103 protein-coding genes, 1 pseudogene and 2 riboswitches are annotated in these 114,293 nt (G+C 71.8%); of the genes and pseudogenes, 58 read left to right on the forward strand and 46 right to left on the reverse strand.

Annotated elements, in window-relative coordinates; genetic code table 11:
- Positions 1-136 precede the first annotated feature (136 nt).
- From AB0L56_RS22075 to lipB, 4 genes are all read right to left on the reverse strand, one after another.
- Positions 137-838: a DUF4191 domain-containing protein gene (locus tag AB0L56_RS22075; RefSeq protein WP_361036406.1), complete on the reverse strand. Its 702-nt coding sequence runs from the start codon at positions 836-838 to the stop codon at positions 137-139.
- 72 nt (positions 839-910) lie between these two features.
- Entirely contained in the window at positions 911-1,111 is a 201-nt protein-coding gene (locus tag AB0L56_RS22080; protein WP_361036409.1) for a hypothetical protein, read from the reverse strand.
- A gap of 294 nt (positions 1,112-1,405) precedes the next feature.
- The gene (gene lipA, locus AB0L56_RS22085) at positions 1,406-2,371 is read right to left on the reverse strand and encodes a lipoyl synthase (protein ID WP_361036411.1); all 966 of its coding nucleotides are present in this window, start codon (positions 2,369-2,371) and stop codon (positions 1,406-1,408) included.
- 152 nt (positions 2,372-2,523) lie between these two features.
- Positions 2,524-3,321, reverse strand: a complete 798-nt coding sequence (lipB, locus tag AB0L56_RS22090; protein WP_361036414.1) for a lipoyl(octanoyl) transferase LipB — start codon at positions 3,319-3,321, stop codon at positions 2,524-2,526.
- A gap of 309 nt (positions 3,322-3,630) precedes the next feature.
- On the opposite strand from lipB, the gene AB0L56_RS22095 reads away from it, so the two are divergent.
- Positions 3,631-5,100 (forward strand): regulator, encoded by a 1,470-nt coding sequence (locus tag AB0L56_RS22095; protein WP_365425588.1) that lies wholly within the window; start codon positions 3,631-3,633, stop codon positions 5,098-5,100.
- 234 nt (positions 5,101-5,334) lie between these two features.
- Here the strand turns inward: AB0L56_RS22095 and AB0L56_RS22100 are convergent, their stop codons facing one another.
- Positions 5,335-5,826, reverse strand: a complete 492-nt coding sequence (locus tag AB0L56_RS22100) for a GNAT family N-acetyltransferase (RefSeq protein WP_365425590.1) — start codon at positions 5,824-5,826, stop codon at positions 5,335-5,337.
- Between the two features lie 72 nt (positions 5,827-5,898).
- Here AB0L56_RS22100 and AB0L56_RS22105 point away from each other — a divergent pair, with 72 nt between their 5' ends.
- Positions 5,899-6,792, forward strand: a complete 894-nt coding sequence (locus tag AB0L56_RS22105) for a TIGR01777 family oxidoreductase (protein WP_365425592.1) — start codon at positions 5,899-5,901, stop codon at positions 6,790-6,792.
- A 162-nt stretch (positions 6,793-6,954) separates the two neighbouring features.
- A complete protein-coding gene (locus AB0L56_RS22110) occupies positions 6,955-8,307 on the forward strand; it encodes an NAD(P)/FAD-dependent oxidoreductase (protein WP_365425594.1) in 1,353 nt (450 codons plus the stop codon).
- 190 nt (positions 8,308-8,497) lie between these two features.
- Here AB0L56_RS22110 and AB0L56_RS22115 read toward each other — a convergent pair whose 3' ends face one another.
- Positions 8,498-9,682, reverse strand: a complete 1,185-nt coding sequence (locus AB0L56_RS22115; protein WP_361036429.1) for a MarP family serine protease — start codon at positions 9,680-9,682, stop codon at positions 8,498-8,500.
- Positions 9,683-9,879: 197 nt separating this feature from the next.
- Here AB0L56_RS22115 and AB0L56_RS22120 point away from each other — a divergent pair, with 197 nt between their 5' ends.
- Positions 9,880-10,809 (forward strand): peptidoglycan recognition protein, encoded by a 930-nt coding sequence (locus AB0L56_RS22120; RefSeq protein WP_361036432.1) that lies wholly within the window; start codon positions 9,880-9,882, stop codon positions 10,807-10,809.
- A complete protein-coding gene (locus tag AB0L56_RS22125; protein WP_361036434.1) occupies positions 10,793-10,969 on the forward strand; it encodes a hypothetical protein in 177 nt (58 codons plus the stop codon). Before AB0L56_RS22120 ends, AB0L56_RS22125 begins: the two co-directional genes overlap by 17 nt.
- Before the next feature lie 26 nt (positions 10,970-10,995).
- Here the strand turns inward: AB0L56_RS22125 and AB0L56_RS22130 are convergent, their stop codons facing one another.
- From AB0L56_RS22130 to AB0L56_RS22145, 4 genes are all read right to left on the reverse strand, one after another.
- On the reverse strand, positions 10,996-11,514 hold the full coding sequence (locus AB0L56_RS22130; protein ID WP_365425755.1) for a DUF4240 domain-containing protein: 519 nt from the start codon (positions 11,512-11,514) through the stop codon (positions 10,996-10,998).
- A 139-nt stretch (positions 11,515-11,653) separates the two neighbouring features.
- The gene (locus AB0L56_RS22135; protein WP_365425597.1) at positions 11,654-12,628 is read right to left on the reverse strand and encodes a YafY family protein; all 975 of its coding nucleotides are present in this window, start codon (positions 12,626-12,628) and stop codon (positions 11,654-11,656) included.
- Positions 12,629-12,692: 64 nt separating this feature from the next.
- Positions 12,693-15,395: a pyruvate dehydrogenase (acetyl-transferring), homodimeric type gene (aceE, locus tag AB0L56_RS22140; protein WP_365425599.1), complete on the reverse strand. Its 2,703-nt coding sequence runs from the start codon at positions 15,393-15,395 to the stop codon at positions 12,693-12,695.
- Between the two features lie 361 nt (positions 15,396-15,756).
- Entirely contained in the window at positions 15,757-16,380 is a 624-nt protein-coding gene (locus AB0L56_RS22145; protein ID WP_189555461.1) for a GntR family transcriptional regulator, read from the reverse strand.
- A gap of 648 nt (positions 16,381-17,028) precedes the next feature.
- Between AB0L56_RS22145 and AB0L56_RS22150 the strand changes: the two genes are divergently transcribed.
- Positions 17,029-17,337, forward strand: a complete 309-nt coding sequence (locus AB0L56_RS22150; RefSeq protein ID WP_361036443.1) for a hypothetical protein — start codon at positions 17,029-17,031, stop codon at positions 17,335-17,337.
- 96 nt (positions 17,338-17,433) lie between these two features.
- Here the strand turns inward: AB0L56_RS22150 and sucB are convergent, their stop codons facing one another.
- The 3 genes from sucB to AB0L56_RS22165 form a co-directional block, all read right to left on the reverse strand.
- Entirely contained in the window at positions 17,434-19,218 is a 1,785-nt protein-coding gene (sucB, locus tag AB0L56_RS22155; protein WP_365425601.1) for a 2-oxoglutarate dehydrogenase, E2 component, dihydrolipoamide succinyltransferase, read from the reverse strand.
- Between the two features lie 61 nt (positions 19,219-19,279).
- Positions 19,280-20,668, reverse strand: coding sequence for a dihydrolipoyl dehydrogenase (gene lpdA, locus AB0L56_RS22160; RefSeq protein WP_361036449.1), 1,389 nt, complete (start codon positions 20,666-20,668; stop codon positions 19,280-19,282).
- 414 nt (positions 20,669-21,082) lie between these two features.
- A complete protein-coding gene (locus AB0L56_RS22165; protein ID WP_365425604.1) occupies positions 21,083-22,624 on the reverse strand; it encodes a leucyl aminopeptidase in 1,542 nt (513 codons plus the stop codon).
- 304 nt (positions 22,625-22,928) lie between these two features.
- Between AB0L56_RS22165 and AB0L56_RS22170 the strand changes: the two genes are divergently transcribed.
- Positions 22,929-23,720, forward strand: a complete 792-nt coding sequence (locus AB0L56_RS22170) for an endo alpha-1,4 polygalactosaminidase (RefSeq protein WP_365425606.1) — start codon at positions 22,929-22,931, stop codon at positions 23,718-23,720.
- Here AB0L56_RS22170 and AB0L56_RS22175 read toward each other — a convergent pair.
- Positions 23,680-24,285 (reverse strand): RDD family protein, encoded by a 606-nt coding sequence (locus tag AB0L56_RS22175; RefSeq protein ID WP_365425608.1) that lies wholly within the window; start codon positions 24,283-24,285, stop codon positions 23,680-23,682. The genes AB0L56_RS22170 and AB0L56_RS22175 overlap by 41 nt on opposite strands.
- 82 nt (positions 24,286-24,367) lie before the next feature.
- Complete coding sequence (locus AB0L56_RS22180) at positions 24,368-25,156, reverse strand: adenosylcobinamide-GDP ribazoletransferase (RefSeq protein ID WP_365425610.1); 789 nt, start codon at positions 25,154-25,156, stop codon at positions 24,368-24,370.
- A gap of 60 nt (positions 25,157-25,216) precedes the next feature.
- Between AB0L56_RS22180 and AB0L56_RS22185 the strand changes: the two genes are divergently transcribed.
- On the forward strand, positions 25,217-25,957 hold the full coding sequence (locus tag AB0L56_RS22185) for a hypothetical protein (RefSeq protein ID WP_365425612.1): 741 nt from the start codon (positions 25,217-25,219) through the stop codon (positions 25,955-25,957).
- A 136-nt stretch (positions 25,958-26,093) separates the two neighbouring features.
- Here AB0L56_RS22185 and cobT read toward each other — a convergent pair whose 3' ends face one another.
- Positions 26,094-27,185 (reverse strand): nicotinate-nucleotide--dimethylbenzimidazole phosphoribosyltransferase, encoded by a 1,092-nt coding sequence (gene cobT / locus AB0L56_RS22190; protein WP_365425614.1) that lies wholly within the window; start codon positions 27,183-27,185, stop codon positions 26,094-26,096.
- Between the two features lie 183 nt (positions 27,186-27,368).
- Here cobT and AB0L56_RS22195 point away from each other — a divergent pair, with 183 nt between their 5' ends.
- On the forward strand, positions 27,369-28,430 hold the full coding sequence (locus tag AB0L56_RS22195; protein ID WP_365425616.1) for a class I SAM-dependent methyltransferase: 1,062 nt from the start codon (positions 27,369-27,371) through the stop codon (positions 28,428-28,430).
- Between the two features lie 29 nt (positions 28,431-28,459).
- Here the strand turns inward: AB0L56_RS22195 and AB0L56_RS22200 are convergent, their stop codons facing one another.
- On the reverse strand, positions 28,460-29,659 hold the full coding sequence (locus tag AB0L56_RS22200; RefSeq protein ID WP_365425618.1) for a bifunctional adenosylcobinamide kinase/adenosylcobinamide-phosphate guanylyltransferase: 1,200 nt from the start codon (positions 29,657-29,659) through the stop codon (positions 28,460-28,462).
- A gap of 116 nt (positions 29,660-29,775) precedes the next feature.
- Here AB0L56_RS22200 and AB0L56_RS22205 point away from each other — a divergent pair, with 116 nt between their 5' ends.
- The gene (locus AB0L56_RS22205) at positions 29,776-30,006 is read left to right on the forward strand and encodes a hypothetical protein (protein ID WP_361036475.1); all 231 of its coding nucleotides are present in this window, start codon (positions 29,776-29,778) and stop codon (positions 30,004-30,006) included.
- Positions 30,007-30,226: 220 nt separating this feature from the next.
- Here the strand turns inward: AB0L56_RS22205 and AB0L56_RS22210 are convergent, their stop codons facing one another.
- Together AB0L56_RS22210 and AB0L56_RS22215 are read right to left on the reverse strand one after the other, a co-directional pair.
- Positions 30,227-30,895, reverse strand: coding sequence for a methyltransferase domain-containing protein (locus AB0L56_RS22210; protein ID WP_365425620.1), 669 nt, complete (start codon positions 30,893-30,895; stop codon positions 30,227-30,229).
- Positions 30,896-30,978: 83 nt separating this feature from the next.
- A complete protein-coding gene (locus tag AB0L56_RS22215) occupies positions 30,979-31,656 on the reverse strand; it encodes a DUF3043 domain-containing protein (protein WP_365425622.1) in 678 nt (225 codons plus the stop codon).
- A 228-nt stretch (positions 31,657-31,884) separates the two neighbouring features.
- Between AB0L56_RS22215 and AB0L56_RS22220 the strand changes: the two genes are divergently transcribed.
- The 5 genes from AB0L56_RS22220 to AB0L56_RS22240 all read left to right on the forward strand — a co-directional run bounded on the left by AB0L56_RS22220 (position 31,885) and on the right by AB0L56_RS22240 (position 38,254).
- Positions 31,885-32,670 carry a PspA/IM30 family protein gene (locus tag AB0L56_RS22220; protein ID WP_361036484.1) on the forward strand — a complete coding sequence of 262 codons (786 nt, stop codon included), beginning with the start codon at positions 31,885-31,887 and terminating at the stop codon, positions 32,668-32,670.
- A gap of 20 nt (positions 32,671-32,690) precedes the next feature.
- Complete coding sequence (locus AB0L56_RS22225) at positions 32,691-32,975, forward strand: hypothetical protein (protein ID WP_361036487.1); 285 nt, start codon at positions 32,691-32,693, stop codon at positions 32,973-32,975.
- 73 nt (positions 32,976-33,048) lie between these two features.
- Positions 33,049-34,272, forward strand: coding sequence for a histidine kinase (locus AB0L56_RS22230; protein ID WP_365425624.1), 1,224 nt, complete (start codon positions 33,049-33,051; stop codon positions 34,270-34,272).
- Positions 34,273-34,294: 22 nt separating this feature from the next.
- Entirely contained in the window at positions 34,295-34,975 is a 681-nt protein-coding gene (locus AB0L56_RS22235; protein WP_361036493.1) for a response regulator transcription factor, read from the forward strand.
- A gap of 162 nt (positions 34,976-35,137) precedes the next feature.
- Positions 35,138-38,254: an efflux RND transporter permease subunit gene (locus AB0L56_RS22240; RefSeq protein WP_365425627.1), complete on the forward strand. Its 3,117-nt coding sequence runs from the start codon at positions 35,138-35,140 to the stop codon at positions 38,252-38,254.
- Between the two features lie 83 nt (positions 38,255-38,337).
- Here AB0L56_RS22240 and nadA read toward each other — a convergent pair whose 3' ends face one another.
- Complete coding sequence (gene nadA / locus AB0L56_RS22245) at positions 38,338-39,522, reverse strand: quinolinate synthase NadA (RefSeq protein ID WP_365425629.1); 1,185 nt, start codon at positions 39,520-39,522, stop codon at positions 38,338-38,340.
- Between the two features lie 302 nt (positions 39,523-39,824).
- On the opposite strand from nadA, the gene erpA reads away from it, so the two are divergent.
- Positions 39,825-40,181 (forward strand): iron-sulfur cluster insertion protein ErpA, encoded by a 357-nt coding sequence (gene erpA / locus AB0L56_RS22250; RefSeq protein ID WP_019522019.1) that lies wholly within the window; start codon positions 39,825-39,827, stop codon positions 40,179-40,181.
- A gap of 121 nt (positions 40,182-40,302) precedes the next feature.
- Here the strand turns inward: erpA and AB0L56_RS22255 are convergent, their stop codons facing one another.
- Both AB0L56_RS22255 and AB0L56_RS22260 read right to left on the reverse strand, forming a co-directional pair.
- Positions 40,303-42,063, reverse strand: coding sequence for a hypothetical protein (locus tag AB0L56_RS22255; RefSeq protein ID WP_365425631.1), 1,761 nt, complete (start codon positions 42,061-42,063; stop codon positions 40,303-40,305).
- A gap of 144 nt (positions 42,064-42,207) precedes the next feature.
- On the reverse strand, positions 42,208-42,417 hold the full coding sequence (locus AB0L56_RS22260; RefSeq protein ID WP_361036505.1) for a hypothetical protein: 210 nt from the start codon (positions 42,415-42,417) through the stop codon (positions 42,208-42,210).
- A gap of 130 nt (positions 42,418-42,547) precedes the next feature.
- On the opposite strand from AB0L56_RS22260, the gene AB0L56_RS22265 reads away from it, so the two are divergent.
- Entirely contained in the window at positions 42,548-43,522 is a 975-nt protein-coding gene (locus AB0L56_RS22265; RefSeq protein WP_361036508.1) for a carbohydrate kinase family protein, read from the forward strand.
- A 143-nt stretch (positions 43,523-43,665) separates the two neighbouring features.
- On the opposite strand, the gene AB0L56_RS22270 is transcribed toward AB0L56_RS22265, so the two are convergent.
- Positions 43,666-45,051: an aminotransferase class V-fold PLP-dependent enzyme gene (locus AB0L56_RS22270; protein WP_365425634.1), complete on the reverse strand. Its 1,386-nt coding sequence runs from the start codon at positions 45,049-45,051 to the stop codon at positions 43,666-43,668.
- Positions 45,052-45,352: 301 nt separating this feature from the next.
- Between AB0L56_RS22270 and coxB the strand changes: the two genes are divergently transcribed.
- The 4 genes from coxB (at position 45,353) to AB0L56_RS22290 (ending at position 49,823) form a co-directional block, all read left to right on the forward strand.
- Complete coding sequence (gene coxB / locus AB0L56_RS22275) at positions 45,353-46,288, forward strand: cytochrome c oxidase subunit II (protein ID WP_361036514.1); 936 nt, start codon at positions 45,353-45,355, stop codon at positions 46,286-46,288.
- Entirely contained in the window at positions 46,285-48,021 is a 1,737-nt protein-coding gene (gene ctaD / locus AB0L56_RS22280; protein WP_361036516.1) for a cytochrome c oxidase subunit I, read from the forward strand. Before coxB ends, ctaD begins: the two co-directional genes overlap by 4 nt.
- Positions 48,018-48,416: a cytochrome c oxidase subunit 4 gene (locus AB0L56_RS22285; protein WP_361036518.1), complete on the forward strand. Its 399-nt coding sequence runs from the start codon at positions 48,018-48,020 to the stop codon at positions 48,414-48,416. Before ctaD ends, AB0L56_RS22285 begins: the two co-directional genes overlap by 4 nt.
- A 129-nt stretch (positions 48,417-48,545) precedes the next feature.
- A complete protein-coding gene (locus tag AB0L56_RS22290) occupies positions 48,546-49,823 on the forward strand; it encodes an Ig-like domain-containing protein (RefSeq protein WP_365425637.1) in 1,278 nt (425 codons plus the stop codon).
- Between the two features lie 103 nt (positions 49,824-49,926).
- Here the strand turns inward: AB0L56_RS22290 and AB0L56_RS22295 are convergent, their stop codons facing one another.
- Entirely contained in the window at positions 49,927-50,328 is a 402-nt protein-coding gene (locus tag AB0L56_RS22295; RefSeq protein WP_361036522.1) for a hypothetical protein, read from the reverse strand.
- Between the two features lie 226 nt (positions 50,329-50,554).
- On the opposite strand from AB0L56_RS22295, the gene AB0L56_RS22300 reads away from it, so the two are divergent.
- The 6 genes and pseudogenes from AB0L56_RS22300 to AB0L56_RS22325 form a co-directional block, all read left to right on the forward strand.
- A complete protein-coding gene (locus tag AB0L56_RS22300; RefSeq protein WP_361036524.1) occupies positions 50,555-51,166 on the forward strand; it encodes a heme-copper oxidase subunit III in 612 nt (203 codons plus the stop codon).
- Positions 51,167-51,244: 78 nt separating this feature from the next.
- Positions 51,245-52,057: a c-type cytochrome gene (locus tag AB0L56_RS22305; protein WP_361036526.1), complete on the forward strand. Its 813-nt coding sequence runs from the start codon at positions 51,245-51,247 to the stop codon at positions 52,055-52,057.
- A complete protein-coding gene (locus AB0L56_RS22310; protein ID WP_365425639.1) occupies positions 52,054-53,112 on the forward strand; it encodes a Rieske 2Fe-2S domain-containing protein in 1,059 nt (352 codons plus the stop codon). Before AB0L56_RS22305 ends, AB0L56_RS22310 begins: the two co-directional genes overlap by 4 nt.
- Complete coding sequence (locus AB0L56_RS22315; RefSeq protein ID WP_365425641.1) at positions 53,109-54,746, forward strand: ubiquinol-cytochrome c reductase cytochrome b subunit; 1,638 nt, start codon at positions 53,109-53,111, stop codon at positions 54,744-54,746. Before AB0L56_RS22310 ends, AB0L56_RS22315 begins: the two co-directional genes overlap by 4 nt.
- 155 nt (positions 54,747-54,901) lie before the next feature.
- Positions 54,902-55,966, forward strand: a complete 1,065-nt coding sequence (gene trpD / locus AB0L56_RS22320; protein ID WP_365425643.1) for an anthranilate phosphoribosyltransferase — start codon at positions 54,902-54,904, stop codon at positions 55,964-55,966.
- A gap of 77 nt (positions 55,967-56,043) precedes the next feature.
- A riboswitch (SAM riboswitch) is annotated at positions 56,044-56,160 on the forward strand.
- A 120-nt stretch (positions 56,161-56,280) separates the two neighbouring features.
- Positions 56,281-57,141: pseudogene (locus AB0L56_RS22325) on the forward strand (aminotransferase class V-fold PLP-dependent enzyme); the annotation flags it as partial.
- A gap of 127 nt (positions 57,142-57,268) precedes the next feature.
- Here AB0L56_RS22325 and AB0L56_RS22330 read toward each other — a convergent pair.
- Together AB0L56_RS22330 and AB0L56_RS22335 are read right to left on the reverse strand one after the other, a co-directional pair.
- Positions 57,269-57,550 (reverse strand): Lrp/AsnC ligand binding domain-containing protein, encoded by a 282-nt coding sequence (locus AB0L56_RS22330; RefSeq protein ID WP_006136621.1) that lies wholly within the window; start codon positions 57,548-57,550, stop codon positions 57,269-57,271.
- Positions 57,547-58,287 (reverse strand): rhomboid family intramembrane serine protease, encoded by a 741-nt coding sequence (locus AB0L56_RS22335; RefSeq protein ID WP_361036537.1) that lies wholly within the window; start codon positions 58,285-58,287, stop codon positions 57,547-57,549. The genes AB0L56_RS22330 and AB0L56_RS22335 overlap by 4 nt, the downstream gene beginning before the upstream one ends.
- A 157-nt stretch (positions 58,288-58,444) precedes the next feature.
- On the opposite strand from AB0L56_RS22335, the gene AB0L56_RS22340 reads away from it, so the two are divergent.
- From AB0L56_RS22340 to AB0L56_RS22360, 5 genes are all read left to right on the forward strand, one after another.
- The gene (locus AB0L56_RS22340; RefSeq protein ID WP_361036539.1) at positions 58,445-58,684 is read left to right on the forward strand and encodes a hypothetical protein; all 240 of its coding nucleotides are present in this window, start codon (positions 58,445-58,447) and stop codon (positions 58,682-58,684) included.
- A gap of 67 nt (positions 58,685-58,751) precedes the next feature.
- Positions 58,752-60,095, forward strand: a complete 1,344-nt coding sequence (locus AB0L56_RS22345) for an NYN domain-containing protein (RefSeq protein WP_365425646.1) — start codon at positions 58,752-58,754, stop codon at positions 60,093-60,095.
- A gap of 231 nt (positions 60,096-60,326) precedes the next feature.
- A complete protein-coding gene (locus AB0L56_RS22350) occupies positions 60,327-61,367 on the forward strand; it encodes an NlpC/P60 family protein (protein ID WP_361036543.1) in 1,041 nt (346 codons plus the stop codon).
- Positions 61,368-61,585: 218 nt separating this feature from the next.
- The gene (locus AB0L56_RS22355) at positions 61,586-62,599 is read left to right on the forward strand and encodes an NlpC/P60 family protein (protein ID WP_361036545.1); all 1,014 of its coding nucleotides are present in this window, start codon (positions 61,586-61,588) and stop codon (positions 62,597-62,599) included.
- Positions 62,600-62,632: 33 nt separating this feature from the next.
- A complete protein-coding gene (locus tag AB0L56_RS22360) occupies positions 62,633-63,823 on the forward strand; it encodes a hypothetical protein (protein WP_365425649.1) in 1,191 nt (396 codons plus the stop codon).
- 433 nt (positions 63,824-64,256) lie between these two features.
- On the opposite strand, the gene AB0L56_RS22365 is transcribed toward AB0L56_RS22360, so the two are convergent.
- Entirely contained in the window at positions 64,257-65,495 is a 1,239-nt protein-coding gene (locus AB0L56_RS22365) for a glycosyltransferase family 87 protein (RefSeq protein ID WP_365425651.1), read from the reverse strand.
- 120 nt (positions 65,496-65,615) lie between these two features.
- Between AB0L56_RS22365 and AB0L56_RS22370 the strand changes: the two genes are divergently transcribed.
- Positions 65,616-66,758: a glycosyltransferase family 4 protein gene (locus AB0L56_RS22370; RefSeq protein ID WP_361036551.1), complete on the forward strand. Its 1,143-nt coding sequence runs from the start codon at positions 65,616-65,618 to the stop codon at positions 66,756-66,758.
- 127 nt (positions 66,759-66,885) lie between these two features.
- On the opposite strand, the gene AB0L56_RS22375 is transcribed toward AB0L56_RS22370, so the two are convergent.
- Positions 66,886-68,682, reverse strand: a complete 1,797-nt coding sequence (locus AB0L56_RS22375; RefSeq protein ID WP_361036553.1) for an AMP-dependent synthetase/ligase — start codon at positions 68,680-68,682, stop codon at positions 66,886-66,888.
- 295 nt (positions 68,683-68,977) lie between these two features.
- Here AB0L56_RS22375 and AB0L56_RS22380 point away from each other — a divergent pair, with 295 nt between their 5' ends.
- From AB0L56_RS22380 to AB0L56_RS22405, 6 genes are all read left to right on the forward strand, one after another.
- Positions 68,978-69,775, forward strand: coding sequence for a metallophosphoesterase (locus AB0L56_RS22380; RefSeq protein WP_365425654.1), 798 nt, complete (start codon positions 68,978-68,980; stop codon positions 69,773-69,775).
- A gap of 129 nt (positions 69,776-69,904) precedes the next feature.
- A complete protein-coding gene (locus tag AB0L56_RS22385; protein ID WP_365425656.1) occupies positions 69,905-70,345 on the forward strand; it encodes an SRPBCC family protein in 441 nt (146 codons plus the stop codon).
- A 240-nt stretch (positions 70,346-70,585) separates the two neighbouring features.
- Entirely contained in the window at positions 70,586-71,746 is a 1,161-nt protein-coding gene (locus AB0L56_RS22390; RefSeq protein WP_365425658.1) for an ArsA-related P-loop ATPase, read from the forward strand.
- Between the two features lie 58 nt (positions 71,747-71,804).
- The gene (locus tag AB0L56_RS22395) at positions 71,805-72,386 is read left to right on the forward strand and encodes a DUF5304 domain-containing protein (protein ID WP_365425660.1); all 582 of its coding nucleotides are present in this window, start codon (positions 71,805-71,807) and stop codon (positions 72,384-72,386) included.
- A 127-nt stretch (positions 72,387-72,513) separates the two neighbouring features.
- A complete protein-coding gene (locus AB0L56_RS22400; protein WP_361036563.1) occupies positions 72,514-73,467 on the forward strand; it encodes an ROK family glucokinase in 954 nt (317 codons plus the stop codon).
- A 175-nt stretch (positions 73,468-73,642) separates the two neighbouring features.
- Entirely contained in the window at positions 73,643-74,401 is a 759-nt protein-coding gene (locus tag AB0L56_RS22405) for an endonuclease/exonuclease/phosphatase family protein (RefSeq protein WP_365425662.1), read from the forward strand.
- A gap of 10 nt (positions 74,402-74,411) precedes the next feature.
- On the opposite strand, the gene AB0L56_RS22410 is transcribed toward AB0L56_RS22405, so the two are convergent.
- Positions 74,412-74,996, reverse strand: a complete 585-nt coding sequence (locus AB0L56_RS22410) for a hypothetical protein (RefSeq protein WP_365425664.1) — start codon at positions 74,994-74,996, stop codon at positions 74,412-74,414.
- On the reverse strand, positions 74,989-75,792 hold the full coding sequence (locus AB0L56_RS22415; RefSeq protein ID WP_365425666.1) for an alpha/beta fold hydrolase: 804 nt from the start codon (positions 75,790-75,792) through the stop codon (positions 74,989-74,991). Before AB0L56_RS22415 ends, AB0L56_RS22410 begins: the two co-directional genes overlap by 8 nt.
- Positions 75,793-75,994: 202 nt before the next feature.
- Here AB0L56_RS22415 and AB0L56_RS22420 point away from each other — a divergent pair, with 202 nt between their 5' ends.
- The 4 genes from AB0L56_RS22420 to AB0L56_RS22435 all read left to right on the forward strand — a co-directional run bounded on the left by AB0L56_RS22420 (position 75,995) and on the right by AB0L56_RS22435 (position 80,356).
- A complete protein-coding gene (locus tag AB0L56_RS22420; protein ID WP_365425757.1) occupies positions 75,995-76,798 on the forward strand; it encodes a lysophospholipid acyltransferase family protein in 804 nt (267 codons plus the stop codon).
- A gap of 30 nt (positions 76,799-76,828) precedes the next feature.
- Entirely contained in the window at positions 76,829-78,076 is a 1,248-nt protein-coding gene (locus AB0L56_RS22425; RefSeq protein ID WP_365425668.1) for a DUF5931 domain-containing protein, read from the forward strand.
- Positions 78,073-78,765: a response regulator transcription factor gene (locus AB0L56_RS22430; RefSeq protein WP_365425670.1), complete on the forward strand. Its 693-nt coding sequence runs from the start codon at positions 78,073-78,075 to the stop codon at positions 78,763-78,765. The genes AB0L56_RS22425 and AB0L56_RS22430 overlap by 4 nt, the downstream gene beginning before the upstream one ends.
- Positions 78,766-79,357: 592 nt before the next feature.
- Positions 79,358-80,356, forward strand: a complete 999-nt coding sequence (locus tag AB0L56_RS22435; RefSeq protein ID WP_361036575.1) for a 2-hydroxyacid dehydrogenase — start codon at positions 79,358-79,360, stop codon at positions 80,354-80,356.
- Here AB0L56_RS22435 and AB0L56_RS22440 read toward each other — a convergent pair.
- Both AB0L56_RS22440 and AB0L56_RS22445 read right to left on the reverse strand, forming a co-directional pair.
- A complete protein-coding gene (locus tag AB0L56_RS22440) occupies positions 80,308-82,188 on the reverse strand; it encodes an anthranilate synthase family protein (RefSeq protein ID WP_365425672.1) in 1,881 nt (626 codons plus the stop codon). The two genes, AB0L56_RS22435 and AB0L56_RS22440, sit on opposite strands and share 49 nt — an antisense overlap.
- 106 nt (positions 82,189-82,294) lie before the next feature.
- Positions 82,295-82,351 (reverse strand): trp operon leader peptide, encoded by a 57-nt coding sequence (locus tag AB0L56_RS22445; protein WP_078493144.1) that lies wholly within the window; start codon positions 82,349-82,351, stop codon positions 82,295-82,297.
- 96 nt (positions 82,352-82,447) lie between these two features.
- Here AB0L56_RS22445 and AB0L56_RS22450 point away from each other — a divergent pair, with 96 nt between their 5' ends.
- Together AB0L56_RS22450 and AB0L56_RS22455 are read left to right on the forward strand one after the other, a co-directional pair.
- Entirely contained in the window at positions 82,448-83,800 is a 1,353-nt protein-coding gene (locus tag AB0L56_RS22450; protein WP_361036579.1) for a class II 3-deoxy-7-phosphoheptulonate synthase, read from the forward strand.
- 165 nt (positions 83,801-83,965) lie between these two features.
- Positions 83,966-84,193, forward strand: a complete 228-nt coding sequence (locus tag AB0L56_RS22455; RefSeq protein WP_361036581.1) for a (2Fe-2S)-binding protein — start codon at positions 83,966-83,968, stop codon at positions 84,191-84,193.
- A gap of 20 nt (positions 84,194-84,213) precedes the next feature.
- Here AB0L56_RS22455 and bfr read toward each other — a convergent pair whose 3' ends face one another.
- On the reverse strand, positions 84,214-84,720 hold the full coding sequence (gene bfr / locus AB0L56_RS22460; RefSeq protein WP_361036583.1) for a bacterioferritin: 507 nt from the start codon (positions 84,718-84,720) through the stop codon (positions 84,214-84,216).
- 184 nt (positions 84,721-84,904) lie between these two features.
- On the opposite strand from bfr, the gene AB0L56_RS22465 reads away from it, so the two are divergent.
- Positions 84,905-85,561 carry a sulfite oxidase-like oxidoreductase gene (locus AB0L56_RS22465; RefSeq protein ID WP_361036585.1) on the forward strand — a complete coding sequence of 219 codons (657 nt, stop codon included), beginning with the start codon at positions 84,905-84,907 and terminating at the stop codon, positions 85,559-85,561.
- A 3-nt stretch (positions 85,562-85,564) separates the two neighbouring features.
- Here AB0L56_RS22465 and AB0L56_RS22470 read toward each other — a convergent pair whose 3' ends face one another.
- The 5 genes from AB0L56_RS22470 to thiO form a co-directional block, all read right to left on the reverse strand.
- Positions 85,565-86,443, reverse strand: coding sequence for a deoxyribonuclease IV (locus AB0L56_RS22470; RefSeq protein WP_365425675.1), 879 nt, complete (start codon positions 86,441-86,443; stop codon positions 85,565-85,567).
- A gap of 50 nt (positions 86,444-86,493) precedes the next feature.
- Positions 86,494-88,428, reverse strand: coding sequence for a Stk1 family PASTA domain-containing Ser/Thr kinase (gene pknB, locus AB0L56_RS22475; protein ID WP_361036589.1), 1,935 nt, complete (start codon positions 88,426-88,428; stop codon positions 86,494-86,496).
- Between the two features lie 303 nt (positions 88,429-88,731).
- Complete coding sequence (locus AB0L56_RS22480; protein ID WP_365425678.1) at positions 88,732-89,526, reverse strand: thiazole synthase; 795 nt, start codon at positions 89,524-89,526, stop codon at positions 88,732-88,734.
- A gap of 2 nt (positions 89,527-89,528) precedes the next feature.
- On the reverse strand, positions 89,529-89,729 hold the full coding sequence (thiS, locus tag AB0L56_RS22485) for a sulfur carrier protein ThiS (RefSeq protein WP_361029807.1): 201 nt from the start codon (positions 89,727-89,729) through the stop codon (positions 89,529-89,531).
- Positions 89,726-90,892, reverse strand: a complete 1,167-nt coding sequence (gene thiO, locus AB0L56_RS22490) for a glycine oxidase ThiO (protein WP_365425680.1) — start codon at positions 90,890-90,892, stop codon at positions 89,726-89,728. The genes thiS and thiO overlap by 4 nt, the downstream gene beginning before the upstream one ends.
- Positions 90,890-91,001, reverse strand: a riboswitch (TPP riboswitch). (Overlaps the previous gene by 3 nt.)
- Positions 91,002-91,051: 50 nt before the next feature.
- Between thiO and AB0L56_RS22495 the strand changes: the two genes are divergently transcribed.
- The 6 genes from AB0L56_RS22495 to AB0L56_RS22520 all read left to right on the forward strand — a co-directional run bounded on the left by AB0L56_RS22495 (position 91,052) and on the right by AB0L56_RS22520 (position 96,650).
- Positions 91,052-91,411 carry a hypothetical protein gene (locus AB0L56_RS22495; protein ID WP_365425682.1) on the forward strand — a complete coding sequence of 120 codons (360 nt, stop codon included), beginning with the start codon at positions 91,052-91,054 and terminating at the stop codon, positions 91,409-91,411.
- Between the two features lie 9 nt (positions 91,412-91,420).
- A complete protein-coding gene (locus AB0L56_RS22500) occupies positions 91,421-92,662 on the forward strand; it encodes an FAD-dependent oxidoreductase (protein WP_365425684.1) in 1,242 nt (413 codons plus the stop codon).
- A 677-nt stretch (positions 92,663-93,339) separates the two neighbouring features.
- A complete protein-coding gene (locus AB0L56_RS22505) occupies positions 93,340-93,705 on the forward strand; it encodes an Rv2175c family DNA-binding protein (RefSeq protein ID WP_361029818.1) in 366 nt (121 codons plus the stop codon).
- A gap of 239 nt (positions 93,706-93,944) precedes the next feature.
- Positions 93,945-94,607, forward strand: a complete 663-nt coding sequence (gene thiE / locus AB0L56_RS22510) for a thiamine phosphate synthase (RefSeq protein ID WP_361029821.1) — start codon at positions 93,945-93,947, stop codon at positions 94,605-94,607.
- 121 nt (positions 94,608-94,728) lie between these two features.
- Positions 94,729-95,652, forward strand: a complete 924-nt coding sequence (gene metF / locus AB0L56_RS22515; RefSeq protein ID WP_365425687.1) for a methylenetetrahydrofolate reductase [NAD(P)H] — start codon at positions 94,729-94,731, stop codon at positions 95,650-95,652.
- A 56-nt stretch (positions 95,653-95,708) separates the two neighbouring features.
- Positions 95,709-96,650, forward strand: a complete 942-nt coding sequence (locus AB0L56_RS22520; RefSeq protein WP_365425689.1) for a hypothetical protein — start codon at positions 95,709-95,711, stop codon at positions 96,648-96,650.
- Positions 96,651-96,657: 7 nt separating this feature from the next.
- Here the strand turns inward: AB0L56_RS22520 and AB0L56_RS22525 are convergent, their stop codons facing one another.
- From AB0L56_RS22525 to AB0L56_RS22540, 4 genes are all read right to left on the reverse strand, one after another.
- Complete coding sequence (locus AB0L56_RS22525) at positions 96,658-98,154, reverse strand: NAD(P)/FAD-dependent oxidoreductase (protein ID WP_365425691.1); 1,497 nt, start codon at positions 98,152-98,154, stop codon at positions 96,658-96,660.
- Positions 98,155-98,575: 421 nt separating this feature from the next.
- Positions 98,576-99,205 carry a TetR/AcrR family transcriptional regulator gene (locus tag AB0L56_RS22530; protein ID WP_365425693.1) on the reverse strand — a complete coding sequence of 210 codons (630 nt, stop codon included), beginning with the start codon at positions 99,203-99,205 and terminating at the stop codon, positions 98,576-98,578.
- 35 nt (positions 99,206-99,240) lie between these two features.
- Complete coding sequence (locus tag AB0L56_RS22535) at positions 99,241-101,325, reverse strand: YhgE/Pip domain-containing protein (protein WP_365425695.1); 2,085 nt, start codon at positions 101,323-101,325, stop codon at positions 99,241-99,243.
- Entirely contained in the window at positions 101,297-102,073 is a 777-nt protein-coding gene (locus tag AB0L56_RS22540; RefSeq protein ID WP_365425697.1) for an ATP-binding cassette domain-containing protein, read from the reverse strand. Before AB0L56_RS22540 ends, AB0L56_RS22535 begins: the two co-directional genes overlap by 29 nt.
- A gap of 166 nt (positions 102,074-102,239) precedes the next feature.
- On the opposite strand from AB0L56_RS22540, the gene AB0L56_RS22545 reads away from it, so the two are divergent.
- From AB0L56_RS22545 to AB0L56_RS22555, 3 genes are all read left to right on the forward strand, one after another.
- Positions 102,240-102,785, forward strand: coding sequence for an SAV_6107 family HEPN domain-containing protein (locus AB0L56_RS22545; protein WP_361029843.1), 546 nt, complete (start codon positions 102,240-102,242; stop codon positions 102,783-102,785).
- Positions 102,786-102,906: 121 nt separating this feature from the next.
- Positions 102,907-103,677, forward strand: coding sequence for a methyltransferase (locus tag AB0L56_RS22550; RefSeq protein WP_361029846.1), 771 nt, complete (start codon positions 102,907-102,909; stop codon positions 103,675-103,677).
- A 289-nt stretch (positions 103,678-103,966) separates the two neighbouring features.
- Entirely contained in the window at positions 103,967-104,371 is a 405-nt protein-coding gene (locus AB0L56_RS22555; RefSeq protein ID WP_361029849.1) for a DUF3040 domain-containing protein, read from the forward strand.
- 175 nt (positions 104,372-104,546) lie between these two features.
- Here the strand turns inward: AB0L56_RS22555 and AB0L56_RS22560 are convergent, their stop codons facing one another.
- The 4 genes from AB0L56_RS22560 to AB0L56_RS22575 all read right to left on the reverse strand — a co-directional run bounded on the left by AB0L56_RS22560 (position 104,547) and on the right by AB0L56_RS22575 (position 110,134).
- Complete coding sequence (locus AB0L56_RS22560) at positions 104,547-106,886, reverse strand: transglutaminaseTgpA domain-containing protein (protein ID WP_365425759.1); 2,340 nt, start codon at positions 106,884-106,886, stop codon at positions 104,547-104,549.
- Between the two features lie 47 nt (positions 106,887-106,933).
- Entirely contained in the window at positions 106,934-108,295 is a 1,362-nt protein-coding gene (locus AB0L56_RS22565; protein ID WP_365425699.1) for a DUF58 domain-containing protein, read from the reverse strand.
- Positions 108,295-109,326: a MoxR family ATPase gene (locus tag AB0L56_RS22570; RefSeq protein ID WP_365425701.1), complete on the reverse strand. Its 1,032-nt coding sequence runs from the start codon at positions 109,324-109,326 to the stop codon at positions 108,295-108,297. Before AB0L56_RS22570 ends, AB0L56_RS22565 begins: the two co-directional genes overlap by 1 nt.
- A 259-nt stretch (positions 109,327-109,585) precedes the next feature.
- Positions 109,586-110,134: a carbonic anhydrase gene (locus AB0L56_RS22575; RefSeq protein WP_361029858.1), complete on the reverse strand. Its 549-nt coding sequence runs from the start codon at positions 110,132-110,134 to the stop codon at positions 109,586-109,588.
- Positions 110,135-110,556: 422 nt separating this feature from the next.
- On the opposite strand from AB0L56_RS22575, the gene rsmH reads away from it, so the two are divergent.
- The 3 genes from rsmH to AB0L56_RS22590 all read left to right on the forward strand — a co-directional run bounded on the left by rsmH (position 110,557) and on the right by AB0L56_RS22590 (position 114,263).
- The gene (rsmH, locus tag AB0L56_RS22580) at positions 110,557-111,513 is read left to right on the forward strand and encodes a 16S rRNA (cytosine(1402)-N(4))-methyltransferase RsmH (RefSeq protein WP_365425704.1); all 957 of its coding nucleotides are present in this window, start codon (positions 110,557-110,559) and stop codon (positions 111,511-111,513) included.
- 103 nt (positions 111,514-111,616) lie between these two features.
- The gene (locus AB0L56_RS22585) at positions 111,617-112,114 is read left to right on the forward strand and encodes a hypothetical protein (RefSeq protein WP_365425706.1); all 498 of its coding nucleotides are present in this window, start codon (positions 111,617-111,619) and stop codon (positions 112,112-112,114) included.
- Positions 112,115-112,319: 205 nt separating this feature from the next.
- Complete coding sequence (locus tag AB0L56_RS22590; protein ID WP_365425708.1) at positions 112,320-114,263, forward strand: penicillin-binding protein 2; 1,944 nt, start codon at positions 112,320-112,322, stop codon at positions 114,261-114,263.
- Positions 114,264-114,293 lie beyond the last annotated feature (30 nt).

Genomic DNA, 114,293 nt, shown 5'->3' on the forward strand with positions numbered 1-114,293 from the left:
GCCTTAGAGCTCCATCTGGAGGGGTATCCGGACTTCTGCATCACGTACGACGGGACGCGGCTGGACCCGGCGTCGGAACAGGTTCACGTCGATTGGAAGAAATTCCGGCGCCCCCCATCGTCGTACGGGAGCCGTCTCAGCGGCCGCGCGGTCCGCCCTTCGGCAGCTTCATGCCCTTGGGCATCGGGCCCTTCGGCAGCGGCATGTTGCTCATCAGGTCGCCCAGGGCGCGCAGCCGGTCGTTGGTCGCGGTGACCTGCGGGCCGGTGAGCACACGCGGAAGCTTGAGCATGGTCGTGCGTAGCTTCTTCAGCTCGACCTGGCCCTCGCCCGTGCCCACGATCAGATCGTGCACCGGGACGTCCGCGACGATGCGGTTCATCTTCTTCTTCTCGGCGGCCAGCAGGCTCTTCACCCGGTTCGGGTTACCCTCGGCGACCAGCACGATGCCGGCCTTGCCGACCGCCCGGTGCACCACGTCCTGGTTGCGGTTCATCGCCACCGCCGGGGTCGTCGTCCAGCCCCGGCCGATGTTGTCGAGCACGGCCGCGGCGGCGCCCGGCTGTCCCTCCATCTGCCCGAAGGCCGCTCGCTCGGCCCGGCGCCCGAACACGATCGCCGTCGCGAGGAAGGCGAGCACAAGGCCCAGGATGCCGAGATAGATGGGGTGCCCGATCAAGAAGCCGATCGCGAGGAAGACACCGAAGGTGACGATTCCGACAGCCGCGAGTACAAGACCGATCTTCTTGTCGGCCCTGCGGGTCATCTTGTAGGTCAGGGCGATCTGCTTCAGTCGCCCGGGGTTCGCAGCGTCCGCTGCGGTTTCCTTCCTCGCCATGCCATGAAGTCTACGTGTCCCCCCGTAGTGCCCTCGACGGCAGTGCCCGGGTGGCCGGGTTCGGTGGACGCGTCAGGGGCGGGTCTTCACGGTGCGGTCGAGGACGCGCTGGGTCTCGATCCGGTCCTTGGCACGGCGGCGGTCCTCGAGGACGGAGGTCCAGGCGTTGCGCCGGGCGGTGCGCTGGCCGCCGCTCATCAGCAGCGACTCGACGGCGCGCAACGCGGTGGTGAAGGACGGGATGGCGGTGGCGCGGACAGGCGCGGCCTGCATGGTGGAGGTCTCCCTCGATGCCGACGGGTAGGGGGTTTGCGTGCTGTGATTCCAGGCTCACTGACTGGTGTTACCAGGGCGTGACCGGCCGGTCAAACAGGGATGAAGCCTCCGTGCGGGGCCCGGAACGCCCACGCGGTCCCGACCTGTGCCCTCATCTGCGAGGACGGTCGGGACCGCGTGCTCTCGGCCATTACTGGCCGGTAGGGCCTTGTGCGTGAATTCACAGCCTGTCGGCGGGGGAGCGGGGGTAGTGCCCCGGGATGCCCCGCGACGGCTCTTCGTCGGCCGCGCTCAGACCGCCTGGGAGGCGACGTACGCGCCTCGCTTCTCGATGGCCATCCGGTAGAGCCGGCCGGCGCGGTAGGAGGAGCGGACCAGCGGGCCGGACATGACCCCGGAGAAGCCGATCTGCTCGGCCTCCTCCTTCAGCTCCACGAACTCGTGCGGCTTCACCCAGCGCTCCACGGGGTGGTGGCGCACGGAGGGCCGCAGATACTGGGTGATGGTGACCAGCTCGCAGCCGGCGTCGTGCAGCTGCCGCAGCGCCTCGCTGACCTCCTCGCGGGTCTCGCCCATGCCGAGGATCAGGTTGGACTTGGTGACCAGGCCGTAGTCGCGGGCCTCGGTGATCACCTTCAGCGAGCGGTCGTAGCGGAAGCCGGGGCGGATCCGCTTGAAGATCCGGGGGACCGTCTCGACGTTGTGCGCGAAGACCTCGGGGCGGGAGGAGAAGACCTCCGCGAGCTGCTCCGGGACCGCGTTGAAGTCCGGGGCCAGCAGCTCGACCTTGGTGCGGCCCTCGGCGCGGTCCGCCGTCTGCGCGTGGATCTGGCGCACGGTCTCCGCGTAGAGCCAGGCGCCGCCGTCCTCCAGGTCGTCGCGGGCGACGCCGGTGATGGTGGCGTAGTTCAGGTCCATGGTGACCACGGACTCGCCCACGCGGCGCGGCTCGTCACGGTCGAGCGCCTCCGGCTTGCCGGTGTCGATCTGGCAGAAGTCGCAGCGCCGGGTGCACTGGTCGCCGCCGATGAGGAAGGTGGCCTCGCGGTCCTCCCAGCACTCGTAGATGTTCGGACAGCCGGCTTCCTGGCAGACCGTGTGCAGTCCCTCGCTCTTGACGAGGTTCTGCATCTTGGAGTATTCGGGGCCCATTTTCGCCCGGGTCTTGATCCACTCGGGCTTGCGCTCGATGGGGGTCTGGCTGTTGCGGACCTCCAGGCGCAGCATCTTGCGTCCGTCGGGTGCGACTGCGGACACGACCGGCTCCCTAGCGATTGATTCTTCGGCGTGCTCAAGCGTACGCCGTTGATGTGAATGCCCGGCGAGGGTGTCGGCCTGCTGAGGGCAGCCGGCCCCCGTTACCGTCGGGGCCTGTTACGTCGTGGCGTGCAACGCCGGACGGGCGGCTTTTATGCCGGGGTTCTCTCGATTTCCCGTGGCTTGAGTTCGGCGTTCTCCAGGATGTCGCGGAGGTGGCGCTCTACGACGGGGAGCACGTCCTCGATGGTGATGTCGCGGCCCAGTTCGGCCGCGAGGGAGGCGACACCCGCGTCCCGGATTCCGCACGGGATGATCCTGTCGAACCACTTGTTGTCGGGGTTCACGTTCAGCGCGAAGCCGTGCATCGTGACGCCCTTGGCCACGCGGATGCCGATCGCCGCGATCTTGCGGTCCTCGCGGCGCTGGCCGGCGTTGGAGGGTGCGTACTCCGGGCCGTTGAGGCGGGGGTCGAACTCGTCGTCGTGCAGCCGGGGGTCGAAGTCGAGGGCGAGGCCGCCGAGTGCGGGGCGCTGCTCGACCGGGTCGCCGAGGACCCAGACGCCGCTGCGGCCCTCGACCCGGGTGGTCTCCAGGCCGAACTCCGCGCAGGTGCGGATCAGGGCCTCCTCCAGGCGGCGGACGTGCGCGACCACGTCCACCGGGCGGGGCAGCTTCTGGATGGGGTAGCCCACCAGCTGGCCGGGGCCGTGCCAGGTGATCTTGCCGCCGCGGTCCACGTCGATGACCGGGGTGCCGTCGAGGGGGCGCTCGCTTGCCTCGGTGCGGCGGCCTGCGGTGTAGACCGGGGGGTGCTCCAGGAGGATCACGGTGTCGGGCACCTCGTCGGCGAACCGTGCCGCGTGCACCCGGCGTTGCTCGTCCCAGGCTGTCTGATAGTCGACGGCCTCGGCTCCGAAGCCCATCCGGATGAACCGCAACTCACTCACCGCAAGCGCCTCCCTGGAAGGTCGTCGGGCGCGGAAGGCGCCCACGCCACTGTACGACCGTTCGAGGGGGTGGTGGTCGGGGGGCGGTTCTGTGGTGGGTCGGTGGGCGGTTCTGTGGTGGGTGGTTCTGTGGGTGGGCCGCCTTCGTCAGCTTTCGGGGGATTCTCACACGATCGGATGAATGGGGGGCGATCTTTACGATGGGGTGTTTACTCTCCGCTACATTCGCGCCGTCCCATGACGCCATAAGGGCTGCTCACAGGCAATCCGGGCACACCATTAGCCGGAAGGCAGGAGACCGCACCGCAGATGACGGAACGACCCGCGCAGCGCACCCCCAACCGACAGCTCGCCGCGCTCATCGCAGAAGCGGGGTTCTCCAACGCGGGACTCGCCCGTCGCGTGGACCAACTCGGTCTCGAACACGGGCTCGACCTGAGATACGACAAGACATCCGTGACACGCTGGCTGCGTGGCCAGCAGCCGAGGGGGACGACGCCGGCGCTGATCGCCGAGGTCTTCACCCGGCGTCTCGGGCGCCGCCTGACCGCCCAGGACCTGGGGCTGGACGCCTGCGCTCCCGTCTACGCGGGACTGGAGTTCGCGGCCACACCGGAAGAGGCCGTCGACATCGTCAGCGGGCTGTGGCGCAAGGACTCCGGCAGCCATGCGGAGCTGCGCAAGATCGCCTTCACGTCGGCGGGGCTGGTGGTGCCGAGCCGGGACTGGCTGATCGGGCGGGCCGACGACAAGGTGGCCCGTGCGGAGGCGCCGCCGGTGCGGGTGCCCGCGCAGGGGCGGACTGCGGCCCGGGCGGTCGTGCCGCCGTCCGCGCTCGCCGCCCGTCGGGGCGGTGCGGCGGAACGGGGGCCCGGACACCGGGTCAGCGGCGGTGACATCGCCGCGCTGCGGTCGGTGGGAGAGCTGTTCCGCACCCTCGACGACGCGTACGGGGGCGGGCACGCCCGCCAGGCCCTGGTGCGGTACCTGGAGCACGAGTGCGAGCCCATGCTGCGGGGCACCTACGGCGAGCAGACCGGGCGCCGGCTGTTCGCCGCCGCAGCGGATCTGACCCGGCTGGCCGGGTGGACGTCGTACGACATCGCCGCGCACGGGCTCGCGCAGCGCTACTTCGTGCAGGCGCTGCGGCTCGCGCAGGCGGCGGGGGACCGGGCCTACGGTGCGTATGTCCTGGTCACCATGAGCCGGCAGGCCGTCTACCTCGGGCACGGGCGGGAGGCGGTGCAGCTCGCCCGGGTCGCCCAGCAGGGGGCGGGGGGTTCCGCGCCGCCCGCTGTGCAGGCGCTGCTGCACGCCGCGGAGGCGCGGGGGCACGCGGTGCTGGGGGAGGTGCGGGCGTGCACGGCCTCGCTGGTGCGCGCGGAACGTGCGCTGGAGGGGGCGCGGGTCGGGGACGACGTGCCGTACTGGGCGCGCTTCTTCGACGAGGCGCAGCTCGCGGACGAGTTCGGGCACTGTCACCGGGATCTGCAGCAGTACCGGGCCGCCGCGCAGCATGCGGAGCGTTCGCTGCAACTGCGGGCGCCGGGGTATGCGCGCAGCCGGCTCTTCTGCCGGGTGGTGCTGGCCACGGCCCGGCTGGGGCTTGGCGAGCTCGACCAGGCCTGCCAGCTGGCGGCGGAGGCGGCGGCGCAGGCGGCCGAGATGCGGTCCGTGCGGGCGGTGGAGTACGTCCGTGACTTCGAGCGGAAACTGGAGCCATACCGGGATGCGGCTCCCGTGCGTACGTATCGGGACAGGACTGCGGCCTATGTGTGAGGGGGTGCGCGTTGTATGCCTGCGGCGCCTCTTTCCCGTCGGTGGGGGTGCGCGTAGCGCCCACGGATGGTGAGTGGTGCTGGGCCGGGTCGGGGGTGTCCGTCCTCGGACTGGCGCGATTGGGCTTGTCGGTGGGGGTGAGGGTGCGGACGCGCCAGTCGCTGCGGGCGGGCACCCCCGCCCCGTCCCCTCCTCGCCGTGGGCGGGCTGCTCGGATCCGTCGCGTGTGCGCCGTCAGATCAGGGGGCGGCCCATCATGATGTCGTCGACGTAGGCGCCGTCCAGGTAGAACTCGCCCGGCTGGATGCCTTCGACTATGAATCCCTCGGACTCGTAGAGCTTGCGGGCGGCGGTGTTGTGGCCGAGTACGCGCAGGGTGATTCGGCGGGCGCCGCGGTTTCTGGCCTCCGCGACGGCGGCCTGTACCAGGGCGCGGCCTACGCCGAGGCCGCGTGCCTCCGCGACTACGGCGAGGCCGCGGATCTGCCGTACGTGCGCGTTGGAGGCTAGTGCGGTGGGGTGGCCGAGGCGGATGTAGCCCACGAGCCGTCCGCGGTGCTCGGCGACCCTGTGGTCTCCGGGGCCGGAGTGTTCGCTGAAGAATGAGTCGTACGGGGGCTGGGGCGGCGGGGTTACGGCGTGTACGGGGGACCAGGTCTCATGGTCGATGCGGGCCAGTTCGCCCTCGTCGTCGGGGCGGGCGATGCGTATGTGGGGCTCGGGCATGGGGGCCACTGTACGACCGGAATGCCCCGGCACTTCCGTGATTTATGGGTGTTGAGGGGCAGGATGGACGCCATGGAACGAGCGCGAATCGCGGTGGCCGGGGCGTCCGGGCTCATCGGCGGGGCCCTGGCCCGGTCCCTTGCGGCGGACGGGCACACGGTGGTGCGGCTGGTACGGCGGGCGCCCGAGGGGCCGGACGAGGTCCGGTGGGATCCGGAGCGGGGGTTCGTCGACGCCGAAGGGCTCGCGGGGTGCGACGCCGTGGTGAACCTTGCGGGTGCCGGCATCGGCGACCGGCGCTGGACGGAGGCGTACAAGGAGCGGATCCGCGCCGGACGGGTGCGGGGCACCGCGGCACTCGCCGAGGCCATCGCCGGGCTGCCCGGGGACGTGCGGCCACGGGTGTTCCTGAACGGCAGCGCGATCGGCTACTACGGCGAGACCGGTCACCGGCCGGTCGACGAGAGCGCCCGACCCGGTACGGGTTTCCTGCCGGAACTGTGCGTGGAGTGGGAGCAGGCCGCGCTGGGGGCGGGGGTGCGGACGGTGTTCGCGCGGACCGGGCTGGTGGTGGCGCGCGGGGGTGGGGCGTGGGGCCGACTGTTTCCGGTTTTTCGGGCGGGGCTCGGTGGGCGGTTGGGCGACGGGGCCCAGTACTGGTCGTTCATCGCCCTGCACGATGAGGTGGCGGCCCTGCGTCATCTTCTCGACCACGAGGGGCTGTCCGGTCCGTTCAACCTGACGTCCCCGCATCCGGTCACCAACCGTGAGATCACCGCGGTGATGGCCCGGGTGCTGCGCCGGCCGGCGGTGTTCGCGGTGCCCGCGCCGGTGCTGCGCGCGGTCCTCGGTGAGATGGCCGGGGAGGTGCTCGGGAGCGCCCGGGTGCTGCCGACGCGGCTGCTGGAGTCGGGCTTCCGGTTCGCGTTCCCCCGGATCGAGGGGGCGGTGCGGGCGGCACTGTGACCCTATGGCGTGTGTGTGCGACCGTCGTGCGCCTGTGCACTGCCCATGCGCGACTGACCCGGTGACCGATCACGGTCCTAACCTCGTCCAGAACTCGGGTATCCCTGGGGCCTGCTGAGGGCATGACGTCTCCAGCGCCCGCGCAACCTCGAGGAGGGGCACGTGCTCGACCCCACGTACCAGGCGGACGTCGTCGTGGTGGGAGCCGGGATCGCCGGACTCTCCGCGGCGCGACGACTGACCAGCGCAGGAGTCACCACCGTCGTCCTGGAGACAGCCCACGAGGTGGGCGGTCGTATGGCGACCGAGAAGGTCGACGGCTTCCGGCTCGACAGGATCGGGCGGTTGCTGTCCACGGCGCATCCTGAACTTCGGCCGGGACGGGAAGGGCCGGCGCTGCTGCCCTTCGAGCCCGGGGTTCTGCTGCACAGCGACGGACGCCACCATCGTGCGGGTGTCCAGGCGGGGACGAGGGCCTGCGGCACCAGGAGCGCACTCCATGCGGTACGCGCCCTTGCGAGCGCCCCCCGGGCGGGGTCCGTGCCCCGCAGCCGCAGCGGCGCCCCGCTGGGCACGGCGATGGACCAGGCTCGGCTGGGGGCCGCGCTCGCCCGGCTCGCGGGCACGCCCGTCGAACGGCTGCTGGCCCGGCCCGAGCTGCCCGCTGCCGAGGCGCTGGCGGCCCGGGGCCTGCCCGCCCGCACCATCGACGGCTTTCTGCGCCCGCTCCTCGCCGCCCTGCTGTGCGACCCGAATCTCACCACGTCCAGCCGGTGCGCGGATCTGGCGCTGCACGCGTTCGCGAGCGGGCGGCTGTGTCTGCCGGAGGGCGGCGCGGAGGCGTTGCCGCAGCAGCTGGCGCGGATGCTGCCGCCCGGCTCGGTGCACACGGGGGTGCGGGTCACGTCCGTGTCGACGACGTCGGTGACGACCGCCGAACACGGGGAGTTCCGGTGCAGCGCGGTGCTGATCGCCACCGGTGCGCGGGCGGCGGCCGAACTGCTGCCGGGGTTGCGGGTACCGGACTTCCACCCGGTGACCGTGGTGCACCACACCACCGACGAGCCGCCCGGCACCGGTGCGTCGCTGCTGCTGGACGCCGACCGGGGCGGGCCGGTCGCCTACACGGCCGTCGTGAGCCGGGTCGACCCGTCCCGGGCACCGGCCGGCCGCACCCTGGTGACCTCCACGGTGCTGGGCCCCCCGGCGCCGGGGACCGACACGGCCGTACGAATGCACCTGGCGCGGCTGTACGGGGTGTCGACGGCGCGCTGGGAGACGCTGGCCGTGCGCCACACCGCCGAGGCGGTGCCCGCGATGCGCCCGCCGCTCGACCTGCGGCGGCCGGTGCGGCTGCTGGCCGGGCTGTATGTGTGCGGGGACCACCGGGACACCGGGACGGTCGAGGGCGCCCTGCGGTCGGCTCAGCGGGCCACGGACGCGTTGCTGGCCGACCTGGGGGTGAACCGGCCGCTGCACACGGCGGATCCGGTGCCGACCGCCCGGGCGGCGTGAGGGCCACCTCAGGAGGTCACCAGCGGGCCCGTGTCCACCGGTCGCTGTACGTGTGCGGGGACGGTCGAGGGCGCCCTGCGGTCGGCCCGGCGGGCCGCGGCTGCGCTGCTGGCCGACCTGGGGGTGAACCGGCCGCTGCACTCGGCGGATCCGGTGTCTACGGCCCGGGCGGCGTGAAAGCCGCGCCGCGTCAGGAGGTCACCAGCGGGCCCGTGTCCACCGGTGCCGTCGCGTCCGCCGCGCGCTTCGCGTCGTCCGCCACCTCGTCGGCCGTCAGGACGTAGCCGGTCTCGGCGTCCGAGGTGGAGCGCGCGAACACCATGCCGTACACCCGGCCGCCGGTGGTCAGCAGCGGGCCGCCGGAGTTGCCGGGGCGGACGGTGGAGCGGATGGAGTAGATCTCCCGGGTGACCGTGGCGTCGTTGTAGATGTTCTGCCCGCGCGCCTGCACCCGGTTGGCGACCGTAGCCGCCTGCAGGTTCAGGTCGCCGTCCTGCGGGTAGCCCGCGACCACCGCGGAATCGCCGCGGTCGGCGTCGTCGTCGAACTTCAGCACCGGCGCCCGCAGATCCGGCACATACAGCACGGCCACGTCCTTGCGCGGGTCGAAGAGCACCACCCGTGCCTCGTACGTCCGCCCGACCCCGCCCACGCGCACGGTCGGCTCGTCGATGCCGGCCACCACGTGGGCGTTGGTCATGACATGCTCCCGCGCGTACACGAAGCCGCTGCCCTCGCGGCCCTGGGTGCCGGCGATGCCCTCCACCTTCACCGTGCCCCGCTGCGCGGCGCGGGTGGCCGCCGCGGTGACGCTGTCGCCGGTGGGCGCGGCGACCTCGGCCGTCGACTCGTTCTCGAACGGGTTGAACACCTGCGGGAAACCCGCCTCCGTGAGCGCCGAGGTGGCCCCCGAGAACCAGCCCGGGGTGGTGTCCGGCATCGTGTCCTGCACCGCGCCCAGCAGCCGCGAGTCCCGGATCGCCGACGTGACCAGCGGGGATGAGGACACGCCCAGCACGCTCGCCGCCACCCACGCCACGATCAGCACCGCAACCGAGTTGGCCACCGCCCCGCCGACCCCGTCCGCCACCCTCAGCGGCCCCCGGTCCAGCTCCCGCCGCAGCCTGAGCGCCAGCCGCCCCGCCAGCTCATGGCCCACCACCGCCGGCAGCAGCACCGTGAACACCGCCGTCACCGTCGCCCGGGTGGTCCCCGGCGTCACCAGGTCCATGATCCACGGCAGGATCCACACGCCGACGACCGCACCGCCCACAAAACCGGCCAGTGAGACACAGCCGGCCAGCAGCCCGCGCCGGTAACCGGACGCCGCGTAGGCCAGGACGACCAGCAACAGCAGGATGTCGAGCAGGTCCACGCATGCCGCCTTTCTCTCGGGACCACCGGACCCATCAATACGGGGCGGAGGGGCCCGTTGATCAGCCGCGCGCGGTCCGGCGGCCGGAAGGCGGCGGACACGCGCGCACTGGGGAAACGTCACGGACCAGGACGATGGTTCCACCGTGTGGCACACCACAGATCGCGGACCACGCCGATCGGCCCCACAGTGACATCATGCGTGTCCCCAGACGACAGCGCGGAGCGCGGAGACGCCGCTCCCCGCGGATACCCGGCGCGGAGCGAGGTCTGCCCGCAGCCGCCAAGGCCGCGCTCGGCTGTGTGCCGGGCGTGGCCGCCGCCGTCGCCCTGGTCCTGTGCGCGTACGGCGTCGAACGGGCCGCCGGGTCCGCCGGCGCCGCCTCCGCCGCCGCCCGGACGGCCCCCGCCTTCCAGGCCCCCCGGCCGCCGATCCTGCCCCGCTCGGCCTGGCTCGGCGACGGCGCCCGCGAGCAGCCGCCGCCGCGCTACGACGACACGGTCGTCGCCGTGTTCATCCACCACACCGACTCGCCCAACGACTACGACTGCGCGGACGCGCCCGGCATCATCAAGACCCTGTACGAGGGCCAGACCGTCGGCCGCGCCTGGGACGACCTCGGCTACAACTTCGTCGTCGACCGCTGCGGCATCATCTACGAGGGCCGCGCCGGAGGCACCGACCTGCCCGTCACCGGCGCCCACACCCAGGGCTTCAATCACCGCAGCACCGGCATCGCCGCCCTCGGCACCTTCACCGAGGGAGTGCACGTGCCCGAGGAGATGCTGCGGTCGATCGCCGCCCTGTCCGCCTGGAAGCTCGGCACATCCGGCACCGACCCGCTCGGCGAGGTGCAGTTGGTCTCCAGCAACGGCGCCAGCCGCTACGCCGCCGGCACCACCGCCACGCTGCACACGATCGCCGGACACAGCGACGGCTACATGACCAGCTGCCCGGGCGCCGCCCTCCAGGCCCGCCTCCCGGACATCAGGACCCTCGCCGCCCGCATCCAGGGCCGCGAGACCGCACAACAGGCCACTCGGAAGGACATCCGCGACCACCTACAGCCCGCCCTGAAACAGAACCCCACACAGAACGAAGAGCAGACCCATGAGCGACACCCTTGACCGAAGTACCAGCTGGGGGGACGCCCTGCGCCGCCCCTGGGCGGCGCTGTGCGCCGCCGCCGCCGTAGTCCTCGGCCCGGCGTGCCACACCGCCTCCGCCCTCATGCAGGCCAACGCCGCACCCCTGCGTCACACCCCGAGCCCGCACCGGCGTCTGTGAACCGCGCTGCGCGCGCCGTCCGCGGCTCAGTACCCGAACCGTTCCCAGAGCCGCGGATAGCGCTCCGCGAGCAGCGCCTTGTTCTCGAAGTCGAGCGGTGTGCCCTCCGGCTCCGCCGGAGCCGGAGGCAGCTGGAGATCGGGTGCCACCGTCCCGGTGAGCTGCTCGTACGCCTCGTCCGCCGCGTAACCCAGCTCCTCGCCGTCGCCGTCGAACTCCTCGTCGAAGTCGTCCAGCAGGTCGGCGAGCGCGTCCGGATCGTGCAGAGCGCCCTCGAACACCTCCCGGCCCTGGCCGATCAGCCAGCACCGGAAGTAGTCGAAGGCGTCGTCGCTCGCCCCGCCCAGCAGCACCCACGCGGCGCCCCACAGGTCCCAGCGGTAGGCGCGGTGGTAGCGGGACTCGAAGTGACGGGCGAAGTCCAGCACGGCCTCCGGGTCCAGCCGTACCAGCCGCTCCACGAGCAGATCCGCCTGCTCCTCCGGATCACCCTCGGCGTCCTCCCGGGCGGCGTCCACCAGTTCCCAGAACTCCGTCTCGTCCATCACGGGTCAAGCATCGGGCCTAAGCCCTCTGGACGCACCCGCAGTGCACAAGGGGCGCGGGGAACTGTGCAAAGGGGGCCTGGGGGCGAAGCCCCCAGGTTCGGGACGGGAAGGGGCGGCGGGGGCGAAAAACCCGGGCCTACGCCCCGTACATCTCCGCCAGCCGCGCAGCGTCCCGCACGAACCGCTCCCGCAACTCCGCAGGCGCCAGCACCTCCACCTCCGCCCCCAACGCTGTCAGCTGCCCATGGGCGACCTCCAACGACTCCACCGGCAACGTCACCGTCACCCACCCGCCGCAGTCCGGCGCACCCGCCCGCGCCAACGCCTCCCGCGCGGACAGCGCATCCACGACGTGCGGCAACCGGCGCACCCCCTCCGACGACAGCCGCACCACCACCTCCGCCCGCAGAATCGACCGCGCGAACTCCTCCGCCCGCTCCTCCCAGAACGCCGGAAGATCGAACGACTCCGCGCGCTCGAAGCGCCCCTCGCCCGCCTCCACCGCGGTGAACCGATCGATCCGGTACACCCGGAAGGCCCCGCCCCCAGCCACCCGCGCGCACAGATACCAGGCACCCGCCTTGAGCACGAGCCCATACGGCTCCAGCTCCCGCTCCACCTCGTCCTCGCCGCGCCGGTACCGGGCGGTGATCCGCCGGTCGTCCCACACCGCCTCCGCGACCGCCGGCAGCAGTACGGGCGTCGCCGGCTCGTGGAACCAGTTCGGGGCGTCCAGATGGAACCGCTGCGCCGCCGTGCGGGAGGCGTCCCGGAGGGAGGGCAGCAGGGCGGCCGACACCTTCAGCCGGGCCGCCGAGGCCGCGTCCTCCAGCCCCATCTCGCGCAGCGCCCCCGGCACCCCGGACAGAAACAGCGCCTCCGCCTCACTGCGGGCCAGCCCGGTCAGCCGCGTCCGGTAGCCGCCGACCAGCCGGTAGCCGCCGATCCGCCCCCGGTCCGCGTACACCGGCACCCCGGCCTCCGACAGCGCCTGCGCGTCCCGGGTGACCGTGCGCTCCGACACCTCCAGCTCCCGCGCCAGCTCGGCGGCGGTCATCGAGGGCCGGGACTGCAGCAGCAGCACCATTCTGATCAGCCGGGCAGCACGCATGCGCCCCATCATGCAAGAGACCCCCGCCGGACGGGGCGGGGGTCTCTTGCCGAGTGAGCGGGCCTTACAGGCCGTACTTCTCGCGCGCTTCCTTCACGTCCGTGGCCTTGACCTCGCCGCGCCGGGCGAGCTGGGCCAGGGCCGCGACGACGATGGACTCGGCGTCGACACCGAAGTGGCGGCGGGCCGCGTCACGGGTGTCCGACAGACCGAAGCCGTCGGCTCCCAGCGACGTGTAGTCCTGCTCGACCCACTGCGCGATCTGGTCCGGGACCTGACGCATGTAGTCGGAGACCGCCAGCACCGGGCCCTCCGCACCGTGCAGCGCCCGCCGCACGAACGGCACCCGGTCCTCGCCCCGCAGCAGCGCCTCGTCCGCCTCCATGGCGTCCCGGCGCAGCTCGGTCCACGAGGTCGCCGACCACACGTCGGCGGCCACACCCCACTCCTCTGCGAGCAGCTGCTGCGCCTTCAGCGCCCAGTGGATCGCCGTACCGGAGCCGAGCAGCTGGATGCGCGGTGCGTTCGCGACGGGGGTCAGGCCCGCGGACTCCGCCGTGTTGAAGCGGTACAGCCCCTTGACGATGCCCTCGTCGATGCCGGCCGTCTGCGGCTTGGCGGGCTGCGGGAGCGGCTCGTTGTAGACCGTCAGGTAGTAGAAGACGTTCTGGTCCTCGTCCGGCTTGCCCTCGCCGAACATCCGGCGCAGACCCTCCTTGACGATGACACCGATCTCGTACGCGAACGCCGGGTCGTACGTCAGGGCCGCCGGGTTGGTCGCCGCGATGACCGGGGAGTGGCCGTCGGCGTGCTGGAGGCCCTCGCCGGTCAGCGTGGTGCGGCCCGCGGTGGCGCCGACCAGGAAGCCGCGGCCGAGCTGGTCGCCGAGCTGCCACATCTGGTCGCCGGTGCGCTGCCAGCCGAACATCGAGTAGTAGATGTAGAACGGGATCATCGTCTCGCCGTGCGTCGCGTACGACGTCGAGGCGGCGATGAACTCGGCCATGGCGCCGGCCTCGGTGATCCCCTCGTTGAAGATCTGGCCGTTCTTGGCTTCCTTGTAGTACATCAGCTGGTCGCGGTCGACCGGCTCGTACGTCTGGCCCATCGGCGAGTAGATGCCGAGGGACGGGAAGAGGCTCTCCATGCCGAAGGTGCGCGCCTCGTCGGGGACGATCGGCACCCAGCGCCTGCCGGTCTCCTTGTCGCGGACCAGGTCCTTGACCAGGCGGACGAAGGCCATGGTGGTGGCCACGTTCTGCGAACCGGAGCCCTTGTCGAAGGCGGCGAACGCCTTGTCGGCGGGCTGCGGCAGCGGAGCGACCGGGTGGACGCGGCGGGCCGGGGCCGGACCGCCGAGAGCCGCGCGGCGCTCCTGGAGGTAGCGGACCTCGGGGGAGTCGGCGCCCGGGTGGCCGTAGGGGACCACCCCGTCGACGAACCGGGAGTCCGGGATCGGCAGTTCCAGCCGGTCGCGCATCGCCTTGAACTCGTCCACCGTCAGCTTCTTCATCTGGTGGTTGGCGTTCTTCGAGGCGAAGCCCTCACCGAGGGTGTGGCCCTTCACGGTCTGCGCCAGGATCACGGTCGGCGCGCCCTTGTGGGCGAGCGCGGCCTTGTACGCGGCGTACACCTTGCGGGACTCGTGGCCGCCGCGGGAGAGGTGGAAGCACTCGAGGATCTTGTCGTCGCTCAGCAGCTTCGCCATCTCGGCGAGCGCCGGGTCCTTGCCGAAGAAGTCCTCGCGGATGTATGCGGCGTCGCGCGTCTGGTACGTCTGCACCTGCGCGTCCGGTACCTCGCGGAGCCGGCGGACGAGGGCGCCGGTGGTGTCGAGCCGGAACAGCTCGTCCCACGCCGTGCCCCAGAGCGTCTTGATGACGTTCCAGCCGGCGCCGCGGAACTGGGCCTCCAGCTCCTGCACGATCTTGAAGTTGGCGCGGACCGGTCCGTCGAGGCGCTGCAGGTTGCAGTTGATGACGAAGGTCAGGTTGTCGAGCTGCTCGCGGGAGGCGAGGGTGAGCGCGGTCGTCGACTCGGGCTCGTCCATCTCGCCGTCACCGAGGAACGCCCAGACGTGCGAGTCGGAGACGTCCTTGATACCGCGGCTGGTCAGATAGCGGTTGAAGCGCGCCTGGTAGATCGCGGAGATCGGCCCCAGGCCCATCGACACGGTGGGGAACTCCCACAGCCAGGGCAGCCGGCGCGGGTGCGGGTACGACGGCAGTCCGTTGCCGCCCGCCTCACGGCGGAAGTTGTCGAGCTGCTCCTCGCCGATCCGTCCGTCGAGGAAGGCACGGGCGTAGATGCCCGGGGAGGCGTGGCCCTGGATGTAGAGCTGGTCGCCCGAGCCGTCGCCCTCCTTGCCGCGGAAGAAGTGGTTGAAGCCCGTCTCGTACAGCCAGGCCGCGGAGGCGAACGTGGCGATGTGGCCGCCGACGCCGTACTTGCTGCCGCGGGTCACCATGGCGGCCGCGTTCCAGCGGTTCCAGGCGGTGATCCGCTGCTCCATCGCCTCGTCGCCGTCCACGGCGGGCTCGGCGGAGGTGGGGATGGTGTTGACGTGGTCGGTCTCGAGGAGCTTCGGCAGCGTGATGCCGGCTCCCTCGGCGCGCTCCAGAGTGCGGCGCATCAGGTACGCGGCACGGTGCGGCCCGGCCGCCTTGGTGACGGCGTCCAGGGAGGCCTGCCACTCGGCGGTCTCCTCGGGGTCGCGGTCCGGGAGCTGGTCGAGCTCGCTCGGCTGGATGGCCTTGGGGTCGGTCATGTCGCCGCCTTCCTCAGTCGAAGGGGGTTCCCTCATCGGTAAGGGTTGGGGTGCCCTTGGTCTTTGGCAGGACAGGGCGGGGACTTCGGTGGAAGTCCGTGGCGACAATAACTCCCTGATCGATGATCGATCAAAGGATGTAGGGCCAAATTCTCTTGATCACGAGAAAGTCGGCACGGGGTGTCTCCGATGGTGGCACGCGGTGACTGTTTTTCCGGGCGTTTGCGCAGGTGAGGGCGCGTGTGCGCGGAAGAGCAAGGGCCCCCCGAAGGGGCGCGGGGAACTGCGCAAAATGGGGGTCTGGGGGCGAAGCCCCCAGGACGGGACGGGAAGGGGCGGCGGGGGCGAAACAACCCCCCGCCTACGCCCGCGGCGCGCACCCCAGCACATGCGCCTTCACCAGCTCCGCAATCCGCGGATCCCGCCGCCGGAACGCCGCCACCAGCTCCTCATGCTCCTCCGCATACGACTGCTGCACCGTCCCCAGCCACCGTATCGACAGCGCCGTGAACACCTCGATCCCCAGCCCCTCCCACGTGTGCAGCAGCACCGAGTTCCCCGCCGCCCGCACCAACTCCCGGTGGAACGCCACCGTGTGCCGCACCTGCCCGGTCCCGTCCGCCAGCCGGTCCGCCTCGTACAGCGCGGCGACATGCGGCTCCAGCGCCGAGCAGTCCTCCGCCAGCCGCCCCGCCGCCAGCTCCGCGGCGATCGCCTCCAGACCGGCCCGGACGGGGTAGCTCTCCTCCAGGTCGGCGGCCGTCAGATTCCGCACCCGTACGCCCTTGTTCGGCGCGGACTCGATCAGCCGCAGGGACTCCAGCTCGCGCAGCGCCTCACGGACGGGTGTCTGGCTGACCTCGAGCTCCGTCGCGATCCGCCGCTCCACGATCCGCTCGCCCGGCTTCCATCGTCCGCTGATGATCCCTTCCAGGATGTGCTCGCGGATCTGTTCGCGCAGCGAGTGGACGACGGGCGCGGTCATGAGGGCTCCTTAGGAAGGGGCCCCACAGGCCCCCGGGGGGCTTTGACGTTTAGACAATACGGCCGTGAACCCACGCCACAGGGGCGCACAGGGGCGCTTTCGCCCAGGTGAGACGAGGCTTACACGCCGTCCCCTCTGAGCCGACCAGGTGACTTTGTGTGATGATCTGACCGGTAATGCGTGTTGTGCGCCGCGAACGAGTCGTCCGTTCTGAAAATGATCCTGCGATTTTTCCCTCGATCAGATGGGACAAGAACGACGATGATGCGAGACAAACGGCCCAGACCCGCGCCCGCGCGAGTCTCGGCCCGACGACACGGTCTTCGACTGGGGGGCGCGATGATCTTCGCCGTCGCCCTTGTCGGCGTTTCGCCGTCCGGTGTCGTGGCGGCCCCCGGCGTCAGCTGGGACGGCACCGACCCCGGTAAGTGCGGCTACGACCACTACGACCCCTGCAAGGGCGAACGCGGACCCTCCGGTCCTCCTGGGCCCTCCGGTCCCCCCGGACCCTCCGGTCCTCCCGGGCCTTCCGGTCCTCCCGGACCCTCCGGTCCTCCTGGAGCCGACGGCTCTCCTGGACCCTCCGGTCCCCCCGGACCCTCCGGTTCTCCCGGACCCAGCGGTCCTCCCGGACCTGCCGGGCCATGCGTGAGCATCGACAGCTACAACCGCGGCTCCCAGCAGTACACCGGCGTCATCAACCCCGACAGTGAGATCCGGGTCGGCACCCGGTCCCTCCAGGCCAACGTGGGCATGTACACGTGGACGGACCTGTCGGACAACGTGCGCGCCCCGATGAACGCCTGCACCATCACGGTGACCGAGCAGGGGAACACGCTGAACGTGCAGGTGATCACCACCACCGGCGCGGTGGTCGAGACGTTCTGCAGCGTCCCCGGCAACCAGCTCGTGTGCAACGACCCGTGGACCGCGGTCGTCCCGCAGCCACCGGCGTGACCCCGAACGGAACACGGGCCCCACGCCCGTGAACGCAGGTGCCCCCACCCGGGAACTCCGGGTGGGGGCACAGGCGTATGCCTCGGCGGACGACGTCTACAGGCCGAGCTCGACCTCGAACTCGCCGGCCTCCAGGATCGCCTTGACCGCCGTCAGGTAACGGGCCGCGTCGGCACCGTCCACCAGGCGGTGGTCGTAGGAGAGGGTCAGGTAGGTCATGTCGCGGACGGCGATGACCGTGCCCTCCTCCGTCTCGATGGCGGCCGGACGCTTCACCGTGGCGCCGATGCCGAGGATCGCGACCTGGCCCGGAGGCACGATGATCGTGTCGAACAGCGCGCCGCGCGAACCGGTGTTGCTGATGGTGAAGGTCGCGCCGGACAGCTCGTCCGGGGTGATCCTGTTGCCGCGGACCTTGCCCGCCAGCTCCGCCGTGGCCTTGGCGATGCCGGCCAGGTTGAGGTCACCGGCGTTCTTGATGACCGGGGTCATCAGGCCCTTCTCGGAGTCCACCGCGATACCGATGTTCTCGGTGTCGAAGTAGGTGATGGTCCCCTCGGCCTCGTTGATCCTGGCGTTGATCGACGCGTGGGCCTTCAGCGCCTGGGCCGCGGCCTTGACGAAGAACGGCATCGGGGAGAGCTTGACGCCCTCACGGGCCGCGAACGCGTCCTTGGCGCGGGCGCGCAGCTTCATCAGACGGGTGACGTCGACCTCGACCACCGTGGACAGCTGGGCCTGCTCGTGCAGGGCCTTGACCATGTTGTCGCCGATGACCTTGCGGATCCGCGGCATCTTCACGGTCTGACCGCGCAGCGGCGAGGCCTCCAGGGAGGGGGCCTTCTTCGCGGCGGGCGCGGCAGGGGCGGCGGCCGGAGCCGCAGCGGCGGCCTTCGCGGCCTCGGCGGCGGCGAGGACGTCCTGCTTGCGGATGCGGCCGCCGACGCCGGTGCCCTTGACGGTGGACAGGTCGACGCCGTTCTCGGCGGCGAGCTTGCGCACCAGCGGGGTCACGTAGGCGCCCTCGTCCGTGGCCTGCGCGGCAGCCGGGGCCGGAGCCGCGGGAGCCTGCGGGGCCGGGGCCGGAGCGGGCGCCGGGGCGGCCGGAGCCGGAGCGGCCTGCTGCGGAACGGGAGCCGGAGCCGGGGCCGGGGCGGGCTGCGCCGGGGCCTGGGGCGCGGCCGGGGCCGGGGCGGGCGCGGGCTGCGCCGGGGCCTCGGGGGCGGCCGGGGCGGGCGCCGCGGCCGGAGCGGCACCGGCCTCGCCGATGACGGCGAGCTTGGCGCCGACCTCGGCCGTCTCGTCCTCGCCGACCACGATCTCCAGCAGCGTGCCGGACGCGGGGGCGGGGATCTCGGTGTCGACCTTGTCCGTCGACACCTCCAGCAGCGGCTCGTCGGCCTCGACGGTGTCACCGACCGACTTCAGCCAGCGGGTGACGGTGCCCTCGGTGACGGACTCGCCGAGCGCCGGCAGGACCACGTCCGTGCCCTGCGCGGAACCGCCGCCGGCCGCGGCCTCGGCGGTGGGCGCCGGAGCCGGGGCGGGCTGCTCGGTGGACGGCTGGGCCTGCGGGGCCGGGGCCGGAGCCGGCGGGGCCGCCTGCTCGGCGGCGGGCGCCTCGGTGGCCGCGGGGGCGCCGCTGCCGTCCTCGATCAGCGCCAGCTCGGCGCCGACCTCGACGGTCTCGTCCTCGGCGACCTTGATGGAGGTCAGCACGCCGGAGGCAGGGGCCGGGATCTCGGTGTCGACCTTGTCGGTCGACACCTCGAGCAGCGGCTCGTCGGCCTCGACGCGCTCGCCCTCGGCCTTCAGCCAGCGGGTGACAGTGCCCTCGGTGACGCTCTCGCCGAGCGCCGGAAGGGTTACGGAAACCGCCATGGTTTCGGTTGCTCCTTAGAAGTGCGGAAGTCTGTGTCGTCGCGCCCGGTGACCGAGGGCGTCAGTCGTGCGCGTGGAGGGGCTTTCCGGCCAGGGCCAGGTGGGCCTCGCCGAGTGCCTCGCTCTGCGTCGGGTGGGCGTGGATCAGCTGGGCGACCTCGGCCGGCAGCGCCTCCCAGTTGTAGATCAGCTGGGCCTCGCCGACCTGCTCGCCCATGCGGTCGCCAACCATGTGGACGCCGACCACCGCACCGTCCTTGACCTGGACGAGCTTGATCTCGCCCGTGGTCTGGAGGATCTTGCTCCTGCCGTTGCCCGCCAGGTTGTACTTCAGGGCGACGACCTTGTCCGCACCGTAGATCTCCTTGGCCTTGGCCTCGGTGATGCCCACGGAGGCGACCTCGGGGTGGCAGTAGGTCACCCGGGGGACGCCGTCGTAGTCGATCGGGACGGTCTTCAGACCGGCCAGCCGCTCCGCCACGAGGATGCCCTCCGCGAAGCCCACGTGGGCGAGCTGGAGGGTCGGGACCAGGTCACCGACGGCGGAGATGGTCGGAACGTTGGTGCGCATGTACTCGTCGACGAGGACGTAGCCGCGGTCCATGGCGACCCCGGCCTCCTCGTAGCCCAGGCCCTGGGAGACCGGGCCGCGGCCGATGGCGACGAGCAGGATCTCGGCCTCGAACTCCTTGCCGTCGGCGAGGGTGACCTTGACCCCGTCCTGGGTGTACTCCGCCTTCTGGAAGAAGGTGCCCAGGTTGAACTTGATGCCGCGCTTGCGGAACGCGCGCTCCAGCAGCTTGGAGGAGTTCTCGTCCTCGACCGGGACGAGGTGCTTCAGACCCTCGACGATCGTCACCTCGGTGCCGAACGACTTCCACGCGGAGGCGAACTCGACGCCGATGACGCCGCCGCCCAGGATGATCGCGGACTTCGGCACGCGGTCCAGGACGAGGGCGTGGTCGGAGGAGATGATCCGGTCGCCGTCGATGGTCAGGCCCGGCAGCGACTTCGGCACGGAACCGGTCGCGAGCAGGATGTGCCGGCCCTGGATGCGTTGGCCGTTCACGTCCACCGAGGTCGGGGAGGACAGCCGGCCCTCACCCTCGATGTACGTCACCTTGCGGGAGGCGATGAGACCCTGCAGGCCCTTGTACAGACCGGAGACGACCCCGTCCTTGTACTTGTGGACGCCCGCGATGTCGATGCCCTCGAAGGTCGCCTTGACACCGACCGCCTCGCTCTCGCGGGCCTGGTCGGCGATCTCGCCGGCGTGCAGCAGGGCCTTGGTGGGAATGCATCCCCGGTGCAGGCAGGTACCGCCGACCTTGTCCTTCTCGATCAGGGCGACGTCCAGGCCCAGCTGTGCCCCGCGCAGGGCCGCGGCGTATCCACCGCTGCCACCGCCGAGGATCACTAGGTCGAAAACGGTGCTGGCGTCGTTCGCCACGTCACGTCCTCCATGCATGTGCGCCACGCCGGTCTCCAGTGACCGGTCGGCGGCTGGTGTCCGGCCGCTCATTGTTCTCGGCCCTTAGGTGGGGCCCTGTCCTGCCGAGCCCTATCCTCGCACTTGTCGAGGGCGTAAGAGACGCCGGGCCGTGGTGTGAGACGTCCCACTTCTGGCGACGGGACTCGGGGCCTCTCGTTCAGACCATGCCGCGGACGCGGGGCCCGGCACGCGCGTCCGCGGCGTTGACGTCGGTCGCCAGGGCTCTTGCCCTGGCGCCCTCCTCTGCCTCGCAGTTGCACGCGCCGGGCCCTGCTCACGGTGCCGGCCAGGCACCGCCGGTTCCCCGCGGCATGATCCGGACGACAGCCCCTCGCCCTACCCGCGCGCGAGGCCCCGTCATCCGAGGCGGCGTCAGCTCAGGTCGCCGGCGGCGGCCTGCTCCGCGAGGCGCACCAGGGTGCGCACCCCCGAACCCGTACCGCCCTTGGGCGTGTAACCGAACGGGCCGCCCTCGTTGAAGGCCGGACCCGCGATGTCGAGGTGCGCCCAGGTGATGCCCTCGCCGACGAACTCGCGCAGGAACAGGCCGGCGACCAGCCCGCCGCCCATCCGCTCACCCATGTTCGCGATGTCGGCGGTGGCCGAGTCCATCCCCTTGCGCAGGTGCTCCGGCAGCGGCATCTGCCAGGCCGGCTCGCCGGCCTCCTCGGCGGCCTCGTGCACCGCGGAGCGGAACGCGTCGTCGTTCGCCATGATCCCGAACGTGCGGTTGCCCAGCGCCAGCACCATCGCACCGGTCAGGGTCGCGACGTCCACGATGGCGTCCGGGTTCTCCTGCGAGGCGGCCCACAGCGCGTCCGCGAGGACCAGACGGCCCTCGGCGTCGGTGTTGAGCACCTCCACGGTCTTGCCGCTGAACATGCGCAGCACGTCGCCCGGGCGGGTCGCCGTACCGGACGGCATGTTCTCGGCCAGCGCCAGCCAGCCGGTGATGTTGACCTCGAGGCCCAGGCGGGCGGCGGCGACGACCGCGGCGAACACGGCGGCGGCACCGCTCATGTCGCACTTCATCGTCTCGTTGTGGCCGGCCGGCTTCAGCGAGATGCCGCCGGAGTCGTAGGTGATGCCCTTGCCGACGAGGGCGAGGTGCTTCTTCGCCTTGGGCGAGGTGTACGACAGCTTCACCAGACGCGGGGCGGACGCCGACCCGGCGCCGACGCCGAGGATGCCGCCGTACCCGCCCTTGGCCAGGGCCTTCTCGTCGAGCACCTGCACCTTGATGCCGTGCTCCTTGGCCGCCGCCTGGGCGATGGCCGCGAAAGCCTCCGGGTTGAGGTCGTTCGGCGGCATGTTGACCAGGTCGCGGGCACGGTTGAGCTCCTCGGCGACGGCGGTGGCGCGCTCGACGGCGGCCTTGTACGCCTTGTCGCGGGGCTTGCCGCCCAGCAGCGCCGCCTCGGCGAGCGGGGCCTTGCCGTTCTTGCCCTTCCCGGCGGAGTCGCCGCTTTCCTTGTAGGCGTCGAAGGAGTACGCGCCGAGCAGCACGCCCTCCGCGACCGCGCCGGCGTCGGCCGCGTCCGCCAGGGGCAGCGCGAACGCGGCCTTCTTGGTGCCGGAGAGGGCGCGGGCGGCCACACCGGCCGCCTTGCGCAGCGCCTCGGCGTCGTAGCCGGAGTCCTTCTCGGGCTGGGCGCCGAGGCCCACCGCCACCACGAGCGGCGCCTTGAAGCCGGCCGGCGCGGGGAGCTTCGTCACCTCGCCCTCGGCACCGGACGCGCCGAGAGTCTCCAGGACGCCGGCGAGCCCGCCGTCGTACGCCTGGTCCACGGCCTCGGCGCCCGGTGCGACGACCGGGCCTCCGGGCTGTGCGGCAGAGCCCTTGGCGACACCGATGACGATCGCGTCGGCCCGCAGGCCGGGGACCGCGGCGGTGCTGAGAGTGAGAGCAGTCACGGTGGTGAAATCTCGCTTCCGATGTGAAGTTGCTGTGGCCGAAACGTGTGGGTCGACCGGGCCCGGCAGCCGACCCTAATCGCGCTGTGCGGGTGCGGTCCCGCCGGGGCCATCCCCGGTGCGGCGAACACTCGGCACGAGACTACGCGCGTCTGTGCGTCCCCTCATTCCTGCGGGGGCTCACCCTTTGGTGACGTTCCGGCCATGTCCGGGACCCCGTCGGCGCACCGCCGGGCGGACACGATCATCCTTGAAGTCCCTGTACGGCGGCCACGCCGCCGCCTGTCCCCCTGGAGGACGCCCGGTGCGACGACCGTCCCTGCTTGTCACGCTGCTCGCCCTGCTGCTGGCGGCCTGCACCACCGCGCCGGGGCCCGACGCTAAGGCGCCGCCCGGCGACCGCTGGCGGCCCCGGCCCGGCACGGCCTGGCAGTGGCAGCTCAGCGGGCGGCTCGACACCTCCGTCGACGTCCCGGTCTACGACATCGACGGCTTCGACCACTCCGCGGACACGGTCGCCGAACTGCACCGTGACGGCCGCAAGGTCATCTGCTACCTCTCCACCGGCGCCTGGGAGGAGTTCCGCCCGGACGCCGGCGACTTCCCCGAGGCGGTGATCGGCCGGGGCAACGGCTGGGAGGGCGAGCGCTGGCTCGACATCCGCCGCGTCGACGTACTGGAGCCGCTCATGGCGCGGCGCCTCGACATGTGCCGCGACAAGGGCTTCGACGCGGTCGAGCCGGACAACATGGACGGCTACCGCAACCGCACCGGCTTCCCGCTCACCGCCGGCGACCAGTTGCGCTACAACCGCCTCGTGGCCCGGCTCGCCCACGAGCGGGGACTGGCCGTCGGGCTGAAGAACGATCTCGGCCAGATCCCGGAGCTGGTCGGTGACTTCGACTTCGCTGTCAACGAACAGTGCGCCCAGTACGGCGAGTGCGCCGAGCTGACCCCGTTCGTCGAGGCCGACAAGGCCGTCTTCCACGTCGAGTACGAGCTGCCCACCCGCCGCTTCTGCGCCGACTCCCGGCGCCTGAAGCTGAGTTCACTGCTCAAGCGGTACGCACTGGATGCGTGGCGTCGGGCCTGCTGAGGCCGAGGCCGGTCACGGCGGTGCCCGCCACCCGGTCGGCGAGGGAGCGTCGCGCGGGGCCCAGCACGGGCAGCGCGTTGAACAGGAAGAGGGCCACCGCGACCGCCCACACCAGGACCGACAGCGCGATCTGCCCCTCCACCAGCAGGACACAGGCCACGGCGTACACGGCGACGTCCGTGGCCGTGGTCACCGCCGCCCTGCGCGCCGCCCGTCCGGGCCTGCGCGGGGTGACCTTCAGCCCGGTCAGCGCCTTGCCGACGGTGCGCCCGGCGAGGGTGAGGCACGCCCACTGGTAGAGGAACATGGCGACGATCAGCAGCCCGAAGGCCTGCTCGACGTAGAGCACCGACTTGTTCCACAGGGACAGGCCGAATTCTTCCGAGGTGTCGACCACGTCACCGCGCGAGGTCAGCAGGTCGAAGCCGCCGCGGGCGGCGAGTTCGGGCACGTCGGTGACGAGCGCGGAGATCCGGTTGAAGGTGAGCACCGCGAGCGCCGAGGCCAGCGCCACGACCAGCGCGAAGTCGACGATCCAGGCCAGTGCACGACGAAACTTCGGCATCAACATCCCCCGATCTGTGATGAGTTCGGCGGACACGGTAGCCACGGGGCCCGGGGGACCGCAGAGGATCTCGGAGATCTTTTCAACCCAGTGACATGACGACGAGCGCGGTCGTCGCCGCGGTCTCCGCGAGCCCGCCGAACACGTCGCCGGTGACCCCTCCGAACCGGCGGACGCACGTCCGCAGCAGGAGTTCACCGGCGGCGACGGCCAGAACCACCGCGGCGACGGCCCGTACGACGTCGGACGCCCCCAGGAACGCGCCCCCGGCCGCGGCGGCCCCGGCCACCGCGAGGGCGACCGGCACCGCGCCCGCCGACGGCACCACGCCCGCGACCGCCGCGCCCAGCCCCTCCGGCCGCGCCGGCGGCACGCCCGCGCGGGCGGCCAGGGTGAGGGCCAGCCGTGCCACGACCGCCGACACCACGGCCGCCAGGGCCCCGTGCGCCCAGGAGTCCCCGTACGCCTGCGCCAGCGCGGCCGCCTGGGCCAGCAGGACCAGGACAAGCGTGATCACCCCGAACGGCCCGATGTCCGACTGCTTCATGATCCGCAGGGCGTCCTCGGCCGGCTTGCCGCTGCCGAGCCCGTCGGCGGTGTCGGCCAGTCCGTCGAGATGCAGGCCCCGGGTCAGGGCGGCCGGTACGGCGACGGTGGCCACGGCGGCGAGCGGCGCGCCCGCGCCGAGGACCAGCAACAGGCATCCCGCGGCGGCGGCCGCGGCGCCGACCGCAAGCCCGGCCAGCGGGGCGCACAGCATCCCCGCGCGCGCGGCCGGCCGGTCCCAGCGGGTGACCCGGACCGGGAGCACGGTGAGCGTGCCGAAGGCGAAGCGCAGACCGTCGACGGGGGAGGCGGAGGGGGCGGGCACCGGCGCAGACTACAGCTCGGTCGTCGGGGCGCCCACGACGGCCGTGGATAAAGTGCTCATATGGGACATTGGCTGGACCGGAACATCATCGAGCCGGGCAAGCTGCCGCTGCTCCTGGCGCTGTCCGCCTTTGTCCTCACGTTCGTCATCACCCGGGTCGTCACCCGTCTGATCCGGGCGGGAAAAGGCCCGTTCGGCAACGTCACGGCCGGCTCGGTGCACATCCACCACGTGGTGCCCGGTGTCATCCTCACCGTCGTCGGCGGCTTCGGCGCGGTGGCGGGCGGCCGGCACGGCTTCGGCTCGGTGCTCAGCGCGGTGCTGTTCGGCGTGGGCGTGGGGCTGGTCCTGGACGAGTTCGCGCTCATCCTGCATCTCGACGACGTGTACTGGACCGAGGCGGGCCGCAAGAGCGTGGAGATGGTCGTCCTCACCGCCGCCCTGGTCGGCCTGCTGCTGGCGGGCTTCACCCCGTTCGGCGTCAACGACCTGTCCGAGGACGAGCTCCAGAACCGTGCGGGCGTCGCCGGAACCGTGGGTGTGAACTTCCTCTTCGCGCTGATCGCGCTGAGCAAGGGCAAGGCGCGGCTCGCGGTCTTCGGCGTGATCATCCCGCTCGTGGCCCTGATCGGCTCGGTACGGCTGGCGCGGCCCGGATCCCTGTGGGCCCGGCGCTTCTACCGTCACCGCCCCCGCGCCCGGGCCCGGTCCATCCTGCGCTCCTACCGTCACGACCGCCGCTGGTCCGGCCCCCGCCGCGCCCTGGAGGACTGGCTGGGCGGCAAACCGGACGCACCTTAGGGACGCGAGGCGGTATCGCCCTGCGGCTCCGCCGCGCCCGGGCCCGGTCCATCCTGCGCTCCCACCGTCACGACCGCCGCTGGTCCGGCCCCCGCCGCGCCCTGGAGGACTGGCTGGGCGGCAAACCGGACGCACCTCAGGGACGCGAGGCGGTATCGCCCTGCGGCTCCGCCGCCGCCTCGTCCGGCCGCTCCGGCAACTCCGCAGCCAACGCCGCCGCCGCCTGCACCAGCGGCAACGCGAGCAACGCCCCCGTCCCCTCCCCGACGGTCACCCCCTGCGTCAGCAGCGGCTCCAGCGCCATCCGGTCCAGCGCCTTCGCCTGCCCCGGCTCCCCACTCGAGTGCGCCGCCAGCCACCAGTCCGGCGACCGGAACGCCACCCGCTGCGCCACCAGCGCGCACGCCGCCGACACGACCCCGTCCAGCAGGACCGGCATCTTCCGCACCGCGGACTGCAGCAGGAACCCGGTGATCGCGGTCAGATCGGCCCCGCCCACCGTCGCCAGCAGCTGCAGCTGGTCGCCCAGCACCGGCCGCGCCCGCCGCAGCGCGTCACGGATCGCCGCGCACTTGCGCATCCACGCCAGGTCGTCGATCGCCAGCCCCCCGCGCCCGGTCACCACCGACGCGTCCGTGCCGCACAGCGCCGCCACCAGCACACCCGCCGCCGTGGTGCCGCCCACGCTCACATCGCCGAGCACCACCAGATCCGTGCCGGAGTCGGCCTCCTCGTCCGCGACGGCCATCCCCGCGCGGAACGCCGCCTCGGCCTCCTCCGCGGTCAGCGCGTCCTCGATGTCGATACGCCCGCTGCCCCGCCGCACCCGGTGCCGGACCACGTCCTCGGGCAGTGACCCGGGATCGCAGTCCAGGGCCATGTCGACCACCCGCACCGGCACACCCAGCCGCCGTGCCAGCACGGACACCGGACGGCCGCCGTCCAGGATGTCCCGCACCAAGTTCGAGGCGCTGCCCGCGGCCCGCGCGGAGACACCCAGCTCGGCGATCCCGTGATCGCCGGCGAACAGCACCACCCGCGGCCGTTCGATCGGCCGCACCGGCACCGCCGACTGCGCCGCCGCCAGCCACTCGCCCAGCTCGTCGAGGCGGCCCAGTGACCCGGGCGGCACGACCTGACGCTCCCGGCGCGCCTCCGCGTCACGGCGCACCCCGCTGTCCGGACGCTCGATCAGATCGGTGAAGTCGTCGATATCAAGCGAGCTCATTCGCCGAACAGTACCGGCCCCGATCGAACACCACGTCGCACCCGGTCAGCCCCGCGCACCCGGCCTCATCCCCACCACGCCACCCCGGCGCCGCTCCACCCCCGAAGGCCCCCCTATACGTAACGTTTTGCTCGGATTGCCGGACATCGTCCGCGCCGTACCCCCTCACGCCGGGAGCCACCCATGTCCGCACCGACCCCAGACCCCGCGATCCCCGCCCCCCACGGCTCCGCGCGGGTGCACGAGCCGCGCCGCGCGGACTGCCCCTGGTGCGGCTCCGCGCGGCTGCGCAACCGGCTGAGAACCGGTGACCTGCGCCGGCACCGGCCCGGTCTGTTCACCGTCGACGAGTGCCGCGACTGCGGTCACACCTTCCAGAATCCCCGCCTCACCGCGGAGGGCCTCGCCTTCTACCGGCGGGCCGTGCGCGGCGCGCCCCGCGACCCCGCCACCGAACGCGTCCTCGCCCTGCACGCCGTACGGCACCGCCGCCGCGCCGCCGCCCGCGCGATGCTCCCCTTCGGCGAACCGGAGAGCTGGCTGGACGTCGGCACGGGACTCGCCCGCTTCCCGCAGACCGCACGGGAGTTCTTCCCGTACACCGCCTTCGACGGCACCGACCTCACCGCGCGCGTCGAGAAGGCCCGGGCGCTCGGCCGCGTCGAGGAGGCGCACATCGGGCCGCTGACCGACCCGACGGTCATGGCCCGGCTGGCCGGACGCTACGACGTCGTCAGCCTGCTGCACCACCTGGAGCACACCACGGACCCCCGGGCGGAGCTCCACGCGGCGCTGGACGCCCTGCGCCCCGGCGGCCACCTGCTCATCGAGACCCTGGACCCGCGCTGTGCCTTCGCCGCCCTGTTCGGCCGCTGGTGGCTGCCCTACGACCAGCCCCGCCGGCTGCACCTCCTGCCCCGGCGCAATCTCCGCGCGGAGCTCGAGAAACGCGGCTGCACGCTCATCACGGACGGGCACCGTGCCGCGCACGTACCGCACGACCTGGCCGGGCTGACCGCCCTGGCCCTCTCCCACGCGCTGCCCGCCCCGGACACCCCCTGGCGTGCCATCCCGCCGACCCCGTTCCAGCGGCACCTGCGCAGGGTGCTGCTCCGCGCGGGCACCCCACTGGTGATCGCCGCGGCGATGACCGACCTGGCGCTGTCACCCCTGGTACGCCACACCCCGTTCGCCAACGCCTACCGGATCATCGCCCGGAAGCCGCCATCGCCGCCGAAGCGTTAGGGCCGGACAGGCCCTGACCCGGCCCCGGGTCACCCCCGCAGGACGAGCGCCTGCCCCGCCACCACCAGCAGCACGTGCTCGCACTCCTGCGCGAACGCCGCGTTCAGCCGTCCCAGTTCGTCCCGGTAGCGGCGGCCGGACGCGGTGGCGGGCACGATGCCCGAGCCCACCTCGTTGGACACGGCGACCACCGTCCGCCGGGTTTCGCGCACCGCCTGCGTCAGCGCCCGCACCCGCTCGCGCAGCTCCCGCTCCCCGCCGTCCGCCCACTCGGCGTCGTCCCACGCCCCCACGGAGTCCATCACGTCCGTCAGCCACAGTGACAGACAGTCGATCAGCAGCGGCGGCCCGTCGTCCTTCAGCAGCGGCACCAGATCGCACGTCTCGACCGTCCGCCACGACCCCGGCCGCCGCTCCTGATGCGCCGTCACCCGCGCCGCCCACTCGGTGTCCCCGTTGCGCGACCCGCCGGTCGCCACGTACTGCACCTCCGGGAACGACTCCAGCCGGCGCTCGGCCTCCACCGACTTGCCCGAACGCGCCCCGCCCAGCACCAGGGTCCGGCGCGGTACGTCGGGCACGTCCTCGTAGGCGCCCACCTCCAGCGTGGTCCCGTCCGGCACGGCACGCGCCCCGGCCGCCGCGAGCCGCCGCCGCAGCTCCGCACCCGGCGGCACGTCGTGGTCCAGATGTACGGCGACGACGTCCGTGGTCGGGCCCACCGCGCCCACCCCCCGCAGCCGCGCCAGCGCGTCCGGGCGCCCCACGACGTCCAGCAGCGCCATCGCGTACGGCTCGGCCGGCTCCTCCAGCCCGGCCGGCGCTCCGCCCGGCGGCAGGTACAGCAGACGCTGCCCGTCCGGGCCGGTGACGGCGTAACCGGTGCCGGGCGAGTCCAGCGCCACCGCCCGCACCCGATGGCCCGTCAGCAGCGCCAACTCCCGCCCGTCCGGCACCCGTCCCGGCTGCGGCAGCCCGGCCGGCACCTCGACCGCCGGGCCGTCGTGCGGGTGCGACAGCAGCACCTGGCGTACGCCGCCCAGCGAACGCCCCGCGCGGGCCGCCGCGAACGCCGTGCCCGGCGTGAGATCGAGCAGCAGCGCGCCGTCCACGAGCAGTGAGGTGGCCGCCCGCGCGTCGGTACCGGCCGCGGACGCGCATGCCGCGCAGGGGCAGTCGGGGCGGGGGAGTCCGGCGGGGGCACCGGTGCCGAGCAGAGTGAGTTCCACGCCCCGATTCTCACCTGCGCCCACAGCCGATGCGCGTCCGACTACGCTCTTGGTCAGGAGCCGGACCAAGATCCGGCTTCTGTCATGCAGTGTGCTCATACCCATGGGAGGCGTACATGGCGGCATGGACGTGGCGGTTCGAGAAGGCCGACGGGACGCAGGTCGAGCCCGCGGTGCCGCCGGAGGAGTTCTCCACACAGGGGGACGCGGAGTCCTGGATCGGGGAGAACTGGAAAGCTCTCGCGGAGGGGGGCGTCGACCAGGTGCGGCTGCTGGAGGACACGACGGAGATCTACGGCCCGATGAGCCTGCACGCGGAGCCGGAGCCGGAGCCGGAAGAGGCGTAAGCCCCCGGGGGCGGGGCCCAAACCCTTGCCTCGCCCCCGCCGCCCCTTCCCGTCCCGTCCCCAAGGGGCGCTGCCCCTTCGACCCCGAACGCGCGGGTCGGCGGGTGGTTGCTCGCGCAGTTCCCCGGGCCCCTTCAGGGGCGCGGGGAACTGCGCAAAGGGGGTCCGGGGGCGAAGCCCCCAGGGACGGGACGGGAAGGGGCGGCGGGGGCGAAAGAACTCAGCCGCGGACCCCGCACAGGTGCAGCAAAGACGCCACCCCCCGGTACGGATCCGTCCGCCCCGCCCGGTCCTCGACCGTAAGCAGCGCGTCCAGGTCGGACGAAGGAACCCCGTCGTCCACCACCGTGTCCGTGAAGACCCGCACCCCGTACCAGGCGTGCAACGGCGCCCCGATCCCCGCCAGCGTCGACGTCAGCCTCTTCAGCCCGTACGTCGCCGTACAGAAACCCGCCAGCGCCCCGGCCCAGTCACCGGCCACCCCCGCCCGCATCGCCGCCGCGTCACCGTTCCGCACCAGCAGGGACACCAGCCCCCCGGGCGCCAGCATCCGGGCCACCCCCGCCAGCAACGCATCCGGCTCCTCGACCTGCATGAGCACGCCATGACACAACACCACGTCGAAGCTGCCCGGCAGAAAGTGCACACCGGTGTCCCCGGCCTGCCCCTCGATGATCCGCATCCGCTCCCGGATGCCCTCCGGCTCCCCGGCGAGGGACTCCCGCGCGGTGGCGATCATCGCCGCGTCGTGTTCGACACCCGTCACCTGGTGACCGGCCCGGGCCAGCCGCAGCGCCTGCGCCCCCCGGCCCATGCCCACGTCGAGCACCCGCAGCCGCCGTCCGACCGGGAAGCGCCCGACTATCTGCTCCTCCAGCTGGCGGGCCACCAGCTCCTGCCGGACGACGTCGCGCAGACCGCCAGGCCCGCCCAGCCGGTCCGATGCCGCGCCGTCGGCGAACGGCGTGGTGGTCAGGGCCGCTCCCCGCGCTTGACCTGGGGCTTGGGCAGTCGCAGCCGGCGCATCTGGAGCGAGCGCATCAGGGCGTAGGCCACGGCACCGCGCCGGTTCTCGTCGGGGAAGCGCTCGGCCAGCTGCTTCTTCAGCCGGAACCCGGTCACGACCGAGTCGAGCACGATCATCACGATGACCACCAGCCACAGCAGCAGCGCGACGTTCTGCAACTGGGGCACCTGGATCATGCTCAGCACCAGGATGACCACGGCCATCGGCAGGAAGTACTCCGCGATGTTGAACCGCGAGTCCACGAAGTCACGCGCGAACCGGCGCACCGGCCCCTTGTCGCGGGCGGGCAGATAGCGCTCGTCGCCGCTCGCCAGCGCCTGGCGCTGACGCTCCAGTGCGGCACGGCGCTCCTCACGCTGCCGCTTGGCGGCCTCCTTGCGCGTCGTCGACGTGTTGGCCACGCTGCGACGCTGCGACTGGGCCACGCTGCGCTTGGGCGTGGGACGGCCCTTGGGGGCCTCCGGGTGACGGGTCTGCTTGGAGTCGGTCACCGTCGCCTTGTCGGCGAGCGATGCCTTCTCTTCCTTGGCACGGCTACGGAACACAAAACCCAAGGGTACGGGGTGGCCGGGGTTGGACCCCAGCCTTGTGGGGAACGATCCGGCAACGTCGGACGTCTCCAAAAGGACAGAGGGGACGTACTGGGGGTCTCCGGGACGTCCGTCCGGCGTGCCCCGGGAACCACCTACTCCTCACGCCGGAGCGGAGGAGCCGTCAGTCGTCCTTGGGGATGAGCGCATCCGTCCCCGAACAGTGCGGTAATGGATGCAGGGCCCGTACTGTGGGTTCTGTTGCAGTGGCTGGAGCTGGAGTCCGTCAGAAGGGGGCGCGCGAAGCCCATGAGCGGTGTCATGAAGCGTATGGGGATGATCTTCCGCGCGAAGGCGAACAAGGCCCTTGACCGGGCCGAGGACCCGCGCGAAACCCTCGATTACTCGTATCAGAAGCAGCTGGAGCTGCTCCAGAAGGTCCGCCGTGGCGTCGCCGACGTGGCGACCTCGCGCAAGCGGCTGGAGCTCCAGCTCAACCAGCTCCAGTCCCAGTCGGGCAAGCTGGAGGACCAGGGCCGCAAGGCGCTCGCCCTCGGCCGTGAGGACCTGGCGCGCGAGGCGCTCTCCCGCCGCGCCGCGCTCCAGCAGCAGGTCACGGACCTGGAGACCCAGCACGCCACGCTCCAGGGCGAGGAGGAGAAGCTCACCCTCGCCGCCCAGCGCCTGCAGGCCAAGGTGGACGCCTTCCGCACCAAGAAGGAGACCATCAAGGCCACGTACACCGCCGCCCAGGCGCAGACCCGGATCGGCGAGGCCTTCTCCGGCATTTCCGAGGAGATGGGCGACGTCGGGCTGGCCATCCAGCGGGCCGAGGACAAGACCGCCCAGCTCCAGGCGCGGGCCGGCGCGATCGACGAGCTGCTGGCCTCCGGCGCCCTGGACGACCAGTCCGGGATGCACAAGGACGACATCCAGGCCGAGCTGGACCGGCTCTCCGGTGGTACGGATGTGGAGCTGGAACTGCAGCGCATGAAGGCCGAGCTGGCCGGAGGCGGCACCGGTGACCGACAGGCCATCGAGGGCGGCGAGACGACGCAGCAGCCCCAGCAGCAGCCGCAGGACACCCCGCGGTTCGACAAGCAGTAGCCCACGCCGAGGAGGGCGACATGATCGTACGGATCATGGGGGAGGGGCAGCTGACGCTGGACGAGAGCCGGCTCGCCGAGCTGAACAAGCTGGACGAGGAACTGCTCGCCGAGATGGAGAACGGCGACGGGCCCGGCTTCCGCGCCACCCTGAAGGCGCTGCTGGCCAAGGTGCACGAACTCGGCGAGCCCCTGCCGGACGACACCCTGGAGCCCTCCGACCTGATCCTGCCGTCGCCCGACGCGACGCTCGAGGAGGTCCAGGAGCTGCTGAGCGACGACGGCCTCATCCCGGGAGTCTCCTAGGACCGGGTGTCTCCCTCGGTGCCCCCGCGCGACCTCACCCGGCCGGGGGCAACCCCGGCTACCGTAATCAGCCGTGAGCACCCTGACACGCGCCCGGTGCCGGCTCCGGGCGCACCCCTTCGCACTGGACGCCGCCATCGCCACCGGCGTCCTCCTGTGCATGATCGCCGGATCCTTCGTCGCCCCGCACAGCTCCGACGGCGTCAGCTGGCAGCTCCGCACCCCCGACCCGCTCAGCCTGGTCCTGATGGCCCTCGGCGCCGCCGCGCTCGTCTTCCGCCGCCGCGCCCCCCGTACGGTGCTCGCGCTGGCCGGCGCCGCCTCCGTGGCCGAGTCCGTCACCGGCGACCCCCGCGCCCCCGTCGTCATGTGCGCCGTCGTCGCGCTCTACACCGTCGCCTCCGCCACCGACCGCCCCACCACCTGGCGGATCGGCCTGCTCACCATGACCGTCCTCACCGGCACCGCGATGGCGGCCGGCCCGCTGCCCTGGTATGCCCAGGAGAACCTGGCGATCTTCGCCTGGACCGGCATCGGCGCCACCGCCGGGGACGCCGTACGCAGCCGGCGCGCGTTCATCCAGGCGATCCGCGAACGCGCGGAACGGGCCGAGCGCACCCGCGAGGAGGAGGCCCGCCGCCGGGTCGCCGAGGAGCGCCTGCGCATCGCCCGCGATCTGCACGACGTGGTCGCCCACCACATCGCCCTCGTCAACGTCCAGGCGGGCGTCGCCGCCCATGTCATGGACAAACGGCCCGACCAGGCCAAGGAGGCCCTCGCCCATGTGCGCGAGGCCAGCCGCTCCGCGCTGGGCGAGCTGCGCGCCACGGTCGGCCTGCTGCGCCAGTCCGGCGACCCCGAGGCGCCCACCGAGCCCGCGCCCGGCCTGGACCGCCTCGACGAGCTCGCGGGGACGTTCCGCAGCGCCGGACTGCGCGTCGAGGTCGCCCGCGCCGACCAGGACACCGAACTCCCCGCCGCCGTCGGCCTGGCTGCCTACCGGATCGTGCAGGAGGCCCTGACCAACGTGCAGAAGCACGCCGGGACCGAGGCACGGGCGGAGATCAGCGTCGTCCGGGTGGGACCGCACATCGAGATCACCGTCCTCGACGACGGCAGCGGCGACGACCACGACCCGGCACCCGGCGGCGGGCACGGACTGCTCGGCATGCGCGAGCGCGTCACCGCCCTGCGCGGCACCCTCACCACCGGTCCCCGCTTCGGCGGCGGTTTCCGCGTCCATGCGATCCTTCCCGTCAAGCCCCGCACGTCCGCGGCCGAGGACGGCCGCCCCTGACCACCGCGCCGCTGGAGCCCGTATGACGATCCGTGTTCTGCTCGCCGACGACCAGGCGCTGCTGCGCAGCGCCTTCCGCGTGCTCGTCGACTCCGAGCCGGACATGGAGGTGGTCGGGGAGGCGTCCGACGGCGCGGAGGCGGTCCGGCTGGCCCGGGAGCAGCGCCCCGACGTCGTCCTGATGGACATCCGGATGCCCGGCACCGACGGGCTCGCCGCCACCCGCATGATCAGCGCGGATCCCGAACTCGCCGGGGTCCGGGTGGTGATACTGACGACCTTCGAGGTCGACGACTACGTGGTGCAGTCGCTGCGGGCCGGCGCCTCCGGCTTCCTCGGCAAGGGATCCGAACCCGGCGAGATGCTGAACGCCATCCGGATCGCCGCCGAGGGGGAGGCGCTGCTGTCCCCGGTGGCCACCAAGGGCCTGATCGCCCGCTTCCTCGCCCAGGAGGGCCCGGGCGGCGACGAGGACCCGGCCCGCGCCGAACGGCTCGAGTCGCTCACCGTGCGCGAGCGGGAGGTGCTGGTGCAGGTGGCCGGCGGGCACTCCAACGACGAGATCGCCGAACGTCTCGAAGTCAGTCCGCTCACCGTGAAGACCCACGTCAATCGCGCCATGGCCAAACTGGGCGCCCGGGACCGAGCCCAGCTGGTGGTCACCGCGTACGAGTCGGGGCTGGTCCGTCCAAGGGTGGAGTGAATCCGGCGGGGCGTACTGCGGCGGGAGTATGCGCCGGATAAGGAATCGGACCTCGGGTCTACGGATCGGCCCCCGGCGATGGACCAGGGTGTAGATCGGGCGCCCACTTGCGCGCGCCCGCCCTCCGGACTTCTGCCGCTCCACGGAAAAGAGACCCTGACCATGTCCTGGCTGTCCAGATTCAGCCTCGCGCAACGAGCGCTGATCGGACTGATGTCGATCATCGCGCTCGTCTTCGGGGCGATCGCGATACCCCAGCTCAAGCAGCAGCTGCTGCCGACCATCGAACTGCCCATGGTGTCCGTGCTCGCGCCGTACCAGGGCGCGTCCCCGGACGTGGTCGAGGCGCAGGTCGTCGAACCCATCGAGGACAGCCTGGAGGCCGTCGACGGCATCTCCGGCGTCACCTCGACGGCGAGCGAGGGCAACGCCGTGATCATGGCGTCCTTCGACTACGGCAACGACACCCAGCAGCTCGTGGCCGACGTCCAGCAGGCAGTCAACCGGGCCGGCGCCCGCCTCCCGGACGACGTCGACCCGCAGGTCGTCGCCGGTTCCACCGACGACATGCCGACCGTGGTGCTCGCGGTCTCCTCCGACCAGGACCAGCAGGCGCTCGCCGACGAGCTGGACCGGACCGTGGTGCCCGCGCTGGAGGGCATCGACGGCGTCGGCCAGGTCTCGGTGGAGGGCGTGCGCGACCTCCAGGTCACCGTCACCCCCAGCACCGCGAAGCTGGCGAAGGCGGGTCTCACCACCCAGTCGCTGTCCCAGGCCCTCCAGGCCGGCGGGGCGACCGTCCCGGCCGGCTCCTTCGACGAGGACGGCGCCAACCGCACCGTCCAGGTCGGCGGCGGGTTCACCTCGCTGAAGCAGATCAAGGACCTGATGGTCACCGGTGAGCCCGGCAAGGGGAAGCCGGTCCGCCTCGGCGACGTCGCCACCGTGACCGAGGAGGAGGCCCGGGCCGACTCCCTCACCCGCACAAACGGCAAGCCCAGCCTCGCCGTCATGGCGACGATGGACCACGACGGCAGCGCCGTCGCCATCTCCGACGCCGTGAAGGACAAGCTTCCCGAACTCCGCGAGGACCTGGGCGACGGCGCCACCCTGACCGTCGTCAGCGACCAGGGCCCGGCCGTGGCCAAGGCCATCGACGGCCTGACCACCGAGGGCGCGCTCGGTCTGCTCTTCGCCGTCCTGGTGATCCTGGTCTTCCTGGCGTCGGTCCGCTCCACCCTGGTCACGGCGGTGTCCATCCCGCTGTCCGTGGTCCTCGCCCTGATCGTGCTGTGGACCCGTGACCTGTCGCTGAACATGCTGACGCTGGGCGCCCTGACCATCGCCATCGGCCGGGTCGTGGACGACTCCATCGTCGTCCTGGAGAACATCAAGCGGCACCTCGGCTACGGCGAGGAGCGCCACGAGGCGATCATGAAGGCCGTACGCGAGGTGGCCGGCGCGGTCACGTCCGCGACGCTCACCACGGTCGCCGTCTTCCTGCCGATCGGCCTGGTCGGCGGCATGGTGGGCGAGCTGTTCGGCTCCTTCAGCCTCACCGTCACCGCCGCGCTGCTGGCGTCCCTGCTGGTCTCGCTGACCGTCGTCCCGGTGCTGTCGTACTGGTTCCTGCGCGCTCCCAAGGGCACTCCCGAGGACGCCGAGGAGGCGCGCCGCCTCGCCGAGGAGAAGGAGGCGAGGAGCCGCCTCCAGCGCGGGTACCTCTCCGTGCTGCGCTTCGCGACCCGCCGCAGGCTGGCGAGCGTCGCCATCGCGGTCGTCGTGCTGATCGGCACCTTCGCGATGGCACCGCTGCTGAAGACGAACTTCTTCGACCCGGGACAGCAGCAGGTCCTCACCGTCCGTCAGGAGCTGGAGCCCGGCACCAGCCTGGCCGCGACCGACGCCCAGGCCGCGAAGGTCGAGAAGCTCCTCTCGGACACCGAGGGCGTCAAGGACTACCAGGTGACGGTCGGCTCGTCCGGCTTCATGGCGGCCTTCGGCGGCGGTACGGACAGCAACCAGGCCATGTACCAGGTGATGCTCGAGGACGACGCCTCCTCCGAGGACGTCACGGACAGCATCGAGAAGGGCCTCGGGGAGCTCGACGGCATCGGCACCACCACCGTCGCCGCCGGTGACGGCTTCGGCAACCAGGACCTCAGCGTGGTCGTCAAGGCGGCCGACGCGCAGGTGCTGCGCAAGGCGGCGGACCAGGTCCGGGACGCGGTCGCCTCCCTGGACAACGTCACGGACGTCACCAGCGACCTGGCGCAGAGCGTGCCCCGCATCTCCGTGAAGGCCGACGACCGGGCCGCCGAGGCCGGGTTCAACGACCAGACCCTCGGTGCGGCCGTCGCCCAGGCGGTGCGCGGCACCCCGGCCGCCAAGGCCGTCCTGGACGACACCGAGCGCGACGTCGTCATCCGCTCGGAGAAGCCGGCCACCACCGTGGCGGAGCTGAAGAACCTGCGCCTGGGCCCGGTGAAGCTGAGCGACGTCGCCACGGTCGAGGTGGTGGACGGCCCGGTCTCCATGACCCGTATCGACGGCCAGCGCGCGGCCACCGTCACGGCGAAGCCGACCGGTGACAACACGGGCGCGGTGGGCGCGGCGCTCCAGCAGAAGATCGCCGGGCTGACGTTGCCCGCGGGCGCCACGGCGGAGATCGGCGGCGTGACCGAGGACCAGGAGGAGGCGTTCCTCAACCTGGGCCTGGCGATGCTGGCCGCGATCGCGATCGTCTTCATGCTGCTGGTCGGCACCTTCCGGTCGCTCGCCCAGCCGCTGATCCTGCTGGTCTCCATCCCGTTCGCGGCGACCGGCGCGATCGGCCTGCTGCTGGTCACCGGCACCCCGATGGGCGTCCCGGCGATGATCGGCATGCTGATGCTGATCGGCATCGTGGTCACCAACGCGATCGTGCTGATCGACCTCGTCAACCAGTACCGCAAGCAGGGATACGGCGTCGTCGAGGCCGTACTGGAGGGTGGCCGCCACCGTCTGCGGCCGATCCTGATGACGGCCCTGGCGACCATCTTCGCCCTGCTGCCGATGGCGTTCGGCGTCACCGGCGAGGGCGGCTTCATCGCCCAGCCGCTGGCCGTGGTGGTGATCGGCGGTCTGATCACGTCGACGCTGCTGACCCTGCTGCTGGTGCCGACGCTCTACGCGATGCTGGAGCTCCGCAAGGAGCGGCGCGCGAAGAAGCGGGCGGCGAAGAAGGGCGGGGCGGCGCAGGGTGAGGCCTCCCAGGAGCCCGCACCGGCGCAGGTCTGACCCACCGGCACGACGAAGGGCCCCGTCCGCATCACACCGAGGTGATGCGGACGGGGCCCTTGGTCATCCGTCATGCCTATCCGCTACGGCAGCGCCAGCATCCGCTCCAGCGCCAGCTTGGCGAACGCCTCCGTCTCCTTGTCCACCTCGATGCGGTTGACCAGGTTGCCCTCGGCGAGGGATTCCAGGGCCCACACGAGGTGGGGGAGGTCGATGCGGTTCATGGTGGAGCAGAAGCAGACGGTCTTGTCGAGGAAGACGATCTCCTTGCCCTCGGGCGCGAAACGGTTCGCCAGGCGGCGGACGAGGTTCAGCTCGGTCCCGATGGCCCACTTGGAGCCGGCCGGGGCCGCCTCCAGCGTCTTGATGATGTACTCCGTCGAGCCGACGTAGTCGGCGGCGGCCACGACCTCGTGCCGGCACTCGGGGTGGACCAGGACGTTCACCCCCGGCATGCGGTCGCGTACGTCGTTGACCGAGTCGAGGCTGAACCGGCCGTGCACCGAGCAGTGGCCGCGCCACAGGATCATCTTCGCGCCGCGCAGCTCCTCCGTGGTCAGCCCGCCGTTCGGCTTGTGCGGGTTGTAGACGACGCAGTCCTCCAGGGACATCCCCATGTCCCGCACCGCCGTGTTGCGGCCCAGGTGCTGATCGGGAAGGAAGAGGACCTTCTCGCCCTGCTCGAAGGCCCAGTCGAGGGCGCGGCGGGCGTTGGAGGAGGTGCAGATGGTGCCGCCGTGCTTGCCGGTGAACGCCTTGATGTCGGCGGAGGAGTTCATGTACGAGACGGGGACGACCTGCTCGGCCACCCCGGCCTCGGTCAGCACGTCCCAGCACTCGGCGACCTGCTCGGCGGTGGCCATGTCGGCCATGGAGCAGCCGGCCGCGAGGTCGGGCAGGACGACCTTCTGGTCGTCACCGGTGAGGATGTCCGCCGACTCGGCCATGAAGTGCACACCGCAGAAGACGATGTACTCGGCCTCCGGGCGCGCGGCGGCGTCCCGGGCCAGCTTGAAGGAGTCGCCCGTGACGTCGGCGAACTGGATGACCTCGTCGCGCTGGTAGTGGTGGCCGAGCACGAAGACCTTGTCCCCGAGCTTCTCCTTGGCCGCGCGGGCGCGCTCCACCAGATCAGGGTCGGACGGGGAGGGGAGGTCGCCGGGACACTCCACACCGCGCTCGCTCTTCGGGTCGGCCTCACGGCCGAGGAGCAGCAGGGCGAGGGGCGTCGGCTGTACGTCGAGCTCCTGGGTCTGGGCGGTGGTCACGACACGCACCCTTTCTGTTCTGGCGACTTCTCGTCTGTGGCGACTTCTCGTCGAAATGACGCTATCCATCATAGCCGGTTCACGTCACTTTGACGATGGGCATAGCGTCCATGTGACGTGAATCCCGGCCGGCGCCGGTTCGTTCCCGGGAGGCCCCACAGGAGCCGGTTTCGGCTCGGCACGGCGTGTGCGAGCATGAAGAACGAGGCGAGGAAATCACGCGCCCGGCCCGGAATGAATCCGCGGTCCCGCCGGTTGCAACCGTCGGCAAGCAGTCTCCGTACAACCCGGGAGAGATGTAGATGTCCGTATCGGACGAGACCACCACCGTTACCGACGGCATCGTCCTGACCGACGCCGCCGCGTCCAAGGTCAAGGCCCTGCTCGACCAGGAAGGCCGTGACGACCTCGCCCTGCGCGTCGCCGTCCAGCCCGGGGGCTGCTCCGGCCTGCGCTACCAGCTCTTCTTCGACGAGCGCTCTCTCGACGGTGACGTCGTGAAGGACTTCGGCGGTGTCAAGGTCGTCACCGACCGCATGAGCGCTCCGTACCTGGGCGGCGCCACCATCGACTTCGTCGACACCATCGAGAAGCAGGGCTTCACGATCGACAACCCGAACGCCACCGGCTCCTGCGCCTGCGGCGACTCCTTCAGCTGAGCCGGGGCCTTCCCCCGCAGCACAGCTCCAGGCAGCACAGCCTGAGGCAGCACAGCCCGAAGGCGGCGGTCCCTTTCGACAGGGCCGCCGCCTTCGGGCTTTCTCCGTCCGGTATCCGGTACTACCGGGTGGGCGGCGCCGGCAGCCGGGCGCCGTCCTTGTGCAGCGGCACCGGCTCGCCGTCCGTGTCCACCACCTTCCGGTCGCCCAGCGGCGCGTCCAGCTGCACCGTCTCCTGGTACTGCTTGGCGATCATGATGCACACCTTGCCCGGCCACGGCGTCTCGGTCACCCGCACCGTCACCCGATCACCGCTCCCGCGTGCCGTCACCTTGTAGTCGGCGCACACACCGCCCGTGAAGACCACGGTCAGCTCCTTGCCCTGGGCTGTGTAACCCTCGACGTCGACCTCCCGGGCCGAGGGCACCCCGGTCGGCTCGTCACCGGGCCCCGAAGGCCGCGGACTCGCCTCGCCGGACTGCGAGCGCGGGGCGAGGAACTCCGGGGCGACCGCCGGATGCGTCACCGTGAACGCCTCCTGCGCGCCCGCCGGCCGCACCTCGAACAGCCACGACGGCACCAGGGCGGGCCGCCCGTCCACGGAGTGCGCGGCCAGCCCGAACACGGCGGCATCGACCTCGACCGTGTCCCCGGCCGGCTTCGTCGCCGGACCGCACTCCTCCTGTTGCCGGTCCTCCTCCAGCGGTACGGCGGTGGCGCAGCCGCCGATGTCCGCGGTGCGCCCGGCGCCCGGAGCCGCGTTCATCAGCTCCAGCGCCTCCTGGGCGTCCACCACGGGGTAGACGTCCCCCTTCACCGGCTCCGCGAGCCGGCCGTTGGCGCCGACCACCTCGCCTGTGGCGCCGACGACCACGCCGGTCGTCCAGCCGTACGTCGGCAGCCCGCCGACCTCGGGATCGGCGTTCACCACGCGCTTGCCGCCCATGATCTGACTCGCGTCCAGCTTCGCGTCGTCCTGCCCCGCGGCCTTCAGCACGGGTGTCGCGGCCTTCTTCGCCCCGGCCTCGCTCACCACGGGACCGTCACCGCCGGACGGCTTGCACGTGGCGCCCTTGCAGTTGTCGGTGCCGGGTGTGTTCCGGCTGAACGTCCACGACCCGGGGGCCTGCCGGTCCACCCGCAGCGTGGGCCCGGAACCGTCCTGTCCGCCGATCCGCCAGGCCCCGCCCTCCGCGACCGGCGCGCCGTCGAGCCCAAGCGCCTTCGCCAGCGTGCGGACCTGCTGCTGGGTGACCTCCCCTCGGGCCCGGTACACCGGAGCGGAGCCGGGACCGTCCGGGAGCGTGCCGTCGGCGCGGTAGGTGGCGCCGTACGGGTTGGGCTCGCCCGGCGCGATGCCGTTCGCGGTCTCCTCGGACGGGCCGTCCAGGGCGAGCGGCGGGGGAGTGGCGTCACCGTTGGCACCCGGGACGCTACCGCCGCCTCCCGTGTCACCGGAGGCGCCGGCGGCGAGATAGGCCCCGCCGCCGCCGACGAGCAGCACGGCGGCGGCCACGGAGGCGATCAGCGCGGGCGAACGCCGGCGCCCGGGGCGCTCGGCGGGCTCCTCATCGGAGCGGCGGGCGTCGGCCGGGTGGTCTCCGACAACGGTCTCGCCGTCACCGGGCTCGTCACCCGACTCGTCACCGGACTCGGCACGGGTCTCGGGAGGGGTCTCGGGATCCGCCTGGGGGCCGTTCTCCGCGGGCTCCTCGGCAGCGGCTTCCGGGTCGGTGGTCTCCGGCTGGGTGGTGTCCGGCTTCGTCGTGTCGGGTTCCGGGGTGTCCGGCTCCCCGGCGTTGACCGAAGCGCCCCCGGTGTCGCGCGTGCTGTCGGCGGCGCGCGCCTCGGCGTCGTCGTTGTCGGGTCGCTCGGTGTTCACCGCATCGCTCCTTCGGCTGCACAACTGTCCCGGTAGACCCATGCCCGGTCATACCGGAGCTGCTGAAGGGTCGTATCCCGCATCCCCTTTACGGGGGACAGCGATGGGACGCAGCGGGGGAGCGCACGGTTCCCGCGGGTCGGCTCAGTCGCCGTACTCCGACATCGCGTCCAGCAGCCGGGCGGACGCGGGAGGCACGCTCACGCCGTGGATCAGGGAAGGAGACACCGGCCGGGCCGCCGCCCGCTCCGGCACCGTCCAGTGGGGGACCATCCGGGCGCAGTCGCCGCGCAGCGACGCCAGGCCGCCCTCGAGGTCGACCGGGGCGGAGGCGTGGACCTTGATGTTCGTCATGTCGGCACCGTATGCACGCGGAAGGTCACGAAGAAAGATCTACTATCGGGTAGTTTTGGTTGCTTCTACGGGTCGCTCCCACCCGGTAGCGTGAAGTGTCAACCCGCCTCCCCCCAGGAGAATCCACGCCGTGCGCATCGCAGTCACCGGCTCCATCGCCACCGACCACCTCATGACCTTCCCCGGCCGCTTCGCCGACCAGTTCGTAGCGGACCAGCTGCACACGGTCTCGCTGTCCTTCCTGGTCGACAACCTCGACGTGCGCCGGGGCGGCGTGGGCGCGAACATCGCATTCGGAATGGGCCAGCTCGGCACCCGCCCGATCCTGGTCGGGGCCGCGGGCTTCGACTTCGACGAGTACCGGGCCTGGCTGGACCGGCATGGCGTCGACACGGAATCCGTTCGCATCTCCGACACCCTGCACACCGCGCGCTTCGTGTGCACCACGGACGCCGACCACAACCAGATCGGCTCCTTCTACACGGGTGCGATGAGCGAGGCCCGCCTCATCGAGCTCAAGACCGTCGCCGACCGCGTGGGCGGCCTCGACCTGGTCCTCATCGGAGCGGACGACCCGGAGGGCATGCTCCGGCACACCGAGGAGTGCCGCTCCCGGGACATCCCGTTCGCCGCCGACTTCTCCCAGCAGATCGCCCGGATGAACGGCGAGGAGATCCGGATACTGCTGGAGGGTGCGACGTACCTCTTCTCCAACGAGTACGAGAAGGGGCTCGTCCAGACGAAGACCGGCTGGAGCGACGCGGAGATCCTCGAACGGGTCGGCCACCGTGTCACCACGCTCGGCGCGCGCGGGGTCCGTATCGAGCGGGCCGGCGAGAAGACGATCGAGGTCGGCTGCCCCGACGAGGAGCGCAAGGTCGACCCGACCGGGGTGGGTGACGCCTTCCGTGCGGGGTTCCTGTCCGGGCTGGCGTGGGGCGTTTCCCTGGAGCGGGCGGCGCAGGTGGGGTGCATGCTGGCGACGCTTGTCATCGAGACGGTGGGGACGCAGGAGTACCAGCTGCGGCGGGGGCACTTCATGGAGCGCTTCATGAAGGCGTACGGGGACGAGGCGGCGGAGGAAGTGCGGGCGCACCTGAGCTGAGGCGACGGTTCCTGTGCGGGTGCGTGGGGGCTGGTCGCGCAGTTCCCCGCGCCCCTAAAAGATGCGCAGTTCCCCGCGCCCCTGGTTGGGTGCTGGTCCGGTGTTGTTCTGGACGTGCGCGGTTCCTCGCGTCCCCGGGGGGATCAGATGGTTCTGCGGATTAGGTAGGCCGTGCCTTGGGGGGTTGGTTGCTCGCCCAGGTATTCCTGGCCGCGCATTTCGCACCAGGCTGGGATGTCCAGGCGGGCTGCCTCGTCGTCGGAGAGGACGCGGATTGTGCCGCCCACCGGGACGTCCCCGATCACCTTGGCCAGCTCGATCACCGGGACCGGGCAGCGTCGGCCCAGGGCGTCCACCACCAGCGCGTCGTCCTGCTCCTGCGTCACCACGTCCCCCGCGGACACCGGCGCACCCAGCTTCTCCCGCACCCCGGCCACCAGCCCCGGCAGCACCGCCAGGAACCGCTCGACGTCCTCCTCCCGCGTGCCCGGCGGCAGCGAGACCCGGACGTTGCCCTCGCTGAGCACGCCCATCGCCCTGAGCACATGGCTCGGCGTCAGCGTGCTGCTGGTGCACGAGGACCCGGAGGACACGGAGAAGTCCGCGCGGTCCAGCTCGTGCAGCAGCGTCTCCCCGTCGACGTACAGACAGGAGAACGTGACGATCCCCGGCAGCCGCCGCCCGGGATCGCCGACCACCTCCACGTCCGGCACCAGCCGGGGCACCCGCGCCCGGATCCGCTCCGTCAGTTCCCGCAGCCGTGCCGACTCCTCGGCCGCTTCCGCCCGCACCGCCCGCAGGGAGGCAGCCGCGGCCACGATCGCAGGCACGTTCTCGAACCCGGCCGCCCGCCCCGACTCCCGTTCGTCGCGCGGCCCCTGAGGCGCGAAGCGCACCCCCTTGCGTACGACGAGCAACCCCACCCCCGACGGCCCGCCCCACTTGTGCGCGCTGGCCGTGAGCAGCGACCAGCCGCCCTCCACCGGCCCCCAGCCCAGCGACTGGGCCGCGTCCACCAGCAGCGGCACCCCCGCCGCCCGGCAGGCCTCGGCCACCTCCGCCACCGGCTGCACCGTCCCCACCTCGTGGTTGGCCGACTGCAGACACGCCAGCGCGGTGTCCGGCCGCAGCGCCTCGGCGTACCCGGACGGGCTCACCGCTCCCGTGCGGTCCACCGCGACCTCGGTGACCGATCCTCCGGCCGCCTCGTGAACTTCGGCCGTATGGAGCACAGAAGAGTGTTCGACCGCGGACACGATCAGGTGACGCCCGGCGCGCCGCCGCCCGGCCAGCGCCCCCGCGATCCCGTCGTGCACCGCCCGGGTCCCGGACGAGGTGAACACCAGCTCGTCCGGCCGGCACCCCACCGCCTCCGCGGCGGCCTCCCGCGCCGCGTCCAGCAGCAACCGCGCCCGCCGCCCCTCCTTGTACAACCGCGAAGGATCCGCCCACCCCTCGTCGAGAGAGGCCGTCAACGCCTGACGGGCAACGGGGTGGAGGGGGACTGCGGAAGCGGCATCGAAGTACACAGCCCCACGCTAAGCGCCGGAAGGGGCACAAGGAACCGCGCGACCGGCCCGCGACGTCCCGCACCCGCCAAATCAGCGAACCGTCCCACCCACTAAGCCCCCCTCCTCGCAACGCCCCGAAAGGCGTCGGCTAGGGTTTGGTCCGCATAAACATCCAAACCCCTGCCCGACGCAGGGCGGCGACCGACCAGCGAGAAGGCCGCAGCCACCATCCGCGCGGGCGAGACTCTCGGGAAGGCGCTACGTGAGTCCCAACGGCTCCGACCTCCCCCACGGCCCGAAGGGCGTGGGAGGTACCCCCATGCCGCGGCGCCCGATGCGGCGAAAGCTGCTGCAGGCACTGACCGCGGGCCTGGTCCTGGCGACCGCCACCGGTTGCACGTGGGAGGACTTCCCCCGCCTCGGTATGCCCACCCCCACCACGGAAGAGGCTCCGCGGATCCTCTCCCTGTGGCAGGGATCCTGGGCCGCCGCGCTCGTCGTCGGCGTGCTCGTGTGGGGCCTGATCCTGTGGAGTGCTTTCTTCCACCGGCGCAGCCGCACCAAGGTGGAGGTTCCTCCGCAGACCCGGTACAACATGCCCATCGAGGCGTTGTACACGGTCGTTCCGCTCATCATCGTCTCGGTCTTCTTCTACTTCACCGCGCGTGACGAATCCGAGCTGCTGAGGCTCGAGAAGAATCCCGACGTCACCGTCAACGTGGTCGGCTTCCAGTGGAGCTGGTGCTTCAACTACATCGAGAACGTCGAGGGTTCCACGGGCGACGCCAAGACGTCCAAGGATCTCGAGTCGGTTCCGGAACGCTACAAGAAGGCTTTCCCGGCCGACGCCGGCGGTGTCTACGACTGCGGTATCCCTGGTACCAGGAACCCGCAGACCAACAACCCGGGCCCCACCCTGTGGCTGCCCGAGGGCAAGCGGGTCCGCTTCGTGCTGACCTCGCGTGATGTCATCCACTCCTTCTGGGTGGTGCCGTTCCTCATGAAGCAGGACGTCATCCCCGGCCACCCCAACGCCTTCGAGGTGACCCCCAACCGTGAGGGCACCTTCCTCGGCAAGTGCGCCGAGCTGTGCGGTATCGACCACTCCCGGATGCTGTTCAACGTGAAGGTCGTCTCCCCCGAGCGCTACGAGCAGCACCTGAAGGACCTTGTGAAGAAGGGGCAGACCGGTTACGTGCCCGCTGGCATCGCCCAGACGGAGCACGAGAGGAACCGGGAGGCGAACATCCTGTGAGCATCCTCAACGAACCCCAGGGTGCCGCGGCAGCAGGGTCCCACTACCAGGACGAGCTGCCGGTGCGGCGCCAGAGCCGTGGCGAGGTCGTCGTCAAGTGGCTGACGACCACCGACCACAAGACGATCGGCACGCTGTACCTGGTGACGTCGTTCGTGTTCTTCGTCATCGGCGGCGTCATGGCCCTGGTCATGCGCGCCGAGCTGGCCCGGCCGGGCCTGCAGCTCGTGTCGAACGAACAGTTCAACCAGGCGTTCACGATGCACGGCACGATCATGCTGCTGATGTTCGCGACGCCGCTGTTCGCCGGTTTCGCCAACTGGATCATGCCGCTGCAGATCGGCGCCCCTGACGTGGCGTTCCCGCGGCTGAACATGTTCGCCTACTGGCTGTACCTGTTCGGCTCGCTGATCGCGGTCGGTGGCTTCCTCACCCCGGACGGCGCGGCCGACTTCGGCTGGTTCGCCTACTCCCCGCTGTCGGACGCGGTCCGCTCGCCGGGCATCGGCGCCGACATGTGGATCATGGGTCTGGCCTTCTCCGGCTTCGGCACGATCCTCGGCTCGGTCAACTTCATCACCACGATCATCTGCATGCGCGCTCCGGGCATGACGATGTTCCGCATGCCGATCTTCACCTGGAACGTGCTGCTGACCGGTGTGCTGGTGCTGCTCGCCTTCCCGGTGCTCGCCGCCGCGCTGTTCGCGCTGGAGGCCGACCGCAAGTTCGGCGCACACATCTTCGACTCGGCCTACGGCGGTGCGCTGCTCTGGCAGCACCTGTTCTGGTTCTTCGGCCACCCCGAGGTGTACATCATCGCGCTGCCGTTCTTCGGCATCGTCTCCGAGATCATCCCGGTCTTCTCCCGCAAGCCGATGTTCGGCTACATGGGTCTGATCGGCGCGACCATCGCGATCGCGGGTCTGTCGGTGACGGTGTGGGCGCACCACATGTACGTCACGGGCGGTGTGCTGCTGCCGTTCTTCTCCTTCATGACCTTCCTGATCGCGGTCCCGACCGGTGTGAAGTTCTTCAACTGGATCGGCACCATGTGGAAGGGCAGTCTCTCCTTCGAGACGCCGATGCTGTGGACGCTGGGCTTCCTGATCACCTTCACCTTCGGTGGTCTGACCGGCGTCATCCTGGCCTCGCCGCCGCTGGACTTCCACGTCTCCGACTCCTACTTCGTGGTGGCGCACTTCCACTACGTGGTGTTCGGCACCGTGGTGTTCGCGATGTTCGCCGGGTTCCACTTCTGGTGGCCGAAGTTCACCGGCAAGCTGCTGGACGAGCGGCTCGGCAAGATCACCTTCTGGACGCTGTTCATCGGCTTCCACGGCACCTTCCTCGTCCAGCACTGGCTGGGTGTCGAGGGCATGCCGCGCCGGTACGCCGACTATCTGGCGGCCGACGGCTTCACCGCCCTGAACACGGTGTCCACGATCGCCTCGTTCCTGCTCGGCCTGTCGCTGCTGCCGTTCTTCTACAACGTCTGGAAGACCGCCAAGTACGGCAAGCCGGTCGGCGTCGACGACCCGTGGGGCTACGGCCGCTCCCTGGAGTGGGCGACCTCCAGCCCGCCGCCGCGGCACAACTTCATCACCCTGCCGCGCATCCGCAGCGAATCGCCGGCGTTCGACCTGCACCACCCGGAGATCGCCGCACTCGACGAGCTCGAGAACGCCGGTCACGGTGAGAAGGCCCTCTCCGGCGGCAAGGAGGCCGGCAAGTGAAGATCCAGGGCAAGATGTTCATGTGGCTGAGCGTCTTCTTCCTCGTCATGGCCGGGGTCTACGGCGTGTGGTCGAAGGAGCCGGTCGGCACCACCGCCCTCTTCCTGGCGTTCGGCCTGAGCATCATGATCGGCTTCTACCTGGGCTTCACCGCCCGGCGGGTCGACGTGGGCGCGCAGGACAACAAGGAAGCGGACGTCGCCGACGACGCCGGCGAGGTCGGGTTCTTCAGCCCGCACAGCTGGCAGCCGCTGTCCCTCGCCGTGGGTGGCGCCCTGGCCTTCATGGGCGTCGCGATCGGCTGGTGGCTGCTGTACTTCTCGGCGCCGCTGCTCCTGATCGGCATCTGGGGCTGGGTGTTCGAGTACTACCGCGGTGAGAACCGCACCCAGTAACACGCCGAATGGCACGTAGGGGCCCGGACACTCCGTCAGGAGCGTCCGGGCCCCTGGCTTTTCCCTACGGCCTCACCCGTTCGGGCCGTCCAGAGAGCCAAGGCCCGCGCCGCTTCCTACGGTGAGGCCATGAGACACACAGAGTCCTCCTGTGGCGCGGGCGCCGGCCGGGGCCGCGTCGTCGGCCGCGCGCTGCTGGTGTTCGTTCTCGGCGCGGGCGTCACCGGCTGCTTCTCCGGCGGCAACCCGCTGTCCGCCGAGCCGTACGACGCGGCGGACCAGATCTCCTTCAGCGTCTCCGCGGACGGGGACAAGCCGGCCGACCCCGACAAGCCCCTGGAGATCGTCGCCAAGGACTCCGACGGACGGATCACGGACGTCAGCGCCGTGGACGCCACCGGGCGCCACGTGGCGGGCGAACTGGCCGCCGACGGCAGCCGCTGGCACAGCACCACCCCGCTGGCCGCCGACGCCCAGTACACGGTCCGGGTGAGCACCGAGGACGAGGACGGGGCCCCCGGCCGCAAGGTCATCACCTTCACCACGGGCAAGCCCGGCGCCCACAAGCGCCTGACCGTCACCTTCGGTCCCGAGGCGGGCACCTACGGAGTCGGCCAGCCCGTCACCGCCGAGCTCAACGAGCCCGTCAAGGAGCCGGCGCAACGAGCCGTCGTGGAACGCGCCCTCAAGGTCGACTCCACGCCCGCCGTGACCGGCACCTGGCACTGGGTCGACGACAAGAAGCTGCACTACCGGCCGAGGGACTACTGGCCCACCCAGGCCACCATCGAGGTGCGCAGCAACCTGGAGGGCATCAAGGTCGGCGACCGGCTCCGGGGCGGCGCGTCCAAGCCGCTGACACTCCGCACCGGTGACCGGGTCATAGCGCTCACGGACGCCGCCACGCACCAGCTGACGGTCTTCAAGAACGGCGAGGAGATCAAGCAGATCCCGGTCACCACCGGCAAGCCCGGCTTCGAGACCCGCAACGGCGTCAAGGTGGTCCTCGCCAAGGAACCCCTCGTACGCATGCGCAGCTCCACCGTGGGCATCGCCGAGGGCTCTTCGGAGTCGTACGATCTGAACGTCCGCTTCGCCACCCGGGTGACCTGGAGCGGCGAGTACGTGCACGCCGCCCCGTGGTCCGTCGGCTCCCAGGGCTACGCCAACGTCAGCCACGGCTGCGTCGGCATGAGCACCGCCAACGCCGAGTGGTTCTTCGACACCGTCCGCCAGGGCGACATCGTCGAGGTGGTCAACTCGGGCGGCGACATGATGGAACCCTTCGGCAACGGCTTCGGCGACTGGAACCTCGACTGGCCCAAATGGCAAGCAGGCAGCGCCCTGACCACCACCAAGGCCCCGAACACCCAAGACACCGCACGTCTTGAGCCAAGGGCGGCATAGGCCACCTAGGGGCGCGGGGCTGTATCGATATGCGGCTCCGCCGCGCGGGCGCGACAAGCCCCAACGGACCCGCAGCCGCCGTTCTGCAGCAAGCCCCGCCCCCTCAGGCGCTCTGCAACCGCTTCTCCCGCAGCAAAGACGCCAACGCCGACGCAAACTCCACAGGCTCCACGGGCAACGTGACCGCCGCCTCCGCCCGGCTCCACGTCGCCAGCCACGCATCCTGCGGCCGCCCGATCAGCACCAGCACCGGCGGAGCGTTGAACACCTCGTCCTTGATCTGGCGGCACAGCCCCATGCCGCCCATCGGCACCGCCTCACCGTCCAGCACGCACACGTCGATGCCGCCCCGCTCCAGCTCCGTGAGGACGGCAGCGTGGGTGGCACACTCCACGAACTCCACTACGGGCACGTCCGGAGCCGGCCGCCGCCCGGTGGCGAGGCGCACCTGCTCCCGGGTGTTGGCGTCGTCGCTGTAGACCAGCACCGTGGCGGTCGCCTGCATTGTTCCTCCACGCGTAAGAAAGAGGGCACGGCTCTGTCGGGAACTTCGGGTACCGATGGCGCGGATGCTACCCCCTCGGACCGCTTGTCAACACTGGTTCGGACACCTCTTCGACGGGTCCCGCCGAGGGTCCCCGGTGGGCCATCCGGGCAGTCCAGGAGGGGGGAACACTCCGAACAGCACCCCCGGGAGTGAGGGCGGGATAAGCGACCGACATAATGTCGGCGTGGCGACAGCAACGACAGTAGATACCGGGCACGCGCACCCGTCGGTCAACCGGCCGAACCTCACCAGCGTCGGAACCATCATCTGGCTGAGTTCCGAGCTGATGTTCTTCGCGGCCCTCTTCGCGATGTACTTCACCCTGCGATCGGTGACGGGACCCGACTTCTGGTCGGAGAAGGCCGACCTGCTGAACTTCCCGTTCTCGGCGACGAACACCACGATCCTGGTGCTCTCCTCGCTCACCTGCCAGCTCGGCGTGTTCGCCGCCGAGCGGGGTGACGTGAAGAAGCTCCGGGGGTGGTTCATCGTCACCTTCATCATGGGCTCCGTCTTCATCGGCGGTCAGGTGTTCGAGTACACCGAGCTGGTCAAGCACGAGGGACTGTCCCTCTCCTCCGACCCCTACGGCTCGGCGTTCTACCTGACCACCGGCTTCCACGGCCTGCACGTGACGGGCGGTCTCATTGCCTTCCTGCTGGTCCTGGGCCGCACCTACGCGGCTCGGAGGTTCACGCATGACCAGGCGACCGCGGCCATCGTCGTGTCCTACTACTGGCACTTCGTCGATGTCGTCTGGATCGGCCTCTTCGCCACGATCTACATGATCAAGTAGCGGGCCCACATCCGCGCGCTGCACGCAGCGCACCCACCAGAAGCATCGACGCAGAAGATCCTGACACCGGGGTAATCCGTGAAAAAGCTCTCCGCACGACGACGCCACCCGCTGGCGGCGCTCGTCGTCCTACTCCTCGCGCTGGCATGCACCGGGGGGCTCTACGCCGTGTTCGCACCCGCGGACAAGGCGCAGGCCGACGAAACCGCCCAGTCCCTCACCATCGAGGAGGGCAAGAAGCTCTACGCGGTCGGCTGCGCCAGCTGCCACGGCACCGGCGGTAAGGGCACCACTGACGGTCCGAGCCTGGTGGGCGTGGGCGCCGCCGCGGTCGACTTCCAGGTGAGCACCGGGCGTATGCCGGCCGCCACCTCGCAGGCCGCGCAGATCCCGGACAAGCCGGCCGTCTACACCCAGGCCCAGATCGACCAGCTGGCGGCGTACATCGCCTCCCTGGGCGCCGGCCCGGCCGTCCCCACCGAGGAGCAGTACGGCCCCGAGGGCGCCGACAGCGCCAAGGGCGGTGAACTGTTCCGCAACAACTGCGCGCAGTGCCACAACTTCACCGGCAAGGGTGGTGCGCTCACGCACGGCAAGTACGCCCCGAGCCTCGAGGGCGTCGCGCCGAAGCACATCTACGAGGCCATGCTCACCGGCCCGCAGAACATGCCCTCCTTCCCCGACAGCACGCTGTCGGAGCAGAACAAGAAGGACATCATCGCGTACCTGCAGGCGGTCAACAGCGACAAGTCCGAAAGCCCTGGCGGCCTTTCGCTCGGCGGACTGGGTCCGGTCTCCGAGGGCCTGTTCGCGTGGGTCGTCGGAATGGGCGCGCTGATCGCGCTCGCCGTCTGGGTCGCCGCTCGGACCGCAAAGGCCAAGAAGTCATGAGTAGCCAAGACATTCCCGAAGAGAACCTGCCCGCAGCGCGGGACACCGCCCACGGCGCCGTGAAGCTGGCGGACGACAAGAACCCGTTCGCCGACCCGGGCCTGCCCCCGCACGAGCCCCGGGTCCAGGACATCGACGAGCGGGCCGCCAAGCGGTCCGAGCGCACGGTCGCCCTGCTGTTCACGCTGTCGATGCTGGCCACCGCCGGCTTCATCGCCGCGTATGTGACGATCCCGGTCGACCAGTCGGTCTACATCTGGCCGCTCGGCCACATCAGCGCGCTGAACTTCGCGCTCGGCATGACCCTTGGTATCGCCATGTTCGCCATCGGCGCCGGCGCGGTCCACTGGGCCCGCACGCTGATGTCGGACCACGAGCTCGCCGACGAGCGTCACCCGATCGAGGCCCCGCCCGAGGTCAAGGCGAAGGTCATGGACGACTTCCGCCAGGGTGCCAAGGAGTCCGCGCTCGGCCGTCGCAAGCTGATCCGCAACACGATGTTCGGCGCGCTCGCCCTGTTCCCGCTCTCCGGCGTGGTGCTGCTGCGCGACCTCGGGCCGCTGCCCGGGACCAAGCTGCGCCACACCCTGTGGTCCAAGGGCAAGCTGCTCGTCAACATGAACACGAACGAGCCGCTGCGGCCGTCCGACCTCGTCGTGGGCTCGCTGACCTTCGCCAAGCCCGAGGGCCTGGAGGAGCACGACCACGAATTCCAGACCGAGATCGCCAAGGCCGCGCTGATGCTGGTCCGCATCCAGCCGGACAACATCAAGGACAAGCGGTCGCTCGAGTGGTCCCACGAGGGCATCCTCGCGTACTCGAAGATCTGCACCCACGTCGGTTGCCCGATCTCCCTGTACGAGCAGCAGACGCATCACGCGCTGTGCCCCTGTCACCAGTCCACCTTCGACCTTGCCGACGGTGCCCGGGTCATCTTCGGTCCCGCCGGTCACGCCCTGCCGCAGCTGCGCATCGGCGTGAACGACGAGGGCTACCTCGAAGCGCTCGGCGACTTCGACGAGCCCGTCGGTCCTGCCTTCTGGGAGCGCGGATGAGTACCACAACGACCCCCGAGTCCCGCTCGCGCGGCAAGGCACCGGCCGGCGAACGCGTCGCCGACTGGGCTGACGGCCGGCTGGGGATCTACTCCCTGGCCAAGGCCAACATGCGGAAGATCTTCCCCGACCACTGGTCGTTCATGCTGGGCGAGGTCTGCCTCTACAGCTTCCTCATCATCATCCTCACGGGTGTGTACCTGACGCTGTTCTTCCACCCGTCGATGAACGAGGTGGAGTACCACGGCAGCTACGTGCCGCTGCAGGGACAGCTGATGAGTGAGGCCTACAAGTCGACGCTGGACATCAGCTTCGACATCCGTGGCGGTCTGCTCATCCGGCAGATCCACCACTGGGCCGCGCTGGTCTTCCTGGCCGGCATGTTCGTGCACATGATGCGCGTGTTCTTCACCGGCGCGTTCCGCAAGCCGCGCGAGATCAACTGGCTGTTCGGCTTCCTGCTGTTCGTCCTGGGCATGTTCACCGGCTTCACCGGCTACTCGCTCCCGGACGACCTGCTCTCCGGCACCGGTATCCGCTTCATGGAGGGCGCGATCCTGTCCGTGCCGATCGTCGGCACGTACCTCTCGTTCTTCCTCTTCGGCGGCGAGTTCCCCGGCGACGACTTCGTGGCCAGGTTCTTCTCGATCCATGTCCTGCTGCTGCCGGGCATCATGCTCGGCCTCGTGGTGGCGCACCTGATCCTGGTCGTCTACCACAAGCACACGCAGTTCCCGGGTCCCGGCAAGACCAACAACAACGTCGTCGGCATGCCGCTGCTCCCGGTGTACATGGCCAAGGCCGGAGGCTTCTTCTTCCTGGTCTTCGGTGTGCTCGCGGCCCTCTCGGCGATCGCCACGATCAACCCGATCTGGGCCATCGGCCCCTACCGGCCCGACATGGTGTCCACGGGCGCCCAGCCGGACTGGTACATGGGCTTCTCCGAGGGCCTGGTCCGTGTCATGCCGGGCTGGGAGATCAACTTCTGGGGTCACACGCTCGTCCTGGGTGTGTTCATCCCGCTGGTGATCTTCCCGCTGGTCCTGGTCGCCATCGCCGTGTACCCGTTCATCGAGTCCTGGGTCACCGGTGACAAGCGCGAGCACCACATCCTGGACCGCCCGCGCAACGCCCCGACGCGTACCGCCTTCGGTGTCGCCTGGATCACGCTGTACTTCGTGCTCCTCGTCGGTGGTGGCAACGACATCTGGGCCACCCACTTCCACCTGTCGATCAACGCCATCACCTGGTTCGTACGGATCGCGTTCTTCGTCGCTCCGATCCTGGCGTTCATCGTCACCAAGCGGATCTGCCTCGGCCTCCAGCGCCGGGACAAGGAGAAGGTGCTGCACGGCCGCGAGACGGGCATCATCAAGCGCCTGCCGCACGGCGAGTTCATCGAGGTGCACGAGCCGCTCAGCCAGGAGCAGCTGTACACCCTCACCGCGCACGAGCAGCCCAAGCCGATCGAGATCGGCCCGGAGGTCGACGAGAACGGCGTCCGGCGCAAGGTGAAGATGACCGAGAAGCTGCGCGCCAAGCTCAGCAAGGGCTTCTACGGCGAGGACGCGCAGATCCCGAAGCCGACCGTCGAGGAGTACAAGGAGATCACGAGCGGCCACGGCCACCACTGATCGCCTTCAGCGCCTCACCCCAGTCGCCACACGACGGCGAAGGGCCCCCGTCCGTTCTCCGGACGGGGGCCCTTCGCCGTCTCCGGAGCTGGATAGGGTGGAGCCCGGGACCCCTCCGGGTCCCCTGGACTCATCCACGACCATCAGGAGCGGCCATGAGCGCTGTGACCCCCGCTGGAGGCGACACCGCGGCGGGCCGCTCCTGGCCTGCCCTGCTGAACGGACTGCTGGACGGCCGGGACCTGTCCGCCGACGACACCGCCTGGGCGATGGATCTGATCATGCGCGGCGAGGCGACCGACGCGCAGATCGCCGGCTTCGCGGTCTCCCTGCGGGCCAAGGGCGAGACGGTGGAGGAGATCACCGGCTGTGTACGGGCGCTGTACGACCACGCCAACGTGATCGAGGTGCCGGGCGCGACCGTCGACATCGTGGGCACCGGCGGCGACGGCGCCAAGACGGTCAACATCTCCACCATGTCCTCGATCGTGGTGGCCGGCACCGGCGCCAAGGTCGTCAAGCACGGCAACCGGGCCGCCTCCTCCGCCTCCGGCGCCTCCGACGTCCTGGAGAAGCTCGGCGTCAATCTCGAACTGACCCCGCGCCGGGTCGCCGAGGTCGCCGAGGAGGCCGGGATCACCTTCTGCTTCGCCGTGAAGTTCCACCCGGCGCTGCGCCATGTCGCCGCCGCCCGCGGCCAGCTGGGCATCCGCACGGTGTTCAACTTCCTCGGCCCGCTGGCCAATCCGGCGAAGGTCAAGGCCCAGGCGGTCGGAGTCGCCGACCCCCGGATGGCACCCATCATGGCGGGGGTCTTCGCCGAACGCGGCCACTCCTCGCTGGTGTTCCGCGGCGACGACGGCCTGGACGAGCTGACCACCACCGCCACCTCCAAGGTGTGGGTGGTCCGCGACGGCAAGGTCGACGAGGAGACCTTCGACCCGCGCGACGTCGGGATCGACCTCGTCCCCGTCGAGGCCCTGCGCGGCGCCGACGCCTCCTACAACGCGGAGGTCGCCCGCCGCGTGCTGGACGGCGAACAGGGCCCCGTACGGGACGCGGTGCTGCTGAACTCGGCGGCGGCGCTGGTCGCCCTGGAGCCGGGCCCGGGCACGCTCACCGAACAGATCCGCGCCGGGATGGCGAAGGCGGCCGAGGCGATCGACTCGGGGGCCGCCAAGCGGGTCCTGGAGCGCTGGGTGGCCGCCAGCAACGCGTGAGCCGCCCCACGGTGCCATGTCCCGCGATCCGGATACGGGTTGCGGGGCATCGGTCACCTCACGTACTTTCCTTCCCAGGTCATGAGTGACAGCCATCAGGCCCCGGCCGGCTGTCCGGCAACCCTCCGTCCGTGGCGGGGTGCCCCGGGTGAAGACCAGGCCGTGAGCAGCAAGGCCCACGGCAAGCGCGGTCATCGAGGAGCCTCCCGTGAGCAAGCGAATGCGCTAGGGCTGCCGAGCCCCACCTCCGCACACCCCTTTCCTTTACTCCTCCGCGCTCGAGCCACGTCCGCTCGCGCGAGGATTCCGCCTGCCCACGGGAGTTCACGCTGGAACGCGCCCTCGCCGACCGGGACCCGCACGGCCCGGGCCTGGTCTGTGTCACCGGCGCCTCCAACGTCACCGGCGAGCTGTGGCCGGTACGGGAACTGGCCGCCGCCCACGCGCACGGTGCGCGCATCGTGCTGGACGCCGCCCAGCTCGCCCCGCACCACCCGGTGAGCGTCAGGGGCCTCGATGTCGACTGGGTCGCCTGCTCCGGGCACAAGCTGTACGCGCCTTTCGGCTCCGGTGTGCTCGCCGGCCGTGCCGACTGGCTGCGGGCGGCCGAGCCCTATCTCGCGGGCGGCGGCGCCAGCCGCACCGTCACCCGGCGCGCGGACGGGGGAGTGGACGTGGAGTGGCACGACGGCGCCGCCCGCCACGAGGCCGGCTCGCCCAACGTCATCGGCGCCCACGCCCTCGCCTCCGCCTGCAAGGCGCTCACCGAGGCCGGCTTCGAGGCGCTGGCCGCGCGCGAGGAGCGGCTGATCCGCACGGTGCGCGAAGGGCTCGCGGACGTTCCGGAGGTGCGGTTCCTGTCGCTGTTCGGAGCCGAAGCGCCGCGCGTCGGTGTGCTGGCCTTCGTCGTCAAGGGCTGGAACAGCTCCCACTTCGCCGCCGCGCTGTCCGCCGAGTACGGCATCGGCGTACGGGCCGGCCTCTTCTGCGCCCACCCGCTGGTCCGGCGCCTCCTCGGCAGCGCCCCTGGGCCCCAGGGCGAGTGCGGGGCGCCGGGGCAGAAGTCGCTCAACGCCATCCGGATCAGCTTCGGCGCGGGCACCCCGGACGAACACGTGGAACGCTTCGTACGCGCGGCACGCGAACTGCTGCGCGACGGCGCCCGGAGGGGCTGAATGCCAGCCCGTCCGGCGTTTGAGGACGAGGCCCGAAGGGCCGAAGGGGGGTCTGGGGGCGCAGCCCCCGGGGACGGGACGGGAAGGGGCGGCGGGGGCGAAAAACCCGCCCGCACCGCGACAGGCTTTAGCTGTCCAGCCCGATGGCGAACGCCGCCTCCAGGTCATGCTGCGAGTACGTCCGGAACGCGACGTGCGTATCCGTCCCCTCCACCCCCGGAATCTTGCTGATCCGCCCGGGAATGACCTCCGCCAGATCCTCGTGCTCCCGCACCCGGACCATCGCGATGAGGTCATACGTCCCGGTGACGGAGAACACCTCGCTGACACTGTCCAGCGCGGCGATCTGCTCCGCGATCTCGGGAATCCGGTCCACGCTGGTCTTGATGAGGACGATCGCGGTGATCACGGCTGGTTCTCTCCCTCGGGGGCCGGAGCAGGGGCGGACGCGGACTTCACTGTAGTCGCCCTGCCGAACCACACCCACGCACAGCCGAAGCCCAGCGCGAACCCCACCAGGTGCGCCAGATACGCCACCCCGGGCCCGTCGGCCGCCCGCCCCGCCGCCGCCCACTGCAGGGCCGCCCAGAACGGCAGCACCACCCACGCCGGCAGGCGCACCGGCAGGAAGAACAGGAACGGCAGAAGACTGGTGACCCGCGCCCGCGGGAACAGGAAGAGGAACGCGCCGAGCACCGCCGAGATCGCCCCGGAGGCACCGACCAGGGACCGCTCGGACTCCGCGTTGGCAGCGGCGTACCCCAGCAGCGCCAGATAACCGCACCCGGCGTAGCACAGGGTGAACCGCACCCGGCCCATCCGTGCCTCGGCCATCGCTCCGAAGACGTGGAGGAACAGCATGTTGCCGAGCAGATGCACCCAGCTTCCGTGCACGAACAGCGCCGTGGCCGGGGTGAGGACGGCTCCGGGGGATCCTTCGAACAGGTCTGCGGGGATCACGCCCCAGCGCCGGAAATAGGCCCGCTGTGCCGCGAGCAGCTCCTCCCCGGAGCCGTCGGCCGGATGGAATCCCGAGGCGGGGCCGATCAGGAAGACCAGGCAGCACAGCACGATGAGGGTGCGGGTCACCGGCGCGGAGGTGCCCCGGATCGCCGTGGCGGCCGATGCGCCCCAGTTGCGGATCATGGAAACAGAGCATGGCGTAACCGGACGTAACCGCACATACCGCCTCGCCGCCGGGGACGGGCGGGCGGCGGGGACCCGCCAGGCCGTAGGGTTACGTGCCACACGTACCGGGCGGCCCGGTGCGTCACGGACACTGGAAGGAAGGCGAACAGCCACGATGACGGTTCCTCTGCCGACCGCCTCGACGCGGTGGCGCTGCACCCTCTGCGGCAACCTGACCCGCTTCGACGTGACCCGCTCGTCGAAGGTCGTCGAGTACGTCCACCTCGACCTGGCCGGAGAGCCCAAGGTCGAGGAGCGCGAGGTGCTCGACGAGACGGTGGAGTCGGTGCGATGCCGCTGGTGCAACGCCGTGGATCAGGTGGAACTCGTGGACAGGCCGGGCGCCGGCTCCTGACAGGGAGCGGGCCCCGCTGACGGCGACCCCGTACACGGGGCCGCACATAGGCATTGGGGTGTGACGGATGGTGGAGACCACGGGCGGGGGGCCGCAGGACGGCGCCGCCGAGGTGCTCGACCGTCCGCTGCCCGACGGAGTGCGCCGCCGGGTCGTCCAGATCGTCGCGGACGGCTTCGGCGGGCTCACGGTCGCCGAGCTGCCCGCCCAGCTCCGGCAGTACGCCCGGTTCGCCCCGAACCGCCGCGCCAAGTTCGCCGGCAACGCCATGGCGGCGGCGCTGGAGACCGATCCGCTGTTCCGGCAGCGCATCGGGGAGAAGCTCAGAGAAGCCCAGCCGGAACTGACCGGCGCCCTCGACTCCGGCTCCCCGCCCCCGGCCGCGGACCCGCTCGACGTGGCGGCCGCGGCCTATGTGCTCCGCCCGGCCGGCTGGGTCAAGCTGGTGACCGCCGCCGGCGAGGAGGCCCAGCGCGCCCACGCCGAACGCGCCGACGAGGAGACCCGCGCCGAGCTGGAGCGGCTGCGCGACGAACTCGCCCGGGCCCGCGAGAACACCCGGTCCGAGACCGAGCGACTGCGCGCCGAGCTGGAGGCGGCGAAGAAGGAGTCCGAGTCGCTGCACCGCAAGCTGCGCTCCGCCCACAGCGACGTCAAGCGCGGCGAGGCCGCCCTGCGCAAACTGCGGGCCGAGATGGAGTCGGTCCGCGCCGACGGTCAGGCCCAGGTGTCGGCCGCCGAGAGCGAGAGCCGGCGGCTCAAGGCGCGGCTCGGCGAGACCGAGGCCGCGCTGGAGGCCGCGCGCCGGGCCGCCCGCGAGGGCCGCAGCGTCGAGGACATGCGGGTACGGCTGCTGCTGGACACCGTGCTCGACGCCGCCCAGGGGCTGCGGCGCGAGCTGGCGCTGCCTCCCGTGTCCGTCCGGCCCGCCGAGACCGTGGACGCCGTGGAACCGGGGCGCATGACCCCCAAGGACATCGCCGCCCGCGCGCTGTCCGAGGACGACCCCGCCATCCTGAACCAGTTGCTGGCGCTGCCGCAGGCCCATCTGGTCGTCGACGGCTACAACGTCACCAAGACCGGCTATCCCCAAATGCCCCTGGAGAAGCAGCGCCTGCGCCTGCTGGGCCAGCTCGCCCAGCTCGCCGCACAGACCGGCGCCGAGGTCACCTGTGTCTTCGACGGTGCCGAACTCGCCGCGCCCGTGCTGCTGGCGCCGCCACGCGGCGTGCGCGTGCTGTTCTCCAAACCGGGCGTCACCGCCGACGAACTGATCCGCCAACTGGTGCGCGCGGAGCCGCCGGGGCGGCCCGTCATCGTCGCCTCCACCGACCGGGAGGTCGCCGACGGGGTCGCCCGCGCCGGCGCACGCCCCGTCGCGTCGGCGGTGCTCCTCAAGAGGCTTTCCTAGTATCTGATTCCCATCCGTCCCCCGTGCAACGTAACGGTCCTATGCCCGAATTGACGGAACCGCCACGCAACGTAGCGTCAATCGAGCATCACTGCAGGTGAGTTGAGGCGAAATAAACCCGCTGTAACGGAGATTTTGTGCCCGGGGATTTGAACTGATCACACGAGAATCACTAGGGTCTGCCTTCGAACCCTCGCTCGCGCGATCACTCTCGAGAAGGAGCTCGTCTCCGTGGCGTCCCACCGTCGTCCCAAGCAGCCGAGCCGCGCACGTGTGACCGTGCTCACCACCGCTGCCGCAGCTGCCGTTGTCATGAGCTCGCAGGCCGCCAACGCCGCTCCCAGCGAGAAGCCGAGCAAGGACGAGGTCAAGGCCAAGGTCGACAAGCTCTACGAGCAGGCGGAACAGGCCACCGAGAAGTACAACGGCGCCAAGGAGAAGCAGGAGAAGCTCCAGAAGGAGATCTCCACGATCCAGGACAACGTCGCCAAGGGCCAGCAGGAGCTCAACGACCTGCGCGACGGCCTCGGCACGATGGCCAGCGCCCAGTACCGCAGCGGCGGCATAGACCCCTCCGTGCAGCTCTTCCTCTCCGCCGACCCGGACGACTACCTCGACAAGGCGTCCACCCTTGACCAGTTGAGCACCCAGCAGGTCGAAGCGCTGAAGAAGATCCAGGAGAAGCAGCGCGAACTCGCCCAGCAGCGCTCCGAGGCGTCCGAGAAGCTCAAGGACCTCGCCTCCACCCGCACCGAACTGGGCAAGAAGAAGAAGGAAGTCCAGGGCAAGCTCTCCTCCGCGCAGAAGCTGCTCAACAGCCTCACCGCCGAGGAGAAGGCCCAACTCGCCGAGGAGCAGAGCCGCGCCACCCGCGCCAGCGAGCGCGACGCCCTCTCGGTCAACGTCCCGCCCGGCTCCGGACGCGCCGCCGCCGCCTTCGCCGCCGCCCAGAGCAAGCTCGGCTCGCCCTACGTGTACGGCGCCACCGGCCCGTCCTCCTTCGACTGCTCCGGCCTCACCTCCTGGGCGTACGCGCAGGCGGGCGTCGGACTGCCGCGCACCTCCGAGGCCCAGACCGGCGCCGGCACCAAGATCTACTCGACCAGCCAGCTCAAGGTCGGCGACCTGGTCTTCTTCTTCAACGACCTGCACCACGTGGGCCTCTACGCCGGCAACGGCCAGATCATCCACGCCCCTCGCACCGGCACCGTCGTGCGCTACGAGTCGATGAACACCATCGGCGGTCCGTTCATGTTCGGCGTCCGCGTCTAGGGTCCGGTCCGCAGGTCCCGAGGCCCTTCCCGGTGGTCCGGTGCGCCCGTTAGGGGGAATCGCACCGGTGCCCATCGGGCCCCACGCCCCGCCTCCGACGCAGGTCACAGGCGGGGCGTCACCGTATGTGCGTGCTCCGGCCGTTGGTCCGCCCGCCGCCGCCGACGCTACTGTCTGCCGCGTTTCCCTGTCCGCCAGCGGAAGGAGCACGGCTTCCCGTGGGGTCCCATCGCCGTACCGCACCCTCATCCGGATCCGACCGGAGCGCCGTCGTCGCCCTCGGCCTGCTGTCCGCGGCGGCCACCACCCTCGGCGCTGTCCCGGCCGCGGCGACGCCGCCCGACGACACCCGGGCCGAGGTGGACCGCCTCTACCAGGAGGCCGAGAAGGCCACCGAGGCATACAACGCGGCCGACGAGCGCGCCGACGGACTCCGCAGGCAGATCGCCACCGCACAGGACCAGATCGCCCGCAAGCAGCACCGCGTCAACACCATGCGCGAGTCGCTGGGGTCGCTGGCCGGTGTCCAGTACCGCTCCGGCGGCCTGGAACCCGCCGTTGCCCTGCTGCTCTCCGACGACCCGGAGGACTACCTGGAGCGGGTCTCCGTCCTCGACCGGATCACCGCCCACCAAGCCGGTGAGCTACGCAGGCTGCGGGGAGCCCTGCGGTCCCTCGCCCAGGACCGCGCGGAGGCGGCCGGCAAGCTTCGCGCGCTGGAGAAGAGCCGCAAGGCCGTCGCCGCCCACAAGCGGACCGTCGAGAGCAAGCTCGCCGAGGCCCGCCGGCTGCTCAACTCCCTCCCGGCCGGCGAACGCGCCGCCTGGAACCGGGCCGGCCGCTCCGCCCGCACGGACCTGCTCGGCCCGGGCGGCATCCCCGCATCGGGCCGCGCGGCCGCCGCCGTCGCCGCCGCGCGCTCCGCCCTCGGCAAGCCCTACGTGTGGGGCGCCAACGGCCCCGGCGGCTTCGACTGCTCCGGACTGACCCAGTGGTCGTACGCCCAGGCCGGGGTCGCCCTGCCGCGCACCTCGCAGGCCCAGCGGTACGCCGGCCGCCAGGTCCCGCTCTCCCAGGCGCGCCCCGGCGACCTGGTCGTCTACCGCTCCGACGCCTCCCACGTCGGGATGTACATGGGCAACGGCCAGGTGATCCACGCGCCCTACCCCGGGGCGCCCGTGCGCTACGACCCCGTCGGGATGATGCCCGTCTCGTCGGTCACCAGGGTCTGACCGGGACGGCTCCTCGCCCTTACCCTCGGAAAGGTGGCGGGTCGACGGCGGGTGACGGGAGCGTCCCTGGTGGCGCTGTGTCTGCTGCTCGTCTCCCTGGTCTCGTGCGGCGGCGGCAGCACCGTCGACGGCGCCCGCGCGGAGGTGCAGTCGCTCCTCGACCGGCGCGCGGAGGCGGTCCTCGACCGGGACGCCGCCGCGTACGCCCGCACCGGCACCCGGGCCGGGTTCGACAACCTGCGCGCGGTCCCGCTCGCGGACTGGTCCTACCGGGTCACGTCCCTGCACCGCACCGGCGACAGCGCCACCGCCTCCGCCGACCTCAGCTACCGGGTGGAGGGCTACGACCGTTCCCCGGTCGTCACCGCCCGCTCCCTGAGCCTGAGCCGGGACCGGGACGGCCACTGGTCCGTCGATTCCGACCGCCCCGCGCGGAAGTCCGGCCAGCAGTTGTGGGACCAGGGCCCGGCACGGGCCGTCCGGGGCGAGCGCAGTCTGGTGCTGGGTGTCGGACAGCCCGCCGGCAAACTGCGCGACTACGCCGCGCTGGCCGACCGCGCGGTGCCCGCCGTGTCCGACGCCTGGGGCCCGCGATGGACCGGGCGCGTCCTCGTCATGGTCCCGGAGTCCCTGGAGGACATGGCGGGCCTGCTGGGCTCGCCCGCCTCCTCCTACCGGGGCATCGCCGCCGTCACCACCGGCGCCACCGGCACGGACGGGCGGGCACCGGCGGACCGGGTCATCGTCAACCCGGACGCCTTCGGGCTGCTCGGCGACTCGGGCCGGCAGGTTGTTCTCACCCACGAGACCACCCACGTCGCCACCCGCGCCCACACCTCGCCCGCGACTCCGCTGTGGCTGTCCGAGGGGTTCGCCGACTGGGTCGGCTACCGCGACGGCGGCCGGGGCCCCGCCGAGGCGGCACCGGAGCTCGCCTACGCGGTGAGTCAGGGCGAGGTGCCGGGCGCGCTCCCCACCGACGAGGACTTCGGCTTCTCGGGGGACGCGGACGGCCTCGCCCGCGCCTACGAGGGCGGCTGGCTGGCCTGCCGCCTGATCGCCGACCGCTGGGGCGAGGAGCGCCTCGGCGTGTTCTACCGCGCGGTGGGCGCGCACAAGGAGCGCGAGGGCGCGGTCGAGTCAGCGATGAGCCGCGTCCTGGGCACCACCCCGGAGGCCTTCACCCTCCAATGGCACGACTACATAAGAACCACCCTGACCTGACCACGTACGCCTGCGGCGCACCCACGGTGGGTGGGTGGTGCGGGGGCCATCCCCACGACCCACCCACCGCCGCCCTCCGCGCCCGGCTGCCGCGATCCGCCGCCCGCCGCTCCTGCTGCCGCCCTCCGCGGGCAGCCGCCCGCCGTTCCCGCGGCCCGCCGCTCCTGCTGCCGCCCTCCGCGGGCAGCCGCCCGCCGCCGCGATCCGCATGCAGCCGCCCGCCGCTCGCTGCCGCAATCCGCGGGCAGTCGTGCCGCTGGGGCGGCACGGGTGGGCGCGACGGCACCCCGCTTGCGCCGGGCTGCGCAGACACCCCCCGGCCAGCACCCTCGCGGCCAGCGTCCAGGCGCCGGGCTGCGCAAACCTTCCCCCGGCCGGCACCATCGTGGGGCACCCCGCAGGCACCGGCCGCACAGATACACCCACCCCGGGTTCACGACGAGACTCGCGTCTCCGCCGCCCGGGCCGGCCCCGGGACCAACGGAACCTCCCGCCCCCGACCCGGCACCGTCGTACACCACAACACCCGAGCCCCCACCACCGTCGCCCCCACCAGCAGCCCATTCCGCAACACCAGCAGCGAAACCCCCAGCACATCGCTCGCCACAACATGCGCGAACCACAACGGAAACTCCAGCACCGTCACCAGACAAGCCCCCAGCACCAGCCCCACCGGCCCCCCCATCCGGCTCCCACGGAAGCACAGACACACCGCCCCCACCCCCACCAGCCACACCATGTACTGCGGACTGATCACCCGACTCGTGGTCGTGAACATCAGCACCCCCACCAACGCCGCATCAGCAACCGTGTGCGCCTCGAAACGATTCGCCACCACCCGCCACAGCACCAGCCACCCCAGCGCCGCCCCCGTCAGGAACAGCGCCCCCGTGCTCACCCAGTTCACATACGGCCCAAGGAACTCGACCGAGCCGTAGTTGAGCAGCACCTCGCCCTCCCAGCCGTGATGCCGCGCCACATGGAAGACCAGCGACCCCAGCGACTCCACCTCCGTCCCCCGGTCCCGCTGGAACCCGAGGAACGCGAACGCCCCCGGCATCAGCACGGCGAACAGCACGGCCACACCGACCCCCGTCACCCCCGCCGACACCCACGTCCCACGCCGCCGCACCGCGAGCAGGAGCAGCGCAGGCCACACCTTCACCAGCGCCCCGAACCCCGCCAGCGCCCCCGCCACCCGCGGATGCCGTCCGGCCGCCAGCAGCCCGGCCACCGCCACCGCCGTCACCATCACGTCGTACCGCGCGTACACCGTCGGCCCGAGCAGCGGCACGCCCGCCACCCACACCCAGGCCCCCCGACGCGCCCGCCCGGGACCGCGGCCCCCGTACAGCAGCATCGCCAGCGTGATCAGGTCGGCGACGCACGCCAGCACGAAGAACGCCGTCGGGTACTCCAGGAACGGCAGCAGACCGGGGGAGAGGATCGCCAGCGCCGCCGCGGGCGGGTACTGCCAGGTCACGTCGTTCAGCGGGAACGTTCCGGTGCGCAGGACGTCGTACCAGCCCTGGTAGATCACCGACACGTCGCTGGTGACGTCAGGCCCCGGAAAGACGATCACCTTGAGCACGCACAGCAGCAGCGCCGTTCTCGTCAGCGCCCAGATGACCAGCAGCCATGCCAGGGACCCGCGTCCGGCCGTCGTCTCCACGTGATCCCTGCCCGTCCGGTGTGCCGTCGTGAGGGGCCATGATGTCCCGACTTTGGTGTACGTGCCACAGAGCACCGCCGTGGCGTACCGCGAAAGCACCGTTCGGTAGGGTCTGCGACGATGCACAAGACCCTGATCGTGACCAACGACTTCCCGCCACGGCCCGGCGGCATCCAGGCGTTCCTGCACAACATGGCGCTGCGGCTCGACCCGGAGCGCCTTGTCGTCTACGCCTCCACCTGGAAGCGCTCCCGGGAGGGCGCGGAGGCGACCGCCGCCTTCGATGCCGAGCAGCCCTTCACCGTCGTACGCGACCGTACGACGATGCTGCTGCCGACCCCGGCCGCCACCCGGCGGGCCGTCGGGCTGCTGCGCGAACACGGGTGCACCTCGGTGTGGTTCGGGGCGGCGGCGCCGCTCGGCCTGATGGCCCCGGCGCTGCGCCGCGCGGGCGCGCAGCGGATCGTGGCCACCACCCACGGCCACGAGGCCGGATGGGCCCAGCTGCCCGCCGCACGGCAGCTGCTGCGCCGGATCGGCCAGTCCACGGACACGATCACCTACCTCGGCGAGTACACGCGCTCCCGGATCGCCTCCGCGCTCACCCCCGAGGCCACCGCGCGGATGGTGCAGCTGCCGCCCGGGGTCGACGAGAAGACCTTCCACCCCGGCTCGGGTGGCGACGAGGTGCGGGCGCGTCTGGGGTTGACCGACCGCCCGGTGGTCGTGTGCGTCTCACGGCTGGTGCCGCGCAAGGGCCAGGACACGCTGATCCGGGCCATGCCCGCGATCCTGGCGGCCGAACCGGACGCCGTGCTGCTGATCGTCGGCGGCGGCCCCTACGAGAAGGACCTGCGCCGCCTCGCCCACGACACCGGTGTCTCCGCGGCCGTCCGCTTCACCGGCTCGGTCCCCTGGTCCGAACTGCCCGCCCACTACGGCGTCGGCGACGTCTTCGCGATGCCGTGCCGAACCCGGCGCGGGGGCCTGGACGTCGAGGGCCTCGGCATCGTCTACCTGGAGGCGTCCGCGACCGGCCTGCCCGTCGTGGCCGGCGACTCCGGCGGCGCCCCCGACGCGGTCCTCGACGGCGAGACCGGGTGGGTCGTCCCCGGCGACTCCCCGCCCGAGACGGCCGACCGCATCACCACCCTCCTCGCCGACGAGCAACTCCGCCGGCGCATGGGCGAGCGCGGCAGGGAGTGGGTCGAACAGAAGTGGCGCTGGGACCTCTTGGCGGACGAACTGAAGAAGCTGCTCTGAAGCGGCCGCTGCCCCGGCAGACTCCGCGGGGGCAGCCCCCTAGGGGCGCGGGGAACTGCGCGACAAGCCCCAGACAACCCGCACCCGCCGAACGACCGCCCCCGGCACCCCCTTACGCACCGAAGTCCTACTTCGCGTAAATCGCCTCGATCTCGTTCGCGTAATCCTTCGCCACAACGTTCCGCTTCAGCTTCAACGACGGAGTCAAATGTCCCGACTCCTCGGTGAACTGCGCCGGCAGAATCCGGAACTTCCGCACCGACTCCGCCTTCGACACCGCGGCGTTCCCGTCATCGATCGCCGACTGGATCGCCGCGAGCAGATCCGGGTCCTCGCTCAGCGAAGCCGCCGTCGACCCGGCGGGCTTCCCGTGCTCGTCGGCCCAGCGGCCGAGGAACTCCTCGTCGATGGTGACCAGCGCGCCCACGAACGGCCGCCCGTCGCCCACCACCATGCACTCCGCCACCAGCGCGTGCGCGCGGATCCGGTCCTCGATGACCGCCGGGGCGACGTTCTTGCCGCCCGCCGTCACCAGTATTTCCTTCTTCCGGCCGGTGATCCGCAGATAGCCGTCCTCGTCCAGCGTGCCGATGTCCCCGGTGTGGAACCAGCCGTCGGCCAGCGCCTCGGCGGTGGCGCCCGGGTTGTTCCAGTACTCCCTGAACAGGTGCTCGCCGTGCAGCAGCACCTCGCCGTCATCCGCTATCCGGACGACGGAGCCGGGCAGTGGCTGGCCGACCGTGCCGATCTTCTGCCGGTCCCATGGGTTGAACGCGGTGGCCGCGCAGGACTCGGTCAGACCGTAGCCCTCCAGCACGCTGAAGCCGATGCCGCGGAAGAAGTGGCCCAGACGCTCGCCGAGCGGGGCGCCGCCCGAGATGGCGTACTCGCCGCGCCCGCCCAGCACCGCGCGCAGCTTGCCGTAGACCAGCCTGTCGAACACCTTGTGCTTGATCTTCAGGCCCACCGACGGCCCGGACCGCGTGTCCAGCGCCTGGCTGTAGGCGATCGCCGTGTCCGCCGCCTTGTCGAAGATCTTGCCCTTGCCGTCGGCCTGCGCCTTGGCCCGCGCCGAGTTGTAGACCTTCTCGAACACCCGGGGCACGCCGAGGATCAGCGTCGGCCGGAACGAGGCCAGCTCGTCGGTGAGGTTCTTGATGTCGGGCACGCAGCCCAGCTTGATCGGCGCCATCATGGGCGCGATCTGCACCAGCCGCCCGAAGACATGCGCGAGCGGCAGGAACAGCAGCACCGAGCACTCGCCGGTGCGGAAGAGTGGACGCAGCCGCTCCACGATGTTGCCGCACTCCGCGAAGAAGCTGCGGTGGGTGAGCACACACCCCTTGGGACGGCCGGTGGTGCCGGAGGTGTAGACGATGGTCGCCGGGTCGTCCGCCTTCGCGACCGAGCTGCGCTCCTCCACCGTCTCGTCCGTGACGCCCTGCCCGAGCCGGCCCAGCTCCTCGAGGCCGCCGGCCTCGATCTGCCACAGGTTCTTCAGCGCGGGCAGCCGGTCGCGCACCGACTCCACGGTCGCCGTGTGGGCGTCGAGCTCCACGAAGCAGGCGGTGGCACCGGAGTCGCCGAGGATCCACGCCACCTGCTCCGGCGAGCTGGTCTCGTACACGGGCACGGTGACCGCGCCGGCGCTCCAGATCGCGAAGTCCAGCAGCGTCCACTCGTAGCGGGTCCGGGACATCAGGCCCACCCGGTCGCCGGGCTGCACACCTGCGGCGATCATGCCCTTGGCGGCCGCCCGCACCTCCGCGAGGAAGGCGGTGGCCGTCACGTCCTGCCACGTCCCCCCGGCCTTGCGGGCGATGACGGCCACATCGGGATGCTGCGCGGCGTTTCTGCGGACGATGTCGGTCAGATTGCCGTCCGCGGGGACCTCGTACAGGGCCGGAAGGCTGAACTCGCGCAAGACTGCTGCTCCTCTTAGGGCGCCGGCGCCACGACGGTGTGCGATGCGACGGTGCGGTCCAAGGCTCGGGCGGGTGCTCGCGAATTCACAAGTTGAAATCCCGAGCACGACTGGACTGCCCGGACGTTACCCGCCGGTATGGCTTCTCGACAGGGGCTCCCCGTCAGATGTTCGCTGCGTCACACAGATTGGTGTTCCATTGCGCACAGTAGTCCACTTGCGAACCGACGAGCCAGTAACCGCAGGTCCGCCCGTCGTTGTTCACGCCTGCCGCACACGCTTACCCTCGATCGTCATGGCACCGACACCAGGCGGCAACCGGCGGACCCGCATCCACGTGGTCAGCGATGTGCACGGCAACGCCCGTGACCTCGCACGGGCCGGCGAGGGCGCCGACGCCCTCGTCTGCCTGGGCGACTTGGTCCTCTTCCTCGACTACGCCGACCACTCGCGCGGCATCTTCCCCGATCTGTTCGGCACCGAGAACGCCGACCGCATCGTGGAGTTGCGCACCGCCCGCCGGTTCGAGGAGGCGCGCGACTTCCAGCGCCGGCTCTGGGCCGGCATCGAGATGGACAGGGCCGCGGCGATCGAGAAGGCGGTGCGCAAGCAGTACGCCGAGCTGTTCGCCGCCTTCCCCACTCCCACGTACGCCACCTACGGCAACGTCGACATTCCGCCTCTGTGGCGGGAGTACGCGGGCCCCGGCACCACTGTCCTCGACGGGCAGCGTGTGGAGATCGGCGGCCGGACCTTCGGCTTCGTCGGCGGGGGCCTGCGCACGCCCATGCGCACGCCGTACGAGGTCGACGACGAGGAGTACGCCGCGAAGATCGAGGCCGTCGGCGAGGTGGACGTGCTGTGCACCCACATTCCCCCGGAGGTGCCGGACCTGGTCTACGACACCGTCGCCCGCCGCTTCGAGCGGGGCAGCCGGGCCCTGCTGGACGCGATCCGCCGCACCCGGCCCCGCTACTCCCTCTTCGGCCATGTCCACCAGCCGCTGGTGCGGCGCATGCGCATCGGCGCCACCGAATGCGTCAACGTCGGCCACTTCGCGAGCACCGGACGGCCCTGGGCGCTCGAATGGTGAGGCCGGAAGGGTGCGGATGCCCCAGGTCGGGTGAGTTCGGCCGGTCCCGCGCACGGTAGCCTTCCGCTGCACGCGCGTGCGCTGCACGGCGACGACGACTACCGGCCCGCATCTGGAGGAGCCACGGCGATGGCGGAACACACCAGCTCGAGCATCACGATCGAGGCGGCACCGGCCGACGTCATGGGGGTGATCGCCGACTTCGCCCGTTATCCCGACTGGACGGGCGAGGTGAAGGAGGCGGAGGTCCTCGCGACCGACGAGAAGGGCCGCGCCGAGCAGGTGCGTCTCGTCATGGACGCGGGCGCGATCAAGGACGACCAGGTGCTGGCGTACACCTGGAGCGGCGGACACGAGGTCTCCTGGACCCTGGTGAAGTCCCAGATGCTCCGCTCCCTCGACGGCTCCTACGTCCTCACCCCGGCCGCCCCGGGCACGACGGAGGTCACCTACCGCCTCACCGTCGACGTCAAGATCCCCATGCTCGGCATGATCAAGCGCAAGGCAGAAAAGGTCATCATCGACCGAGCCCTGGCCGGCTTGAAGAAGCGCGTCGAGTCAACAAGCTAGGCAGCCGCGGGCAGTGATGCCGCGTAGCTGCGGGCACCGATGCCGCGCCCAGCTCCGGGCAGCCACGCCGCCCCAGCTGCGGGCAATCGTGCCTCCCCCAGTGCCTTAAAGGCCTGGGAGGTACCCCCAGGGCGATGGGGGTCCCCCCGCTCGAGCGAAGCCGAGAGTGGGGGAGGGTGGGCGCAGCGGCACCCGGCAAGCGACACCCCGCCCGCCCAGCCTCAGTTACCGTTCACCCCCATGCGCACCCTCCTGATCACAGGCCCCGGTGGCGGCGGCCGCACGACCCTCGCCGCCGCCACCGCGCTGACCGCAGCCCGCAACGGCACCCGCACCCTCCTCCTCACCACCGACCCCCCGCACACCGCCCACCCCGCGCTGGGCGATCTCGCCGACGACCCCCCACCCCACCTCACCCTCCGCCACGTCGACCCCGCCCCCGCCTTCCACAAGGACCTCGCCGCCCTCCAAACCCGAGCCGCCCCCGCCCTCGACCTCCTCGGCGCCTCCCGCCTCGAACCCGACGAGTTCACCCCCCTCCCCGGCGCCGACGAACTGGCCACCCTCCGCGCCCTGCGCGACGCCACACTGGCCGACGAGCCCCACGACCTCGTCGTCGTCGACCTCCCACCCACCCCCCGCGCCCTCGCCCTCCTCGCCCTCCCCGAGGAACTCCGCCGCTACCTGCGCCGCCTCCTCCCACCCGAGCGTCAAGCGGCCCGCGCCCTGCGCCCCATGCTCGGCCGCCTCGCCGGCGTCCCGCTGCCCGCCGACTGGCTGTACGAGACGGCCGCCCGCCTGGACCTGCAACTCGCCGCCGTCGAGGCCGTGCTCGCCGACCGCGACACCGTCGTACGCCTGGTAGCCGAACCGGGCCCCGCCGCCGCCGAGGCCATCCGCACGGCCACCCTCGGACTGGCCCTCCGCGGACTGCGCACCGACATGCTCCTCGCCAACCGTGTCCTCCCGGAGCACGACGGCGACAGCTGGCTCGCCACCCCCGTCGCCCAGCAGCGCAAGACGCTCGAGGAGTGGCGCGAGTCCTACGACGTCCACCCGGTCGCCCACCTCGGCCGCGACCCGCGCGGCACGGACGACCTCGCCGCGCTCGCGGTCCCGGGCGCCCCGACGGCGCCCGGCACGGTGAAGTGGCCGGTCACCGACGACCTCGCCGAAAACGGCGTCCTCGTCTGGCACCTCCCCCTCCCCGGCGCCCGCCGCGACGAACTCGACCTCATACGGCGCGGCGACGACATCGTCGTCACCGTCGGCCCGTTTCGCCGCACGGTCCCCCTGCCCTCCGCCCTGCGCCGCTGCACCGTCGACGGCGCGGCCCTGCGGGAGGGTGAACTGCGCATCCGGTTCCGGCCGGATCCCGGACTGTGGCCGCGTATCCGCTGAAGCCGCCACGAGCGTTCGGGTAACGTCGATGGGGCCACCGCAGTCGAAGGAGTCCGTCATGAGCGAACAGCTCCCCCCGCCCGAAGACGCCGGGGACGAGACCGCCGACAAGCCGGTGGACGACGCGCGGGCGGACGGCACCGAAACCCATGCCCGCACCGAAACCCATGCCGGCCCCGAAACCCATGCCCGCACCGAAACCCACGCCGACGCCTGGGCGACCGCTGTCGCCGAGGACCTGGAGGCGGAGAAGGCCCGCCGCCGCGCCCAGCACGGCCCGCCCGCCGGTTCCGCCGCCGAGGAACTGAAGAAGCTCGTCGACGCCGTCGCCGACAAGCTCTCCGGACTGCAGTCGCCCCTGTTCGGCGCCGTCGCCGGACCCGCCGCGCAGCAGGTGGTGCGGCAGGTCGTCCAGCAGGCCAAGGCCGCCGTCGAACCCGTCATCGAACGCAACCCCGATGTGTTCGACCACCTCGCCGCCGCCGGCAACGAACTCCTCGCCGCCTACCGTTCCGCCGTGCAGGACCAGGAGCGCCGCTGGACCTCCCGCGACAACGCCGACCCGCGCGACCTGGACGACCGCCGGGACCGCGGTGACGACCCCGGCACCGCCCCCGGCGAGCACATCGACCTGGACTGAACCCACGGTCCCCGGCCGGGACCCCATGATCCCCGCCGGGCCGCCCACCGTGCGAACACCGGCCTTCCCGGCACGGCGGCTCGGGTACCGTGGGCGGTAGCGGGGCTCGACCGAAACTGAGGGATTCATGGGACTCACCATCGGCGTCGATATCGGCGGCACCAAGATCGCGGCCGGCGTGGTCGACGAGGACGGCAACATCCTCTCGACCCACAAGGTGCCGACCCCGGGCACGCCCGACGGGATCGTGGACGCCATCGCCTCCGCGGTGGAAGGAGCACGCGCCGGACACGACATCGCCGGCGTGGGCATCGGCGCGGCCGGATACGTCAACCGCCAGCGCTCCGAGGTCTACTTCGCCCCCAACATCCACTGGCGCAACGAGCCGCTCAAGGCCAAGGTCGAGGCCCGCGTGGGTCTCCCGGTGGTCGTGGAGAACGACGCCAACGCCGCCGCCTGGGGCGAGTACAAGTTCGGCGCCGGCAAGGGCCACCGCAACGTCATCTGCATCACGCTCGGCACCGGCCTCGGCGGCGGCGTGATCATCGGCAACAAGCTGCGCCGCGGCCACTTCGGCGTGGCCGCCGAGTTCGGCCACATCCGCATGGTCCCGGACGGCCTGCTGTGCGGCTGCGGCTCGCAGGGCTGCTGGGAGCAGTACGCCTCCGGCCGCGCCCTCGTCCGCTACGCCAAGCAGCGCGCCAACGCCACCCCCGAGAACGCCGAGACGCTGCTGTCCCTCGGCGACGGCACCCCGGAGGGCATCGAGGGCAAGCACGTCTCCATGGCCGCCCGCCAGGGCGACCGGGTGGCCGTCGACTCCTACCGCGAGCTGGCCCGCTGGGTCGGCGCCGGCCTCGCCGACCTGGCCTCCCTCTTCGACCCCTCCGCCTTCATCGTCGGCGGCGGCCTCTCCGACGAGGGCGAACTGGTCCTGGGCCCGATCCGCAAGTCCTACAAGCGCTGGCTGGTCGGCGGCAACTGGCGCCCGGTCGCCGACGTCCTCGGCGCCCAACTCGGCAACAAGGCGGGCCTCGTCGGCGCAGCCGACCTGGCCCGCGAACCGGACCCCATCATGTGATCCCACCCGTCACACGCACGGCAGCGCCCGCCCGATCCCCTCGAGGGACGGCGGGCGCAGCCGTTCCAGCCGGCGACCTGCCCTCGCCGTTTCCCCCGACGCGTGGCGTGACGTGCCCCGGCATGTGAAGCGCTGAGCCGCATTCCGGCGGGTGGTGCGACGTATGTTGATCCGTATGGCGACGACTCCGCTGCTGCCCGACTCCCGGACCGAGCCCGACGGTTCGGCCGTCATTCGGGTGTTGAGCTACAACATCCGTTCGATGCGGGACGACACCGGTGCGCTCGCGCGGGTGATCAGTGCCTGTGCGCCGGATCTGGTGATGCTGCAGGAGGCGCCGCGGTTCTTCCGGTGGCGGAAGAAGCTCGCCGCGCTGGCGTCCGAGTCCGGGCTGGTGATCCTGTCCGGGGGTGCCACCGCCGCCGGGCCCGCGCTTCTGTGCTCACTGCGGGCGACCGTCGAGCGGACCGAGGACGTGCTGCTGCCGCTCACCCCGGGGCAGCACCGGCGCGGGCTCGCCACCGCCGTCGTACGGTTCGGCGGGGCCCGGGTCGGGGCGGTGAGCTGTCATCTGTCCCTGCGGAGCGACGAGCGGTACGCGCAGGGCGGCATGCTGCTGGACCGGCTCGCCGCGATGGGCGTCGAGCACGCCGTCGTGGGCGGGGACCTGAACGAGGGGCCGGGCGGGCCTACCTTCCGGCGGCTGAGCGAAGCGCTCACCGACTGCTGGGCCGCGGCACCCTGGGGCGGCGAGCACACCTGGACCCGGGACGAACCGCACCGGCGGATCGACGCCCTCTTCGTCACCAAAGGTGTCGAGGTGCTGGGGTGCGGGGTGCCGCTGGAGCAGCCCGGGGTGAGCCGGCGCGATCTGGAGGCGGCTACCGATCATCTGCCGGTTCTGGCCGCCCTGCGGGTACCGGCTGCGCCATAGCCGCCGGCGGTCAGACCACCGCGCCCCGGCCCGGGTCGTCGTCGTCCTCGTCGTCGTCCGTGCGCATCCGCATCACCAGCGTCGCGAAGCCGCCCAGGAAGCCGCCGATGCACACGGTGGTCAGCCACCAGGTCATCTCCCAGCGGAGCAGGATCGCCACCAGGAGCAGCACCGGGCCGCCCAGCACACCGAGCCAGGCGAACTTCGACGTCACGTCCGTCTCCGGCAGCGGCGGCGGCTCCGGCGGGATGAAGTGGCCCTCGTCCGTCTCGTCGAAATCGTCGTCCGACGGCTCGGACACGCTGTAGTCGCGCGGACCCCCGCCGCCGACGCCGGGCGCGAAGGAGACGGAGCCGCCGAGCGGCTTGGCGGGCTTGTCCTCGGCGTTCCGGGGCCCCTCGGACTCCACCTCGTCGTTGGTCTCGGACTCCAGCAGCGCCAGGTCCTCCACCGACTTGAACGGCTTGGCGCCCGGCGGGTCCGGCGGCTCGTCGCCGTACCCGGCGACGATCGCCTCCCAGGCGGCGGCCTCGTCGAAGGGGACGCCCTTCTCCTCCGGCTCGCGGCCCTCACGGTCCGAGTCGTGCTCAGCCACCTGTGGCCGTCCCTTCCTTGCCGAGACCGGGCTCCGGCTCCTTGACGGCGCCGGGCGCCAGCCGGCCGATGAACGCGGTGCTCTCCTCGAAGATCCGCTCCGCGTCATGGTCCAACGTCGCCACGTGGTAGCTCTGTTCCAGCAGGATCTCCGTGACGTCCGTCGACGACACCCGGCCGAGGATCCGCGCCGAGTCCGCGGGCGGCACCACATGGTCCTGCGGGCTGCGCATCAGCAGCAGCGGCTGCGTGACCTGGGGCAGCTCGCCGTCGACGAGACGGAAGAAGTTCCGCAGCGAATGCGCCGCGTGCAGCGGCACCCGGTCGTAGCCGAGCTCCCTGCTCTGCGGCTTGGCGATATCGCTCGCGATGCCCTTGGTGGCAGGGACGAGATGGCGGAGCACGGGGAGGGCGTGCGCGGCCACGCCGTGCACCTTGTTCGCCGGGTTGACGACCATCACCCCGCTCACCGCGTCACCGTGCCGCGCGGCCAGCCGCAGCGCCAGCGCGCCGCCCATCGACAGCCCGGCCACGAAGACCCGGGCGCTGCGGTCCCGCAGCAGCCGCAGCTCGCGGTCCACCTCCGCGTACCAGTCCTGCCAGCCGGTGACCCCGAGGTCCTGCCAGCGGGTGCCGTGCCCGGGCAGCAGCGGCAGCGAGACGGTCAGGTCGCGCTCGGCGAGGTGCTCCGCCCAGGGGCGCAGCGACTGCGGCGAACCGGTGAAGCCGTGGCAGAGGAGAACGGCGGTCTCCCCGCCCTCGTGGCGGAACGGCTCGGCTCCGGTCAGGAGCGGCACCTTCGGCCTCCTGTTCGTCTGAGGATGCGCATGCAGGTTCGTAGCGGCTCGTCACTTCAGGGCAGAGACGGCACACGGATTGCAGGACCTTCACCGTACGCGACCGTACTGACACCGACCAGGGCCGACGGGTCCTTTCACGGTGGGCCGGGATATGGTCTGACCAACACGCACAGGAGGCACTCGGTTGTTGTACGGCACGATGAAGGTCGCCATCGGAGGGCCGCTGAAGCTCGCCTTCAGGCCCTGGGTGGAGGGCCTGGAGAACATTCCCGCCGAGGGCCCCGCCGTCCTGGCCAGCAACCACCTGTCGTTCTCCGACTCCTTCTTCCTGCCGGCCGTGCTGGACCGCAAGGTCACCTTCATCGCCAAGGCCGAGTACTTCACCACACCGGGTGTGAAGGGCCGGATGACGGCCGCCTTCTTCAAAGGCGTCGGCCAGCTCCCGGTGGACCGCTCCGGTGCGCGCGGCGCCGGTGAGGCGGCGATCAAGAGCGGCATAGAGGTGCTGGAGCGCGGCGAGCTGTTCGGGATCTACCCGGAGGGCACCCGCTCGCCCGACGGCCGCCTCTACCGCGGCAAGCCGGGCGGCCTCGCGCGCGTGGCGCTGGCCACCGGGGCACCCGTGATCCCGGTCGCCATGATCGACACGGAGAAGATCCAGCCGCCCGGAAAGGTCGTGCCGAAGCTGATGCGGCCCGGCATCCGGATCGGCAAGCCGCTGGACTTCAGCCGCTACCAGGGCATGGAACACGACCGCTTCGTCCTCCGCGCGGTGACCGACGAGGTCATGTACGAGATCATGAAGCTCTCCGGCCAGGAGTACGTCGACATATACGCCACCGCCATGAAGCGGCAGCTCGCGGAGGCGGCCAAGGCGGAGAAGGAAGCGGAGAAGGCGGCGAAGGCGGCCCTCGCCCGCGCGGAGAAGGAACAGGCCGAGAAGCTCAGGGCCGCGATGGAGCAGGCCGACCGGGAGCGGACCGAGAGACAATCCGGTCCCTAGCGGGAGCTCGGGGCGGATTGTGGGGGGACCATGACCAAGCGCGACAGCGTCATGCGGATGTCGGTCGAGCAGCCGCTCTGGCGCGCGCTCGCCGGGTACCGGGTCCTCACCATGATGTACGCGGTCGGCCTGTTCGCCGCCGCGCACGAGGAGTTCGCCCGCCCCTGGCTCGCCGCGGGTTTCTTCGCGGTCCTGGCGGTGTGGACCCTGGTCACCCTGCCCAAGGTCGCGAGCGCCGCCGCCTGCACCAAGCGGTTCCTCACCGCCGACCTGACCATCGCCCTCACCGGCATCCTGCTGACCCCCGTCGCCGACGCCGCCGAACGCGTGCAGGCGGGCGGCCCGACCCTGCCCTCCATCTGGACCGCCGGATCGGTGCTCGCCTTCGCCATCAAGGGCGGCTGGCGCTGGGCGGCCCTCGCCTCCACCCTCGTCGCCGTCGCCAACCTGATCGAGCGCGGCAGCCCCGCCCGCGACACCGTGCACAACGTGATCCTGGTCTGGGTCGCCTCCATCGCCATCGGCTACGTCGTCGAGGTGGCCCGCGCCTCCGAGCGCACCCTCGCCCGCGCCCTGGAGATCGAGGCCGCCACCCGGGAGCGGGAACGCCTCGCGCGGGACATCCACGACAGCGTCCTCCAGGTGCTCGCCATGGTGCAGCGGCGCGGCGCGGTGATCGGCGGCGAGGCCGCGGAACTGGGCCGGATGGCCGGCGAGCAGGAGGTGGCGCTGCGCACTCTGGTCTCCGGCGGCCTTGTACCGGTCTTCCGGGTCTCGGAGGACGCCGCCCGGGGAGCGGTCGTACGGGCCGTGGAACAGGACCTGGACGACGGCGCGGGCGACGACCGGCCGGTCGACCTGCGCGCCCTGCTCGCCCCCTTCGCCGGGGCCCGGGTGAGTCTCGCCGAGCCGGGAGCGCCGGTCCTGCTGGCACCGGCCGCCGCGCGGGAGGTGGCCGCCGCCGTCGGGGCCGCCCTGGACAATGTGCGCCAGCACGCCGGCGAGCAGGCCCGCGCATGGATCCTGGTCGAGGACGAACCGGACGACGTGATCGTCACCGTCCGCGACGACGGACCCGGCATCCCCGAGGGACGGCTCGCCCAGGCCGAGGGGGAGGGCCGGCTCGGCGTGGCCCTGTCCATCCGGGACCGCCTGCGCGACCTCGGCGGCAGCGCCGAACTGGTCTCGGTACCGGGCCAGGGCACGGAGGTCGAGCTGAAGGTGCCCAAGGAGACGCAGCACGGGAACGACCCGCGGGGGAAGGCGGAACAGCGATGACGGACACCACCGGACGCCACACGGACCCGATCAAGGTCATGGTGGTCGACGACCACCCCATGTGGCGCGACGCCGTCGCCCGCGACCTGTCCGAGTCGGGCTTCGAGGTCGTCGCCACCGCCGGCGACGGGGAGCAGGCGGTGCGCCGCGCCAAGGCCGCCGCGCCGGACGTTCTCGTCCTCGACCTGAACCTGCCCGGCAAGCCCGGCGTCCAGGTCTGCAAGGAGGTCGTCGCCGCGAACGGCGCCGTCCGCGTGCTCGTCCTGTCGGCCAGCGGAGAACACGCAGACGTGCTGGAGGCCGTGAAGTCCGGCGCCACCGGCTACCTGCTGAAGTCCGCGTCCACGGAGGATCTGCGGGACGCGGTGCGCCGTACCGCCGTCGGCGACCCGGTGTTCACCCCCGGCCTCGCCGGACTGGTCCTCGGCGAATACCGCCGCCTCGCCTCCGAACCGGCCGGCGCCGCCCCCGCCGACGGCGAACCGGGGACGCCCCGGCTCACCGACCGCGAGACCGAGGTGCTGCGCCTGGTCGCCAAGGGGCTGAGTTACAAGCAGATCGCCGAACGCCTCGTCATCTCCCACCGCACCGTGCAGAACCACGTACAAAACACCCTCGGCAAACTCCAACTCCACAACCGCGTAGAACTCGTCCGCTACGCCATAGAACGCGGCCTGGACAACGACTAGCCCCATCCCAGGCCCCAACCACCCCCGCCCGCCATCCCCGGCCCCTCCCGCCATCAGCGCCACCGCCCCTCCCGCGCCCCGCTGCACCGCCGCTCCCGCGCCCCGCTGCACCGCCGCTCCCGCGCCCCGCTGCACCGCCGCTCCCGCGCCCCGCTGCACCGCCGCTCCCGCGCCCCGCTGTACCGCCGCTCCCGCGCCCCGCTGTACCGCCCCTCCCGCGCCCCGCTGCACCGCCGCTCCCGCGCCCCGCTGTACCGCCGCTTCCGCGCCCCGCCGTGCCGCCGCTTCCGCGCCCCGCTGCACCGCCCCTCCCGCGCCCCGCTGCACCGCCGCTCCCGCGCCCCGCCGTGCCGCCGCTTCCGCGGCCCGCTGCACCGCCGTTCCCGCGGCCCGCTGCCGCGATCCGCGGGCAATCGTGCCGCTGGGGCGGCACGGGTGGGCGCGACGGCACCCCGCATGCGCCGGGCTGCGCAGACACCCCCCGGCCAGCCACAACCCCGCCCACTGCCCCATTCGGCCCAAGCACCCCCACCACGCCCCCCGTATATTCGCCAGTGGAGGCAGCAATCCCGCCCCACCCCCGGAGGGCCCCGTGGAGATCCTCGCGTTCGGAGTGCAAGCCGACGAGCGGCCCCTGGTGGAGCAAGCCTTCGAGAAGAGCCACCACGCCGCGCACGCCGTCGGCGTCTTCCTCAACACCGACACCGCCCCCATCGCCGCCGGCCACGAGATCATCTCCACCAGCGTCAACTGCGACCTCGGCGCCGACGTGCTGTCCGACCTCGCCGCCGGCGGCACCCGGATGGTCGCCCAGCGCTCCACCGGCTTCAACAACATCGACCTGGAGGTCGCCGAACGGCTCGGCCTGACAATCGCCCGGGTCTCCTCCTACTCGCCGTACTCCGTCGCCGAGTTCGCCTGGACCCTAGCGATGGCGGTCAACCGCCGCGTCGTCCGCGCCTCCATCCGCACCCGCGACTTCGACTTCCGGCTCGACGGACTGATGGGCCGCGACATGCACGGCCGCACCGCCGGCATCCTCGGCACCGGCAAGATCGGCGAGGCGTTCGCCCGGATCGCCCACGGCTTCGGCATGCGACTGCTGGGCTGGGACGTCAGCGAGAACCCCGCCTGCCGGGACCTCGGCATGACCTACGTCCCCAAGGACCAGCTCCTCGCCGAGTCCGACCTGGTCAGCCTGCACGTCCCGCTGCTGCCCGCCACCCAGCGCCTCATCGACGCCGCCGCCCTGAAGACCATGCGGGACGACGCGATCCTGGTGAACTCCAGCCGGGGCGGTCTCGTCGACACCGCGGCCCTCGTCGCCGAACTGCGCGAGGGCCGCTTCACGGGCGTCGGACTGGACGTGTACGAGGCGGAGGCGGGTCTGTTCTTCCTCGACAAGTCGCTGGAGGCCGTCGACGACGACACCCTGGCCCGCCTGGTCACCTTCCCGAACGTCCTCGTGACCTCCCACCAGGCGTACTACACCGAGGACGCCGTCCGGCAGATCATCGAGACCACGGTGAACAACGTCCTCGACTACACCGCCGGCCGCCGCTCCGAGAACGTCCTGGTGCCGCGCAGCTGACCCATCAGCTCCCGCACGACCGCCGCGCCGTTCAGGGTCAGCACCGACTCGGGATGGAACTGCAGCGACGCGAACCCCGCGCCCCGCAGCGCGTGCACCTCGCCGTTGGCGGCGCGGCTCACCTCGATGCCGTGCGCGGCCAGCTCCCGCTCGGCGTCCTCGTCGCAGTGCGCCACGAAGCTGTTGTAGAAGCCGACCGTCTCCCGCCGCCCGAACAGATCGATCTCCGTCTGCGCGCCCTGGTACGGCACCTCCTTGCGTACGATCTCCAGCCCCAGCTCGGCCGCGATCAGCTCGTGGCCGAGGCAGACGCCGAGGACGCCGTGCCGGTTGCCGCCGATGACCTCGGCGGTCAGCGTGCGCAGGAACCGCATCTTCGGGTCGGCCGTGTCGGACGGGTCGCCCGGCCCGGGACCCAGCACCAGCGGGCCCTCGTGGGCGAGCACCGTCTCCCGCAGACCTGGCTCGTCGTACCGGCGCACGGTCACGTCCAGACCGGCGGCGCGCAGCACGTGGGCGAGCATCGCGGTGAAGGTGTCCTCCCCGTCGACGACCAGCGCGTGGCCGGTCAGCGCGTCGGACCGCTCCTGCATCCGCAGCCAGAACGGCGCCAGCGAGGCCCGGCGCCCGTCCAGCGCCGCCCGCACCCGCGGGTCGTCGGCCAGCTGCGGCCGTACGGACTCCGCGCGCGGCCGTCCCGGGCGCACGCCCAGCGCGGCCAGCACCCCGGCCGCCTTGGCGTGGGTCTCCGCGACCTCGCCCGCCGGGTCCGAGCCGCGCACCAGCGTGGCCCCGACCGGCACCCGCAGCCGTCCGGCCGCGTCGATGTCGGCGGTGCGGATCAGGATGGGGGAGTCCAGGGTCTGGGCGCCGCCCTCGTCACGGCCGATGAGCGCGAGCGCGCCCGCGTAGTAGCGCCGGCCGCCGGTCTCGTGCCGTTCGATCACCCGGCAGGCGTTCTGCACTGGCGACCCGGTGACGGTCGCCGCGAACATCGTCTCCCTCAGCACCTCGCGCACATCCAGTGAGCTCCGGCCGCGCAGCTCGTACTCGGTGTGGGCGAGATGCGCCATCTCCTTCAGCCGGGGGCCGATCACGACCCCGCCCATGTCGCCGACGGTGCACATCATCTTGAGCTCCTCGTCGACGACCATCGACAGCTCCTCGATCTCCTTGCCGTCGGCGAGGAACTCCAGCAGGTGCTCGGGGGTCGGCCCGCCAGCCGGATAGCGGTAGGTCCCGCTGATCGGGTTCATCACGACCGTCCCGCCGGACGCCCTCACATGTACCTCCGGGCTGGCCCCGACCAGCGTCCGGTCGCCGGTGTGCACCACGAACGTCCAGTACGCGCCCCGCTCGCCCTCGAGGAGCCGCCGGAACAGCGCGAGGGCGTCGGCCCGCCCGAACCCGGGGACTTCACCCTCGTACGTTCTGCGGATCACGAAGTTGGCGCCCTCGCCCCGGCCGATCTCCTCGTCGAGGACCCGGCCGACGATCCGCGCGTACTCCTCGTCGCCGACGTCGAAGCCGCCGCCCTCGACGCGGACGCCGTGGGCGGGGAGCCGGTCGAGCGCTTCGGCGAGCGGGATCTCGTCACGTTCCTCGGGGGTCAGCACCAGCAGCGGGGTGCCGTCGTCGCGGACGTCGAAGCCGCGCTCACGGATCTGCCGGAAGGGGACCAGCGCCAGCCCCTCGTCGGGCAGGTCGGCCAGCCGCTCCCGGCTGGTGACCGGGCCGATCAGCAGCTCGACTACTTCGTGGTCGTGCCCCGGGGTGCGGCGGCGCAGCAGGGCGAAGGGGCGGTCGTCGTGGGGGAGCTGGGTCAGGTCCATGGGGCGTTCCTCGTTTCGTCGCTGTCGTGAGCGGTGAGGAACGGCCCCGGAAACCACCGAAGGCCGCCCCTCGGGCGGCCTTCGCGAAGTCGGTACGTACGCGCAGTCAGTGGGCCGCCGGATGAGCGGTCCACCACCAGGTGCGGGTCGAGTGCGCGAACATGGCCCTGACCCTAGCGCATCTCAGAGCCGTGCGGCTCTTGTCTCATTTGTTGAGCGCCGGGATGGACGACCGATCCGACACCGTAATGTGGGGTCCGTGACCGTGAACGCTAAGACCAGCGCGAGCGCTGGCAACACCTGGCGAGACCTGCCCGCGGCGCAGCAGCCTGAGTACCCCGACGCCGAGGCTCTGCGCGCAGTGATGGCGGACCTCGAGTCGTATCCGCCGCTCGTCTTCGCGGGCGAGTGCGACCAGCTGCGCGCCCGGATGGCGGCCGTCGCCAAGGGAGAGGCGTTCCTCCTCCAGGGCGGCGACTGCGCCGAATCGTTCGACGCGGTGTCCGCCGAGCACATCCGGGCGAAGCTCAAGACGCTGCTCCAGATGGGTGCCGTCCTCACCTACGCCGCCTCCGTGCCGGTCGTGAAGGTCGGGCGGATCGCCGGCCAGTACTCCAAGCCGCGCTCCAAGCCCACCGAGACCCGCGACGGTGTGACGCTGCCCACCTACCGGGGCGACTCCGTCAACGGGTTCGAGTTCACCGAGGAGGCCCGGGTCCCGGACCCCGAGCGGCTGAAGCGGATGTACCACGCGTCGGCGTCCACGCTGAACCTGGTGCGCGCCTTCACCACCGGCGGTTACGCCGACCTGCGCCAGGTGCACGCCTGGAACCAGGACTTCGTGAAGTCCTCCCCGTCCGGCCAGCGTTACGAGCAGCTGGCCCGGGAGATCGACCAGGCGCTGAACTTCATGCAGGCCTGCGGCGTCGAGCCGGAGGAGTTCAAGACCGTCGAGTTCTTCTCCTCGCACGAGGCGCTGCTGCTCGACTACGAGTCCGCGCTCACCCGCGTCGACTCGCGCACCGGACAGCTGTACGACGTCTCCGCGCACATGGTGTGGATCGGTGAGCGCACCCGGCAACTGGACCACGCGCACATCGAGTTCGCGTCCCGGATCCGCAACCCCATCGGCATCAAGCTCGGCCCGAGCACGACGGCCGAGGAGGCGCTGCAGTACATCGAGCGCCTCGACCCCGAGCGTGAGCCCGGCCGGCTGACCTTCATCGTCCGGATGGGCGCGGACAAGATCCGCGACACTCTGCCCGAGCTGGTCGAGAAGGTCACCGCGTCCGGTGCCACCGTGGCCTGGGTGACCGACCCGATGCACGGCAACACCTTCGAGGCGGCCTCCGGCCACAAGACCCGCCGCTTCGACGACGTGCTCGACGAGGTGAAGGGTTTCTTCGAGGTCCACAAGGAGCTCGGCACCCACCCGGGCGGCATCCATGTGGAGCTCACCGGCGACGACGTCACCGAGTGCGTGGGCGGCGGCGACGAGATCTTCGTCGACGATCTGCACCAGCGCTACGAGACGGCCTGCGACCCGCGGCTCAACCGCAGCCAGTCGCTTGACCTGGCGTTCCTGGTCGCGGAGATGTACCGCGACCAGTAGGGGAACCGGCCGCTGACACGGCGTACGGGGGTGGGGCGTGTATCACAGAGGATGCCGCTCCACCCCCCTTTTTTGTGCTCCGGGGCGACGGGTAAGGTTAGGTTTGCCTCACCGATCAAGGGGTCGGTACGGCTCGGCCCAGCACTTCGTCGGGAGGTGACCCGCGTGTTCGTCTGCAGTTGCTTCGGCGTGACCGAGGAACAGGTGAAGGAGCACGCGGAGGCCGGAGCGTGCACGCCCCGGCAGATCGCCTCCGCCTGCAAGGCCGGCACCGACTGCGGCGGCTGCGTACGACGCATCCAGGCACTGCTCGGCCGCGGCTCCTGCCCTCGCCGGCAACTGATCGACCAGGGCGAGCCGCCGCTCACCACCGAGCTCCCGGAAGCCGCCTGAGCGTCCCGGGGGACCGTCCGCTAGTGCGACGTACCCGGGCCTGAGGCGTCGGGCTGGGACTGCTCGATGACCGTCGACAGATAGAGCGCCTCGCCCATCTTCTCGATCAGCTCCAGCTGGGTGTCCAGATAGTCGATGTGGTGCTCCTCGTCGGCCAGGATCGCCTCGAAGACGTTGGCCGACGTGATGTCACCCTTGCTGCGCATGACCGGCACCCCGCGGCGCAGCCGGTCGATCGCCTCCAGCTCGATCTCCCGGTCGGCCTGGAACATCTCGGTGACGGTCTGCCCGACCCGGACGTGGAACAGCCGCTGGTAGTTCGGCAGGCCGTCCAGGAGCAGGATGCGCTCGGTGAGCAGCTCCGCGTGCCGCATCTCGTCGAAGGACTCGGCGCGCGTGTACTCGGCGAGTTTCGTCCAGCCCTTGTGATCCTGCAGCTTCGAGTGCAGGAAGTACTGGTTGATCGCCGTGAGCTCGGCGGTCAGCTGCTCGTTGAGGAATTCGATGACCTCGGGGTCGCCCTGCATCGCATGGGCTCCTTCCGCGCGGGGAACTGGCAGGTTGCGCCGCATGATGGCACCGGCGAGGAAAATCGTCCAGTAAGTCTTGACTTAGTAAGTAAGTGCATACTTGGTTACTTCTTGTGCCTGATTGCCCGATTCTTCCCGGCCCGGTTCAGGGGCATCGCCCCCGGTCTGTCAGGATGGAGACATGGGTCAGCCGGCGGAACGCGAATCGGGGGAGCGCGCATCAGAAGGAGCGGCGCGGCTCGAGCTCCCGCCGGGGCAGCGACTGCAAAAGGGCTGGCCGGTCACGCACTACGGGCCGGTTCCCAAGTTCCGGCCAGAGCGGTGGGAGTTCCGGGTTTTCGGCGCCACCGCCGACGGTGAGAAGCACCGCTGGAGCCACGAGGAGTTCACGGCCCTGCCGTACGCCACCGTCGTGGCCGATCTGCACTGCGTCACCAAGTTCAGCATGGTCGGAGCCGAGTGGGGCGGAATCCCCGCGCGCACCGTCGTCGACCTCGCCCCGCCCGCGCCCGGCGTCACCCATGTGATGGTGTGGGCGGAGTACGGCTTCAGCTCCAACCTCCGGCTCGCCGACTTCATGTCCTCGCGTGCCCTCTTCGCCACCCACAAGGACGGCGAGCTGCTGACCGCCGAGCACGGCTTTCCGCTGCGGCTGATCGTCCCCCATCTGTACGCCTGGAAGGGCCCCAAATGGGTGCGCGGCGTGGAGTACATGACCGCCGATCGGCGGGGCTTCTGGGAGGAGCGCGGCTACCACAACGTCGGCGACCCCTGGAAGGAACAGCGCTACTCCTATCAGGAGGAACCCGGCGAAGGCCCCGAGCTCGGACCGCCGTAGGTCTCAGCCGTCCCGGAGCTTCTTCAGCCGCTCCACGTCCGCCGCGTGTCCCTCCTTGCCGCCGGGCGTCTCGATGACCAGCGGTACGCCCTCGGTCGCCGGATGCGTCATCAGCGCCCGGAACGGGTCCTCACCAATGTGTCCGGCGCCGATATTCGCGTGACGGTCCTTGTGGGCGCCCACCACATCCATGGAGTCATTGGCGTGGATCAGCTTCAACCGCCCCTCGCCGACGGTCTCCACCAGCAGATCCAGCGTCTGGTGCATCCCGACCGGCCCGGTCAGATCGTGCCCGGCCGCGAAGACATGGCAGGTGTCCAGGCAGACCCCCAGCTTCGGATGCGCGTCCAGCGCCTCGAAGTACGGCCCGAAGTCCCAGGTCCGTGAGCACAGCGAGGCGCCCTGGCCCGCGGTCGACTCCAGCAGCAGGAACGGGTCGTCGTCATGGGTCAGCTCCTCGAGCAGCGGCAGCATCCGCTCCCGCACCTGCTTGAGCGCCACCGACCGCTCACGGCCGCCGGTCGCACTGCCCGTGTGGACCACCACGCCGAGCGCGCCGATCTCCCGCCCCCGCCGCAGCGAGTGCCGCAGCGACTCCACGGACCGCTCCACGGTCGCCTCGGTGTGGGAACCGAAGTTGATCAGATAGGGGGCGTGCACATACGCCGGGATCGACTCGGCGGCGCAGGCCGCGCGGAACGCCTCGTCCTGTTTGGGGTTGCCGGCCGGGGTGGCCCAGCCGCGCGGATTGGCGACGAAGACCTGCACGGTCTCGGCGCCCAGTTCACGGGCGTAGGACAGGCCGACGGAATGCAGGCCGCCCGCCACGGGCACATGGCTGCCGATCGGGTTGCGGACGGGGCCGGACGGGTGATTCTTCACGCGCCAAGGTTGCCATGCGCGAGCGCGTCCCCGGACGGGGCCCCCTCCCGTCAGCGGATCTCGATGGTGATCGTCGAGCCCTTGGGCGCGGTGTCGCCGCCGTCCACGGACTGCCCCTTCACGGTGTCGCCGAACAGGCCGAGCAGTCCGCGATCCTCGTCCACCTGGAAGCCGGCGCCCTCCAGCTTCTCCTTGGCCTCGTCCACGCTGTCGCCGACGACGTCCGGCACCTCGACCATTTCGGGGCCCTTGGACAGCGTCAGCGTCACGGTGTCGCCCTCGGCGGCCCGGCTGCCGGAGCCCGGGTTCTGCCGGGCCACCTCGCCCGCGTCGTGCTCGGAGGTGACCCGCTCGGCGGCGATCTTCACCTTCAGGCCGGCCTTCTCCAGTTCGGCACGCGCGTCCTCCGGGTCGTCGCCGGTCACATCGGGCACGTCCACGGGGCTGCCCTTGCTCACGGTCAGCGCCACCGCCGACCCCGCCCGGACCTTGGTGCCCTTGCCCGGCTCCGTGGAGATCACCGAACCGGCGGGCACGGTCTCGCTGAACTCACGGGTCGCCATGCCCGGCTCCAGGCCCTCGTCCTTCAGCAGCGACCGTGCCTTGTCCTGCGGATAGCCGTCCAGGTCCGGCACCCGCACGGTCTGCGGGCCTTTCGAGATCGTCAGCGACACCGAGTCGTTGCTGCGGATGCGGGCGCCGGCCTTCGGGTCGGTGCCGACCACCTTGCCCCGCTCCACCGTGTCGCTGTACGTCTCCTTCACCTCGCCGACGTCCAGCCCGGCGTCCGCCAGCCGGTCCCGGGCCTCCTTCTCCGTCTTCGCCAGCAGCGGCGGGACCTTGGTGAACTGGCCGGAGTTGATGTACCACACGCCCGCCCCGAGCCCGAGCGCCAGCAGCACGGCCACGACGATCGCCATCGGGCCGCGCCGCAGCGCCGTACGCCGCCGGGGCGGCAGCGGCGGCGGTGATTGCAACCGGCTGGTCTGGTGCACCGGGTCCGCGCCCTCGTCCTCGTTGACGGGCAGCGGGCGGGGCACCGTCAGCGCGCGCGGGATGACGCTCGTACGGTCGTCCGCGTTGTCGTGGTCGTCGCTCCCCGACGTCAGCGCCTGGGGCGGCACCGCGTCGAGCTGCTCGTCGCCGAGCCGGCCGCGCGCGTCGCGGACCTGCGCGAGCAGCGCCACCGCGTCGTGCGGACGCACCTCGGGATTGCGCGCGGTCGCCGAGGCGACCAGTTCGTCCAGCTCGTACGCCATACCCGGCACGGCGGCCGAGGGCGGCGGCACGTCGTCGTGGAGATGCTTGTAGAGCACGATCGCGGGGGAGTCGCCGTCGTGCGGCTTCTCGCCGGTCAGCATCTCGTGGAGCAGGATCCCGCAGGCGTAGACGTCCACGCGGGGGTCGGCGGTGCCGTGCTCGATCTGCTCCGGGGCCAGGTACGCAACCGTGCCCAGCACGGTGCCCGTGGTGTTCGTCACCGAGTCCACCGCCCGCACCAGCCCGAAGTCGGCGACCTTGACCCGGCCGTCGTCCCCGATCAGCACGTTCTCGGGCTTCATGTCCCGGTGCACGAACCCGGCCCGGTGCGCGGCACCGAGCGCGGCCAGCACCGGCTCCAGGATGTCCAGCGCGGCCCGGGGCTGCAGCGCCCCGCGCTCGCGAAGCACGTCGCGCAGGGTGCAGCCGGCGATGTACTCCATCGCCAGATAGACGTACGCGCCGTCGGTGCCCTGGTCGAAGACCTGCACCACGTTCGGGTGGGCCAGGCGCGCCACCGACTTCGCCTCGCGGATGAACCGCTCGACGAAGGAGGCGTCGGCGGCGAGGGAGGGGTGCATCACCTTGAGCGCGAGGATCCGGTCGAGGCGGGTGTCCACGGCCCGGTAGACCGTGGCCATCCCGCCGACCGCGATCCGCGCCTCGACGCGATACCGGCCGTCGAGCACCTGCCCGACCAGAGGGTCCTGAAGGGTCGTATCCACGCAGCGAGTCTACGAGCCACCACAGACATCCCCGCCCAGCTGATCCCCTCTTGAAGCGGACCTGTGACGTGCGTCGCCCTTACGCAACTGCGGACAGTCGCACGCCGACGCAGCCGCGGGCAGTCGCATGCCGCCGTAGCTGCGGGCAGTCGCATGCCGCCGTAGCTGCGGGCAGTCGTGCCTCCCCCAGTGCCTTAAAGGCCTGGGAGGTACCCCCGGGGCGGCACGGGTGGGCGCAGCGGCACCCTGTCAGCGCCGGCAAGCGCACCCACCCCCGCCGACCCCCAGCAAGCGGCGCGGTGCCTAGAACGCCGGCCGCTCCGGATCCAGCGCAGCCAAGCCCTCCGCAGGAGAAGACGCCGTGGCGAACCACCGCCGAGGAATCCGCCCCGCCACCCGCGCCAGCCGCCCCGCCTCCACCGCCCCCCGCATCGCAGCCGCCATCACCACCGGCTCCCGCGCCCGCGTCACCGCCGACGCCAGCATCACCCCCGCACACCCCAGCTCCATCGCCAGCGCCACATCGGACGCCGTCCCCGCCCCCGCATCAAGAATCACCGGCACCCCCGCCCGCTCCACGATCAGCTCGAAGTTGTGCGGATTACGAATCCCCAGCCCGGACCCAATCGGCGACCCCAACGGCATCACCGCCGCGCACCCCACGTCCTCCAGCTTCCGCGCCAGCACAGGATCGTCGTTCGTGTACGGCAGCACCGTGAACCCGTCGTCGACCAGCGTCTCCGCCGCGTCCAGCAGCTCCACCGGGTCCGGCAGCAGGGTCCGCTCGTCCGCTATCACCTCCAGCTTCACCAGGTCCGTGCCCAGCGCCTCCCGCGCGAGCCGTGCCGTCAGCACCGCCTCCCCGGCCGTGAAGCACCCCGCCGTGTTGGGCAGCACCCGGATCCCGAGCCTCTCCAGCACCGACAGCACGGACCCCTGCACCGAGGGGTCCACCCGCCGCATCGCGACGGTCGTCAGCTCCGTACCGGACGCCACCAGCGCCCGCTCCAGCACGTCCAGGCTGGGCGCCCCTCCCGTACCCATGATCAGACGGGACGTGAAGGACGTACCGCCGAGGACGAACGGATCGTCGGCCATGGTCAGCCTCCTTGGACGGCGGTGAGGACCTCCACCCTGTCCCCCTCCGCCAGGGGGGTGGTGGGCCACTGCGCGCGCGGGACGACGGTTTCGTTGAGTGCGGCGGCCACACCCGAGGGCGCCGCGGTGAGCGTGGTGACGACGGTGTCGAGGGCCGTGCCGGGCTCGATCTGCCGACGCTCCCCGTTGACGGAGATGTTCATGCGGGCTGCTCCGTGAGGACGGCGGCGCCAAAGCGCCGGGCGGTGAAGGGACGAGCCACCTCTGGCAGTTCACCGGTGGTCAGGACGTCCGCCATGGCGTCGCCGGTGACCGGTGTCAGCAGCACTCCGTTGCGGTAGTGGCCGGTTGCCAGCAGCAGCCCCTCGAGTTCCGTCGGGCCGAGCAGCGGCGCGTTGTCGGGGGACCCGGGGCGCAGCCCGGCCCGGGTTTCGGCGAGCGGCAGTTCGGTGATCCCGGGAACCAGCTCATGGGCGTCGCGCAGCAACGCGTACACGCCGCCCGCGGTCACCGTGGTGTCCCAGCCGAGTTCCTCGCTCGTAGCGCCGATCACCAGCTCGCCGTTCTCGCGCGGCACGAGGTAGACATGGCTGCCGCGCACCACGGCCCGCACGGTCCGGCTCAGGAAGGGACCGTGGCGCTCGGGCATCGTCAGCCGCACCACCTGCCCCTTCACGGGGCGCACGGGCGGCAGCACGTCCTCCGGGACGCCCGCGAGCCGTCCGCTGAGGCTGCCGGCGGCGAGTACCACCTGGCCGGCGCCCAGCTCGGCGCCGTCGGCGGTGACGACCCCCGTCGCGCGGCCGCCCGTGACGAGGAGCCGCTCGGCCCACGTCCGGCGGATGGTCACGCCGGCCCGCTCACAGGCGGTGACGAGGGCGGCCGCCAGCCGGCGCGGATCGATCTGGTGGTCGCCGTCCACCCGCAGCCCGCCGCGTACCCCCGGCGCGAGCATCGGCTCCAGGCGCCTGCACTCGCGCCCGGACAGCCACTGGGCGTCCAGGCCCGAGCGCTGCTGCAGCGCGTGCAGTTCCCGCAGGTGGGCGCGGTCGTCGGCATCCAGGGCCACCGCGAGGGTGCCGCACCTGCGATAGCCGAGGTCGTGGCCGGTGAGCTCGGTCAGCTCGGCCGCGAAGGCGGGATAGCGCCGCGCGGAGGCGAGGTTCAGGCCGAGCAGGGTCTCCTCGCCGTAGTGCAGCTCCGTGACGGCGGCCAGCATCCCGGCGGCCACCCGGGCGGCGCCGCCGCCCGGCTCGGGGTCCACCACGGTGGTGGCGAGACCGCGCTGCGCCGCCCGCCAGGCCGTGACCAGTCCGATGACTCCGCCCCCGACGACGAGGACCTCTGAGGTACGCGTGGGCGACATGGGCGTCCAGCCCCTCCCTTCGCCGGCATGACCCGGATCAGGTTCGTACGGTCGGAGGCCGCCAGCCTCCCTCTCAGCCCGGTGCGTCCGGGCTCCCGCGAGTGCTTTACGTTGGCCACCCTAGCCCTCGGCACAGCGCACTTGTAAGGGAGCCTCCGCGTGGCACCATCGCTCGACGGACTCGTCCTCGCCCCCGTGGCCGACCAGGCTCCGGGCCAGGTCGGCACCCGTACCCGGTTCGTCTACCACGAGCGGGACGGCGAGATCTGGGCCGACTACGTGGGCGGCGACGTCGTCCGCGGGCATCTGGTCGGCACCCGCGCGGGGGACCGGCTCGACTTCCGTTACGTACAGCTCAAGCGGGACGGCACGACGTCCTCGGGGCACTGTGTGTCGACGGTCGTGGAGCTGTCCGACGGGCGGGTGCGGCTGGAGGAGAGCTGGGAGTGGGAGTCGCAGCCGGGTAGCGGGACGAGCGTGGTGGAGGAGCTCGGCCGATCCGAAGCGGATGGTGTCTAAGGTGACCGGGTGAGCGAGCAGACACAGGAACCGGGACGTTCCCAGCCGCGGCGTGTCGTGGTGGCGGGCGCGGGCATGGCCGGTGTACGGACCGCGGCCGCCCTCCGGGAGCAGGGCTTCACCGGCACCGTGACCCTGATCGGCGCGGAGCCCCACCAGCCCTACGACCGGCCGCCGTTGTCGAAGGCGGTCCTGCTCGGCACGGCCGAGAGCTCGGCCTTCGACGTCGACTTCGAGGAACTCGGCATCGAACTGCGCCTCGGCTGCGAGGTGCTGGGCCTGCGACCCGATGACCACGAGCTGGACACGGAGGCCGGGGCCGTCCCCTACGACGTCCTGGTGATCGCCACCGGCGCGGAACCGGTCCGGCTGCCGGGCACGGAGGGCGTCCCCGGCGTGCATCTGCTGCGCACCCTGGACGACGCCGAACGCCTGCGGCCGGTGCTCGCGCGGCAGCACGACATCGTGGTGGTCGGCGCCGGCTGGATCGGCGCGGAGTTCGCCACGGCGGCCCGCGAGGCGGGCTGCGCGGTCACCGTCGTGGAGGCCGGGGGACGACCGCTGGCCGAGGCGCTGCCCGCCGAGGTGGCCGCCCCCATGACCGCCTGGTACGCCGAGGCGGGCGTCACCCTGCGCACGCACGCGCGCGTGGCGCGTGTCGGGCACGGTGAGGTCGTCCTGGACGACGGGACGCGGCTGCCCGCGGGTGCCGTGGTCGTCGGCATCGGGGCCCGGCCCGCCACGGCTTGGCTGGCGGGCTCCGGGGTCGAGCTCGGCACGCAGGGCGAGGTCGTGGCCGACCGCGGTCTGATGACCTCTGTGCCGGATGTGTACGCGGTCGGCGACTGCGCGTCCTTCCCGTCCGGCCGCTACGGCGAGCGCCTGCTGGTCCCCCACTGGGACAACGCCCTGCAGGGGCCCCGTACGGTCGCCGCGAACATCCTCGGCGTGCCCGCCGGCCGGGCCCCGGCGGTGTACGACCCGGTGCCGTACTTCTGGTCCGAGCAGTTCGGGCGCTTCGTCCAGTACGCGGGACACCACGCGGACGCCGAGCTGACCGTATGGCGCGGCGACCCGTCCGGGCCGGCGTGGAGCGTCTGCTGGCTGCGCGGGTCCCGCCTGGTCGCGCTACTCGCGGTGGGACGGCCCCGCGACCTGGCCCAGGGACGCCGACTCATCGAGGCAGGCACCGCCATGGACCCGGACCTGCTGGCCGACCCTGGCCGGCCGCTGAAGTCGGCGGCGGGGTGAACCGGTGGGGCGCGCGTGGCGGGGCCGATGCGTCCGTCTGGGTGGCGGGGGGCTGACTTTCGACGGGACCGGTGCAGGGGCGGCGGCTGATCGATTCGGGCAGTGCCATGGATCCGGACGTGCTTGCCGAGCCTGGCCGGTCCCTGGAGTCGGCGGCGGCGTGAGCCTGTGGGTGCGCGTCGGCTCTTCGAGGCGGGCACCGGCATGGATCCGGCCCTGCTCGCCGACCCTGGCCGGCCGCTGAGGTCGGCGGCGGCGTGAGCCTGTGGGTGCGCGTGGCGGGGCTGATGCGTCCGTCTGGGTGGCGGGGGGCTGACTTTCTACGGGACCGGTGCAGGGGCGTCGGCTGATCGAGGCGGGCAGTGCCATGGATCCGGACGTGCTTGCCGACCCCGGTCGGCCCTTGAGGTCGGCGGCGGCGTGAGCCTGTGGGTGCGCGTGGCGGGGCTGATGCGTCCGTCTGGGTGGCGGGGGGCTGACTTTCGACGGGACCGGCGCAGGGGCGTCGGCTCATGGGGGCGGGCGCCGGCATGGATCCGGACGTGCTTGCCGACCCCGGTCGGCCCTTGAGGTCGGCGGCGGCGTGATGCCGTGGGCGCGCGTCGCGGGGGCGACGCGTCCGCCCAGGTGGCGGGGGCTGACTTCCGACTGTCAGTGGCAGGTGGCAGGCTTGTCCCGTGACCGAGATTGACGCAAAGATCGATGCTCTCGTCCCCGCCTGGCTCACTCTCCCCGAGATCGCCGAACAGTTCGGCGTCGAGGTGACGCGCGTCCGGCAGCTGGTCAAGGAGGGCCAGCTCATCGCCGTACGCCGGGGTGAGAACCGCGCGCTGCACGTGCCCGCCGCCTTCATCGACGGGGACAAGGTGGTCAAGGGCCTGACCGGCACCCTGACGCTCCTGCGGGACGACGGCTTCACGGTCGAAGAGATGCTGGAGTGGCTCTTCACCCCCGACCCGACCCTGCCGGGCACGCCCGCGCAGGCACTCGGCGAGAACCGCGGTACGGAGGTGAAGCGCCGGGCCCAGGCGCTCGCGGTCTGACCCGCACCCGACAGATCCCGACCGACAGACGACCGGACAGCAGCCCCGTCGGCCGGGGCACGTGACCCCGGCCGACGGGCATCCCTGCCCGCGCCGCGGGTGGGTGTGCCGCGGCCGGCCGGGGCGGCATAGGGTCCGTTGCGGTGTGCGCTCCCGGTCTGGTGGCGGGCGAGTGCGCCCCGATGACCACCGGGTCCCGCCCGGTCCTTGCCGCACCGACATCCCGGGGGGACACCCGCATGACCGACACCGTCCGAGACCGGCTCGCCGACGCCCGGGTCTACCTCTGCACCGACGCCCGCAAACGGCAGGGGGACCTCCCGGAGTTCCTGGACGCAGTCCTGGCCGGCGGGGTCGACATCGTGCAGTTGCGGGACAAGGGCATGGAGTCCGCTGAGGAACTGGAACATCTGGCGGTCCTCGCCGACGCCTGCGCCCGGCACGGCAAGCTACTCGCGGTCAACGACCGCGCGGACGTCGCCCACGCCGCCGGCGCCGACGTCCTCCATCTCGGCCAGGGCGACCTGCCCGTTCCCGCCGCGCGGGCCCTCCTCGGCCCGGACATCCTGATCGGCCGCTCGACCCACTCCGAATCCGAGGCCGCCGCGGCCGCCGTCCAGCCCGGCGTGGACTACTTCTGCACCGGCCCCTGCTGGCCCACCCCCACCAAGCCCGGCCGGCCCGCCCCCGGCCTCGGCCTGGTCCGGTACACCGCCGCCCTCGGCACCGACCGCCCCTGGTTCGCCATCGGCGGCATCGACCTCGGCAACCTCGACCAGGTGCTGGAGGCCGGAGCCCGCCGGGTCGTCGTGGTGCGCGCCCTCACCGAGGCGGACGACCCGGGCGCGGCCGCCGCCGCGTTCGCCAAGCGGCTGCGGGAGGCCGGCCCGGACGCGGAATGACGCGCCCCGCCGGACGTCCCACCGTCTCACGTTCGTCCACACTATGGACAGCAAGTCGGCAAATCAGACAAAACTCCCGCTTTTGGTTGGGGTACCGCCGCCCCCTGGCTAACCTGCCGGTATGGCCCTCGGAACCGCATCCACCAGGACTGATCGCGCCCGCACCGTGCGCGACATGCTCGCCGCCGGACAGACGACGTACTCGTTCGAGTTCTGGGCCCCCAAGACGGAGAAGGGTGAGCGCAACCTCTGGAACGCGCTCCGCAGGGTCGAGGCCGTCGCCCCCAGTTTCGTCTCCGTCACCTACGGCGCGGGCGGTTCCACCCGCGCCGGTACGGTCAAGGCGACCGAGCAGATCGCCGCCGACACCACCCTCACCCCGGTCGCCCACCTCACGGCCGTCGACCACTCCATCGCCGAGCTGCGCAACATCATCGGCCAGTACGCCGACGTCGGGATCCGCAACATGCTCGCCGTGCGCGGCGACCCGCCCGGCGACCCCATGGGCGACTGGGTGCCGCACCCGCAGGGCCTGACCTATGCCGCCGAACTCGTCCGGCTCATCAAGGAGTCGGGCGACTTCTGCGTCGGCGTCGCCGCGTTCCCGGAGATGCACCCGCGCTCGGCGGACTGGGACACCGACGTCGCCCACTTCGTCGACAAGTGCCGGGCCGGCGCCGACTACGCGATCACCCAGATGTTCTTCCAGCCCGAGTCGTATCTGCGGCTGCGTGACCGAGTCCACGCGGCGGGCTGCGAAACGCCCGTGATTCCCGAGGTCATGCCGGTGACCAGCGTGAAGATGCTGGAACGGTTGCCAAAGCTCAGTAATGCCTCCTTCCCCGACGCCCTCAAAGAGCGGATCCTCACAGCGAAGGACGATCCGGCGGCGGTACGCTCCATTGGTATCGACTTCGCCACGGAGTTCTGCGCGCGGTTGCTGGCCGAGGGAGTGCCGGGACTGCACTTCATCACGCTGAACAGCTCCACGGCGACGCTGGAAATCTACGAGAACCTGGGCCTGCACCACCCACCGCGGGCCTAGACCGGTCGCACGGATATACGACACACTGCGTAGCGACCACTGGGAGAGGGGCGTACATGGGCTGGACGGTCCTCTACATCGCGTTCGGCATCGTCGCGCTGTGGTTGCTCGGCGAGGTGCTGCTGCAGTACAAGGCACGCCTGCGCTGGCGGCTGCTCGCCTTCGCCGGCTTCCTCGGTGTCGTGCTCGGTGTGCTGATCCCCTCCGTGATCGTCATCGGTCTCGGCGCCGCGGCCTTCGCCGTCGGTCAGACCTATGTCACGCTGTCGTTCCGCCGCGGCTTCCAGGCGGGCTGGGCGGTCAACGCGCCGCGGCTGGCCGGCGCCAAGGGCCGCCGCGACGACCCCGAGCGCCAGGAACCCACCCTGGAGGTCTCGGACCTGGAGACCTCCCGCGGCGGCTACGGCGACGAGGGCGAGGGCCCGGGCCGCGCCCCCTACGGCCAGGACGACGACTACGAACGCGATGACGTGTTCGCCCCCGCCCGGCCGACGGCCGACGCGACCACGTCCGTCTACGAGCCACAGCCCATGCCCGACGACACCGGCTCCTACGGCGTCTACGGCAACTACGGCGACCAGGGCTATGCGGCCCCGTCCCAGGACCAGTACGCGGCGGCCGCCCAGGGCGCCGACCAGGCCTACGCCTACGACTATTCCGGCTACGGCCAGCAGCAGGGCTACGACACCACGGGCCAGCAGTACGCCGCCTACTCCGACCCGTACATCGGCAACACGACGTACGGCGGCGGCACGTCGTACGACACCGGGTACACCGACCAGCAGCAGTACGGCCAGCAGGGCTACAGCCAGGACCCGTACGCCACGGGCTACGGCGGCGAGACCCCCGGCGGCGGCCTGTGGGTCCCCCAGCAGCGCAGCACCGACGACCCGTACGGCGGTGAACTCCCGCCGGAGCAGCAGCAGTACCCGTACCAGGGCGACGGACAGACCCACGGCAACGGCGGCACCGGGTACGACGAGCAGTACCGTTTCTGACGGGCGCTCACTGCGACCCGCGGAACTCCGGCCCCTCCACGATCAGCCCGGCGACCAGCGCCCCCGACATCCCGGCGTGCGGCAGCCCGCCGCCCGGATGGGACCAGCCGCCGACCGTGAACAGCCCCGGCAGCCGGGTGCTGTTGGACGGCTGGAGCAGCCGCCCGCCCGCGGCGGCCAGCGCCGGCACCGGCACGGCACCGCCCTCCGCGCCCGTCTCCCCGGCGATGTCGTCCGGGGTGCGCACCGCGTGCCACAACAGCCGGTCGCGCAGACCCGGTATCGCCCGCCCGGCCGCGCTGATCAGCTTCTCGGCGTGGGCACCCACAGCGCCCCCGGCGCCCACCGGCACCACCGCCGTCACCGTCGCCACCTCGTGGCCGGCGTCCGGGACCAGTGCGGGATCGTCCGGCCTGAGGACCGTCACCGTGGGGTGCGCGGGCAGTCCGCCCGGCGCGCCGGCCAGCGCCTCCAGTTCCGCCTCGCGGTCCAGCGTGTGCACCACCGTGCGGTGCGGTGTGCCCTCCGGGCGCCCGCCGCGCAGCGCCAGCAGCACCGTCACCCGGCTCGCCGGCCCGCGCCGGCCGGGAACCTCGCCGTCACCGCGCACCCGCGTCCCCCGGGCCAGCCGGTCCAGCACCTCGGGAGCCACCCCGGCCACCACCAGGTCCGCCTCCGCCACCGTGCCGTCGGCGAGCTCCAGCCCCGCCGCCCTGCCGTCCTTCTCCAGCACCCCGGTGACCTCCGTGCCGAAGCGGAACTCCACCCGGCGGGCCAGACACCGCTCGTACACCGCCCGCGCCAACTTCCGCATGCCGCCCCGCACATACCAGGTGCCGAACGCGTGCTCCATGTAGGGCAGCACGGCCGCGCTCGCCGGGGTCGCGCGGGGATCGAGCCCCTGCGCGAGCGCGTAACTCTCCAGGAGGGCGGTCAGCCGGGGATCGCGCAGCTCCCACGCCCCCACCTCGGCCAGCGTGCTCGCCGTGCGCGTGCGCAGCAGCCTCTTGTGCGGGACCGCCGGATACGGCTCACGCTCGGCCAGCACCTGCCAGTTGGGCCACAGCGGCTCCTCCAGCAGCGGCCGGCGCGCACGGTCCCAGGCCTCCCGGGCCCGCACCAGGAAGTCGCCCCAGCGCCGGGCGGCGGCCGGGCCGAGGCTCTCCTCCAGAGCGGAGACGACGCCCGCGCGGGAGGCATTGGGCAGCGACACGCGCGTACCGTCCGCGAACACGTGGTGCGACGACGGATCCACCTGGACGAGCTCGACGCACGCCTCCAGCGGCTCCTTGCCCGTCTTCAGGAACAGATCGCGGTACACCGCTGGCAGCGGGAGCAGCCCCGGCCCGGTGTCGAAGGAGAACCCCTCCCGCGCCATCAGGCGCAGGGCGCCGCCGTATGTCTCCGTCCGCTCGTGCACCACCACCCGGTGGCCCGCGACGGCCAGCCGGGCGGCGGCCGCCATCGCGCCCATCCCGGCGCCGATCACCGCAATCCGTGCCATGTCAGGGACTTTATCCGCCGCCACTGACACTGCGTGCCCGAGTACCCGCGCCCCCGCCCGGGTGACCAGCCGGCGACAGGCCGGCGTGGGCGCGGGGGCACAGGAGTGAGTACCCGTACCTAATCGCCCAGTTGAGTACCCGCGCGGATGGGGGCCGGCCCCCGGGAACGACAGAGTGGAGACCACGGAGAGGGGCACGTCTCCGGAACCGGCGACACGGGGCGCCGGAACGGCGGCGGGCCCGCGATCCGCTCCTTCCGCCGGCGCCGTCGGCGGGAGCGAGGCACGGGGGAATCCGGGGGGACGACCGCAACGGGGGCCCACCGGGGGGACGTACGGGGGAGCAAGGAAGGCGCCGGTCCGGCCGGTGGTTCGCGGAGACGCGGCCACCGCGGGCCGGCGCTTTCGTGTGCCGAGCGGGTCAGGGGCGGCCGCTGACCCGCCCCTGCAGCAGCCGGGACAGCGCCGCGTGCACCTCGTCCAGCGACCGCTCCGGCTGGAAGGACTTCCAGTCCAGCGCGGCCACCAGCACCATGCCCACCAGCGCGGCGGCCGTCAGCGGGATGTCGATCTCCTCGCTGAACTCGCCGTTCGCCACGCCCTCGCGCAGTACCTCCTCGACCACTGCCACGGCCTGCTGGCGCACCACCATCAGCGTGGACTGCCAGGCCCGGTTGGTGCGCCACAGCTCGGCCACGTACAGCTGGGTGAAGGCCGGGTACCGGTCGATGAAGACCAGCCCCGCGCGGATCATCGCGTCCAGGGCGTCGACCCTGCTGCCGCCCCTGGCGGCCGTCGTCTCGGCCGCGTCCCGCAGCGAGGCGGTCAGCAGACCGACCCCGTGCCGCAGCAGCTCCTCGAAGAGGACCGACTTGCTCGCGAAGTTGTAGTAGACCGTGCCCTTCGCGACTCCCGCGCGTTCGGCGATCTCGTCCACGGTGGTGGCCGAGAAGCCCTGCTCGGCGATGAGGGTGACGGCCGCCTCGTAGAGCTTCTGCCGGGTGGCCTCGCGGCGGGCACTGCCGCCCGGCGTGGTGCTGCTGCTGTCCATGGCCCTGATTCTCACAGGAGCCCCGGCGTGCCCGTTCACAGGCTCAGCTCCGGGTGCAGCCGGGCCGGTGTCCACACCTGTTGGCGGCGGGCCGTCAGCGCGGTCAGTGCGACGGCACCCGCGGTGAACGCCGCCAGGACGGCGCAGGCCGCCCACACCGGTCCAAGGCCGCCGCCCGTGATGAGCCGCCGCAGCGCCTCGACGACATGGGTCATCGGCAGAAACGGATGCAGCGCGTTGAAGAACGCCGGGCTGGTCTGAACGGGGTACGTGCCGCCCGCGGAGGTCAGCTGGAGCATCAGCAGCGCGAGAACGAGGATCCGTCCGGCCGCCCCGAAGCGCGCGTTCAGCCACTGCACCAGCGCCGCGAAGCACGCCGCCACCAGGAACAGGAAGCCCACCGTCCCGGCCGCCCGGGCCATCTGCAGCCCGAGCCCCCAGTGCAGCACCGACATCAGCGCCAGCGTCTGCAGCACCCCGATCGCCACCACGGGCAGCCAGCCCGCCAGCGCGATCCGCCAGGCGGAGGCGCCCGCCGCGAGGGCACGCCGGTTCATCGGCGCGATCAGCATGTACGCCACCATCGCGCCCACCCACAGCGACAGCGGGATGAAGTACGGGGCGAAGCCGGTCCCGTAGTTGGGCGCCTTGTGCAGATCGTCCGAGACCAGCCGCACCGGGTCGGCCATCACCTCCGTGCGCACGTCGCGGTCCCGCTTGTCGTAGTCGGGGATCTTCTCGGCGCCGTCGTGCAGGCCGCCGGCGAGCTCCCCGGAGCCGCCGACGAGCTTGTACAGGCCGCCCTTGAGATCGTCCGCGCCCGTCTTCAGCTCGCCGACGCCCTTGTCGAGGTCCCGGGCGCCCGTCTCCGCGGTGCCGAGCCCCTTGTTCAGCTTCTTCGCGCCCGCGGCGACCTTGCCGGCGCCGGTGTTCAGCTTGTTGATCCGGGTCACGGCGTCCTCGAGGTCCTCGGAGAGGTGCGGAGCGCGGCCGGCGAGCGTCCGGGCCTGCTTCTCCAGGGTGGCGAGCCGCCCGTCGAGCTTCTTCAGGTCCTCGCGGTGGCCGGTGACCAGGCCACTGACATCGTCGGCGACGGACGCCGCCGCGGCCACCGCGTCCTTGGCCTTCTTCAGGTCCGCGCAGGCGGCGTCGGGCACGGCGGCGTCCTCGCAGCGCGCCGTGTGGACGCCGTCGACGGTGGCGGACGCCGCTCGGGCGTCCTTCGCGGCGGCCGGTGCTTCTTCCTTCAGCGCGTCGAGGTCGTCGCGCAGAGCGCCGGCCGAGTCGGCGACGAACCGCGCGGTGTTGCCGATGGCCTTCTCGTTGTCCTTGAGGAAGGGGCCCGCTTCGGTGTCGAGCGCGTTCACCTTCTCGGCGAGCCTCCGCGTCCCCTCCGCGACCTTCCGGGAACCGTCCTCCAGGTCGCCGGCGCCCTTGTGGAGGTCCTTGACGCCCCTGGACAGCTTTCCGCTGCCCTTGCTGGCGTCCGCGAGGCCGTCGGAGAGGTCCTTGGAGCCCTTCTCCGCCTTTCCGATGCCGCCGTTCAGCTTGTCGGCGCCCTTCGCCGCCTTCACGGTCTCGCCGTGGAGGTCGGAGAACGAGACGAAGATCCGGTCCAGGAAGGAACGCGACGTCTTCGTGGACGCCGCCTCGCGCACCTCGCCGAAGACCGTGCGGGAGATCTGCCCGACGATGTAGTTGTTGGCGTCGTTCGTCCGCACCTGCAGCGCGCCGGTCTCGGGGGAGTCCCCCGAACTGGAGGCGATACGGCGGCTGAAGTCGGCCGGCATCGTCAGTGACAGGTAGTAGGTGCCGTCCTCGACGCCCCGCCGGGCCTCCTCGGCGCTCACCTCCCGCCAGTCGAAGGTGCCGCTGTCGCGCAGCCCGTCGGCGATGTCGTCGCCCGCGGTGATGCGTTCGCCGTCGGCAGTCGCCCCCTCGTCGTCGTTCACGAGCGCCACCGGGATCCGGTCCAGACGGCCGTACGGATCCCAGAACGACCACAGGTACAGGGCGCCGTACAGCAGCGGCAGCACCAGCAGGGCGACCAGCGCCGCGCGGGGCAGCGTGCCCCGGCCGAAGCGCCGGAGCTCAAGAGCGGCCAGTTTCGGCGAGCGCATCGGCTGCCGCCTCCTTCTCCTCGTCGTGCCGGGCGGCTCCGGTGCGGACGGTCACCGCGTCGCGCGGTGCCTCACTGCACACGGCCAGCACCGTGGTGCCGGTTTCGGTGACGGACCTCAGCAGGGCCCAGATCTCGTCCCGTTCGGCGGGGGAGAGCTTCAGATCGGTGTCGTCCACACCGAGCAGTCCGGGGCGGCCCAGCAGCGCCAGCGCCAGCGACAGCCGCAGCGCCTCCAGCCGCTCCAGGTCCCGTACGGCCGTCCGCGGGCCCTTGGGCAGGGTCGCGAGGTCGAGTCCGGCGGTGGTCAGCGCGTCGTCGATCCGCCGCTTCTCCTCACGGGTGCGCTCTCCGCGCGGCCGCAGCAGGGCGTGCGGGAAGAACGGGCGGCCGCCGAAGCGCCGTTGCAGCAGCGCCTGTTCGCGCAGGTGCTCCCCGACGGTCAGCGCCGGCTCGAGGTCGGTCACGCCGGTGACGTGCGCGAGGGCGCTGCGGCGGCGTACGGCGGCCATGCGCCTGGGCAGTTCGAGCCCGCCGACGGCGGCCAGCCCCTCCGTGGGCCGCATCCGCCCGGTGAGCGCGAGCAGCAGACAGGTGCGGCCCGAACCGGACGGCCCCTCCACCGCGATCAGCGAGCCGGGCCCCGCGTCGGCGGAGATCCCGCGGAACACCCAGCCGCGTGGTCCCTCGAGTCCGAAGTCCGAGGCCCTTACGGCAAGTCCGGACGGACCGTCCACCAAGCCCCCCATGAATCCCCCATCTTTTGAACTGACTGGTCAGTGCAAAAACTAGCTCGAACTGTCGGTCGAAGCAAAAGCGCAGGTCAGAACGGATTGTCAGTGGCATACCTCACGATGTGTCCATACGGCACCCCGTCTCGGGGCGTGCCGTCACGAAGACGACAGGAGGTTCGTCATGGCCAACTCGTCCGCAGCCGCCGCCCGTCGGCGCCGCGCATCCGGCCCTGCCCCCTCACTGAACGGCCCGGCGAGCGACATCCACCCCGTGCTGCGCCGCGCCGCGGCCCCGCCCGCCGCCCTCGACCTGCTCGCCCAGGCCCGTGCCGGACTCGACGAGGCCACCGTCCTCGAGACATCGAACGAGCGCTATGCGACGGCCCACCTCGCCGCCCTGCGCACCGCCGCGGCCGTGCTGGCCGCACGCGGCAGGCCCGAGACCTCGCCCCGCAGCCGGGCCAGGATCCGGAGCGCCTGGGAAGTGCTCCCCGAGATCGCGCCCGAGCTCACCGAATGGAGCGCCCTGTTCGCCTCGGGGGCCGGGCGCCGCGCCCGTGCCGAGGCCGGCATCCAGGGCGCCGCGAGCGCCCGCGACGCCGACGACCTGATACGGGACGTGGCCATGTTCCTCCGCCTGGTGGAACGCATGCTGGTCCTCCAGCCGATCCTCCCCCCGCCCCGCACCGGCCCCGAGGACCCCGGCAATCTGCCGGACGCGGGCTGAATCCCCCTCGGGGACGGCCAGGTGACCGGCGCCCGCACGGCAGGCCATAGGGTGGACAGCACCTGAAGCCCAACCGCCCCGCCACCCACACCAGGCGGTGCCCCGCCGAGGAGTCACTACCGTGTCGGACCCGATGCGACCCCGCGCCGCTCTCCGTACCGCCGTGGTCCGGGAGGTCCTCCAGGACGCCCTGGAACGCCGGGTCAAGGCAACAGGACGACAGGCGCTGGACGTCCTCGACACCGGTGGCGGCAGCGGCAAGTTCGCGGTGCCGCTCGCCCGCCTCGGCCACCGCGTGACCGTCGTCGACCCCAGCCCCAACGCCCTGTTCGCCCTGGAGCGCCGCGCCGCCGAGGACGGCGTCGCCGACCGGGTCAAGGGCGTCCAGGGCGATGCCCACGGCCTCTTCGACGTGGCCGAGCGCGGCGGCTACGACGTCGTGCTGTGCCACGGCGTCCTGGAGTACGTCGACGACCCGGCCGAGGGCGTCCGCAACGCGGTGGCGGCCCTGCGCCCCGAGGGCGTCCTCAGCCTGCTCGCCGCGGGCCTCGGCGGCGCCGTGCTCGCCCGCGCCCTCGCCGGTCACTTCACCGAGGCGCAGCGGGCGCTGGAGGACCCGAACGGCCGATGGGGCGCGGGAGACCCCGTGCCGCGCCGCTTCACGGCCGAGCAGCTCACCGGACTCGTGGAGGGCGCGGGCCTGCGGATCGCCGCCGTGCACGGCGTCCGGATCTTCTCCGATCTCGTCCCCGGCGTCCTCGTGGACACCGAGCCCGGGGCCCTGGACGCCCTGCTGAGACTGGAGGCCGCCGCGGCCGAGCTGGCCGCCTTCCACTCCGTGGCGACCCAGCTCCATGTGCTCGGTGAGACGCAGGGGACCTCCGGGGCCTGAGCGAACGCTGTGACGCGCCCGCTGATCAGCGGTGCGTGCGGCGGGGGTGCCGCCCATGGAGTCCGCCACAGGCCCCCCGAATGGCGGCCAGTCGCCGTATGATCGAGGGAGACCGCCCGGCATGACGGGTCGGCCGCCGGGGAATGAGAAGCCTCAGTGGGCCGGGACGTGGTGGCTGGTACCGGTTGGCCAATTGGCGTAGAGGGGCGGGTTTCACGGGGGCGATTCCCTGCCTATCCTGAAGGGACCCCCCGGGTCGCCCCGGCGACTGCACGATGAGGAGGACTCCGTGCCGCTCTCGGAGCACGAGCAGCGCATGCTCGAGCAAATGGAGCGAGCGCTGTACGCCGAAGATCCCAAGTTCGCGACGGCGCTCGAGGGAAGCGGACTGCGTACGTACACCCGGCGACGGGTCTACCAGGCGGTCGCGGGCTTCCTCGTGGGTATTGCGCTCCTCATGGCCGGTATGGTCGCCCAGCAGGTCTGGCTCAGTGTCGTGGGATTCCTTGTGATGCTGGGCTGCGCGGTGCTCGCCGTGACCGGCTGGCGCAAGGCACCCAAGCCGGGTGAGCAGGTCGCCGGTGCGACAGGTACCCAGCAGGCGGGGCGTCAGGCGAGACAGCGTCGCTCCATGATGGAGCGCATCGAGGAGCGTTGGCAGCGGCGCCGCGACGAGCAGGGCGGCGGCCGCTAGATCCCGCCCCCCGCCCCACGAAGACATGGTTCAGGGGGTGACCACCCGCTCGGTGGTCACCCCCTGAACCATGTTCACACCCTGCCCCTGCGCAGCTGCGGGCAGCGCCCCACCCACCGCCGCTGCGGGCAGGGGCCGCGGGAGCGGCAGCGGTGGCGCGGGGCTGCGTCGAGGGTCAGGTCTCGTGGTGGGAGGGGCGGCGCCAGGGTGGGCGGGGTGGGAGGAGGCGGGTGCGGAGGTTGGGCCACCATGACGATATGGTCCAGCCCAGCCGTGCCGCCGAGCGGGGAGCGATCAGTGCGCGCAGCCGCTCGCGCCGTCCCGCTGTCGCCCGCAGGGCCGTGAGCACCCGGCGTACATCGTCCGCCAGACCTGCCGCCGGGCGCGGTCGGGGTGCGTACAGGACCTGTTCCACCGCGTCCGCGACCCGGTGGACCGATGCCGCCCCGCTCTCGTCGAGACCGCCGAGCCGCACGATCCGGGCGGCCGCTTTGCGTGGGGTCAGTGACTCGTCCGGCACGATGCCGTGGTCCCACGCCGAGTCGATCAGCTCCTCCCACACGGCGAGGATGTGCGGCACCGCGTCCGCCTCCGACCTGCCGTGCCCGCCCAGCCGCACCGCCCGGGTCCGCAGCCGCCACAGCATCGGCGACAGCGGCACCAGCAGGACGGCGACACCGGCCAGCGCCCACAGCAGCATGGCGTACCACTTCGGCCCGTCACCACCGGTGGGCAGGGCCGCCTGCGGCGACTCGCTCCCGCACCCGTCCAGCTTCCTGCGCTCCGCCGTGCAGCTCTCGCTCTCCGAGGGCGCCGTGGACGGCTCCTCGGGCTCCGCCTGGGACGGCCGGGCCGGATCGGGCGCCGTGTTGTCCGCCGGGTCCGGCACCGTGTACGGCGGCGTGGAGCCACGCGTCGGGGTCGGCTCGAAGCGGGTCCAGCCGATGCCCTCGAAGTACAGCTCCGGCCAGGCGTGCGCGTCCCGCAGCCCGACCGCGATGGTGCCGTCCGCCTGTGGGGTGCCGGGCGCGAAGCCCACCGCGACCCGCGCCGGTATGCCCAGCGAACGGGCCATGGACGCCATCGCGAAGGAGTAGTGCACACAGAAGCCCTGCTTGTCCCGCAGGAAGCGGGCGATCGCCTCCGGGCCGCTGCCGACGTCCACCTCGGTGTCGTACTCGAAATCGTCGTTCAGCGTGAAGTACTCCTGGAGCGCCACCGCCTGGTCGTAGGCGTTGTCCGCGCCCTCGGTGACCTCACGGGCGGTTCGGGCCACCACGGCCGGCAGCGAGTCCGGCAGCTGGGTGTACTCGCGCTCCAGGGCCGGCGGCGGCTTCGGCGCCCCGGCCAGCTGCTCCGCCGTCGGCTGGACGTTCAGGCTGCGCACCTGGTACGTCACACCGCGCGTGTTCTGGCCGTGATCGCCCACCAGCGTCATGCCGACCGGTTCGTAGCGCCAGTCGCCCCGGATGCTGACCCCGCTCGGCGGATACGGCATCGGAAGCCAGGTCTGCCCGTACCAGTCGGCCACGGAGATCGACGTGCCGACCTCCGTGCGCCCTATGTCGGGGCCGAGGCCCGGCGGGGTGGGGAAGGCGCCGTCCGGCACCGCGGCGATGGACCGCTTGGACGGCTTCCATGTGGTGCCGTCGAAGGCGTCCAGGGACACTATCCGCAGATACAGGTCCGAGGTGTCCGCCATCTCGGTGCGCACCGACAACACCTGGCGGTCGTCCTCCACGTTCAGCGAGTCGCGCAGCGACACCAGCGGGTTCACCGCGGAGATGGTGCCGCCCCCGCCGCCGCCCGTGCCGACACCCGAGCCGGTGGGGCCCAGCAGGCCGCCGTTCATGGCGGGCAGACCGAGCGGCGCCACCAGGGCGATGCCCAGCGCGAGCACACCGATCCGCCGTCCGGTGCGCACGGGCGCGACGGCGCCCGGCCGGTCGTCGCGGGGCGAGCGGCCCGGCCCGGCGAACACCCGCCCCCACTGGGAGAGCCGGTCGCGGCCCTCGGCCAGCAGCAGCATCAGATAGCCGGCCGCCGCCAGCAGGAACCACAGCCAGTCGATGCCGTTGTCGGACAGTCCCGCGGCCACGGAGTACAGGGCGAGCAGCGGCAGCCCGGCCGGGGCCGCGCTGCGGAAGGTCACCGCGAGGGTGTCCACCAGCAGTCCGACGATCAGAACCCCGCCGATCAGCATCAGCCGGATGCCGTCGGACAGCGGTGCCGGGATCGAGAACCGGCTGACGTCGTCGCCGCCGTGCTCCAGGAGCTCGGCGAAATAGCGGAAGGTGTCCGGGCCGGGTATCAGCCCCGCGAGGGCGTGCTCCCGCGCGAACGCCAGGGTCAGCAGCAGCAGCGTCACCAGGACCTGCGCGGCCACCGTCACCGGACGCGCCAGCGGCACCCTGCGGGTGGCCGCGCCCACACCGGACTGCACGGCCAGCAGAAAGGCCGACTGGACGAGCCAGGTCGACGGCTCGACCAGCGGCAGCAGGGCACACGACGCCATGAGCGTCGCCGCCCAGGCACAGATGGTCAGCCTCGCCCGCCCGCTGATCACGGTCCCTCCCCACCGCTCGCCACGGCCAGGCCCGACCGCTCCCGGTCCGCCTGCCGCCACAGCTCGTTCAGCGAGGCACCCCGCGGCACGCCCAGGGCCGTCCAGCCCGCCTCGCGCAGCATCCGCAGCCGCCCCTCGCCCGTGTCCAACGGACCCGACGCGTCGGCCGGTTCCCGCAGCCATGTCTCACTGTTCAGCAGGAAGGCCAGGGCGCCTCCGCTGCGCTGCCGCATCCGGGCCAGCACCGCGGCCTGCTCCTCGTCGAGGTCGCCGAGGAAGGCCACCAGCAGCCCCTCGTTCCCGCCGCGCAGCACGTCGTAGGCGCGCGACAGACCGTCCTCGTCGGAGTGGTCCACCACCGCGAGGGTGTCCATCATCAGCCCCGCCGCGTCCGCCGACTCCTGGTTCACCCCCGCGAAGCCGCCGGACCCCTCGCCCGGCACCGACGTGCCGGTGTCGGTCAGCAGCCGCACCGAGAAGCCCCGCTCCAGCATGTGCACCAGCACGGAGGCCGCACCGGACACCGCCCACTCGAACGCCGAGTCCGGTCCCGCGCCCTCGTAGGCGACGGCCCGGGTGTCCAGGAGCACCGTGCACCGGGCGCGCTGCGGCTGCTCCTCGCGGCGCACCATCAGCTCGCCGTAGCGCGCGGTGGAACGCCAGTGCACCCGGCGCAGGTCGTCGCCGTAGCGGTAGCCGCGCGGGATCACGTCGTCCTCGCCGGCCAGTGCCAGCGCACGCTGCCGCCCGTCGCCGTACCCCTTCGCCTCGCCGCTCAGCCGTACCGGGGGAAGCGGCTCCACGCGCGGGATCACCGTGAGCGTGTCGTACGTGGAGAAGGACCGGGTCAGCTCGCACATGCCGAACGGGTCGGACAGCCGCAGCTGGAGCGGGCCCAGCGGATAGCGGCCGCGCAGGTCGGAGCGGACCCGGTAGGACACCTCGCGGCGGCCCCCCGCCTCCACCCGGTCCAGCACGAACCGGGGGCGCGGGCCGAGCACGTAGGGCACCCGGTCCTGGAGCATCAGCAGGCCGGTCGGCAGCCGCGAGACGTTGTCCATCCGCAGATGGACCCGCGCCTCGGAGCCGGCCGGCACCCGCCCGGGGGAGAGCCGGCGGCTGCCGGCGACCCGGTAGCGGGTGCGGTACAGCACGGCCGCGCACACCAGCGGCAGCACCGCCAGCAGCAGCCCGACCCGCAGCAGATCGCTCTGTCCGAGCACATACGCGCAGATCGCGGCGGCCACGCCGGCGGCCAGGAAGGAGCGCCCGCGGGTGGTGAGCCCCGCCAGAGCGGTCCTGACCCCGCTCCGGTCGCCCGTGTCGCCGTCCGTGTGGACGGCGCCGGCGGTGGTCATCACAGACTCCGGGGCGGCTGCTGGCCGTAGCCCGGACCGCCGCGGCCGAGGCCGGCCCGCTGCGGGGTGTCCGCGGGCACCGCGGTGCGCTGGAGGATCTCCTGCACCACTTGCTCGGCGGTGCGGCGGTTGAGCTGGGCCTGGGCGGTGGGCAGCAGCCGGTGGGCGAGTACGGCGACGGCGAGTGCCTGCACATCGTCCGGCAGCGCGTAGTCCCGGCCGCCGAGGGCCGCCGACGCCTTCGCCGCGCGCAGCAGATGCAGCGTCGCGCGCGGCGAGGCGCCGAGTCTGAGATCGGGATGCGTGCGGGTGGCGGCGACCAGGTCCACCGCGTACCGGCGGATCGGGTCGGCCACGTACACGTCGCGCACCGCCTCGATCAGCTTCAGTATCTCGTGCGCGTGCGCCACCGGCTGGAGGCTCTCCAGAGGGGAGACGCCGCCGTGCACGTCCAGCATCTGCAGCTCGGCCTCCGCGCTCGGGTAGCCGACCGAGACGCGGGCCATGAAGCGGTCGCGCTGGGCCTCCGGCAGCGGATAGGTGCCCTCCATCTCGACCGGGTTCTGCGTCGCCACGACCATGAACGGGCTGGGCAGCTCGTAGGTCTTGCCGTCGATGGTGACCTGGCGCTCCTCCATCGACTCCAGCAGCGCGGACTGCGTCTTCGGTGACGCGCGGTTGATCTCGTCGCCGATCACCACCTGCGCGAAGATGGCACCCGGCTTGAACTCGAAGTCACGGTGCTGCTGGTCCCAGATGGACACACCGGTGATGTCCGAGGGCAGCAGGTCCGGCGTGAACTGGATCCGCCGAACCGAACAGTCGATCGACCGCGCCAGTGCCTTGGCCAGCATCGTCTTGCCGACTCCCGGGACATCCTCGATGAGCAGATGTCCCTCGGCGAGCAGTACGGTCAGCGAGAGCCGTACGACCTCGGGCTTTCCCTCGATCACGCCTTCCACCGAATCCCGCACGCGCTCCACGACGGCGGTCAGATCAGTGAGGCTCGCTCGATCGTCATAGGTCGTCACCCGGCCCTCCTCGGCCTTTCCCCACGCTCCACGAAGGAGCGGGGAACCCCAAATGTCCCGGGCCGACGCTGCTGTGCGGACCGGCCCACCCCGAATCACGGACACCACGCGGGAAAAGTTCCGCGTGGCACCTCTCCCGCATTCTTGCTGCCGTTACCGATTCGTGTCACTCGCCTGTGGACAACTGACAGCGGTATGTCGGGTCTTACGACCGGAAACGGCTCCGGAACTCAGATCGTCCCCGGGGCGGGCGGCCGGGTCACGCCGGGTCGACCTCGCGCAGCAGGCCCGACTTCACGTCGAAGACGAATCCACGCACGTCGTCGGTGTGCAGCAGGAACGGCGAGGTGCGCACCCGCTGCATCGACTGGCGCACGTCCTGGTCGACGTCCCGGAAGGCCTCCACGGCCCAGGCGGGACGCTGGCCCACCTCCATCTCCAGTTCGTGCCGGAACTCCTCCGTGAGGGACTCCAGGCCGCAGTTCGTGTGGTGGATGAGGACGATGCTGCGGGTGCCGAGTGCCCGCTGGCTGATGGTCAGCGAGCGGATCACGTCGTCGGTGACGACGCCGCCCGCGTTGCGGATGGTGTGGCAGTCGCCGAGCGCGAGGCCCAGCGCGGCGTGCAGGTCCAGTCGTGCGTCCATGCAGGCCACCACGGCCACGTTCAGTACGGGGCGGGCGTCCATCCCGGGGTCGGTGAAGGCGGCCGCGTACTGCTCGTTGGCCTCGACCAGACGGTCGGTGACCGTGTTGGAGGAGGCGGCGGCGTTCGTGGAGGCTGCGGGAACCGAGGCGGAAGTCGTCATACTCATGACGGTAATGGCCGTGAGGGCTACAGGCCCGTCGTGAGACGGGACAAAGAACGCCAGTGATCGTTGTTGTGAGGCAATCCACAGGAGTGGTGTGACCACCCCTAAGGGGCTCGTAAGGGGGATTCCACCCGTATATCCCTTGACTCGCGGCGGGGGCCGCGACGCGCAGGCCGGTTGATTGACCGGGCAGGGCCGTGGACTAAAGTGACGCGAAGCGGGAGGCGAGACTGCCTGCTGCACTGATTTCTCCCGGAGACCCCGGCAATGACCAGGGGATCTCCCCGCGTGCGCGGCGCGTACGTACGGCTCGGCCTTCTCCCGCCGCCGCTCGGCCGACGCCTCCGGCGCCGGCCGCCCCTTCACCGGAGGGCGGGGACCCGGCGGTGCGTGACGGCCGCCGGACCTGAGAGGGCCACTTGAGCCAGAGTCGACACGTCCCGGTGATGCTCCAGCGGTGCCTGGATCTGCTGGCGCCCGCCCTGGAGCGGCCGGGATCGGTGGTCGTCGACTGCACCCTCGGCCTCGGCGGCCACAGCGAGGCCCTGCTCCGGCGGTTCCCCGAGGCACGGCTCGTCGCCCTGGACCGCGACAAGGAGGCCCTGCGCCTGTCCGGCGAGCGGCTGGCCCCCTTCGGCGAGCGGGCCACCCTGGTGCACGCCGTCTACGACGAGCTCCCCGACGTGCTCGCCCGGCTCGGCATCCCACGCGTGGAGGGCGTCCTGTTCGACCTCGGCGTGTCCTCCATGCAACTCGACGAGGCCGACCGCGGTTTCGCCTACGCCCAGGACGCCCCCCTGGACATGCGCATGGACCAGACGACCGGCGTCAGCGCGGCCGACGTCCTCAACACCTACCCGCCCGGCGAACTCGTCCGCATCCTGCGCGCCTACGGCGAGGAGAAGCAGGCCAAGCGGATCGTGGCCGCCGTGGTGCGCGAGCGCGAGAAGGAGCCCTTCACCAACAGCGCGCGCCTGGTCGAGCTGATCCGCGACGCCCTGCCCCAGGCCGCCAAGCGCACCGGCGGCAACCCCGCCAAGCGCACCTTCCAGGCCCTGCGGATCGAGGTCAACGGCGAGCTGTCGGTGCTGGAGCGGGCGATCCCGGCGGCCGTGAAGTCCCTCGCCGTGGGCGGACGGATCGCCGTGCTGTCGTACCACTCCCTGGAGGACCGCTTCGTCAAGCAGGTGTTCGCGGCGGGCGCCGCCACCACCGCCCCGCCCGGGCTGCCGGTCGTCCCCGAGCGGTACCAGCCCCGGCTCAAGCTGCTGACGCGCGGTGCCGAACTTCCCACCGAGGAGGAGATCGCGGAGAACCGCCGCGCGGCTCCCGCGCGGCTGCGCGGCGCCGAACGGATCCGGGAAGACGTCGAGTGAGGTGCGGACGGTGAGGCCCGGACGGTGAGGCACCGGCCGCGCATGAGGCGGGTGCCGGGCCGGGCGGCGTACGGGCGGGACAAGCGAACTCAGGGGAGCGTGAGTGAGTAGGAAACCCGAACTGAAGGGGCGGCCGCAGCTGAGGGGGAGGGCGGCCCGGCTCGCGCGGCTCCTGCCCACCGGACCCGCCCAGGCGGCCCGCACCCCCTTCGTCCTCCTCGTCGTCCTGCTCCTCGGCGGCGGTCTGATCGGCCTCCTCGTGCTGAACTCCGCGCTCAGCGAGGGCGCCTTCCAGCTGGACGACCTCGAGCGGGAGACCAAGAACCTCACCGACGAGGAACAGTCCCTGCAACGGGACATCGACGCCTACTCCGCGCCCGACGCCCTCCAGCGCCGCGCCCGTGAACTCGGCATGGTGCCCGGCGGCCACCCCGCCTTCCTCGGCCCCGACGGCAAGGTCAAGGGCGTGCCCAGCGCCGCCTCCGCCGCCCGCGCCCCCCTGGTCCTCGCCCCTGAGGCCCTGGCCGCCGCGACGGTCCCGCCGTCCGCCTCGGCGTCGAGCCCGCGTCCCACCCCGACCTCATCGACCCCCGGCAGGTGACGGAAGTGTCCGACAGGGAACCGCCCCACCGCCGGATGCCCGGACCCGCCAGGCCCGCCCGGCGCCCGGGCCCCGGTGCCCGCCCGGCCCGCCGGCCCGCCGGACCCCGCCCCGAGGCCCTGGCCGCCGCGACGGTCCCGCCGGCCGCCTCGGCGCCGAACCCTCGTCCCACCCCGACCTCATCGACCCCCGGCAGGTGACGGAAGTGTCCGACAGGGAACCGCCCCGCCGCCGGGTGCCCGGACCGGCCAGGCCCGCCCGGCGCCCGGGCCCCGGTGCCCGCCCGGCCCGCCGGCCCGCCGGACCCCGCCCTCCGGCCCCCGGGGTCATCCGCCTGGCCAGCCACCGCCCCCGGCTGCGCCTGATCGGCGTCGCCATGACCCTGGTCCTGCTCGCCTTCGTGGTGCGCCTGTTCCAGGTGCAGGCCGTCGGCGCGAGCACCTACGCCGGCAAGGCCGAGCGGAACCGCTACGTCGGCCAGGTGCTGGCCGCCGAACGCGGGGAGATCACCGACCGCAACGGCGTCGCCCTCGCGACCAGCGAGGACGCCTACGACATCACCGCCGACCCCACGATGTTCACCCAGGACGAGCTGGAGATCGCCGACGGCCCGGAACAGGCCGCCGCCCTCCTCGCGCCGATCCTCGGCGAGGACCAGGACGACCTGGTCGCAAAGCTCCGTCCGGAGAACAGGGCACTGCGCTACGTCAAGCTGGCCGGCCGCCAGACCCCGCAGGTCTGGAAGCAGATCAAGGACCTGAAGGCCGCCCTCGCGAAGAAGGCGGAGACCGACGACTCCACCGCCAACGTTCTGGCCGGCGTCTTCTCCGTGCCCACCAGCAAGCGGGTGTACCCCAACAACGAACTCGCCGCCGGGATACTGGGCTGGGTCGACGCCGCGGGCAAGGGCGCCGGCGGCGTGGAGCTCCAGCTGGACAAGCGGCTGGCCGGCGAGGACGGCAAGATCCGTTACGCCCAGTCCGGCGGCCGTCTCGTCCCGACCGCGGGCTCCACCGAGACCCCGGCCGTGCCCGGCAGCGACGTCGAGCTCACCATCCACCGCGACATCCAGTGGGCCGCCCAGAACGCCATCAGCAAGCAGGTCAGGGAGTCCGCGGCCGACCGAGGCTACGTCATCGTCCAGGACACCCGCACCGGCGAGGTCCTCGCGATGGCCAACGCGCCCGGGTTCGACCCCAACAACCTCTCCGAGGCCGATCCCAAGGCACTCGGCAACGCGGCCGTCCAGGACGCCTTCGAACCCGGCTCCACGGCAAAGGTCCTCTCCATGGCCGCCGTACTCGAGGAGAACGTCGCCACCCCGGGGACCCATGTGGTCGTACCCAACCGGCTGCACCGCGGCGACCGGCTCTTCAAGGACGACATCGACCACCCGACGTGGTACCTCACGCTCAACGGCGTGCTCGCCAAGTCCAGCAACATCGGCACCATCCTCGCCACCGGCCAGCTCGGGAAGACGCAGGCCGAGGCCAACCGGGTCCTCTACGACTACCTGCGCAAGTTCGGCATCGGCAGCCACACCGGACTGGGCTTCCCCGGCGAGACCAAGGGCATCCTCGCCCCGCCCGACACCTGGTCGACCTCGCAGCAGTACACGATTCCTTTCGGCCAGGGCGTCTCCATCAACGCCATGCAGGCCGCCTCCGTCTACTCGACCATCGCCAACGGCGGTGTCCGCGTCGAACCCACCCTCGTCCGCGGCTCCAAGGGGCCCGACGGACGCTTCACCCCGGCCCCGAAGCCCAAGGAGACCCGGGTCGTCAGCGAGAAGACGGCGAAGACGCTCGCCCGGATGCTGGAGTCGGTCGTGGACGACGAGGAGGGCACCGGCACCAAGGCGCGCATCCCGGGCTACCGGGTCGCGGGGAAGACCGGTACGGCGAACCGCGTGGATCCGGCCACCGGCAAGTACCACGGCTACACCTCGTCCTTCGCCGGGTTCGCGCCCGCCGACAAGCCCAGGATCACCGTCTACTGCGTCATCCAGAACGCCACCAAGGGCAGCTACTTCGGCGGCCAGATCTGCGGCCCGGTGTACCAGCAGGTCATGGCGTTCGCCCTGAAGACACTCCAGGTGCCGCCCACCGGCGCCGCCCCCGCCGACCTCCCGGTCACCTTCAAGCCCTGACCCGTACCGAGCACCGAGCCACCAGGAACC

The organism is Streptomyces sp. NPDC052079, assembly GCF_040680275.1.
GTDB lineage: Bacteria > Actinomycetota > Actinomycetes > Streptomycetales > Streptomycetaceae > Streptomyces.

Excerpts from the sequence above, each read along its gene's own strand:
- AB0L56_RS22080 (WP_361036409.1), bottom strand. The coding sequence starts at position 1,111 with ATGCAGGCCGCGCCTGTCCGCGCCACCGCCATCCCGTCCTTCACCACC.
- AB0L56_RS22335 (WP_361036537.1), bottom strand. The coding sequence starts at position 58,287 with ATGATCCGCAACTGGGGCGCATCGGCCGCCACGGCGATCCGGGGCACC.
- cobT (WP_365425614.1), bottom strand. The coding sequence starts at position 27,185 with ATGAGCTCGCTTGATATCGACGACTTCACCGATCTGATCGAGCGTCCG.
- AB0L56_RS22420 (WP_365425757.1), top strand. The coding sequence starts at position 75,995 with ATGAAGGTCGCCATCGGAGGGCCGCTGAAGCTCGCCTTCAGGCCCTGG.
- AB0L56_RS22480 (WP_365425678.1), bottom strand. The coding sequence starts at position 89,526 with ATGGCCGACGATCCGTTCGTCCTCGGCGGTACGTCCTTCACGTCCCGT.
- AB0L56_RS22175 (WP_365425608.1), bottom strand. The coding sequence starts at position 24,285 with ATGCCGAAGTTTCGTCGTGCACTGGCCTGGATCGTCGACTTCGCGCTG.
- AB0L56_RS22225 (WP_361036487.1), top strand. The coding sequence starts at position 32,691 with ATGATCGTACGGATCATGGGGGAGGGGCAGCTGACGCTGGACGAGAGC.
- erpA (WP_019522019.1), top strand. The coding sequence starts at position 39,825 with ATGTCCGTATCGGACGAGACCACCACCGTTACCGACGGCATCGTCCTG.
- AB0L56_RS22220 (WP_361036484.1), top strand. The coding sequence starts at position 31,885 with ATGAAGCGTATGGGGATGATCTTCCGCGCGAAGGCGAACAAGGCCCTT.
- AB0L56_RS22465 (WP_361036585.1), top strand. The coding sequence starts at position 84,905 with ATGGGTCAGCCGGCGGAACGCGAATCGGGGGAGCGCGCATCAGAAGGA.
- AB0L56_RS22185 (WP_365425612.1), top strand. The coding sequence starts at position 25,217 with ATGGGACATTGGCTGGACCGGAACATCATCGAGCCGGGCAAGCTGCCG.
- AB0L56_RS22370 (WP_361036551.1), top strand. The coding sequence starts at position 65,616 with ATGCACAAGACCCTGATCGTGACCAACGACTTCCCGCCACGGCCCGGC.
- AB0L56_RS22195 (WP_365425616.1), top strand. The coding sequence starts at position 27,369 with ATGTCCGCACCGACCCCAGACCCCGCGATCCCCGCCCCCCACGGCTCC.
- AB0L56_RS22545 (WP_361029843.1), top strand. The coding sequence starts at position 102,240 with ATGGCCAACTCGTCCGCAGCCGCCGCCCGTCGGCGCCGCGCATCCGGC.
- AB0L56_RS22295 (WP_361036522.1), bottom strand. The coding sequence starts at position 50,328 with ATGCAGGCGACCGCCACGGTGCTGGTCTACAGCGACGACGCCAACACC.
- AB0L56_RS22540 (WP_365425697.1), bottom strand. The coding sequence starts at position 102,073 with ATGGGGGGCTTGGTGGACGGTCCGTCCGGACTTGCCGTAAGGGCCTCG.
- AB0L56_RS22390 (WP_365425658.1), top strand. The coding sequence starts at position 70,586 with ATGCGCACCCTCCTGATCACAGGCCCCGGTGGCGGCGGCCGCACGACC.
- AB0L56_RS22095 (WP_365425588.1), top strand. The coding sequence starts at position 3,631 with ATGACGGAACGACCCGCGCAGCGCACCCCCAACCGACAGCTCGCCGCG.
- AB0L56_RS22380 (WP_365425654.1), top strand. The coding sequence starts at position 68,978 with ATGGCACCGACACCAGGCGGCAACCGGCGGACCCGCATCCACGTGGTC.
- AB0L56_RS22400 (WP_361036563.1), top strand. The coding sequence starts at position 72,514 with ATGGGACTCACCATCGGCGTCGATATCGGCGGCACCAAGATCGCGGCC.
- AB0L56_RS22575 (WP_361029858.1), bottom strand. The coding sequence starts at position 110,134 with ATGACGACTTCCGCCTCGGTTCCCGCAGCCTCCACGAACGCCGCCGCC.
- AB0L56_RS22100 (WP_365425590.1), bottom strand. The coding sequence starts at position 5,826 with ATGCCCGAGCCCCACATACGCATCGCCCGCCCCGACGACGAGGGCGAA.
- AB0L56_RS22525 (WP_365425691.1), bottom strand. The coding sequence starts at position 98,154 with ATGGCACGGATTGCGGTGATCGGCGCCGGGATGGGCGCGATGGCGGCC.
- AB0L56_RS22310 (WP_365425639.1), top strand. The coding sequence starts at position 52,054 with ATGAGTAGCCAAGACATTCCCGAAGAGAACCTGCCCGCAGCGCGGGAC.
- thiO (WP_365425680.1), bottom strand. The coding sequence starts at position 90,892 with ATGTCGCCCACGCGTACCTCAGAGGTCCTCGTCGTCGGGGGCGGAGTC.
- AB0L56_RS22315 (WP_365425641.1), top strand. The coding sequence starts at position 53,109 with ATGAGTACCACAACGACCCCCGAGTCCCGCTCGCGCGGCAAGGCACCG.
- coxB (WP_361036514.1), top strand. The coding sequence starts at position 45,353 with ATGCCGCGGCGCCCGATGCGGCGAAAGCTGCTGCAGGCACTGACCGCG.
- AB0L56_RS22240 (WP_365425627.1), top strand. The coding sequence starts at position 35,138 with ATGTCCTGGCTGTCCAGATTCAGCCTCGCGCAACGAGCGCTGATCGGA.
- AB0L56_RS22105 (WP_365425592.1), top strand. The coding sequence starts at position 5,899 with ATGGAACGAGCGCGAATCGCGGTGGCCGGGGCGTCCGGGCTCATCGGC.
- AB0L56_RS22130 (WP_365425755.1), bottom strand. The coding sequence starts at position 11,514 with ATGGACGAGACGGAGTTCTGGGAACTGGTGGACGCCGCCCGGGAGGAC.
- AB0L56_RS22145 (WP_189555461.1), bottom strand. The coding sequence starts at position 16,380 with ATGACCGCGCCCGTCGTCCACTCGCTGCGCGAACAGATCCGCGAGCAC.
- AB0L56_RS22205 (WP_361036475.1), top strand. The coding sequence starts at position 29,776 with ATGGCGGCATGGACGTGGCGGTTCGAGAAGGCCGACGGGACGCAGGTC.
- AB0L56_RS22125 (WP_361036434.1), top strand. The coding sequence starts at position 10,793 with ATGAGCGACACCCTTGACCGAAGTACCAGCTGGGGGGACGCCCTGCGC.
- thiS (WP_361029807.1), bottom strand. The coding sequence starts at position 89,729 with ATGAACATCTCCGTCAACGGGGAGCGTCGGCAGATCGAGCCCGGCACG.
- AB0L56_RS22520 (WP_365425689.1), top strand. The coding sequence starts at position 95,709 with ATGGGCTGGACGGTCCTCTACATCGCGTTCGGCATCGTCGCGCTGTGG.
- aceE (WP_365425599.1), bottom strand. The coding sequence starts at position 15,395 with ATGACCGACCCCAAGGCCATCCAGCCGAGCGAGCTCGACCAGCTCCCG.
- sucB (WP_365425601.1), bottom strand. The coding sequence starts at position 19,218 with ATGGCGGTTTCCGTAACCCTTCCGGCGCTCGGCGAGAGCGTCACCGAG.
- AB0L56_RS22290 (WP_365425637.1), top strand. The coding sequence starts at position 48,546 with ATGAGACACACAGAGTCCTCCTGTGGCGCGGGCGCCGGCCGGGGCCGC.
- AB0L56_RS22535 (WP_365425695.1), bottom strand. The coding sequence starts at position 101,325 with ATGCGCTCGCCGAAACTGGCCGCTCTTGAGCTCCGGCGCTTCGGCCGG.
- AB0L56_RS22530 (WP_365425693.1), bottom strand. The coding sequence starts at position 99,205 with ATGGACAGCAGCAGCACCACGCCGGGCGGCAGTGCCCGCCGCGAGGCC.
- trpD (WP_365425643.1), top strand. The coding sequence starts at position 54,902 with ATGAGCGCTGTGACCCCCGCTGGAGGCGACACCGCGGCGGGCCGCTCC.
- bfr (WP_361036583.1), bottom strand. The coding sequence starts at position 84,720 with ATGCAGGGCGACCCCGAGGTCATCGAATTCCTCAACGAGCAGCTGACC.
- AB0L56_RS22075 (WP_361036406.1), bottom strand. The coding sequence starts at position 838 with ATGGCGAGGAAGGAAACCGCAGCGGACGCTGCGAACCCCGGGCGACTG.
- AB0L56_RS22340 (WP_361036539.1), top strand. The coding sequence starts at position 58,445 with ATGACGGTTCCTCTGCCGACCGCCTCGACGCGGTGGCGCTGCACCCTC.
- AB0L56_RS22385 (WP_365425656.1), top strand. The coding sequence starts at position 69,905 with ATGGCGGAACACACCAGCTCGAGCATCACGATCGAGGCGGCACCGGCC.
- AB0L56_RS22440 (WP_365425672.1), bottom strand. The coding sequence starts at position 82,188 with ATGGACCTGACCCAGCTCCCCCACGACGACCGCCCCTTCGCCCTGCTG.
- AB0L56_RS22345 (WP_365425646.1), top strand. The coding sequence starts at position 58,752 with ATGGTGGAGACCACGGGCGGGGGGCCGCAGGACGGCGCCGCCGAGGTG.
- AB0L56_RS22405 (WP_365425662.1), top strand. The coding sequence starts at position 73,643 with ATGGCGACGACTCCGCTGCTGCCCGACTCCCGGACCGAGCCCGACGGT.
- thiE (WP_361029821.1), top strand. The coding sequence starts at position 93,945 with ATGACCGACACCGTCCGAGACCGGCTCGCCGACGCCCGGGTCTACCTC.
- AB0L56_RS22120 (WP_361036432.1), top strand. The coding sequence starts at position 9,880 with ATGCGTGTCCCCAGACGACAGCGCGGAGCGCGGAGACGCCGCTCCCCG.
- AB0L56_RS22425 (WP_365425668.1), top strand. The coding sequence starts at position 76,829 with ATGACCAAGCGCGACAGCGTCATGCGGATGTCGGTCGAGCAGCCGCTC.
- metF (WP_365425687.1), top strand. The coding sequence starts at position 94,729 with ATGGCCCTCGGAACCGCATCCACCAGGACTGATCGCGCCCGCACCGTG.
- AB0L56_RS22430 (WP_365425670.1), top strand. The coding sequence starts at position 78,073 with ATGACGGACACCACCGGACGCCACACGGACCCGATCAAGGTCATGGTG.
- AB0L56_RS22235 (WP_361036493.1), top strand. The coding sequence starts at position 34,295 with ATGACGATCCGTGTTCTGCTCGCCGACGACCAGGCGCTGCTGCGCAGC.
- AB0L56_RS22395 (WP_365425660.1), top strand. The coding sequence starts at position 71,805 with ATGAGCGAACAGCTCCCCCCGCCCGAAGACGCCGGGGACGAGACCGCC.
- AB0L56_RS22565 (WP_365425699.1), bottom strand. The coding sequence starts at position 108,295 with ATGACCACCGCCGGCGCCGTCCACACGGACGGCGACACGGGCGACCGG.
- AB0L56_RS22560 (WP_365425759.1), bottom strand. The coding sequence starts at position 106,886 with ATGGCGTCGTGTGCCCTGCTGCCGCTGGTCGAGCCGTCGACCTGGCTC.
- AB0L56_RS22135 (WP_365425597.1), bottom strand. The coding sequence starts at position 12,628 with ATGCGTGCTGCCCGGCTGATCAGAATGGTGCTGCTGCTGCAGTCCCGG.
- AB0L56_RS22260 (WP_361036505.1), bottom strand. The coding sequence starts at position 42,417 with ATGACGAACATCAAGGTCCACGCCTCCGCCCCGGTCGACCTCGAGGGC.